This window comes from Acidovorax sp. ACV01 (genome assembly GCF_014851495.1).
In the GTDB taxonomy this organism is placed as follows: domain Bacteria; phylum Pseudomonadota; class Gammaproteobacteria; order Burkholderiales; family Burkholderiaceae_C; genus Acidovorax; species Acidovorax radicis.
Genome location: NZ_JACUZT010000008.1, coordinates 1 through 112,528 on the forward strand (window position 1 = coordinate 1; position 112,528 = coordinate 112,528).

Below are 112,528 nucleotides of genomic sequence, written 5' to 3' on the forward strand. Positions count from 1 at the left end.
CCCTGCAGCAACAAGGCCTCAGCCCCATCACCACCCGAACAACCAGCTCTCTGCATTTCTGCAGAACCGCCTCAGTAGCGAAGCCCTCGACTATAGCACTAGTTTTAGGGGCGGCAAGAAAGATGGGGGGAAATTTTAGGAAGCCTCACTCGCCCCGAACACGGGTCTGCACGTCAGCCCACTACGCGCAGCAAGCTGCGACCACTTGTCGCGCAGCTGCACCGCTATCTATATAGGACAAAAAGTAGCAGAGACTCTCGCCAACAGAGCGCGACCAAAACCAGTCCAACAGAGGCAACGGAGAGCTGCGCAGCCTCTCGCCCCGATAATCCAGCCCTTATGGCACTTATCACCCTACTGGAAGCCCAACTCGCATTTGGGCACGTTGCATTGCTGGACCACGCCGGCTTTTCCTTGGAGACTGCAGAACGCGTTGGACTGATCGGTCGCAACGGCGCAGGCAAATCCTCGCTTCTCAAAATTCTCGGCGGTCTTGCAAAGCCGGACGACGGCTCGCTACAGGTCCAACAAGGCGTGCGAATTGCCTTTGTGGCCCAGGAGCCATCGCTGGACGCTACGGCCACCATCTTCAAATCTGCTTCTGAAGGACTGCAGCGGGTTATCGCAATCCGCGATCAGTATCTGTCGGGCGCGGAAGGGCTTGACCTGGACGCACTGCAATCCGAAATCGAAGCGTACGATGCCTGGAACTGGGAGCAGCGGGTAGAGGAGACCCTGCAGCGGCTGCACCTTGATCCCGACGCTGTCATCGGGACGCTGTCGGGTGGAACCAAGAAACGTGTCGCACTGGCACAGGCGCTGGTGGCTCGCCCAGATGTACTGCTGCTCGACGAACCCACCAACCATCTGGATCTCGATTCAATCGAATGGTTGGAGGACCTTCTGCTCGATTTTCCGGGCAGCGTTGTCACCATCACCCATGATCGATCATTCCTCGATCGCGTCGCCACCCGCATCGTTGAGCTGGACCGGGGTCAATTGCGATCCTACCCCGGTAACTTCGCGCAGTATCAGCTGCAAAAGGAAGACCAGCTAGCGCAGGAGGCCGTCATTTCCGCCAAAGCCGACAAGCTTTTGGCACAGGAAGAAGTCTGGATACGCCGCGGCGTCGAAGCGCGCCGCACTCGCAGCCAGAGCCGCATCAGCCGCCTGGAGCATTTGCGTGCGCGCCGCGAAGCACGCCGCGAAGTGGTCGGCAGCGTTCGCATGGATGTGGCGACCGGTGGCTCCAACGGATACCAGGGAAAGATCGTCGCGGAGCTGACGGGAGTCGGCAAGTCGTTCGGCGACAAGACCATCGTTCGCAATTTCACCGGAACCATCCTGCGCGGGGACAAAGTAGGACTGATTGGCCCCAATGGCGCAGGGAAGACCACGCTGCTCAAAATGATCCTGGGCGAGTTGGCACCTGACGAGGGAACCATCCGCCAAGGGGCTAACCTGCAGGTTGCTTATTTCGATCAGATGCGCCACGCCGTCAATCTGGATGCCACCCTGGAAGACTTCATCAGCCCGGGCAGCGAATGGATCGAGATCGGCAACCAGCGCAAGCACGTCAAAAGCTATCTGAGTGATTTCCTGTTCTCTCCCGCCCGGGCGCATTCCCCGGTCCGCTCCCTATCCGGTGGCGAACGCAATCGTCTGTTGCTGGCACGGCTGTTCGCCCGCCCCGCGAATGTCCTGGTGCTGGACGAACCCACCAACGATCTCGACATCGACACGCTGGATCTCCTGGAAGAGCTACTGGAAAACTACGAAGGTACCGTGTTCCTCGTCAGCCACGACCGGACATTTCTCGACAACGTGGTCACCAGCACGATCGCATTTGAAGGCGACGGCTTGTGGCGCGAGTACGAAGGGGGCGTGCAGGACTGGCTTGTGCAATCCAAGCGCAGCAGGGCCCTCAATGCGTCCGCGCCCACCACCAAGAAAGCTGACAGAGAAAATTTGAATGGAAATACCGCCCAGGGCTTATCCAATAAGCCTGAGCAGCTATCAAAAAAGAAACTCAGTTACAAAGAGCAGCGCGAGCTTGATCAACTTCCCGCGCAAATAGCGGCATTGGAATCAGAACAGCAAGAACTGCAAGCGGCCTTGGCCGATGGAAGGCTGTACAGCACCGATCCTGCAAAGGCCACAGCCATGACCGCACGGGCTGGCGAGATAGAGGAAGCGTTGATGACGTCGCTGGAGCGCTGGACAGCCCTGGCCGCATAAACCAGCCGACACCGGGCAACACCAAGGCTGCGCAATCGCCGGAAGCATCCGGTCTGCGCATGCCAGCTATGCCAGTTACGCCATCAGATTCGATGGTGCAGTCGGTCTGTAGCACCGCGCAGGCGTGCGATCAATGCCGACGCAATTTGCCCCAACGGCAGAACTTCGTCTGCAGCGCCATGGGCAATCGCTTCACGCGGCATACCAAAAACGATGCAGGTCGCTTCATCCTGCACATAGTTGTAGCTGCCAGCGTCCTTCATTTCCCGCATCGCAGCGGCCCCATCGTTTCCCATACCGGTGAGCATGATGCCGAACGCGTTGCGTCCGACTACAGCTGCGGCCGATTTGAACAACACTTCTACCGAGGGCTTGTGGCGGTTCACGGGTGGTCCGTCATCCACCACCGCTACATAATTGGCGCCGCTGCGGGCCACGTGAAACTGAGTACCACCCGGGGCAATATAGGCATGGCCAGGCAAGATGCGCTCGCCATTCACCGCCTCTTTGACCGTGATCTGGCAAAGACCATTCAGCCGAGCCGCGAAGCTGGTGGTAAACCCTGGGGGCATGTGCTGAGTGATGACGATCGCTGGCGAATCCGCAGGCATCTGCACCAACACCTCCTTGATAGCCTCCGTGCCACCCGTGGACGCACCGATGCAGATCAGCTTTTCGGTGGACAAGCGGCCCAGAAGCGCTGACGCGGTGGGCGCTGCTGCCACTCCAGCCGATCCTCCCGCACCGCCGGAAGGCGTGTTTTCACGCGCGGGCGCGCGGCGAACCTGGGCCACCGCAGCCACGCGGATCTTATCCACGATCTGGGCCGCAAGATCATTGAGGCCGCTGGCCAAGCCAACACGGGGCTTGGCTACAAAATCGACGGCACCCAGCTCCAGGGCCTTCATCGTCACCTCAGCGCCCCGCTCCGTCAGCGTGGAAATCATCACCACAGGCATCGGGCGCAAGCGCATCAAACGCCCCAGAAAGTCGATGCCATCCATGCGAGGCATCTCAACATCCAATGTGATGACATCGGGATTGAGCTCGCGGATCATCTCGCGCGCCACCAAGGGATCATTGGCGGTGCCGATGCACTCCATGTCCCGCTGCCGGTTGATGATCTCGGACAGCAGACTGCGGACCAACGCCGAATCGTCCACCACGATCACCCGGATTTTCCTGCTCATTAACTCACGCCTTCCTCAAAACAGATCAACAGAACCGCCCGAGGTAGTCTTTGCCACAGTGGCTGCATTGCCGCGCACTTCCTGGGCCACCAAGGCTTCGGGGTGTGCATGCGCCAATCGCTTGACCATGGCTTTCCCTGTGATAGGGAAAAAAACCACCTTGCGCGGATAAATATCCAGGACATCCTCGGAGACGATGGGAATACGCTCCGTATGCAGGTAGTTCAAAACAAAATTGGTGTTGCGCTCTCCGACATTCATGGTCGTAAAGTTGTGCATCACCTGCGCGCCCCCAAAAATCTTGGCCTGCATGGTTTCGCGACGGGCCCCCAGCTTGAGCATCTCGTTGATCAGCAATTCCATGGCATACGAGCCATAACGCCCTGACGCATCCGCAACATCACCATCGGGCAGCATGAAGTGGTTCATCCCACCCACGTGCGCGCGGCTGTCCCAAAGACAGGCGGCAATACACGACCCCAACACGGTCATGATGATCATGTTCTCGTCGCCGACAAAATACTCACCAGGGAGGACTTTCACAGCGTTGTGCTGGAAATGATGGTCAAGATAGAAAAAAGATGCCTCCCCAGGCTTGCGGCTGCGTGTTTTGAGCTCTTGCAGCGAAGACTCCCGTGCGGGTCCAGTACCTGCGGAATAGATGTCCGCACTCAATGGCGCAATGCGCGGGGCGCGTCGCCGTTCGGACGAGCCTGGAGAGGCTGCGGCCGGAGGAAGAGATGATCCTGATGGAATATTGGTCATGGGGCTAGGTGCGAGGCAACATGGCAGGTCAGCGGCGCTCGTACACGGTTTTGCCACGCAGCGTAAACAGGTCTCTGGACTCGCTAAAGTTTTCGGCATGTCCCACAAACAGCATGCCCCCAGGCTTCAAGACCCGGTGAATCCGCTCCAGCACACGCCTCTGCGTAGGGGCATCAAAGTAGATCATCACGTTGCGGCAAAAAACCACATCAAAGGGTTCTTTGAACGGCCAGTCGTCCCGGATGAGATTCACGCTCATGAAATCAATCGCGCGTCGCAATTCCGGCTTGGCCCGCACCATGCCGAGGTTGCCACCCTTCCCACGCAGGAAGAATTTCTGCAACCGCTCCGGGCTCAAGCCCTTGAGGCTGTCAAGACGGTAGACACCCTGCGCCGCAGTCGCCAAGACACGGGAATCAATATCACTGGCAGTGAGCTTGAACGAAGCGTTGGCCCCCAGCGCCTCGAATGCCGTCATGACAATCGAATAAGGCTCTTCTCCGGTGGACGCCGCGTTGCACCAAACCTTCCAGCCGGCAGACGGCTTGCCCCGCAGGTGTGAAGCAAAAATTTCGAAGTGATGCTGCTCGCGGAAAAATGCCGTGAGGTTGGTAGTGAGCGCATTGATGAACTCCTGCCACTCCGGGCCGTCGTGCGTCTCCAACCATCCCAGATAGTCATGAAAACTGCTGTGCCCCGTATCCCGCAAGCGGCGTGAAAGCCGGCTGTACACCATGGCATGCTTGCCGTCGTGCAAGCTGATCCCCGCCCGCTGATAGATCAGGGCCTGTACCCGCGCAAAATCTGCGTTGGTCCAGACAAATTCACGCCCCTGAGCCAGCGGCCCCGACGGGGCCGCCGCAGCGGCATACGCGGGGTCCACCCTGCCGATAGTGGGCCGGGTTGCAGAAGAGGCACTGGTGGTTGGGGCCATATTGATCGTCCGACGGGAAATCCTGTTCGCTCCTAGAGATCTGCAAGCCACACCCGCAAACTGGCAGGTGACGGTTCCACCACGTTAGCGACGGAGGCGTCCTACTCGTTGGCAGTCACCAGCCCCATGTCTACACCGGACATGAGCTTTTCGATGTCCAGCAGAATCAGCATGCGCTCCCCCACCGATCCAAGTCCGAGAATGCAACTGTTGTCGATGGCGCTTTCAATATCTGGTGCCGAGCGGATACTCTCCGGCGTCAGTTCCATGACGTCGCTGACGGAGTCCACCACGATTCCAACCACCCGGTTACGGAGGTTCAAGATGATGACCACCGTGAAGCTGTTGTAGTCGGCCTGCGCGCAGTTGAACTTGAGGCGCATATCGACAATGGGCACGATGGTCCCACGCAGATTGACGACACCCTTGATGAAATTGGGAGCGTTCGCAATCCGTGTAGGCGGCTCATAGCCACGGATTTCCTGCACTTTCAGGATGTCGATGCCGTACTCTTCCTGGTCGAGGCGGAACGTCAGATATTCACGGGTGCCCGTTGGCACCGCTTCTGCAGTTTTACCCATCACACTCATGGTGCATTCTCCTTTCGTGACAGCGCCATGCCCCTCTCGGACACAGCCGCTTAAATCTAGTGGCGCGCCCGTCGCACCAAGCCACCGGTGTCCAGAATGAGCGCAACCGTGCCGTCGCCCAAGATGGTGGCCCCGGATACGTTGGGGACCTTGCGGTAGTTCGACTCAAGGTTCTTGACGACTACCTGGTGCTGGCCCAGCAACTCATCGACCAACAGCGCCACACGGCTGCCATCCGCCTCCACAACCACCATGATGTTGCTGGATTTGTTTGGATCGAAACGCGGTACCTGGAAAATTTTCTCCAGCGCGATCACAGGCATGTACTCGTCGCGCACTTTCACCAGTTGCGAGCCCTGGGCCACGGTGCTCACATCGTCTGCATTGACCTGGAAAGACTCCACCACCGAAGACAGCGGAAGAATGTAAACCTCATCGCTCACTCCCACGGACATGCCATCCATGATGGCCAGCGTCAGCGGCAAGCGCACAGAGACCTTCATCCCGTAACCTTCAGCGGAATCGATTTCAACCGAGCCGTTGAGCGCAGCAATGTTGCGCTTGACCACATCCATACCCACACCACGCCCCGACACGTCGGTCACCTCATCCGCGGTAGAGAAACCGGGGGCAAAGATCAACTGCCAGACTTCGGCGTCGCTCATTTGCTCGGACACTTCAATGCCACGTTCTTGTGCTTTGCTGAGAATTTTTTCGCGCGAGAGTCCACGGCCATCGTCGCGCACCTCAATCACGATCGAGCCGCCCTGGTGAGAGGCCGATAACGTGATGGTTCCATGCTCGGATTTGCCTTTGGCCAATCGGTCTGCCGGCATCTCGATCCCGTGGTCGCAACTGTTGCGCACCAGGTGGGTCAGCGGGTCCGTGATCTTCTCGACCAAACCTTTGTCCAGTTCGGTGGCTTCGCCCAGCGTCACCAGTTCAACCTTCTTGCCCAGCTTGTTGGCCAAGTCCCGCAGCATGCGGGGGAAACGGCTGAAAACAATCGACATCGGAATCATGCGGATCGACATGACCGACTCCTGAAGATCGCGAGTGTTGCGATCCAGGTCGGCCAGTCCCGCCAGCAGCTGTTGATAAGCACCCGCATCCAACCCACGGCTGTTTTGGGCCAGCATCGCCTGGGTGATCACCAGTTCACCCACCAGATTGATCAGCTGATCGACCTTTTTCACATCGACGCGAATCGTTGTGGACTCCATTTGTGCCTGCATGGCAACCTTAGGCTCACTGGCCTTTGGCGCCACCACCGCCTTGGAGGCTTGCGCGGGGGCATGTGCAGCCGCCTGAGGTGCATCGGCACGTGGCGCACCAGGCGCGTCATTGAAGAATCCGTAGGCTTCACCCCCTGCAGCACCGGCTGCGAGTGCAGCTTCTTCATCCTCATCAGGTGATTGTGCTGGCGCTGCACCCCCAGCATCGCGAATCAGCACTTGCTCCTTGGCCACATGAAAGGCAAACAGGTCGAGAAGGTCGTCATTGGTGGAGGTGGTTTCCACCGCGAAGAGCCGCGTATTTGGCTGTTGACTTTCTATGTCACGAATAGCCCCGAGGCCAGGGATATCCCGGAACAGCTCCTTGATGGCGTCCGCCTGCTCCAATCGGTCCAACGGGCCAATCTGAATCTCCAGCATGCGCGCTTGGCCTGCCACCGCCGGCGCAATCACCTTCGGTGCGGGCGCAGGCGCAGCAACCTGGGGTGCTGGTGAAGGTGCCGCAGGCGACGGCGGTGGAGCCACAGCGGGGGCATCGCCGGGTACCAGCCCCGCAGCAAGCTCACTGATGCGACGGACCAGTGAAGTGGTGGACACAGCATCGCCCTGTCCACCCGCCTGGTGGCGGGCCAACAGGCTGCGGGAAGCATCGGCAGATTCCAGCAGCACGTCCACCATCTGGGGGATGGGCTGCAGTTCATGGCGGCGCAACCGATCCAAAAGAGACTCCATCTGGTGGGTCAGTTCGGCAACATCCGAGAACCCAAAAGTGGCCGAACCACCCTTGATCGAATGGGCACACCGGAAGATGCCATTGAGTTCTTCGTCGTTGGCGCTACTCAAATCCAGGTCCAGAAGCATCTGCTCCATCTGGTCCAGGTTTTCGCCCGCTTCCTCGAAAAAGATCTGATAGAACTGGCTCAGGTCGAAGTCAGCGCCTGCACCCGATCCTTCTTGGTAGGTTTCCGCCATCGTGGGCTCCTGTGTACTTGGTGATCCTGGACAACCGGCTCAGCGGATCACTTTCTGGATAACTTCGATCAGGCGATTAGGATCAAAGGGTTTGACGAGCCAGCCCGTGGCCCCTGCGGTCCGCCCCGCCTGCTTCATCTGATCGCTGGACTCGGTAGTGAGAATCAGAATCGGAATGGTCTTGAATTTTGGGTTTTCACGCAGTTTTCGCGTGAGTCCAATCCCGTCCAGCCGAGGCATGTTCTGGTCTGCCAGCACGAGATCAATGTTGTGGCTCTCGGCCTTTTCCAGGGCATCCTGCCCATCCACTGCCTCCACGACGTGATAGCCGGCACCCGTGAGAGTGAACGACACCATTTTTCGCATGGACGGTGAATCATCTACGGCAAGGATCGATTGCATGTAAGGCTCCAACTGACTTGAATATATAGGTGAACCAGTGATGTGAGGGTCAGAACAGGTCCACAGAACCCGCATCCATCTCGCTCTGCGTGACGGGATTGGGCCGGTCGGGCGCCATCTCCGCAAAGGGGGCGGCTTCTTCACCATCTTCGTTGCCCATGGCCTCGGAGGCAAGGCGGAAAGCGCATCCTTGCAGCACTTTGGTCGTGTGCCAGATCAACTGGGATGCCATGTCCTGAAACTGCAACTCGGTTACAGCACTCCGCAGTGCTGCACGGGCTGCCACCAGCTCAGGGGAATCTGCAACAGCGGCATCCGTTAGCACGGCATTCGCCTCTCCGAAGCGTTCCAGCAGGTTGTCGGTTGCATGGTTAAGCAGTCCTTCCAGGCGATGCAGGTCATGCATAACGACCAGCAACGAATCCTGCAGTTCTGCCGCCACCATGACGGGAACCTGGACAGCAGGTCCTCCAGACGTTGTTAGCGTAGATTGCATCGTTTCTCCATCGCGGCACGCAGCAGCAAAGCACGCAAAAAACACAGGACTACGACACCCGCACAATGGCCCAAAGCCCTTGTGCACCCTCGTGTCAGCACCCATTGGACGCTGACGCGGAAACCATCCCAATCGGACAAACACCCTTGTTTGTTCCAATTTGTATCCTATGATAGCGCTCCTATGGTCACCATAGCACCAGACCAGACCCTCAGCATCCTGCATCTTGAAGATTCACTGGCGGATCATGAGTTGACCGCATTGACCCTGCGACGGTCTGGGCTCCACTGCCACCTCCGTCAGGTGGACTCACTTCCTGATTTCCAGCGACTGACTGACACCCAGCCGTTCGACATCATCTTGGCAGATTACCGGCTGCCCGGCTTCACTGCGCTGGACGCATGGGCGCATGTGGTGCAAAAGCCGCACCACCCACCCTTTGTGCTTCTTTCGGGGGCCATCGGCGAGTCGGCGGCTGTGGACGCGATCCGCCTGGGTATTGCCGACTATCTGCTCAAGGACGACCTTCAACGCCTGCCCCACGTCATCGCACGCGCTCTGGAGGTTCACGAAGCCCGGCAGGCGCGCGAACGGGCTGTTGCGCAACTCGAAGCCTCCGAGCGCAGACTGGCGGATCTGACGGAGCATCTGCAAACATCGATCGAACAGGAGCGCGCGTCCATTGCTCGCGAAATACACGACGACATTGGCGGCGCGTTGACCGCCGTGAGGTTCGATGTGGCGTGGATTGGGCGCCACAGTGCCAACCCTGAGATGCAGGAACACGCGGCGTCTGCGACGGAAATGCTGCAGCACGCCATCGGGGCCAGCCAGCGCATCATGATGAATCTGCGCCCCCCCATTCTTGAACAAGGGCTGGTCGCAGCGGTGCAGTGGCTTGCCGCCGGATTTGAACGCCGCTCCGGAATTCCAGCCCGTGTTGTAAGCAGCAGCGAAACCATCCAGGCAGCCGCAGATATCCAGCTGGTTGCCTATCGCACGGCGCAGGAAGCGTTGACCAACATCGCCAAACACGCGCACCCAAAAACGGTACACATTGATCTCTCCGACAAGGAGGACGTGCTGACGCTGGAAGTGACTGACGACGGCCAGGGCATCGACCCCGTCATGCTCGAAAAACCCAAAGCCTTCGGGCTTAAAGGCCTGCATGAACGCGCCAAGACCGTGGGAGGGTGGCTGGATATCAGCAGCCGTCCCGGTCATGGCACCTCCGTGATCCTGTCCATACCGCTAACATCGCACCCTACACCACCAGCCTCAGGAGATGCGCAGTGATTCATGTGGTCCTGTGCGACGACCATGCCGTCTTGCGGCGGGGAATACGCGACACGCTGGCCGACGCACCCGACATCCAGGTGACGGGCGAGGCTGGAGGATATTCCGAGCTGCGCGAGGTGCTGCGCTCCGCCCCCTGCGATGTACTGCTGCTGGACTTGAACATGCCGGGTCGCAGCGGCTTGGAAGTGCTCACCAGCTTGCGTGAAACCCACTCCACCATCAAGGTGCTGGTGGTCTCCATGTATCCAGAAGACCAGTACGCCCTGCGCTGCCTGAAGGCTGGCGCTCAGGGCTATGCCAACAAGGCCGGAGACCCCGTCGAGTTGATTGCCGCCGTGCGGACCGTCATGCAGGGGCGCAAGTACCTCACGGCAGAAGTTGCGCAGATGCTGGCGGACAGCCTGGCCCAGCCTACGCCGGAAGCGCCGCACACGGCGCTGTCCGAGCGGGAACTGCAGACACTGGTCAAGATAGCATCCGGCCGCAGGCTGTCGGACATCGCAGAGGAATTGATGCTGAGCCCGAAGACGGTGAGCGTGTACCGTTCCCGGGTCCTGGAAAAACTCAAACTTTCCAACAACGCAGAACTCACCGTCTACGCCATCCGGAACCAGCTGGTCTGACTCCGCGCCCAGGCTCTCTAACGCTCTATCTCTGAGCGGCAAACAGATCGACTGCCTGCTGCATGAGTGCCAGTACGGGTTGCTCCAAAAGGGGCAGCGTGGCCACAATGCCCAGCATCCCCACGGTCAGTGTCACGGGGAAACCCACCGCGTAGATATTCATTTGTGGCGCGACACGCGAAATGATGCCGAGCGTCAAATTGACAAAAAGCAGAAGCGCAATCATGGGCAGCGCGATCCACAGCGCGCTGGAAAACAGCGAAGAGCCCAGCTCATAAAGGCGCATTTGCCCCAGCGCCTGCAGAAAGTTGCCATTGACCGGAAAGCGGTCGAAACTTTTCACCACCGCCATCAGAATCAACAGATGGCCGTTGATAACCACAAAAAGCAGCGTCGCCATATGCCCAAAAAAGCGCGCAACGGCGCTGATCTGCGCATTGGAGGACGGGTCAAAGAACGACGCGAAATTCAACCCCATCTGCAAGCCAATGATTTCACCTGCCAGTTCTACAGCGGCAAACACCAGTCGGACTGAAAATCCGATCGCAAGCCCCACAGCCACCTGCTGCGCGACGGCACCAAACGCCTCTCGGCCATTGACACTGATGACCGGTTGATCACCCAGCACGCCCTGCGCGCAAAGGGCCACCAGAAACGCCAGTCCGATCTTGACGCGCATCGGGACTGTTCGCATGGAGAACACCGGCGCGACTGAAAATACGGCCAACACACGCAAAAAGGGCCACAGGATGGGAGACAGCCAAGCCATCAGCTGGGCTTCGGTGAAGGTGATCACGCGATCCTCAGGCGTCAGCCGGAAACGGAGACTGCGAACATCCGGCGGCGGGAAACACGCCCATAGCTCGCCCTTTTCATGGAACTAGCCGATCATCGAAGGAATGGATTCGATGGTCCGCCGGATAAAGTCCACCAGGGTGCTGAGCATCCAAGGACCCGCAATGGCAAAAACGACCATGGCGGCAATCAGCTTGGGCACAAAAGCAAGCGTCGCTTCATGGATCTGGGTAACGGCCTGAAAAATGCTCACGATCAACCCCACCGCCATGACCACCCCGAGCACGGGCATGGAGATCATTAGGAGCAGTGTCAGGGCATCGCGCCCTATGGTCAGCACCATTTGCGAAGTCATTGGCAACTCCTTTAAGGCACAAAGCTGGCAGCCAGCGAACCGATCAGCAAGTTCCAGCCATCCGCCAACACAAACAGCATGAGCTTGAACGGCAGCGCCACCAGCACCGGAGACAACATCATCATGCCCAGAGACATGAGAATGCTCGACACCACCATGTCGATGACCAGAAACGGAATGAAGATCATGAACCCGATCTGAAACGCCGACTTCAGCTCACTGGTGACAAACGCCGGTACCAGCACCCTCAAGGGCGCGGTCTCCGCAGTCACACTGGAATCGAGGCGCGCCAGGCGGGAAAAGAGGGCAAAGTCGGATTGCCGAGTCTGCTTGAGCATGAAGCTGCGCATAGGCGCTTCGGCCTTCTCCAGGGCCTGTTCAAAACTAATGGTGTTGTTGGTGTAAGGGACGTAGGCATCCTGGTACACACGGTCCAGCGTAGGCCCCATCACGAAAAAAGTGAGAAACAGCGACAACCCGATGATGACCTGGTTGGGAGGCGCCGATTGGGTGCCCAGCGCCTGGCGCAGCAGCGACAAGACGATCACGATCCGAGTGAAGCCCGTCATCATGAGCAGCACTGCCGGCAAGAAAGAGAGTGCGGTAAAGAACAGCAGTGTCTGGATGGGCACAGAGTAGCTGTTGCCAGACGGACCGCTACCCACCACCAGCGGCAAGGAGCCAGCGGACGCCTGCGCGAAGGCCGGGGCATGCACCAAGAAACTCACGGCAACCACTGCCCCCAGCAACACCACACTACGGACAGGTGACACGTCAGACATTGGCAGGACTTCCGGGAGTGTTCACTGCGGAAGCTATTTCCAGCGCAAAAGAAGGTTCCGCATTGGAAGCTGAGTTGGGAACAGCAGAAGGGCCGACGGGAAGCACATGCAAGCAGCTCACCTGCTGCGCCGTCACGCCCAGCACCAGCCAGGTCCTCGCATGTTCCGGTCCGACCTCCACCGTGACCACGCGCTGATGGGGTCCGACTGCCACCGCAGACAACACCCGGGACGCAGCACCAACACCCGCACCACTCGCCGCGTGGCGCTGCTGCAGTCGACGGACTAGCCACGGCAACAAGGCCATGGCGCCGACAAAAAGGACAACAACAACCAGCGTCTGCGTCATGCTGCCACTATCCACGACTGACCCGCCGCAAGCGCTCGGAAGGAGTCACCACATCCGTGAGACGGATACCGAACTTGTCGTTCACCACGACGACCTCGCCCTGTGCAATGAGATAGCCATTGACCAGCACGTCCATTGGCTCACCCGCGAGGGCATCGAGTTCCACGACAGAGCCCTGGGCCAGCTGAAGGATGTACTTGATCGGCACCTTGGTCCGTCCCAGCTCCACCGACAACTGGACGGGTATGTCCAGCACCATGTTGATATCGTTGACCGTACCATCGCCGCCGCCTGAAAAAGGACGGACCGGCTCACCGGACAACGGACCACCCTGCTCCACGTCGCCGGGCTTGTCGTCGGTCCGTTTTTGCTCTTCAAGTGCCTCCGCCCAACCCGCAAATGGGTCGTCCGCGCCTGCATCCTTGTTATCTTCTTCAGTTGACATCTTTTTCTCCCAGCCAGCTCATGTCGGCATTGCGCAGGCATTCTTCGATACGAATGGCGTACTTGGAATTGTGCGTTCCGTACTGGCATTCAAAAATGGGAACCCCTCCGATCGACGCACGAATGCGGGGCTCACGGTCCAGCTCGATGAAATCACCAGGTTTCATGGCCAACAACTGCTCCACGGTGGCATCCGCACGGGCCAGTTCTGCCACCAGGGTCACTTCGGCCGCCTGGATTTCACGTGTCAGCACACGGACCCAGCGGCGATCCACCTCAATGGAGTCGCCCTGTGTGGACGAGTACAGCACGTCGCGGATCGGCTCCAGCGTCGCATAGGGCATGCAAATATGAATTGCGCCTGAAAGATCCCCGATTTCCAACTGAAATGCCGTGGACACGACAATCTCGCTGGGGGTGGCAATGTTGGCAAACTGGGGCTGCATCTCAGACCGCTGGTACTCCAGCTCCAGCGGATAGATGCCCTGCCATGCCTTTTTGTATTCGGCGCAAATCACGTCCACCAGACGGTTGATGACCCGTTGCTCTGTGGGTGAAAAATCTCGCCCCTCGATCCGAGTCTGAAACTTGCCCACACCGCCGTACAGCGTGTCGATGATGCCGAACACCAGCGACGGTTCACACACGATCAGTCCGCTGCCGCGCAGCGGACGAATGGCCACAATGTTGAAATTGGTGGGCACCGCCAGCTCGCGCAGAAAAGCGCTGTAACGCTGCACGGACACAGTGCCCACTGAAATTTCAGGGCTGCGGCGGATGAAGTTGAAAAGCCCGATCCGGAAGTTGCGCGCAAACCGTTCATTGACGATTTCCATCGTCGGCATGCGTCCACGGACGATGCGCTCCTGGCTGGAAATGTCGTAATTGCGGACAGAGCCCGCCTCCGCCACTTCCTCGACCGATTTCTGGCTCTCGCCAGTAACCCCTTCGAGAAGGGCATCGACCTCTTCCTGGGAAAGAAATGAATCACTCATGACTGGTCCTCGCCCGGGTCACTGGATGATGAAGCTGGAAAAGAGCACACGGTGCACCGGGTTACGCTCCGTGCGCCGACGCGAAGGCCGCTCCTGCGCGTCGTCCTCCTTGTCGGCCGCCGCAGCCCGTGGGCGCTCTGTCGAAACCGTGTAACCCAGCGGGCGCGAGACTTCCCGCAAGATGTCGGCAGCCAGTTTTTCCTTGCCTTCCCGCTGCAGCAATTCGCTGGAGGTCCGCTGAGAAATCAACATCAGAATGCCACTGCGTATAGAAGGCAGATAGAGCTTTACTTGCTCCGCCGTTTTGGCATCTTCTAGTTCCAGGGTAATGCCGATCTGGGCAAACCGGTCTCCGCCAGGGTCCGCCAGGTTCACCACCATGTTTTCCATGGGCAGAAAAGTGGGGGCCACCTTGGGGGCCTCCTTGCGGGCGGGTGCAGCACCTTCCTCCTCGTCGGCATGAGAACGGCTGGCAATGAACCAGGCCGCCGCGCCACCGCCAATCACCAGCACCGCCACCACAACGCCAATGATGATGATGAGCATCTTCTTGCTTTTGGCCGGGGCCGCTGCGGGAGTTGCGGGAGTATTGGCTGACACAGTGCGGATTCCTTGCTATGGGGACGGGTGGTACCCGCGCAGTCCCTGGGCGGGCAAAACCGGATGGCCCATTATTGGGCGAGGCTGCAACCAATAATAGCCAGAATAAAAGCCCAAAACCATGGCATTCGCTGCGCTAGGCCCTCTGCGCGCAACCGCAGGAACCATTCACGGTCTCGCGGTGGCCGCATGCCCTTCATGGCATCCAGGCAAGGATTTCGTCACAACGCCGCAAGAAGAAATGCCACGTGAGGCACAACACATTGTCAGCACGCGGCCGCCAGCGTAGCGTCCCCATGGCGGGACCTCGCCCAGGAATGCAGCATGGCGACAGACCGACGGCCCCGTTGCCCGCCTGGATTTACACAAAAACATCGACGGCGCGGTCCGCAGCCCCGCCGCGCAGCAACGAGGCTGTGCCCGCGGGCGCGGTGGCGACCACCTGCGCCTGGCGGGCTCCATCACGTTGGCTCTGGCGCTCGGAGCCCCCGGCATCTCCACGCTGTCCTGCCGAGGTGCCGACCGACATACCCGAAAGCACGAGGCCCTCACTGCGCAACAGTTCACTCAGTTGTGCCATGCTGCGGTCCAGCAGTTCACGGGTCTGCGGCTGGTCGCTGCGGAACGTGACATGGGCTTCGTTGCCAGACAACGATACCGAAACTTCCACCGGCTGACCGTCACGGTTGAGCGTGAGCTCTGCATTCTGTGTCTTCTGATTGACCCAATAAGCCACCTGCTCAGTCACCTGCTCTTCAGCGCCCGCCTGTGCGGGATCTGTGAACACGCCGACCCCATCCAGGGAACCAGCCTCCACCGGCCCGGAGCCGCCCCCACTATCGAACCACGCCCCAGCCCCGGAACGCCCTTCGCCAGAGCGCCCTCCCCCGTCTGCACCGCCACCACCCTGTGCAGATGCCACCGGAGACAACAAACCGTCAATGATGGAAGCCGCCACGCCGCCGCCTGCAGGATCCCCCCCACCACTGATACTGCGATCCGCTGCGCCAGCGGCGGGCGCACCCACCACCATCCGCTCGCTGGCGGCCTGCACCGCAGCCAAGGCCGACCCCTGGTGGCCCGGCGACTGCAGCATGGCGCCGCCCACCGGTGAGCGCCCTGTAGACATCTCCAAGGCATCTGCCTTTTGGGACAACGCACTCTGCATGCGAGAAAAAACCCGGCCGTGCGCCGTCCCGCCGGCTTGAGGGAGCCCCTCCTTCAGGTCCACCGAGGTGTCGAGCATGGCCGTTTCCGCCACCATCCCTTGTGGAAGGCCGTCCGTGGCGACCAGGGAACTCGCCATAGAAGTCAAACCACCCTGGACGCCCCCCCCTTGCGCACCCGCCCCCACTGTCGATCCGTTTTGCACTCCGGTACGAAGAATGCCGCCTTCCTGAAACCCCTCAGGCGCGGCAGCATCCACCCGCGCGCTTGCGCCGGGTACCAGCAGACCTTGCCATGCCGCCATGGCCGATACGTCCATCGCGCCCTTCGCAGCGTCGGTAGAGACAACGTCGGAAGGCACCACGGAGGCCGCAAGATCCAGCGGAGCGCCATCCCCTTGGGACACATCGCCCAGCGCAGCCATCAGTGCGAGAAAGCCTCCAGCCCCCGGTGCATTCGCATCCGAGGCCTGGGCAGTGGACCGGGGACGTGCGGCGTGGGCGGGTTGGGTGCCCTGGGAAGAAGAAATTTTTGTGGGTTCCATTGTCAATACTCCCGGCCCGCAGAGCCCTGAATCTCACTGCGGTACTGCAATGCAGCCCGCTCATCGGTTTGTTTCTGATCTCTTCGCATTTCGGCCAACTCCAGGTCATGGCGCCGCTTTTCCACGACCTTGCGCAGGCTTGCCAGCCGCAGCTCTGCCTCCAGCAAGGCGCGCCTGGCTGCCTCCACCCGGTTGGCATGCTCCCCCACCACAGTGCTCTGGACACTCGCAGCATGGCCCAGGCGGTCCATGAATTGGTAGTGGTGGTACATCACCTCGGGCTTCATCGTCGTGTCGGCCTTCATGCCCCAACGCGCCTGCGTCTCACGGGCATAGTCTTCGAGCTGGTCGAGCTGGGCACACGCCGCCTGCTGCGCAGCCAGCATGTCCTGCAGCACTTTGCGCGCGTCGTCCCGCTTGCGGGAAGCCACTTCCACAGCGACGGCGAGGGAGTTGAGGCTGGACATGGCTCGCTACCCACGGCGTTCAATGGTCCAGCACCGCAGCCATGCCCGCCACGCTCTGGTCCATGGAGGCCGCCTCGAACATGTCCTGCTGCAGGAAATTTGCCATCTGCGGCTGCAGGCGAATGGCCTCGTCCAGGGCGGGGTCTGACCCGCTCATGTACGCACCCACCTGCACCAGATCACGGCTTTTCTGGTAACGCGAGTACACGGCCCGAAAGCGTCGCGCCAGATCAAAATGCCCCCGCGACACCACGTTGTGCATCACCCGGGATGCAGACTGCTCGATGTCGATGGCCGGGAAGTGCCCCGTCTCGGCCAGGGCCCGCGACAGCACGATGTGCCCATCCAGAATGGCCCGCGCCGCATCCGCGATAGGGTCCTGCTGGTCATCCCCTTCCGACAACACGGTGTAGAACGCCGTGATCGAACCGACGCCATGCAGCCCGTTGCCACTGCGCTCCACCAGCTGAGGCAGCTTGGCAAAACAGGAGGGCGGATACCCCTTGGTGGCGGGCGGCTCACCGATGGCCAGCGCAATTTCTCGCTGGGCCATCGCATAGCGGGTGAGTGAATCCATGAGCAACAACACGTGCTTGCCCTTGTCCCGAAAATGCTCGGCCACGGCGGTGGCATACGCCGCACCCTGCATGCGCAAAAGGGGCGGGGCATCGGCAGGTGCGGCCACCACCACCGAGCGGGCGCGGCCGTCGTCGCCCAGAATGTCTTCCACAAACTCCTTGACCTCACGCCCCCGCTCGCCAATGAGTCCCACCACAATCACATCCGCCCGCGTGTAGCGGGCCATCATGCCCAGCAAGACGCTCTTGCCCACACCAGATCCCGCGAACAGACCCAGGCGCTGCCCGCGCCCCACGGTGAGCAGGGCATTGATGGCGCGCACGCCCGTGTCCAAAGATTCGCGCACGGGATCGCGGTCCATGGCATTGATCTGGCGCCGTCCCATGGGTTCGGACACCACATCCTGCACAGGCCCACCGTGGTCCAACGGCAAACCCTGCGCATCCACCACCCGGCCCAGCAGGCCTTCACCCATTGGCAAACGCAGCACACCCGCACGCTGGATGGCCCGCGCAGGCTCACCCAGGCGCGGCACGGGAATGTAGGGCGCAGCGGGCACCACGCTGGCACCACTGGAGAGCCCGTGGATATCTCCCGCAGGCATCAAAAATGCGCGGTCGGCAGAAAACCCCACCACTTCTGCCAGCACGGGGGCGTGCCCCGGCATCTGGACCATGCACTGCGAGCCCACCGGCACGCGAATGCCCACGGCTTCCAGCACCAGGCCCGTCAGCCGGGTCAGCGTGCCGCGCGTCTCCAGCGGCGCGCCTTCGGCAACACGCGCACGCGCATCGTCCATGAGGCACGTCCAGGCGGAAGGAGATTCAACGGTCATCGCCGCCCTCCTCTTCCCATGGCGACTGGAGTCCCAGTGCGGCAATGGCACGCTGCCAGCGTTTGTCGAGGCTGCCATCCACCACCGTCCCGGCTGATTCGACCAGACAGCCGCCCGGCGGCACCGCCGCATCGGCCATCCATTGCACACCCGGGGCGTCGATTGCTTCGCGCAGGGGCTGTGCCATGACCTCCATGTCGGCCGGGTGGAGACGAACCATGGCAGGTCGCCCTTCGGTCACGAGCATGCCCACAGCCTCTTTCACCACGGGCTGCAACGCATTGGGATTGACGGACAGTTCCTGGCGCACCACCTGGCGCGCAATGTCACAGGCCAGCTCCAGCAGTTGCTGTGCCATCTGCTGCTGCATGTCAATCAGGCTTGCATCGAGGGTCTGCACCACGCCCTGCAACCGCTGCGCCGTTTCGTGCCCTTGCTGGGCAATGTATTCGTCCATGCGCCGCTGCCATTCCAGCGCCGTCTGGGCTTGCCCCTGGGCAAAGCCCTCGGCATAGGCATCGTCACACGCCTGCTGAATCAGTGCCTGCTGCGCAGCCTCATCAATTTCGACCGGGATCTCCACCACAGGCTCCGGCTCCGCCGGCTCAACCAGGTCAGAGCCATCCACCGCACCAAACTTCCACTGCGTGAAATCGCCCACTTCCTCGCTGGGAATGAAGCGCGAATAAGAGCGCTGGCTAGACGAAGGCATCATCACCGCCAGATCCGATCACGATTTGACCCTCGTCGGACAGGCGACGCACGGTCTTGAGGATTTCCTTTTGCTGGGCCTCGACCTCGGACAGCCGCATCGGGCCACGCGACTCGAGGTCTTCGCGCAATGCCTCGGAGGCACGCGACGACATGTTCGACAGGAACTTCTCGCGCAACTCCGGCACCGCCCCCTTGAGCGCGACGATGAGCGTTTCGGACGCCACTTCCTTGAGCACGGTCTGAATCGCCTTGTCGTCGAGCTTGAGCACGTCTTCGAACACGAACATCTTGTCCATGATCTTCTGGGCCAGATCGGGGTCGTAGCCCCGGATGGACTCCAGCACCACGGCGTCCATGTTGCCGCCCAGCAGGTTGATGATCTCGGCCGCGGCCTTGACGCCGCCCAGCGAGCTCTTGCGGATCTTGTCGCCGCCGGCCAGCACCTTGAACAGCACCTCGTTCAGGTCCTTGAGCGCCGTGGGCTGGATGCCCTCCAGCGTGGCCACGCGCAGCAGGATTTCACTGCGCTGGCGGTCCGTGAGGTGCATGAGGATGCCCGATGCCTGGTCGCTGTCCAGGTGCACCAGGATCGCCGCCACGATCTGCGGATGCTCGTTGCGCAGCAGTTCGGCCACCGACAGCGGGTCCATCCACTTGAGGCTTTCGATGCCCGAGACATCTCCACCCTGCAAGATGCGGTCGATGAGCAGGCCCGCCTTGTCGTCCCCCAGCGCTCGCTTGAGCACCGCGCGGACATAGTTGCCGGTGTCCGACACCAGCAAGCTCTGCGCCGCCGCCGCGTTGGAGAACTTGTTGATGACCTGATCGACCTTGTCGCGCGACACCGAGCGCATGCGGGCAATGGTCTCGCCAAGCTTTTGCACTTCCTTGGGCGAGAAATGCTTGAACACTTCGGCCGCCTCTTCCTCGCCGAGGGACATCAGCATGATGGCGGCGTCGTTGAGTCCTTGGTCGTCCATGGTCGTCGTCCGTGGGTTCGGTGGTCAGACGGGGTCGCCGTTCAGCCAGGTCTTCAGGATGTTGGCCACGGCAACAGGGTTCTCCTTGGCCAGCACCCGCGCATCTTCCAGGCGCAGCTGCTCCGGCGTGGCGGGAAGCACTTCGTTCTTCTTGGCGGGCGCAGGCAGCGCCGGACGCTCGGGCGTTTCGGATTCCACGGCATCCAGCTGGCCACCAGCCACCGGGATGGCGCGGGGTTTGGCGGCGGCGCCACCCTTGAGCGCAGGCCGCACCAGGCCCATCAGCACCAGGGCAGCGAACAGCACCGCACCCACCGGCCAGGCGAAGGTCTTGGCCAGGTCGATCACCTCGGGCTGCTTCCACAGCGGAACATCGGTGGTTGGCGTCACCGCAACCTGGAACGGGGTGTTCATGAGATTGACGGAGTCGCCACGATCCCGGTTGAAGCCAATGGTCTCGCGCACCAGCGCCGTCATCTGTTCCAGTTGCTCCGGCGTGAGCGCCTTCGTCACAGTCTTGCCCTTGTCTTCCGTGGACTGGTAGTTCACCACCACCGCCGCGCTGACCCGTTTGAGCGCCCCGCTGCCGCCGCGTGTCACGCGCACGGTCTTGTCCACCTCGTAATTGGTGATGGACTCGCGCTTGCTGCCCACGGCCTGGGTGCCCTGGGCCTGCTGGCCGGCGGCGGTGGGAGGCGGGTTGGCGCCGTTGATGGGCGCTGTAGAAGGTGCGGGGGGCTGGTTCGTGGTGGCGCCCGGCACCCCCGTGGGCAGCGGATTGCCCTGGGGGCCAGCGCTTTCCACGATCTGCTGGCTGCGGATGGCGCTGGCGTCAGTGGCGAGGTTGGGCCGGTGCTGCTCCGACGTGGATTCGGTCTGGGTGAAATCCACCTCGGCCGTCACCTGCGCCTTGACGTTGTTGCGGCCCACCACGGGCTCCAGAATGTCCAGGATCCGACGGGTGTACTGTTGTTCGATCTGCTGCACATACAGCAGTTGCTGCGCATCCACGCCGTTTCCGGATGCGGTATCGGGCGATTGGGAAAGCAGCTTGCCCGTGTCGTCCAGCACGCTCACGGCAGAAGGAGACAACTCCGGCACGCTGGACGCCACGAGGTGCACGATGCCCGCCAGCTGGGCTCGGTCGAGAATGCGGCCGGGATGCAGGCTCACCAGCACCGAAGCCGACGGCTTTTGCTGCTCCCGGAAGAAGCCATTCTGGTTGGGAAGCGCCAGATGCACGCGCGCGCCCTGCACAGAAGACAGCGCCTGGATGGAGCGGGTGAGTTCGCCTTCCAGGCCACGCTGGAAGTTCAGGCGCTCCTGAAACTGCGTCATCCCGAACTTGCTGGACTCCATCAGTTCGAAGCCCGCCACCGAACCCTTGGGCAGGCCCTGGGTGGCCAGGCGCAGGCGCACGTCGTGCACGCGGTCTGCGGGGATCAGGATGGCGCCACCCCCATCTGCGTGCTTGTAGGGCACGTTCATCTGCGACAACTGGGCGACGATGGCGCCGCCATCCTTGTCATTCAGGTTGGCAAACAGCACCCGGTAGTCAGGCTGACGCCCCAGGACAATGGCCGCAATGGCCACCGCCACCAACAGCGCCGCGCCCACACCCAGCCGCATGCGCTGTGCCCTGTCGAGGGCAGACAGCCGCTGCAGCCAGTTCGGGCTGGCAGGGGGAGTGAGAGGAATTTCAGCAACTGCAGACATCTTGCTTTCCAGTAGGGCGGCCCGGCAAGGACCAAAGCGTGGGGTCGATTATTCGGTCACGCCTCCAAAATGTTCGCTGGATAAGCCGCGCGTTTGGCCATCAATTCAGAGCGATGGATCCCGGCGCGATGGCTAGGATACGCAGCATACCGCCATTCCCACGGATACAGCCATGGACCTTCGCATCTCAAGCTCTACCGCCCCCCTCACGGGCGCTGGCGTGGCGCGCCGTGCTGCAGCGCCGCAAAACGACGCCAACGACGTGGGTTTCTCGGGCGCCCTCAAGGGCGCGCTGCAGTCGGTCAGCGCCGCGCAGAACAAGTCATCCAATCTGCAGACCGAGGTCCAGATGGAAAACCCCTCGGTCAGCCTGGAAGAGACCATGGTGGCGATCCAAAAAGCCCAGATCGGCTTTCAGGCAACGCTACATGTCCGCAACCGGATGGTGCAGGCCTACACCGACATCATGAACATGCAGGTTTAGGAGCAGGGGCGCTCCCCTGAGCGGCTGCGCCGCTTCCCCTCGCTCCGGGGTGATCCTTGCTTGGCATCCCTCGCCTGGGGCGCGCCGGTATCGAGCGGTGGGGGCCTGCATTTACTCCTGATTTCGTAGCTACTCGCGCTCTACAGATAAGCGCTATAGGGCTTTTTTCTCACAAAAAAGGCACTCCACGCTCTTGTCACAGGGGGCTGAACGGCGCATCGCTGGCCGTGGCACCGTTTTGCCAAGCCAGCGAAATGCACTCCCAATTTGATAGCTTATTGCGTTTGATAGACAAGCGGTAGCGCCCCATTTTGCCCATGAAAAAGCCGACCTCGCGGGGTCGGCTTTGTCCTGAGGCTCAGCGCCCGCCTCAGTGCATCATTTGCGGCTGCCCTTCAAACAGGTGTTCGAACTGCGCCAGCCAGGGCTCAGCCAGGCAGCGAATCTGGGCATCGTTGCGCAGGATGCGCTGCATGATCCGGGTCTTCTCACGTTTGTGCTCGGGCAGAAGTTCGTGCTCTTGCGACTTGAAGCGCAGTTGCTCGATCAGTACCGCGCAGGCACCTTCGTAGCGCACAACGCCGTCCCAGTCCTTGAGCTTGGCAGCCTCCAGCATCTTGGCGCTGCTGTCTTCAATCGCCTTGTAGTAGTCAATCAGCATGTGGGACATGGTTCAGGCCTCCACCAGCACGGGCTGGCCAGTGGCGGCAGGCGCATCGGCCGAAGCCGCGGTGCCGGTTTTCTTGATTTCGTTCCAGCCCTGCGCCACGGGCTCGATCAGGCGCATGACCTCGAGCATCATCGCGTCGTCGTTGCGGGCGTTGGCCAGGATCAGGCGGCGCATGCAGTAGTCGTAGAGCGCGCCCAGGTTTTCCGCCAGTTCACCCCCGTCGACCTTGTCGAGCGAAGTGCTCAGGCCTTCCTCCAGAATGCGGATGGCTTTGGAGATGCCATTGACCTTGCCCAGCACGTCTCCGCGTGCCATGGAGCCACGTGCCGTGGCAATGGAATTGAGGACGCCTTCATACAGCAGACTGACCAGCTGGTGCTGGTCCATCGTGTGCATGCTGGTTTCCACATTGATACGCTGGTAAGCGTTGGCTGCACGGGGGCTGTAGGCGCTGAACATGCTGACAATCCTTCCGAGGTATTACTTAAGTTATCGGCGTGCGCCAGAAAAACTGAAGCCCCTGATTAACCAGTCGACTTGTTCCAGGCGGTGACCTGCTGAGAGATGTACGCGTTCAGGCCGTTCAAGCTGCTCAGTTGCGTATCCAGTGCGTTATAGCGCTGCGTGATGCGTTTTTCAAAGGCCTCCACCTTTTCATTCACCCGCGTCTGGTCCTTGCCGTTGCGCTTGAGGCTCATCTGCAAGGTGTCGTCCTTCGATTTGAAGAAGCCGTCATTGGCGAGCAGTGTGGTGGTCAGCGCCTTGAGCTGCACCGCAATACCGTTGGCAGAGCCGCCGCCCGTGTTGCGGAACAGATTTTTGACGTCATCCGGGTTTTCGGAAAGCGCCTTGTTCAGCTTGGTACTGTCCACTGCCAGATCCCCGCCCAGCTGCTGTGTGATGCCCACGTCGGCCAGGCGCTGAAACGCCCCCCCCCCGGTGGTGACCGACTGGATCGCGTTGCGCAGAGAGTTTTGCAGCGCGACCGTCGTGGAGTCGCCTTGCAGCAAGCCGGCCGAATTGGTCTTGGCGTCGTATTTCGTCGCCTCTTGCAGCAACTGGTTGATGGCGTTGTAAGCCTTGACGAACCCATCAATGTTGGACTTGACCGCCGCGTCATCTTTGCCGACCGAGATCTCGATCGGAGCAGTGGTGACCTGCTCTGCCTTGAAGGTCACGCCTGAAATCGTGGATGCAAAGGTGTTGGTACCCGAAGACACCGCAATCCCGTTGACCGTCGCCTTGGCATTGGCTGCCACCTGCGTCACAGTGGTTCCCGCCACCAGGCGAGACAAGCCGGTGGCGTCGGTGTTGCCCGCACTTTGGGGGTCGGTATCTCCATCCTCCATGACGCTGAGGCGAAAACCCGACTCTTCCCCCGTGCTCTTGCTGCGCAGCAGCAAGCGCTCGCCCGAGGCATCCGTCAGCACGGAGGCGGTGACACCTGCATTCGCGCCGTTGATCTTGCTGGCTACGTCCGACAGCTTGTCGCTGGCACTGATGGTGATGTCCACGGGCTGGCCACTCCCTGGCGTGAAGGACGCGGGCGCCACACTCCATTTGCCCAGCTCCAGCCGCAAGGTGCCTGACCCCAGCGCGCCACCCACCGGCAAAAGTGCAGCAGAGGCCGTGGCTTGCGCCTTGGCCAGGCTTTGCACCTCCACACTGAAGGTGGTAGGCAAAGTACCGCCGACCGCAGTGGCCGATACATATTTGGAGTCGGACGAGGTGGTGGTGACACCGTTCCAGCCGGTCACGCTGGTGAGCTTGCTCGCGGCGTCCTGCAAGGTGGACACCAGCGACTTGATCTGCCCAAAGGCAGAAATCTTGGTATTGACCGTGGCCGCCTGCAGCTTGAGCGTGTCCAGGGGCTTTTTTTCCAGCGCGACTAACTGGGAGATGATGCTCTTGACATCAAGTCCGTTCGTGCCGACGCCTGGGGATGAAATGGTGGCCATACAAACCTCCTGAACTGGTCCAACGGAAATTATGGCGCCGAATGGCGATCAAGAACGTCCGTAAACACGCCAGGAAACCCGTCTTATTCCAGCGGTCCTGGCACCCGCCTTCCAGAAAGCCAAAGGGCGGCGACAGAAATCTGCCGCCGCCTGGGGTTCGCAAGGGCGCTGCAACGCCCTGGCTGCCATGCCCGCTGCTTAACGCAGCAGGGCCAACACGCCTTGGGGCAACTGGTTGGCCTGGGCCACCATGGCCGTGCCAGCCTGTTGCAGGATCTGCGAACGCGACAGGTTGGCTGTTTCCGCGGCGAAGTCGGCATCCAGGATGCGGCTGCGCGAAGAAGACAGGTTTTCAGAGGTCACTTGTAGGTTGCTGATCGACGTTTCGAAGCGCGATTGCAGGGCACCGAGCTTGGCACGTTCACCGTTGATGAAGGCCAGGGCTGAGTCCACGGTCTTCAGGGCGTTGGTGGCATTGCTGAACGTAGTCACATCCAGGTTGGCCACCGTTTGCAAGGCCGAGCCACCATTGTCCAACTGATTGCTGGTCGAAGTAATTGCGAAAGACTTTTCCGAGTCCAGCGTGATGTAACCACCGGTGTTCACGTTTTCCACCGTTGCTGCTGCAGAGCTCAGCGTCGTCGTACCGCCGTTGGCTGCACCAGCTGCGTCGTAGCCGGTGACCGTCACGTTGGCCGCATTGGCGTTGGTCGTATCGCCCACCACGATGTTGTTACCGGTGGCGTTGCTCAGGATGATCTGGGTGCCATCCGTGCTCAGCGAAGCATTGATACCGGTCTTGGCAGACTGGTCGTTGATGGCGGACACAGCAGCCGAGAGGCGGTCCGTGCCGGTGGCGGAGGTCAGCGTGAAGGACACGGTACGAGCCGCGCCAACGTTGTCACCTTCCAGCGTCAGCGAGTAGGAGCCAACAGCCGCCATACCACCCAGGCGCACTTCGGTGCGGGCCGTGGCCGTCACGCCGGTATCGGCCTTCAGGGCATTGATCTGGTCGGCCGTAGCCTTCGCGGTAGCGCTGACAGCCACGGTCAACGTCCCCGTACCCAGAGCGCCGCTGATGGCCACGGTACCCGTGGTCACACCGTTGGTGCCTGCGGTGGCTTGGGTGGCCGATGCGCCGATGCCCGAGCCGTTGGAGGCAACGTTCTGGTTGTTACCGTAGACGCTGGTGCGCAGATTGCCCGTGGCAGCCACGATGGTCTGGTTGGCATTGGCACCCACTTGGAACTGCTGCGTGCCGAAGCTGCCGTCCAGCAGCTTGGAACCGTTGAATTCCGTGGTTTGCGAGATACGGTCCAGTTCGGACACCAGCTGGCCCACTTCTTGTTGCAGGGCCTGGCGGTCGCCAGCGCTGTTGGAAGCGTTGGCCGATTGCACAGCCAGTTCACGCACACGTTGCAGGATGTCGCCAGACGCCTTCAAGGCGCCTTCAGCGGTTTGCGCCAGGGAGATGCCGTCATTCGCATTGCGAACAGCCTGGTTCAGGCCACGGATCTGGCTGGTGAAGCGCTCAGAGATGGCCAAGCCAGCGGCGTCGTCCTTGGCGCTGTTGATACGCAAGCCAGACGACAGGCGCTGGATCGACGTATTGAGAGAAGTCTGACTCATGCCCAGGTTGCGTTGGGCGGTGAGCGAGGCGATGTTGGTGTTGATGGTGGAAGCCATTGCAAATCTCCAGAAAAGAACTGACTGAATATGGCGTTACCGCCAGCCGGGGCGCCAGCACCGCGCTGGCCTCCTGGGTTCCCAGCGCTGCAGGCCATCTGGTGAACGGCGGGCCGCTTACGGACCGTTGCAATTGTTTTCGGGTCGCCGCCGGAAAACTTGAGGGGCAAACGCACAAGTTGTACGACTTTTTTGCCGCTTATCTCCTAAACGCCCAAAAGCAGCGTCTCCACAATTCATCCATCGTTCCCCCATTGACAGCCGGACGGGTGCGCTTGAACCGGCAAACAGATCCGTCTTGCGACGTTAAGGAGTTTCGCCATGGCAGCAACCATCAATACCAACATTAGCTCGCTGACCGCCCAGCGCAACCTGGGCACCAGCCAGGCTTCGCTGAACACGGCCATCCAGCGGCTTTCATCCGGCTTGCGCATCAACAGCGCCAAGGACGACGCCGCTGGCTTGGCCATCTCTGAGCGCTTCACCAGCCAGATCCGTGGCCTGAACCAAGCTGTTCGCAATGCGAACGACGGCATTTCGCTGGCACAGGTGGCGGAAGGCGCGATGGGGTCGGCCGGCAACATCCTGCAGCGGGTGCGTGAACTGGCGGTGCAATCGGCCAACGCTTCCAACAGCGCTGGCGACCGCCAGGCCCTGCAACAGGAAGTCGGCCAGTTGGTGGCAGAACTGGACCGCATTTCGCAAACCACCGAATTCAACGGCCAGAAATTGCTGGACGGCACCTTTGGTACGCAGCAGTTCCAGGTGGGCGCCAACGCCAACCAGACCATCGTGGCAGCCACAGCCAACTTGCGCACCAGTGTCTACGGCAACAACCAGAACGTCGCCTCCAACGGCTCGGGCATTGGCGCATCGGCCACGCAGGCCACCACGGGCACCAACGGGGTGACCACGGGCTCTGCCGCCATCAGCGGCTACCTGGGCACGGGCACCCTGACGGTAGCTGTGAGCGCCACGGCCAAGGCCACGGCCGACCAGATCAATGCGCTGCAGTCCACCACCGGTGTGACGGCCTCGGCCCGCACCGAAGTGCGCCTGGGCGGCATGGCCGCTGTCGGCTCCTACTCGCTGACGCTGGAAGGTGACAACGTCGGCGCGTCCCGCACGATCTCCTTCACGCTGACCTCCGCCACCGGCACAGACCGTCTGTCCCCTGCTGTATCGGCCATCAACGAGCAATCGGCCAAGACAGGGATCAACGCCTCGCTCAATTCGGACGGCACCCAGATCATCCTGACCAACGCCACCGGCAACAACATCGTGATCGGCGACACCGTGAACGCCAACGCGGCAGCGGTCACCGTCACCGGCTACGACGCCGCTGGCGCCAGCAACGGCACGGCCCGCACTCTGGCGGCGGATGCCAATGTGGAATTCGTCAACACGGGCGGCTACATCACGCTGGACTCGGAAAAGTCGTTTGCCGTGACCTCGGCCAGCAACCAGTTGGACAACGGCGGCTCGACCCTGCACACGGTGGCCAACCTGGACGTGACCACGTTCACCAATGCCACCGACGCCCTGAAGACCGTGGACTCGGCCCTGGCCTTCATCAGCGGCGAGCGCGCCAAGCTCGGTGCCATGCAGTCCCGCTTTGAGACCAGCATTGCCAGCCTGCAGATCACGTCCGAGAACCTCTCGGCATCACGCTCGCGCATTCAGGACGCAGACTTCGCGGCAGAAACGGCCAACCTGTCGCGCGCCCAGATCCTGCAGCAGGCAGGCACGGCGATGGTGGCCCAGGCCAACCAGATCCCCCAGGGAGTGCTGTCGCTGCTCAAGTAACAGCCAACGCGCCGAAGGAACAACGACAAAGGGGCCCAACGGGCCCCTTTGTACATGGCACACTGCCGCATCCCGCCCATTTGCTCGTAGATCGGTCGCAACGTGCAACCCAAACACCCCGAACAGGACGAGGCCCGCCTCCAAGCCGCGCTCACCGCCGCCGACTGGCCCCTGCTGACCCGCCTGTGCCGCCATGCGCTTCGAAAAAGCGGACGCAGCCTCGCTGCGCACCGCCTACTCGGGTTCTCACTGAACAAACAGCGCGAGTTCGGCGCTGCCCTCAAGGCCTATCAGCAGGCTGTCGTCCTGTGGCCCAACGATGCCGAACTGCTGATCAACTACGCCAACGTACTCATTGAGCAAGCCCGCAATATTGACGCGCTCCCCCTTCTGGAGAAAGTCTGCAAGCTGCGCCCCCGGCAAGCCATTGGCTGGATCAAGCTGGCCGAATGCTGCTACCTCCTGACCCTGCACGACAAGGGTTTTGACGCAAGCCAGACAGCCGCTGCACTGGCCGAAACCTTGCACGACCGCGTCGCTGCGCTCATGCAAAGCGCCATCCACCGGCGCGAGCTGGGCCAGGTGCGCGAGGCGGTCAAGGACTGCGAGACGGCCATCGCCCTGCGCTACAACGACCCTGGCAACTACACCAACAAGCTGTTGTTCATGCTGGCCGATCCCCAGGTGGACGCCGCGCAGCTGTCGGCGGCCGCACGGCAGTACGGCGCTGTGTTCGAGCCGCCGCTGCGCCCAGAGTGGCCCGATTTCCAGGAGCACCGGGGCTCGCCATGGCAACGCCTGAAGATCGGCTTCCTCTCCCCCGACTTCCGTGTGCACTCGGTGATGTACTTTGTGGAGGGTCTGCTGGCGCAACTGGACCGGCGGCAGTTTGAGGTTTTCGCCTTCTATCTGTTTCCACGGGACGATCACGTCACCGAGCGGGTCCAGCGCCACGCCGACCACTTTGTGCCCCTGGCCGGCTTCAGCCCCCAGCAGCAGGCCGAGGCCATTCGCGCCCAGGGCATCGACATCCTGATCGACCTGGCGGGCCACACTGGCAACAACGGGCTGTTGACCCTGGCCCACAAGGCGGCGCCGGTGCAGGTGTCCTGGCTGGGGTTCCCGGCCACCACCGGGCTCACGGCCGTGGACTACAAGTTCACCGACGAGATCACCGACCCGCCCGGCGCCGACGCGCAGTACACCGAGCAGCTCTACCGCCTGCCCACGCTGTTCGCCTGCTACCGCCCCATGAGCCGCAACCCGCTGTGGCGCTACCAGCCGCGCTACCAGGTGCGCCCGGCGCCCGCGCTCGCCAACGGCTTCATCACCTTTGGCTCGTGCAACAACCTGGGCAAGCTCACCGACGAGGTACTGGCACTGTGGGGCCAGGTACTGGCGGCCGTGCCAGGGTCGCGCCTGCTGATCGAAGGCAAGAACCTTGACCGCCCCGATTTTGCGCAGGCCTACCGCGACCGCTGCGAGCGCCTGGGCCTGCCTCCGGCACAAGTAGACCTGGTGGCTCAGCGCACCGACAACCAGTACCTGACCTACCACCGCATCGACATCGCGCTCGACCCCTTCCCGCTGACCGGCGGCACCACAACCTTCGACGTGTTGTGGATGGGCCTGCCCATCGTGTCGATGGTGGGCGAGAGCTTCAAAAGCCGCATGGGAGTGGGCCTGCTGGCCTACCTGGGCCGCACCGAGTGGCTGGCCGAGACGCCCGAAGACTATGTGCGCATCGCCAAAAGCCTGGCCGCAGACGTAGAGGCGCTGAACACACTGCGGCTGGGACTGCGCGGCGAGGTGGAGGCCTCGGCCCTCATGCGCGAGGACATCTTCAACCACCACTTTGCGGAAGGCCTCCGTGTGATGTGGCTACAGTGGCTGGCCAAGGCCGAGCACCCGAACAACGCCGAAGCCCAGGCACAGGCGATACAGGAGTGGCTGCCCCAGCTGCCTGAGGAATGGACCCATGCCCCCGTGCCCGGCGTGGGCTTGAAACCCGGCCAGCGGGTGAGCCTGCACGAGGCCCATCAGCGCCTGCAGGACCTGGTGGAAAAAGCCAAGGCCGCCACGCCTCCCGCGTCGGCGACCACCACCGAGCACCAGATCACCGACCGCCACTGGATCGCCGTGACCGAACTGGCCGAAACCGTGCTCAGCGCCGTGCCCCATGACCCCTTGGCCCTGGCCTGCCTGGCAGAGGTGGAGCATGCCCACGGCCACACCGAATTTGCCGTGACCTACCTGCAACATGCCACGCAGGCGATGGGCATGGGCTCCGCTTCCGCCGCCTGACGCCCGGGGCGCCCGGCAGCAGGGGCTGCCCGCCCCGACGGTTACTATGAATTTAATAGCTACTAGCGCTTACCCATCAAGCGCTGGAGCCTATTTTTATTCAAATTTCCGCCTTTGAGACTACCGATCACTCCTTGCGGCGCAGAAACCCGTGCGGCGCCACCGTGACCTGCAGGCGCTGCTCCATCTCGGCATCCACTTCGAACTCGGCGTGCCCGGCCAGCCACTGGTGCACCGCCGTCTTGGGGTTGTTGCCCACGTCCCAGGGTCGGTCGGCAAAGAACTTGGGCGGCATGTCTTCCACAAAGGTATCGAACACCACACAGTAGCTGCCGGGAGTGACCAGCGGCGCATAGGCATCGAGTTCGCCCAGCACATGGTCGTGCGTGTGCATGGAGTCCAGGCACACCAGCACGCGCTGGTAGCCCTTCGCAAAGTCGCGCACCTGCTGCACCACGCCGGGCGCCACGGCCGAGCCCTGGATCATGGCGATGCGGCTGGCCATGGGGTGGGCTTCGATGGCGGCGCGGTTGTGCGCGCGGATGTCGATGTCCACGCCCAGCACCTTGCGGCGCGAGGCGCGCGGGTCCATCGTGGTGCCCGCCTCGATGGCGTCGCTCATGTCCAGCAGCGCCAGCAGCGAGGCGCTGAGCACCAGTGAGCCACCGTGCGCGATGCCGGTCTCGATGATGAGGTCCGGCCGCACGCGCCACACCAGCTCCTGCATCGCCACCATGTCCTGCGGGTACTGGATGATGGGCCGGCCCATCCAGTCGAAGTTGTAGACGTACTGCCGCTGCATCGAGGCCTGCAGCCAGTCGCGCGACAGGGTCTGGAACGCGGTGTCCTGGGCATAGCCCGCAAGGCGGTCGCGGCGTTCCTGGGCAAATTGGTCAACGGGGTTCATGGCGGGGTTACTCCAACAGGGTCGGTCACAACGGAAGCGTCGTTCAGCAAAAGGTCATCGGCCAGCACGGCGCGGGGTGCCACACCCCATTCACCCTGCAGGCGCTGCACATTGATGGGGGGAAATGCCTGCAGCGGTGCCTGCGCGGCCACCTCCACGGTGCAGCCGGTGCGCGCCTGCAACCAGGCCAGCCACTGGGCGTGCAGGGTCTGTCGGCCGCTGGCCACGTTGTAGGTGGCAGCGCGGCCCGCAAGCGCAATGCGCGGCAGCCAGTCCAGCAGGTCGTCCACATGCACATAGTCCTTGGCGGACTGCGGATCGGAGCGCAGCACGATGCGGCCCGCCCGGGCCTGGCCCACCAGGTCGGCCACCAGGTTGCCGGAGGCCGCGTCCATGCCCGGCCCGACCACGTTGGACAGGCGCGCCACGCGCACCCCGGGGCGCCCGCAGGCATGGCACAGCGATTCGCCGGTGAGCTTGGTGAGGTTGTACAGGTACGAAGGGTCGCCCGGCAGCACGGCCAGGGGCGCATCTTCGTGGGTATCAGCCGCCCCCATGTAGACGCGGGTGGAAGACAGGTACAGCAACGAATCGAACTGCGCGCGCCGCAGCACCTCGGCCAGCAGGCCCACATGGGCGTCCACAGTGTCGAACGGGCGCGTGCGGAAATCGGCGGTGAGCCCCACGCAATAGATCACATGGCCCAGCGGGCGGGTGAACACCTCGGTATCGCCACGCGTTGGCGCCGACACGGTGTGGCCCTGGGCCTGCAGATGCGCCACCAGGCGGCTGCCGATGTAGCCCGTGGCTCCCAGCACGGTAAACGTCGCAAGGGGCAGGCCCGTCACCGGCGCTCCCCCACGGCCGCCAGCGGCTGGCCCGCATACACGGTGTACGCCAGCAGCTCACCGCGCACGATGGAGCCCGCGCCCACCACGCAGCCGCGCCGCAGCACGGCGCCGTCGAGCAGCACGCAGTTGGCGCCGATCCATACGTCGTCCTCGATCACGATGCCGCCCTTGCTGGGCAGAAAACCCTGCTCGCGGATCAAGCGGCTGCGGTCGGCATAGGCATGGTTGACCGGCGCAAAGGTGCAATTGGCGGCAATCGCCACGTAATTGCCGATGTGGATGCCGTTGCCGGTGTAGAGCACGCAGCCCGCGTTGATGACCACATGTTCGCCCACCACCAGGTCGCCACTGCCGCCCGCAGGCTTGACCTTGACGAAGCTGTCGATCACCGAATGCGCGCCCACCACGATGCGCGTGCCGCGCACCGAGTCTTCGATGTCGGCCAGGTGTGAGAGCTTCGCGGTGGGGTGCAGCTCGATCACCTAGAACACCTCCAGGCGCGGCACGGCCACCACCATCTGCGCGCCCCAGCTGCGCGTGTAGTCCAGCTGCTCGGCCACCTCGCTGCGCAGGTTCCAGGGCAGGATCAGGATGCGCTGCGGCTTGCGGGCGCGCAGGTGCGCCTCGCTCACCACCGGGATGTGGCTGCCGGGCAGGTACTGGCCCTGCTTGGCGGGGTTCTTGTCCACGGCATAAGGCAGCAGATCGGGCCGCACCCCCGCAAAGTTGAGCAGGGTGTTGCCCTTGGCGGCCGCGCCGTATGCGCCCACGGTGATGCCGTCGGCCTGGCACTGCAGCAAGAATGTGAGCAGCTCTCGCTTGACCCGTATGGCCTGGGCCTGGAAATCGCTGTAAAAACCGGCACCCAGGATGCCCGCCGCTGCCTCGTTGGCCAGCAGTTGCTGCACGCGGGTGGTGCCTTCAGCCGTTACCTGGGGGTGGCCCACGGTATCGGCGCGGGCGGCAAACACCCGCAGGCTGCCGCCGTGGGTGGGCAGCTCCTGCACATCGATCACCACCAGGCCGTTGGCCGCAAAAATGCGCTGCACCGCCGTGAGCGACAGATAGGAGTAGTGCTCGTGGTACGCCGTGTCGAACTGGCACCCCTGCACCATGCGCAGCAGGTGCGGAAACTCGAAGGTGGCCACGCCATGGGGCTTGAGCAGCCGCGTGAAGCCGCCCACAAAATCGTTGATGTCGGGCACATGGGCCAGCACGTTGTTGGCGGCGATCAGGTCGGCCTGGCGGCCTGCGGCGGCCAGCTCGTCGGCCAGCGCCACGCCAAAGAACCGATCCACCACCGCAATGCCCTTGGCGCGGGCCGCTGCCGCCGTGCTGGCCGTGGGCTCCACGCCGTAGCAAGGAATGCCAGCCGCCTGCACATACTGCAGCAAGTAGCCGTCGTTCGATGCGACCTCGACCACGCGGCTTGCGGCGGTGAGCGCCAGGCGTTCGCGCATTGCCTCCACGTACGCATTGGCGTGGGCCAGCCAGGACGATGAGAACGAGCTGAAGTACGCGTAGTCGTCAGTGAACAGCGCCTCGCGCCCGGCGTGGTCTTCGGTCTGTACCAGCCAGCAGGTCTCGCACACCAACAGGCGCAGGGGGAACCAGGTCTCGGGCGCGCGCAGGGCGGCCGCGCTCAGGTAGGCGTTGGACGGGGGCGCGCTGCCCAGGTCCAGGAACGGCAGTTGCAGCGGGCTGCCGCAGTGTCGGCACTTCACAGGCGCACTCCTTCGAATTCTTCGGTCATCCAGGGCTGGCCTGCGTCACGGGGCGACATTTGCCCCACCGGCAGCGGCCAGGCAATGGCCAGGCGCGGGTCGAGCGGGTGCAGCCCCGCCTCGGCGGCGGGCGCGTAGGCCGCAGAGTGGCAATACAGCAGCTCGGCATGGTCGCTCAGCGCCTGGAAGCCGTGGGCAAAACCGGGCGGGATCAGGAGCGCGTTGCCGTTGTCTGCGGACAAATGCTCGGCATGCCACTGCAAAAAGGTGGGCGAGCCCTGGCGCAGGTCCACGGCCACATCCCAGACCTCACCGCGCAGGCAGCTCACGAGCTTCATCTCGGCGTGTGGCGGCTTTTGGTAGTGCATGCCACGCACGGCGCCTTTGAGCGCCGTGTAGCTCTGGTTGATCTGGGCGATGGGCGCCGTCCAGCCGGCACCGGCCAGCTCCTCGCCGCAGAACATGCGGGAAAAAAAACCGCGTTCGTCCACCAGGGGCTGGCGTTGCACGCGGAACAGCCCCGCCAGAGGCAGCGGCGCCACGGCCAGTCGGCTCATGGGCGCGCCTCCCAGGCGTCGATGTCGGCCAGGCACAGCGCACGGGCATCGGCGCCACCGTGTTGCTGGCGGTACCAGTTCATGGTGCGCGCCACGGCCGTGTTCAGCGCCCAGTGCGGGGCCACGCCAAGCACCTGGCGGGCCTGCGCGGTCTCCAGCGCCAGCCAGCCAGCCTCGTGCGGCCCATCACTCTCTTTTTCATAGCTGGTTGCGCTGGATGGATAAGCGCTAGAGGCCAATTCAATGACATTTTTGACCGTGGCTGCCTCGTGCGGCAGAGGACCAAAGTTGTAGGCACCGGCCAGCGCGGGCGATTCCCACAGGCACTGGGCCAGACGCAGGTAGGCGGCCAGCGGCTCCAGCACATGCTGCCAGGGGCGCGTGGCCTGGGGGCGGCGGATGTGCAAGGTTGCACCCTTTTCCCAGGCGCGCACGGCGTCTGGCAGCAGGCGGTCCTGCGCCCAGTCGCCGCCGCCAATCACGTTGCCCGCTCGCGCGGTGGCCACGGCAATGCCCTGGGCGGCCAGGAAAGAATCGCGGTAGCTGGCGGTGACCAGCTCGGTGGCGGCCTTGCTGGCGCTATAGGGGTCGTGCCCGCCCAGCGGGTCGTCTTCGCGGTAGGGGTACGCCCATTCGCGGTTGCGGTAGACCTTGTCGGTGGTGACCACCACGGCCACGCGCACGCCAGCCAGGCCGCGCAGGGCATCGAGCAGATGTGCCGTGCCCATGACGTTGGTGGAAAAGGTGTCGAGCGGCGCCGCGTAGCCGGGCCGCACCAGCGCCTGCGCGGCCAGGTGCAGCACCACCTCGGGCCGGGCGGCGCGCACACGCATGGCCAGGGCCTGGGGGCTGCGGATGTCGCAAAAATGGCTCTCCATGCCCGGGCCGCCCTGCCCCAGCTGAGCCAGGGTGAACAGGTTGGGGTCTGTGGCAGGGGGCAGCGCCACGCCGGTCACCTGCGCGCCCAGGCGCTGCAGCCACAGGGCCAGCCAGGCACCTTTGAAGCCGGTGTGGCCAGTGAGCAACACGCGCTTGCCGCGCCAGAAGTCGGGATCAGGGCGCATCGTGGTTTACCAGCACTTCCAGGGCGCGCGGCCCGATTGCCACAGGTCTTCGAGAAGGTTCTTCTCGCGCAGCGTGTCCATCGGCTGCCAAAAGCCCGTGTGTTCAAAGGCGCGAAGCTGGCCGCTGGTGGCCAGGCGGGCCATGGGCTCCAGCTCCCAGCTGGTGGCGTCGCCTTCGATGTGGTCGATCACCTCGGGCTGCAGCACAAAAAAGCCGCCGTTGATCCAGCCGCCGTCGCCACGCGGTTTTTCCTCGAACCCGGCCACGGTGTCGCCATCGCGCACCAGGGCGCCATAGCGGCCCGGAGGCTGCACGGCCGTCACCGTGGCCTGGCGGCCATGGGCGCGGTGGAAGGCAAACTGGGCCGTCATGTCGAGGTCGGCAACACCATCGCCATAGGTAAAGCAGAAGGGCTCGCCCGCAGGCAGATATTCCTGCACCCGTCGCAAACGCCCGCCGGTCATGGTGCTTTCGCCGGTGTCCACCAGCGTCACGCGCCAGGGCTCGGCGTGGCGGTGGTGCACTTCCATGCGGTTGTTGGCCATGTCGAAGGTCACGTCCGACATGTGCAGGAAGTAATTGGCGAAATACTCCTTGATCACGTAGCCCCGGTAACCCAGGCAGATGATGAAGTCGTTGACGCCATGGGCAGCGTACATCTTCATGATGTGCCAAAGGATGGGCCGCCCACCGATCTCGATCATGGGCTTGGGACGCAGGTGCGACTCTTCCGAGATGCGGGTTCCCAGCCCCCCCGCGAGCAGTACGGCTTTCATGCCCGCAGCATAGTCCAGCCCCTGCGCCACCAAAAGGCCCTGTCACTGCGGAAATACGGGCCAAATGCAGCGATTGACACTGCGCACAGGTGTGAGCGGGTGCCAAGCAATCCCATAAAGCTACCAAATTTATAGCAACAAGTTATTGACCATCAAGCGCCAGCGGCATTTTTATAGGGAATCCTCTGACACTGGCCATATTCAGCGCCACCATCCCAACCTTTGCGCAAAACGCGGGGGGTTGGCGAGGCCAGGTCACACCGACCCGGCCAAGGAAGGTCGAAGCACGGCCGAAGGAAACGCAGGTGTGGCGATGGCGCCATTTGCCAGAGAAGCCCTGTGTTGATGGCACTCTTGAGCGCATTCCAGGCTCTTCAATCCGATACATTTGCAGTAACCTTCGGTAAGCCGCGTTGCCAGCGGCCCTGCCCGCCCTCCTGTTTTGCCTCGGCTGCCGCCCAACACGTCTAAAGCATGTTCGTCATCATCGGTTACGTTGTCTGCCTAGGCTGCATCTTCGGCGTGTACATCGTGCACGGCGGGAACATCAGCGTGATCCTGAAGGCCCTGCCCTTCGAGATCGTCACCATCCTGGGCGGCGCGCTGGGCGCCTTCGTGGTGAACAACCAACCCAAGGTGATCAAGGCCACCCTGGCCGCCATCCCGATGGCGCTCAAGGGCTCCAAATACACCAAGGCCCGCTACATGGAGCTCATGGCCATGCTCTATGACATCCTGCAAAAGGCCCGCAAGGAAGGGCTGATGGCGATCGAAAAGGATGTGGAAGCGCCCCACGAGTCCGAGATATTCAAGAAATACCCCACCGTGGGCAGCGACCACCATGTGATCGAGTTCACCACCGACTACCTGCGCATGATGGTCTCGGGCAACCTCAACTCCCACGAGATCGAAGCGCTGATGGACAGCGAGATCGACACCCACCACCAGGAGGCCCACGCCCCCGTGGCCGCGCTGGCGCGCCTGGCTGGCGCCCTGCCCGCCTTCGGTATCGTGGCTGCCGTGCTGGGCGTGGTGAACACCATGGGCTCGGTGGGCCAGCCGCCCTCGGTGCTGGGCGGCATGATCGGCTCGGCGCTGGTGGGCACGTTCCTCGGGATTTTGCTGGCCTACGGTGTGGTCGAACCCCTGGGCGGCCTGGTCGAGCAAAAGACCGAGGACGCCGCCAAGGAGCTGCTGTGCATCAAGTCCACCCTGCTGGCCAGCATGCAGGGCTACAACCCCGCCACGGCCATCGAATTTGGCCGCAAGGTGCTTTTCTCCAGCGTCCGCCCCAGCTTCTCCGAGCTGGAGGGGCATGTGAAGGGCAAGAAGTAGCGACGGCAGCGCCGCGAAGTCCACAACGCCATGGCAGAAAAAAAACTCCAGCCCATCATCGTCAAGCGCATCAAGAAGGGCGGCCATGCGGTGCATGGTGGCGCCTGGAAGATTGCGTATGCCGACTTCGTGACGGCGATGATGGCGTTCTTCCTGCTGATGTGGCTGCTGGGCTCCACGGCCAAGGGCGAGCTGCAGGGGATTGCCGCGTATTTTGCGTCGCCGCTCAAGGTGGCGATGACGGGCGGCGATGGCGCGGGCAACAGCTCCAGCGTGATTCCGGGCGGGGGCAACGATCTCTCGAAGGTGCATGGACAAGTGCGGCGTTCCGACGTGGAGGCGGCCAAGCAGCGCCGCATGAGCATCGACGCCGCCAAGGCCGAGCAGGCCAAGCAGGACCTGGACCGCATCAAGGCCCTGGAGGCCAAGATCGACGCACTCATCACCGAAAACCCGCGCCTGAACGAATACAAGTCGCAGATCCGCATCGATATCACGCCCGACGGCCTGCAGATCCAGATCATCGACGACCAGAACCGCCCCATGTTCGACAGTGGCAGCGCGTTGGTGAAACCCTACATGCGCGACATCCTGCGCGAGATCGGCGCTGCCCTCGGCGGGGTGGAAAACCGCATCAGCCTGGCAGGGCATACCGATGCCGTGCCCTACGGCAACAGCGACCGGGGCTACAGCAACTGGGAGCTGTCGGCCGACCGCGCCAATGCCTCGCGCCGCGAGCTTGTCTCGGCCGGCATGCCAGACGCTAAACTGGGACGTGTGGTGGGCCTGGCGGCCAGTGATCTGCTGGAGCCAAAAACCCCACGTGCACCCGCCAACCGGCGCATCACCATCACGGTGCTGACCCGGGAGGCCGAAGAACGACTCATGGGCAAGGGGATTCCTGAAATCACATCGACAGAACTGTTGAATGAAAAGCGGGAAAATCCCCCCCCTGTCAGGTAAAAGTTACGACTTGTCACCAAACCTGCCACCCATGACAATACTTACAGCCATTTCCGACCGAAAGGGTCCCACGTGACCACAGCCCTTCGTTTTTTGATCGTTGACGACTTCTCCACCATGCGGCGCATCGTGCGCAATCTGCTCAAGGAAAGCGGCTTTGCCGATGCCGACGAGGCCGAAGATGGCGTGGCCGCCTTGAACAAGCTGCGCAACAGCAAGTTCGACTTCGTGGTGACCGACATCAACATGCCCAACATGAACGGTTTTCAGTTGCTGGCGGAAATCAAGAAGGACGACAAGCTCAAGCACTTGCCCGTCCTCATGGTCACAGCCGAAGCCCGCAAGGAAGACATCGTGGCGGCCGCCCAGGGCGGTGCCGCGGGCTACATCGTCAAACCCTTCACCAAGGCCACGCTCGAAGAGAAAGTGACCTTGATCCTGAAAAAGATGGGGCTATGACACCATGGACGACACACCGGACAACAGCCAGCCGCCTGCCGATGTACACCACAAAATTGGCCAGCTGACCCGCCAGCTGCACGACTCGCTCAACGAACTGGGCTATGCCGACAAGCTGCGCGGCTCGATGGGCGAGCTGCCCGACGCGCAAAGCCGCCTGTCCTACATCGCCCGCCTGACCGGTGAAGCGGCCGAAAAGGTGCTCAACCGCGTCGAGCAGGCGAAGGCCCAGCACGACTACATCGCGGCGGAAACGCGCCGGGTCGTCAACTCACTGGTGGCCGACCCGGTGGCGGCCGTGGCCAAGGGCGAGATCTTCAACTTCCTCACCGACGTGGAGCGCGTGACCAAGGAAGCCGACACGCACCTCACCGAAATCATGATGGCGCAGGATTTTCACGACCTCACGGGGCAGGTGATCGCCCGCGTGGTGAACCTGGCCGCCACCATCGAAGACCAGCTGGTGCAGTTGCTGATCCAGACCGCCCCCGCCAATGCGCAGGTGGCCGCCGTGGTCGAGCCAGCCCGCACCGCGCACCTGCAGGGGCCCGTGGTGGACCCCGAGCACACCCCCGACGTGGTGACTGACCAGTCCCAGGTGGACGATCTGCTCGCCAGCCTCGGGTTCTGACAGCCCGCCGGGGGCTTCATCCCCGGTTTATTGATCAAAATGATCTCTGGCGCTTACCCATCAAGCGCTAGAAGCTATCAATTTTGACAACTTCCTCCTGCATTGGGCTGTTGCCAGCGAGTGACCGTATGCGCCTGAAGCCGCTTCACGCCGCATCGAAAAGGGGGGGCTGCCACCTCTTTATCGGGCTTTAGATTTCCGGGTCGCTCACGACAATGGCATGACACCAGCCGTCATGCCATCATGGAATCCAGCCAAGAAAAAAGCCTACCCGCGTCAGAGCGCAAGCTGCAGAAGACGCGCGAAGACGGCCAGGGAGCGCGCTCACGCGATCTTTCCCACTTGGCAATCCTCGGTGCCGGGGCAGCCTGCCTTCTCGTGCTTGCCCCCCAGCTGATGGACCATATGCAGCGGGCGATGAGCCAGCAGCTGGCGTTTGATGCAGCCACCGTGATGGCACCGGGCACCATGCTCAAGCGCTTGCAGGACATGATGTTGGTGGGCCTGGTGGCCAGCACGGTGTTTGCCCTTCTCACCAGCGCCGCCGCCCTGATCAGCGCCATTGGCGCGGGCGGCTGGATTCTGAGTCTCAAGCCGATCACCCCCCAATTCAACCGGCTCAACCCGATCTCGGGCGTGGCCAACCTTTTCTCCAAGCAGCAGATGGCCAATGTGGCCAAGATGGTGCTGATGACCGCGATCCTGAGCTATGTGGCCTGGAAGTTCATGGGCAACAGCATCGACACCGTGGCCATGCTGGTGCTGCAACCCTCCCCCATGGCCATCCGCCAGCTGGCGGACTGGCTCACGTCCGGCATGAGCCTGCTGCTGCTGGTGGTGTTTCTGGCGGCGCTGGTGGACGTGCCCCTGCAGGCTTACTTCTTCAAGGCGCGCCTGAAGATGTCGCACGAAGAAATCAAGCAAGAGCACAAGGAATCCGACGGCAACCCGCACACCAAGGGCCGCATCCGCCAAAAGCAGCGCGAGATTGCCGACCGTGCCAGCGTGGGCGCCGTTCCCAAGGCCGACTTCGTGGTCATGAACCCCACCCACTACGCCGTGGCGCTCAAGTACGACGAAAAGACCATGAGCGCCCCACAAGTGATTTCGCGCGGCACCGACCTCATCGCGCTCAAGATCCGCGATGTCGCCAAGGAGCACAACGTGCCCGTGCTGCAGTCGCCCATGCTGGCCCGGGCGCTGTATGCCCATGCCGAGCTCGACCAGGCCATTCCCACCGCGCTCTACACCGCCGTGGCCCAGGTGCTGGCCTATGTCTACCGCTTGAAGGCCGCCCTGCGTGGAGAAGGCCACATGCCTGACGGCCTGGTGGAGCCGTTTGTGCCCCCTGAACTCGATCCGCTGAACCGCACTCCCGTGCAAGGCGCTGCCGTATGAACACCTCCGTAACGTCTCTTCGGCAATGGGCTGGCAGCAATGCGGGCGCCCTGCAGGGCCTGTCGGCGCCGCTGCTGGTGGTCGCCATTCTCGCGCTCATGGTGCTGCCGATCCCGCCGTGGCTGCTCGACGCGTTCTTCACGCTGAACATCGCCGTGGCCCTGATGGTGATGATGGTGGCGGCCTACATGCTGCGCCCCCTGGATTTCGCGGCCTTCCCATCGGTGCTGCTGCTGACCACCCTCATGCGCCTGTCGCTGAACGTGGCCTCTACCCGGGTGGTGCTGCTGGAAGGCCACACGGGCCCGGGCGCCGCCGGTGCGGTGATCGAGGCCTTCGGCCACTTCCTGATCGGTGGCAACTTTGCCGTCGGGCTGATCGTGTTCGCGATCCTGGTGGTGATCAACTTTGTGGTGATCACCAAGGGCGCCGAGCGCATTGCCGAAGTGTCGGCCCGCTTCACGCTGGACGCCATGCCCGGCAAGCAGATGGCGGTGGATGCCGACCTGAACGCCGGGCTGATCGACGAGAAGGAAGCCAAGCGCCGCCGCGCCGAAGTGGCGGAAGAAGCGAACTTCTTCGGGTCCATGGACGGTGCCTCCAAGTTCGTGCGCGGCGATGCGGTCGCCGGCATCCTGATCCTCTTGATCAACATCATCGGTGGCTTTGCCATCGGTGTTTTGCAGCATGACCTCTCGGCCAAGCAGGCGGCCGACAGCTACATCCTGCTGGCCATTGGTGATGCGCTGGTGGCGCAGATCCCCGGCCTGCTGATTTCGGTAGCCGCCGCCATGGTGATCTCGCGCGTGGGCAAGGACCACGACATGGGCCGCCAGATCGTGCAGCAGCTCTTCATGTCACCCCGCGTGCTGGGCGTAACCGCAGGCATCCTGCTGCTGCTGGGCCTGATCCCGGGCATGCCTCACGTGGTGTTTCTGACCATGGGTGGCCTGCTCGCCTATGGCGCCTGGGTGCTGCACGAACGCCAAAAGGTACCGCCCGAAGTCGAGGCCCCGCCCGCCCCCGTCAGCGATGGCGAAGCCACCTGGGACGACCTGCAGCCCGTGGACCTGCTTGGCCTGGAGCTGGGCTATCGCCTGATCAGCCTGGTGGACAAGAGCCGCCAGGGCGACCTGCTCACGCGCATCAAGGGCGTGCGCCGCAAGTTTGCGCAGGAAGTCGGTTTCCTGCCCCCAGCCGTCCACGTGCGCGACAACCTCGAATTGAAGCCCAGCGGCTACCGCATCACGCTGCGTGGCGTGGTGGTGGGCGAAGGCGAAGCCTTCCCCGGCATGTTCCTGGCCATCAACCCGGGCGGCATCACCACGCCGCTGATTGGCACCCCCACCACAGACCCTGCTTTTGGACTCCCAGCACACTGGATCGACGACCGGCAGAAGGAAGCCGCACAAATGGCTGGTTTTACGGTCGTTGATTCCGAAACCGTGATGGCCACCCATTTGTCACACTTGATGCAAGTACAAGCCGCCAAGCTCCTCAGTCGCACGGAAACGCAGCAACTGGTGGAACACGTGGCCAAGCTGGCTCCCAAGCTCATCGAAGAAGTGGTCCCCAAAATGGTCTCCATCGCAACGTTCCAGAAAGTCCTCCAGCTGCTGCTGGAAGAGTCTGTGCACATCCGCGATATCCGCACCATCATCGAAACGCTGGCCGAGCACGCCGGTGGCGTCTCCGATCCCGTCGAGTTGGCCCGCCGCGTGCGCATTGCGCTGTCGCCCGCCATCGTTCAACAGATCTACGGCCCGACCCGCGAACTCAACGTCATCGCCATCGAACCCGGCCTCGAACGCCTGCTGGTACAGGCGCTGGGCAACACGGCCGGCCCCGCCCTGGACCCGGGCGTGGCCGACATCCTCACGCAAAAGGCCGCCGAGGTGGCCCTCAAGCAGGAAGAGATGGGCCTGCCCGCCTGCCTGCTGGTTCCCGACCAAATCCGCAACGCGATCTCCCGCCTGGTGCGCCGCGTGGCCCCCCGGCTGCAGGTGCTTGCGCACAGTGAAATCCCCGAGACCCACACCATCCGCATTGGGCCGATCCTTAGAGGTGCATCAGCATGAACATCAAACGCTTCCACGCTCCCACATCCCGGGAGGCTCTGGCCAAAGCGCGCATGGCCTTTGGCGACGGCACACTGATCCTGTCCAACCGCCCCACGGCCAACGGCGTCGAAGTCGTGGCCACGGCCGAGGACACCCTGTCGGCCCTGGATGGCGGCGGCAGTGCCGGCTCTTCCAGCAACCCGCCCTTGTTGGCCCCCACACCGGCGCGCAGCGCGCCCCAGCGCGCAAGCCAGGCAGCCACGGCCAACACCCTGGGTCGCAACCCGGTGGAGGAAGACACCGAGCAGCTGGCGATGAGCACGCTGTCGTTCCAGGACTACGTGCGTGAGCGCATGCTGCGCCGCCGCCACGAGGCGCTCAACGGCCCCGCCGAACCACAAACCTTGTCGGAGCGCAGCCGCGACCAGGAGCCGGAACGTGAACGCATGCCCGCGCCCGCCGTTGTGCGCCACAACCCGCTGCGCACCATCCCCATGGACATCCCGCCCGAGCCGCCACGCCGCCGGCAGGAAGCCGCCAGCGCCAACCTGATCCAGTCGAACAACCAGCAGAGCGTGATGAACGAACTCCATGCGATGAAGGAGTTGATCGAAGACCGCTTCAACACACTGGCCTGGCTGGGCCAGGCGCGCCAGAACCCGATCCAGTCCAATCTCATGCTCAAGATGATCCGCGCGGGCTATTCACCCTCGCTGGCCCGCGCCGTGCTGGAACGCATGCCCGAAGAGCTGTCGGCGGCAGAGTCGGTGCGCTGGTTGATGGAAGTGCTGGAGCGCAACCTCAAGACCGACCTGGCCGAACCTCCGCTGTACGAGCAAGGCGGCATCTTCGCGATGGTGGGCTCCACCGGTGTGGGCAAGACCACCACCACGGCCAAGCTGGCCGCACTGTGCGCACGCATCCACGGCCCCGGCAGCGTGGGCCTGATCACCCTGGATACCTACCGCGTCGGCGCCCACGAACAGCTGCGCACCTATGGCCGCATGCTGGGCATCGTGGCCCATCTGGCGCACGACCGCGCCGCGCTCCAGGACCTGCTGGGCCTGCTCAGTGGCAAGAAGATGGTGTTGATCGACACCACGGGCGTTGCCCCGCGCGATCCGCGCAAGCGCGACATGCTCGACGTGCTGGACCTGCCCCACGTCAATCGCCTGCTGGTGCTCAATGCGGGCTGCCATGGTGACACGCTCGATGACGTGCTTACTGCCTTCAAGACCGAGGGCTCCCAGCAGGCCATCCTGTCCAAGGTGGACGAAGCCGTGAAGCTCGGCCCCGCCATCGACGCACTGATTCGCCACCAGATGGTGCTGCGCGGCGTGACCAACGGCCAGCGCGTGCCGGAAGACTGGGAGCGCGCCGATGCACACAAGCTCATCAGCACGTCCATGCGCGCGCCCGCCAAATCGGCCTTTGATCCCAAGGCGACCGACCTGAACTTCTTCTTCTCGCATTCGCCTGACACCATGAACGAGCGAGGGCTGGTCGATGCTTGATATCGGCTTTCACCAGGCGGCCGGCCTGCACAGCTTCACCCCGCAGTCAGAGCTGCGGGTGGTGGCGGTCGCCAGCCAGGACAACGCAGGCACCGGGCTGGAGACGCTGTGGCAGATCTGCGCGAGCCTGCAGCGCTTGGGCTACCCGGTGGTGGTGCTTGACGGCACCGCCCAGGAGACGGACGACTGCCCGGGGCTGCTGCACCTGCTGCAACAGGCGCCGTGGAACGAGGGCGTCAGCCTCAACATGGGGGCGATGGCCTCGTCACTGGCGGTGATTCCGGCGGCGAAGGGCCTTTTGCGCATCAGCCGGGAGGCCAGCCGCAATGAAACGGCGCCCCTGCCCGGCCTGCTGCCCTATTTTCGGACGTACGGACTGATCGTGCTGCACGCGCCTGCGGCCACACTCGGGCCGCTGCTGACGCACACGTCCACCATACCGCTGGTGGTGATGGGCGACGGATCGGCCGGCGTGCTGACCAGCTACAAGAGCCTCAAGCAGATCGCCCTGCACACGACCCTGCCCTGCATGGTGGCGGCCTTGCTGCGCGGCGACACCGCCGCCGAACGGCGCAAGACACAGCACGCGCTGCTGACCCTGCAGGACTGCGCGGAGCGCCACCTGGGTGGCCCGGTGCGCACGACCACCATCGCCACGCAGAACCCCCAGGACCTCCAGCGCCTGGCCTTGCAACTACTGGAAAATGCGGGCACTATCAGTGAATCGCTGACGGCCCTACCGCCTTGCAACATGACAGAAATGCCTGCGCATTTCGTCCGGAGCCATTGACCAGCGTACCAGAGCGTGTGATGTACTTGTTTAACCCCATGCCGTTGCTGGCCGCCGCATGCGGCGTTCAGGCCCTGGCACATGCGGGGCCAGGCCAAACCGGCCTGCCCGGCGGCTTTGCAGGCACTTGAAGGTGGATAACACGATGTACACCGCCAAAGGCCAGCTCGATCGTGATGCGCTGATCCGCCAGCACGTCCCGCTGGTGCGAAGGATTGCGCACCACATGATCGCCAAGCTGCCCCCCAATGTGGAGCTGGACGATTTGATCCAGGTCGGCATGATGGGCCTGGCGGATGCCCTGTCGCGCTACGAAGTCGCCCAGGGCGTGCAGTTCGAGACCTTTGCCACCCAGCGCATCCGCGGCGCCATGCTCGACGAGTTGCGCGAGGGGGACTGGATGTCACGCAGCTCTCGCAAGAGCCAGAAAGACATCGAGCACGCAGTGCGCCGGATGGAACAAAAGCTGGGCCGCAGCCCCCTGGAGTCTGAAATCGCCAGTGAGATGGGCATGAGCCTGCCCGACTACCAGAACCTGCTGGGCAAGGTCCGGGGCACACAACTCGTGTATCTGGAAGACATGACCCATGGCAACGAGGACGACGATGGTTTCCTCGACCGCCACGTTGCCGATGGCGATGCCGACCCGATGGAAATGCTGCGCGACCAGCGGCTCAAGATGTCGCTGGTGAATGCCATCAAGACCCTGCCCGAGCGTGAGCAGCACATCATGGGCATGTACTACGAGCACGACATGAATCTCAAGGAGATCGCAGCCGTGCTGGGGGTTACCGAGTCACGGGTGTGCCAGCTGCACAGCCAGTCTATCGCCCGGCTGCGCGCCAAGATGCGCGCGCATTAGCTCCCTCTGAGGCCATGACTCCCCCCAAGTCGCCTGCGGCGCCTTCCCCCTGAGGGGGACGCCACCTCTGGACTGGCGAAGCCAGATCCACGGGGGCACTGGTATTGGGCTGCGACCGTTTCGACGGCCATTGCGCTCGGCCGAACTCCGACGTACTGAATCCGATTTGCTATCGATGGAATAGCTGCTCGCGCTTGACTAGCGTTGGATCAAACCGGTTTGACGATTCAAACGCAGGTAGTTCAATCGCTGGCAGCTATCTTTTTTGGGTTGCGACTCGACTCAGCCCGCCGACTTGTAGATCCGTGCCACACCGGGCTTGCCGGGCTGGGCGCCACGGCCGTCGCCATAGGTGGCGGGGGAGCTGGCCTGGGGCAGCAGGCTGGCAACCTGGCGGTCGGCGTTGGCGGACAGGCGGGCGAGGCCCTCGCGGTGGTTGGCCAGCATGCCGCCGATAGCATCCACCCGCTTTTGCAACTGCACCGGCAAAGGCAGGCCTCTGGCCGCCGTCTGCTCCAGAATGCGCGCGAACTGAGCCGCTGCATCCCGCAGGGCCGTGCTGTTCTTTTCCAGGGATTGGGGATCTGCCGCGAGAAGGGCGGCGGAGACTTTTTCGATCAGCTGTTCAACAGCCGAGAGGGATTCTTCCAGCGACATGGCGCATTGTGCGTTCTATGGCACCCGCCTGCCAAGTGAGTTGACGAATCAGCCGCGGGAGCGGGCCAGGATTTCTTGGGCGTTGGAGAGCATCTTGTCGGCAATGGCCTCGGCATCTACCGAAAATGTGCCTTTTTCGATGGCCGACCGCACAGCCTTGACCTTGCTGGCATCAAAATCACCGGTGGAACGGGTCGTCTGGTCCAGCGCGCGGGCAGCAGTGGAAACCGTGACGGGCACACCGGCGGTTGACACGGCCGCAGCGTCTTTGGCGGCTCCTTCAGCAGCGCTGGCAGGACTTTTGGCTTGCTTGGCAAGCCCCGTCTGCGCCAAGGTGCCCGGGAGTTCCGGTTTTTGACCAATCTTCATCGCTCTCTCCACCACCCCGTTGGATGTGGGGCATCAGTAGCAATGTTTTCGACCCATTTGGCCCGGACTTTAGCCATTTATCGCGGCAGCGTCATCAAAGAGCTACGACCACAGTTCCATTTTCATTGACAGTACCACTAATCATTCGACCATTGTCCATGCGGATGCGAACAATCTGCCCCGCAGCGCCTGCTGACATGGCCTGCCCCGCCGACGTCACTGCATAGCCAGGCCCTTGGGCAACCACCTTGACCTGGGCGCCTGCGCGGAAGAGTTGAGGGGGGCGCACCATGGTCTGGCGCAATGCCTGGCCCGCCACCAGCTGGCGCGCGGCCACCTGTCCCACCCACATTTCCGGGTTGGCCATGACCGCCGCCGACTCTTCAGCCCAATCCACTTCGGCTTCCGTAGCGTCGTTGGCGGTGAGGACGGCCCCCGAGGCCACCGGGGCGGTCAACACCCACGCTGGGCCAAAGGCCTTGACGGTCACAGGAAGGTACACATTCCAAGCGGTCTGGCCCTCTACGCAGCGCAGCCCCAGGCGGGTACGCCCCCACAGGCGGGCGCCCGCTGGCAGGTAAGGCTCGACCCGCGCACAAGGCGCAAGCCGCAAACGGGAGTCGAGTGAGCCAACACTCACTTCCATGCGCAATGGCAACCCGGGAGCCTGATTGCGCGACATCGCGTCATTCAGCCAACGCTGGGTCAAAGGCCCCAGGTCGGTGTTGGGGTCGGCTGCAGCCTGCGCCAACGCGGCCCCACTGCTGCCGGCAACCGTTGCCAGCCCCAGCACCACCGCCAGAGCGTGGCGCACCGCAGCGCGCCCCTGTCCGGCGGCAGCCAGGGCGCCAGAGCGCATCAAACGGGAAATGAAGGGGGAAACGAAGATCGCTGGCATAGGGCCTCCTGGGCATCGCAGGTCTTCCCGCGCTGGCGGCAAAGACTATTTCACGACTGGAACTATAGGCACACGGGCCCTGCGCAAAACCCGAAACTGCGCGCCCATTTCCGCGTTCTTCGCGCTTTAGAAAAAAGCGGCGGCTTTCACAATCGAACCACGCCGGAAACCCCCAACCGGCCCCTATTGCAACCCAGGGTGTGAGGCAACCATGCTTGACAAGATGACCAACCGGCTGGACTTCCACGGCAACGCGCTGCTGCTGCGTGCCGAGCGCCAGCGTGCCATCGCCAGCAACATCGCCAACGCTGACACCCCTGGCTACGTGGCTCGTGATTTCAGCTTTGGCGATGCGATGCGCGAAGCCACAGGCTCTGGATCTGGTGTGACCCGCCTCGCCACAGGGGGCTCCGTGGGCACTGCGGGCAACTTGGGGGCCAAGGGCGCCACAGACCCCCGCCACATTCCTCTGCCCGCCGCCAGCACGGGCACCGGCGCACCCGGTGCGCTGGGCTACTCCGTGCAGGCACAGCCCAGCCTGGACAACAACACGGTGGACCTGGACCGGGAACGCGCCAACTTTGTCGACAACGCCGTGCGCTACGAAGCCACGCTACGTTTCATCAACGGCAACGCCAAAACCATGCTCAGCGCGATCCAGGGCCAATAAGCCACCCGCATTGCAGCGCAGAAAGCGAGTCTCCCCATGTCCATGTTCTCCATCTTCAATGTGTCGGGCAGCGCCGTCAGCGCGCAGTCGCAGCGGCTCAACGTGGTGGCCAGCAACCTGGCCAACGTCGATGCCGTGGCGGGCCCCGATGGCAAGGCTTACAAGGCCCGCCAGGTGGTCTTCCAGACTGCCCCCATGGGCGCAGACAGCTCGGCCGGTGTGCGCGTGAGCTCCATCAGCGAAAGCAACACGCCCGGCCGCCGCGTGCACGACCCCAGCCACCCGTCGGCCGACGAACAGGGCTATGTGACGCACTCCAACGTCAATGCCGTGGAGGAGATGGTCAACATGATCTCCGCCTCCCGCTCGTACCAGAACAACGTCGAGGTCATGAACACGGCCAAGTCGCTGCTCCTCAAGACCCTGCAGATGGGCCAGTAATTTCCGGGAGACCCCACCATGATTCTCAGTGCCACCAACGCCCCCTCCGTGACCGACGCAACCGGCACGAAGGCCAACACCGCCGCTACCGACCCAGCGGCCGCGCAGGACCGCTTCCTGAAACTGCTGGTTGCACAGCTGAACAACCAGGACCCGATGAATCCGCTGGACAACGCCCAGATGACCTCGCAGATTGCGCAGATCAACACGGTGACGGGCATTCAGCAGCTCAACCAGACGATGGAGAGCATGTCGGCGCAGTTCAACTCGCTGCAGGTCATGCAGGGAACGACCCTGATTGGCCGCAACGTGATGACCGAAGGCTCCACGCTGGCCGTGGCCGACAAGGCCGGCAAGGGCGGCTTTGAGCTGGGCTCGGCCGCCACCAAGGTGAAGGTCGAGGTCATGACCGCTGGCGGCCAGGTGATCGAGACCATGGACCTGGGCGCCAAGGCCGCAGGGCGCCACACCTTCGAGTGGGATGCCAGCAAATACACCGGCTCCACCGAGGGACTGCAGTTCCGCGTCAGTGCCGTCAATGGTTCGACCAAGATCGAAAGCACGTCGCTGGCCCTGTCCAAGGTGACGGCCGCAGGTGCCGAGGACGGCCAGCTGGTGCTGACCCTGGCCAACGGCAAAACCATCAACTACAGCCAGATCAAGGCCCTGGTCTAAACCCCGGCCGATTCAGTGACCGCCCCCATCAGGAGAACACCATGAGTTTTCAGCAAGGCCTCTCTGGCTTGAACGCCGCCAGCAAGAACCTCGACGTCATCGGGCACAACATTGCCAACTCCAACACCGTCGGGTTCAAGGCCTCGCGGGCAGAATTCGCCGAAATGGTGGCTTCGGCCATCGGCTCGGCGGGTGGCACCAATGCCGGCATCGGCGTCGAAGTGGGCGCTGTCTCCCAGCAGTTCACCCAGGGAAATCTCACGATCACCGGCAACAGCCTGGATGTCGCCATCAACGGCAACGGCTTCTTCACGCTCACGCTGCCCGATGGCACGCCCGCCTACACCCGCTCCGGCAACTTCAAGCTGGACAAGGAGGGCAACATGATCACCAACGACAACGCGAACGTGATGGGGTACCCCGTGGACCCGGTCACCGGGCTGCGTTCGGGCACGGACCCCATCCCGATGGTGTTCCCCACCTCCGAGCCCATCCCCGCCAAGCAGACCACGACGGTCACTGCCGCCTTCAACCTGCCCGCCACGGCCACCGACGCGGCCGGCGACCCTGCCGCGACACCCCCGATCCCGGCCACGCCACGCGCCACCTATGGCACGTCCATCAACGTGTTCGACAGCCAGGGCGTGGCCAAGCCGGTGAGCCTGTACTTCCAGAAGACCGCCACCGACAACACCTGGGACGTGTACGACGCACTCGACGACCCGACGGCGGTGCCCCCAGTGGTGGCTGCACCCATCGGGCAGATCACGTTTGACAACAATGGCGCCATCACCGGCCCGGTGGCCACGCCACCCGCCACGGGCTTCGCGCTCACGCTGAACGTGAACCCGACCCCGCCCAACCCCAACAACCTGCCCGCCTTTGATGTGGCGGTGAGCCTGGACGATGTTTCCCAGAGCGGCAACAAGTTCTCGGTCTCGAACCTGAGCCAGGACGGCTACACCACGGGCGAGCTCACCGGCATCAACATCGAGAACAACGGGATGATCATGACCCGCTACTCGAACGGCGTGACCCGAGCGGAAGGCCAGCTTGCGCTGTCGAGCTTCCGCAACACGCAGGGCCTGGCAGCGGTGGGCAGCAACAATTGGGTGGCCACCTTTGAATCCGGCCAACCCGTAGCAGGCACGGCTACGGACGGCAACTTTGGATCACTCCGCTCGGGCGCGCTGGAAGACTCCAACGTGGACCTGACCGCCGAGCTGGTGAACATGATGACCGCGCAGCGCGCCTACCAGGCCAACGCCCAGACGATCAAGACGCAAGACCAGGTGATGTCCACCCTGGTGAACTTGAGATGAAACGCCCCCTGAGTCGCTTCGCGCCTTCCCCCTCTCTCTGCGCGCTGCGCGCTCCGGGAGGGGGACGCAGCCAGCGCGGCGGGGCGGCCCTTGCGCGGCTGCCCGCGCCTGGGCCGCGCCGGTTGCACACGCTGCGCAGGGCACGCAGCACTGCAGGGTACTGAAAGGAACATCGCACCATGGACCGCATCATTTACACCGCGATGACGGGCGCCAACGCGGCCGCCCACCGGCAGGCCGTGTTGTCCAACAACCTCGCCAACGCCTCCACCCAGGGGTTTCGCGCGGAGATGTCCACCTTCCGCTCCGTGCCCATCCAGGGCGATGGCTCCAAGACCCGCGTTTTTGCGCTGGAGGCCACCTCGGGCCACGTGAGCACGCCCGGCCCCGTGCAGCGCACCGGCCGCAACCTCGACGCCATGGCCGTGGGCAATGCCTGGTTTGCCGTGCAGGGCCTGGATGGCACCGAGGCCTACACCCGCGCAGGCACCTTCGAAGTGTCGGCCACGGGCCAGCTGCTCACCCCCACCGGGCTGCCGGTGCTGTCCGACGGCGGTGCGCCCATTGATGTTCCCCCGGGCGCCGAGGTCACACTGGGCTCGGACGGCACGGTCACTGCCAAGGCGGCAGGCCAGCCCGCGCAGGCCATTGGCCGCCTCAAGCTGGCCACCCCCACACTGGAAGACCCGCTCAAGCGCGGCGACGACGGGCTGTTTCGCACTGCGTCGGGGGACCCGATCCCGAGCGACGCCAACGCCCGCATGCTGGCCGGGGCGGTGGAAGGCTCGAACGTGAACCCGGTCGAAAGCATGGTCGGGATGATTGCCGCATCGCGCCAGTTCGAGCAGCAGATGCGCCTGCTGCAGTCCGCCGAAACCAACGACAAGACCGCCAGCCAGCTGCTGAGCATGAACGGCTGAGGTCGCGTCCCACGCCGCCACGCCAAAAGGAAGCACCATGATCAACTCCCTCTGGATCGCCAAGACCGGCATGTCTGCCCAGCAGACCCAGCTCGACGTCATCTCGCACAACCTGGCCAACGTCTCCACCACCGGCTACAAGCGCAACAACGCGGTGTTCGAAGACCTGATCTACCAGAACCTGCGCCAGGTGGGCGCCAACACCACCGAGCAGAACCAGCTGCCCACCGGCCTGCACCTGGGCCTGGGCGTGCGCACGGTGGCCACCAGCCGCAACTTCGTGCAGGGCAGCCTGCAGGAGTCCAAGAACAACCTGGACGTGGCCATCAATGGCAACGGCTTTTTTGAAGTGACCATGCCCGACGGCACGCTGGGCTACACGCGGGACGGCTCGTTCCAGGTCGATTCGCAAGGCCGCCTGGTCAACTCCAGTGGCCTGCCCGTGGCTAACGGCATCACGGTGCCCGCCAATGCCACGAGCGTGACCATCAGCGCCGACGGCGTGGTGTCTGCCACTGTGCAGGGCAACACCCAGCCCCAGCCGCTCGGCAACCTGGCGATGTCAGCCTTCATCAACCCGGCCGGCCTCGAGCCCATCGGCCAGAACCTGTTCAAGGAATCTGCCGCCTCGGGCCAGCCCCAGCAGGGCACGCCCGGCACCAACGGGCTGGGCATCCTGAAGCAGGGCTTCCTGGAAGCCTCCAACGTCAACGTGGTGGAAGAGCTGGTCACCATGATCCAGGCCCAGCGCGCCTACGAAATGAATTCCAAGGCCATCCAGACCTCGGACCAGATGCTGGCCAAGCTCAGCCAGCTGTGACAAAGATGACGACAGGAGCTTTCGCCATGCTGCAGTTCACTCGCCTTTTTGCCCTGCCGGCCGCCCTGGGCGCGCTGATGCTCACGGGCTGCGCCACCATGTCACCCCCGCCGCCAGTGGACATCCTGCCCACCACGCCGCCGCCGCTGGCCGCCGCGCCGCGCACCCCACCACCCGTGACGGGCGGGCTGTTCCACAACGCCAGCTACCGCCCCGCCTTCGAAGACCGCCGCGCGCGCATGGTGGGCGACAACGTGACGATCATGATCGTCGAGAACGTGACGGCCAGCCAGAAATCCTCATCCACCGTGGACCGCACCTCGGAGGCCTCAGCCGGCATCACCAACCTGCCTTTCGTGAAGAAGTCGCTGGCCGACCGCACCACGCTGGGCGCCGCGTCGGAAAACACCTTCTCCGGCAAGGGCGGCACCGAAAGCGCCAACACCTTCACCGGTTCGATCACGGCCACCGTGGTGGACGTGCTGCCCAATGGCCACTTGGTCGTGACGGGGGAAAAGCAGATCGGCGTGAACCAGAACGTGGATGTGCTGCGCTTCTCGGGCACCATCGACCCGCGTGCGCTGCAGCCGGGCAGCATCGTGAACTCGACCCAGGTGGCCAACGTGCGCGTCGAATCGCGTGGCCGTGGGGCGCAGAACGAAGCCCAGGCCATGGGGTGGATGAACCGGATCTTCAACACGATCACGCCGTTCTAGATTCCCCCCTGAGTCGCTGCGCGCCTTCCCCCCTGAGGGGGGACGCCACCCCCGGCCCGGCAAAGCCGGATCCGCGGTGGCGCTGGCCTTTGGCCGCGCCAGTTTTTACGGGTGTGGTTTCTGGATGCGCCGGGGGCACAAAGCCTGGGGTTTTGAGGCTTCGGGATGCCTGACCGTTGTGAAAGATCCTCGTCCCAGTTTGCTACATTATTTATAGCCACCAACGCTTATCCATCAAGCGTTAGATGCTGTTTTTATTCATACTTTCTTCTGTAGCGCGGCACCGGCGCCTGCCTGGCTTTACGCACGCCACTGGCCGTTCACCACCTGCCCTGGAACCCACGCAATAGGCCGGTGAACCCGCTTCTTTTTGGGTTTTAGTTCCTGGCGGGGCCGCCCACAATGGATGCCATGAAAGCCTTGTCCCACTCCCTCCTGTCACGCCCCGTGCGCGCGCTGTGGCTGTTGTTGGCCCTTGTGGCCGCTGGTGTGGCGGTGCCCGCACATGCCTTGCGCATCAAGGAAGTGGCGGCGGTGCAAGGGGTGCGCAGCAACCAACTGACGGGCTATGGCCTGGTGGTGGGGCTGGACGGCACGGGCGACCAGACCACGCAGATGCCCTACACCACGCAGGCCATGTCCAACTACCTGCAGCAGATGGGCATCAGCCTGCCACCCAGCGCGGCTGGCCAGCTGCAGCTCAAGAACGTGGCGGCCGTGATCGTCACGGCGCAGCTTCCCGCTTTTGCGCAGCCGGGGCAGACGATCGACATCAACGTCTCCTCCATGGGCAACGCCAAGTCGCTCAAGGGCGGCACGCTGATCGTCACGCCGCTACGCGGCGCCGACGGCGAGATCTATGCGCTGGCCCAGGGCAATGTGGTGGTCGGTGGCGCCGGTGCATCGGCCGGCGGCAGCAAGGTGCAGATCAACCACCTGAGCGCAGGCCGCATTCCGCAGGGCGCGCAGGTCGAGCGCGCCGTGCCCACGCCGCTCAACGAGGGCGACACCATCAACCTCGGGCTCAACGCCTCGGACTTCCAGACTGCGCGCCGCGTGGCGCAGGCCATCAACACCAAGCTGGGCAGTGGCCTGGCCACGGCGCTCGACGGCCGCACGGTGCAGGTGCGCGCGCCGATCGACCCCGGCGCCCGCGTGGGTTTCATCGCCGACCTCGAAGAGCTGGCGCTGGAGTCGTCCACCCCCTCGGCCAAGGTCGTCATCAACGCACGCACTGGCTCGGTGGTGCTCAACCAAGCGGTCACGCTGGGCCCCTGCGCCATTGCGCACGGCAACCTCTCGATCACCATCAGCTCGACGCCCATCATCAGCCAGCCCGCACCGCTCTCGCAAGGGCAGACCGTGGTGGCGCAGCAAAGCGACATCCGCATCAACCAGGAGCCGGGCAACATCATCCAGATGCCGCCCTCGCCCCAGCTGGCGGACGTGGTGAAGGCGCTCAACACACTGGGCGCCACACCCCAAGACCTGCTGGCCATCCTGCAGGCCATCAAGGCCGCTGGCGCGCTCAACGCCGAGCTGGAAGTGATCTAAATGCTCCCCCTGAGTCGCTTCGCGCCTTCCCCCAAAGGGGGACGCACCCGGTGGCCTGGCAAAGCCAATTCCACGGGTGCACAGGCCTGGGCAGCGCCAAATTCACTGTCTGTGGGTAGCCCAGCGCAGGAGGCTTGACCATGGCCCTCACACTCCCTTCGTCCAGCACCACCAGCACGTCCAATGCGCTGGCGGTGGACATCCGCTCGCTCAACACGCTCAAGTACGACGCGGGCACGGCCAACAACGCCCAGACCACCCGCGAGGTGGCCAAGCAGTTCGAGTCGCTGTTCATGCGCGAGCTGATCAAGAGCATGCGCGACGCCACGATGAAATCCGGCCTCATGGAAGGCGAGCAGGCCAACCTGGGGCAGGACATGCTGGACCAGCAGCTGTCTGTCAGCATGTCCGGCCAGCAGGGCGGGCTTTCTGAAGCGATTGCGCGCCAGCTCTCGCGCCAGATGGGCGGTGCCGATGCGAACTTCTCCGTGCCTTCCACGCTGAGCCTGCCGCAGGCACTGCCGCGTGCAGCGGCACCGGCCACCGGCACCCCGGCTGAGGCGACGGCACCCGCACCCAAGGGCCGCGATGGATTTGTGCAGCACCTCTCCGGTACCGCCGAGCGCGTGGCCCAGGAGAGTGGCATTCCGGCGAGCTTCATGCTGGGCCAGGCCGGCCACGAAACCGGCTGGGGCAAGAGCGAGATCAAACACAAGGACGGCTCCAACTCGTTCAACCTGTTCGGCATCAAGGCCGGCAAGGGCTGGACGGGCAAGGTGGCCGAGATCACCACCACCGAATACATCAACGGCAAGGCCCAGAAGGTGACCGCCAAGTTCCGCGCCTACGACTCGTATGAGGACTCGTTCCGCGACTACGCCCGCCTCATCACTGAAAGCCCCCGCTACGAAAAGGCGCAGGCCACCGCCAAGAACGGTTCGGCCGTGGCCTATGCGGCCGAGCTGCAAAAGGCCGGATACGCCACCGACCCCGAGTACGCCCGAAAGCTCAGCGGCGCCATCAACAGCGCTTTGCGCGTACAGCGCGCCCAGGCGTGATGAGAAAGCCGAGGTAAGCCATGAGTCTTCTCAACGTCGGCGCCCGCGCCCTGCTGGCCAACCAGGTGGCCCTGCAGACGGCGGGCCACAACATCGCCAACGTCAATACGCCCGGCTATTCGCGCCAGACCGTGGTGCTGCAGACCGTGCAGGGCCAGTTCACGGGGGGTGGCTATATCGGCCAGGGTGTGGATGTGCAGACCATCCTGCGCAACCAGAGCGAGCTGCTCACGCGCCAGTCGGCCACGGCGGGCTCCGTGCAGTCGTCCGACATCGTGCGGGCCGAGCGCCTGCGCCAGCTGCAGGAGGTCTTCAGCGGCGGCACGGCCGGCCTGGGTGCCGCCATCAACGACATGATGAATGCGTTCTCGGACGTGGTGAGCGCCCCCACCGACATCACCGCACGCACCGTGGTGCTCACGCGCATGGACGAAACCGCGTCGCGCATGCGCTCGGCCGCCGACCGCATCAACGAGATCCAGTACACCGTCACCGAGCAGCTGCAAAGCAGCATCACCGCTGTCAACAGCCTGGCCGGACAGATGGCCAGTGTGAACGAGCAGATCGCGCGTGCCAAGGGCAATGGACAGACCCCGAATGACCTGCTGGACCAGCGCGACCAGATCATCCGCGACATCAACCAGTACGTGCAGACCACACAGATCCCGGCCGACGACGGCACGGTGGGCCTTTTCGTGGCGGGCAGCCAGCCGCTGGTGCTGGGCACCACGGCGACCAGCCTGTCGGTAGACGATGCCACCGCCTTCCCCGGCAGCGGCCAGATCAAGCTGTTCTTCAACCGGCCCGGTGCACCGGCCGTGGAAATGGACGAGAACGTGCTCGGCGGGGGCTCGATGTCGGGCCTCCTGCGCTTCAACAACACCGATCTGGCCGAGGGACGCAACCTGCTGGGCCGCATGGCCATGGCCATCGGCATGACGATGAACGACCAGCACAACCTGGGCCTCACGCTCGACGGTGCGCTGGGCAAGGACCTGTTCGCGTTGCCCGCCAGCATGCCAGGCCACACCAACGGCGCGGGCGTGGGCACGGTGTCCTTCACCGGCCCCACGCAGTTCGCGGCGTCGGACTATGAAATCCGCTTCACCACCGGCACGGCCGGGCAGGTGGTGCGGCTGTCGGACGGCACCTCCACCCCGTTCACCGACGCGGCCAACCTGGCCACGCTGCAGATCGACGGCCTCAACTTCAACCTGACCACGCCCGGCAACCCGGGCGAGCGCATGCTGTTCAAGCCGTTCAGCACGGCGGCGGCCAACATCCAGTCGCTGGTGTATTCACCACGCGATCTGGCAGCGGCCAACCCCATCAATGCGGCCATGGGCACCTCCAACGGCGGCACGATGCAGCTGGCCGGCCTCAAGGCCACCGGCCTGCCCAACCCGCCGGGGCTGGTACTTCCGCCCAATGCCAACCCCGCCGCACTGCCCCCCATCCTGGGCGGCATCCAGCTGCAGTTCACGGCCGGCCCGCCCACCACCTACGATGTGCTGGACCGCGGCACCGCACCGCCCACCACGATTGCCGCCGCACAGCCCTACACGCCCGGTACGCCCATTTCCATCAACGGGTGGGAGATCAAGCTGCAGGGCAGCCCCAACACGGGCGATACCGTGGTCATCGGCAATGCCTCGGACCCGCAGTACGGCGACATCTTCACGCGCAACTCCGGCAACGCCAACGCACTCATGGGCCTGCGGGACGTGAAGATGTTCGACGAATCCACGCTCTCCGACGGCTATGCGGGCGCCATTTCCCAGGTGGGGACCCGCACCCAGAGTGCGCTGTTCGCGGCCGAGCTGTCCACCACCATCGCGTCCAATCTGGAGCGGGATCGCACCGCGATTTCCGGGGTCAATCTGGACGAAGAGGCCGCAAGGCTGATCCAATACCAGCAGGCGTACCAGGCATCGTCCAAAATGATCCAGATCGCGCAAAACATCTTTGACTCGCTGCTGCAAGGCCTCGGCCGCTGACGGCGGGACAAGAGTTAGGAGTTCGACATGAGCAATAGCATCTACCGCCTTGGCACGGCCAACATGTATGACAACGCCCTGCGCAACCTGGGCACGCGCCAGACCAACCTGTCGAACCTGCAGGAGAACCTGACCTCGGGCAAACGCGTGGTGCGGGCCAGCGACGACCCCGTGTCGGCCGCACAGGCAGAACGCGCCATCAACCGGCTGGCGCGCGTCCAGACCGAGCAGCGCGCACTGGAAACCCAGCGCAACGCGATTGCCCAGGCCGAGTCTGCCCTGGGCGATGCGGTGGACCTGGTGCAGAACTTCCGCGAGCTGGTGGTGAACGCCGGCAGTGCGGCCCTGACGCCCAACGACCGCACCACCATCGCCAACCAATTGCAGGGCCTGCGCGAGCAGCTTCTGGAGGTGGCCAACCGCAAGGACACCAACGGCGTTCCGCTGCTCAGCTCACTGGGCAGCGCGCTCGCACCGTTCCTCGGCCCCTTGAGCAGCAGCCCCGACTACACCTTCGAGGGGCTGCCCGGCCAGACAGCCAGCAGTGGCGTATCCATTCCCGGCGCGCTGGACGGCGAAGCCACCTTCATGTTCGATCCGCAGCGCGACGGGGTCTACACCGCAGGCGTCAGCGCCATCCCCTCCAGCCGCTTCCTCAACACCACGGCGGTCACCCCCGTGAACCCCAGCCTGGTGACCGGCGACAACTACACCATCACCTTCAGCGCGGTAGGCCCGGGCGCCACACCGGGCACGACCACCGCCACCTACACGCTCACCAACACTACCACCGGCGCCGTGTCGCCGGCCGTGGTGGTGCCCGACTATCCATCGGACAAGCCGGTGACCATCGCCATCACCAGCATTCCGGGCCTGAGCTTCGACATCAAGGGCAACCCCGCCACCGGGGACGCCATCACCCTGCAGCCCAGCCCGAGCATGTTCAGCACCATGGACAACGCGATCCGCGACATCCGCAATGCCCCCGACAGCAATGCGGCGGCACAGGCGGTGGGGCAGGCCCTGGGCAACATGGACATCGGCCTGGAACGCATGCACAACATGCGCGGCTACGCGGGCGAGCTGCTCAACCGCGCGGACCGCATCACGGGCGACCAGGAAAAGCGGTCCATCCAGCTCGAAGGCGACCGCTCTCGGGCCGAGGATCTCGATATGATCCAGGGAATTTCAGACTTCCAGAACCAGCAGGTCGGCTATGAGGCAGCGCTCAAGTCCTATGCGCAGGTTCAGAAGCTGTCCCTGTTCAATTTCATTAGCTAGGACTTGCTCACGCGGTGATGGGGTGAGCCCCCCACGCCCCGGGAACAGGCCCCCGTCACATTGCCTGAGAGCACATGGTCCAATCTGTCCTTGGCAGCCTGATTCTGGGTTACCGCCCCTTGTGGAACCGCGCCCGCAAACTCGCGGCCATCCAGCTTTATGTGCACAGCGAGGCCTCGGCCCTGGTCGATACCGCCCACCTGCTGCGCACGCTGCAGGAGCTGTGGTCCGCCAGTTCCCCACCGATCCTGCTGTCCCCCCAAAGCCACCAGCTGCTGTCCAACATGCTGGAGCATGCGCCGCGGGGTGCGCCGTGGATCGAGGTACGCGGCGACTGGTTGTCCGACTCGACCATTTACAAACACGTCAAGGCCGCCCACCAGCGGGGCCTGAAGCTCGTGTGGCGCGGCGAGCTGGGCCGGCTGCCCGAGCCCGACATTGCCCAGTGCTTTGACAACAGCCTGCTCACCCTTCGCCCCGAAGACGCCGTGACAGCCCTGAAGGCGGCCCCTGCCACCCGCCCCGGCGGCGCTCCCCCGCAGCCAGTACGCGCCACCAGCCCCGTGCTGGCCGGGCAGATGTACGAAGGCATCGCCAGCCGTGCGCTCATGGAGCATTGCCTGGACCAGCACAACGCACTGGCACTGGCGGGATGGCCGGCGGAAGACGTGCTCTACAGCCTGCGCCACCATCCCCAGCAGCCTTCGCACGCGGTGATCTTCAAGCTCATGAAGGCCATCGACGCAGAGCAGTCGCTGGAAACCTTTGAAGACATCATGGGCCAGGACCCAATCCTTGCTTACCGCTTCATGGTGTACACCAACTCCGCGGCCCTGGGCCTTCGCACAGGCATCGACTCGCTGCGCCGGGGCCTGGTGATGATGGGCTACGGCTCCATCAAGCGCTGGCTGTCCGACCAACTGCCCCATGCCAGCACCGACCCCAACATGCAGCCGGTGCGCGAGGCCATGGTGATGCGTGCCGAGCTCACCGCCCACCTGCTCGATGCGGGCGTCGAGAACGACCTGCGCCGCGAGATCTACCTGTGTGGCCTGGTTTCCCAGCTGGACGACCTGCTGGGCGAGCCGCTGGGCACCAGCCTGCGCCGCCTGCCCCTGTCCGAGCGCATCTACGACGCCACGGTGCTGCGCACCGGCCCCTACACCGGCGGCCTGCAGATGGCCTGCGCGCTGGAGACGGACGACGCCAGCGCCATCCGCCAGCTTTGCGAAACCTACGAGCTGGACCTGGAAGAGGTCAATCGCGCCCTGCTGCGTGTGCTGGCCGATCTGGAAGTAGAGAGAAAGTAATCCCCCTGAGCCGCTTCGCGCCTTCCCCCCAAGGGGGACGACGCAAGCGGCCTGGCAAAGCCAGTTCCGCCGCGTCTGCTGGTTTGCGTTGTGCCAGTTTCACAGGCTGCGCGACAGGCCTCCGTCGGCCCATTCGCAATAGCCCGATAGCCTGGGGTCACCGGCTCTGCTCTGCCCGCACACGCTCGAAAGTCTTCCAGAACTCAGCCTCCTGCGTGGTGGCAAAGTTGATGCGCATGAGGGTGCTGGGTTTGCGCTCTGCATGGAACAGCGCGCCGGGCGCCAGGAGGTAGCCTTCGTCCAGCATGCGCTGCGACAGCGCGTCGGTGTCCACCCCCGTCTCCACCCAGCCAAACAGGCCCACAGGCTCGGCCGCAAAGGTGCATCCGGCCCCCAGCGCCAGCTTCACGCTGCGCGCGCGCGCAGCATCGAGCCGCGTGCGGATGCGCTCGGCGTGGCGGCGCAGTTGGCCCTGTTCGATGCACAGGGCCAGGGCCTTTTCCAGCAGCGCGGGCGTGGTCAGCGTGGCCAGCAGCTTGGTGTCCAGCAATTGCTCCACCAGCGCAGGCGGTGCCGCCATGAAACCGATGCGCCAGTTGGGCGCAAGGATCTTGGCAAAACCACTCACGTAGATGGTGCGCTGCAGGCCATCCAGCGCCGTGAGGCGCGTGGCGTGCTCGGGGGCAATGTGGCTGTAGGTGTCGTCCTCCACCACATGGAAGTTGTACTGGTTGGCCAGCTGCAAGATGCGGTGTGCGCTGCCCGGCGACAGGCAATAACCCGTGGGGTTGTGGAACACGCTCACGCTCACGTAGAGCTTTGGCTGGTGCACCTCGCAGTATTTCGCCATGACCTCCAGGTCGGGCCCGTCGGCGCGGCGCGGGACGGGCAAGATGTGCATGCCCAGGGCCGCCAGCCGCGCAAACTCCACCGCCCAGCCGGGCTCCTCCACCATCACCGGGTCGCCCGGGCGCAGCAGCGTGCGGCTCACGATGTCGAGTGCGTGTGTGGCGCCCACGGTGGTGATGATGTTTTCGGGGGCCGCATGCACGTTCAGCGTGGCCAGCTTCTTGGACAGCACCCGGCGCAGCCCCGTATCGCCCAGTGGCTCGCCGTACTGCAGTGAAAAATCATTCAGCGCGCGCGTGCTGGTCACCTTGCGCACCGCGGCGGGCATGAACGTGGACTCCAGCCAGGCGGGCGGAAACACCCCCATGCCGGGCTGCGGCTTGTCGCTGATCTTGTGGAACATGCCGCGGATCAGCGCTGTGGCATTGACCGGCGGCGCCCCCCGCGCAGCGCCGCGCCCGGCGCCGCGGGCCGCAAACCAGTGCGCGGTGCTCCAGTTGCCCATGGCACGCTCGACCTCCTGGGCTCCCGTCTCGTCATCCTCCGGCACCCGCTCCACCTGTCCTGTGGCCATCTCGCGCACAAAGAAGCCCCGGTTCTTGCGCGCCTCCACCAGGCCCTGCGCCAGCAATTGGTCATACGCCGCCACCACGGTGGAAGGGCTCACGCCATGCTGCTGCGCGCACTGCCGCACCGAAGGCAGGCGCGCACCAGGTGCCAGCAGCCGGTTGCGGATGCGCTCGCCAAAACGCGCCGACAGCTGCTCGGTCAGCGACTGGGTGGTGGTTTTCATCAGCATGGCCGTGTCCTTGTGTACTGTTATCGCAGCCAATACAGATTACGAACTGCGCTGCTTAACTGTATTGGTTGTGTACTGACATCGAAGATTACATTGAAGCCCAGGCGCTGACAAGCCACCCGCCAAAAAGCCCGGAAACACCTGCCCATGACCGCCCCCGAACTGACTGCCCTGCTGCTGTTCTGCACCGCGATGAGTTTTTCGCCGGGGCCCAACACCACCTTGTCCACTGCACTGGCCGCGAACCTGGGTCTCAAGCGCGCGCTGCGCTTTTGCTTCGCGGTGCCCACGGGCTGGACACTGCTCATGCTGGGCAGCGGCCTGGGCCTGGGCGCCCTGATCACCGGCGTGCCCGCGCTGCGCTGGGCCGTGACGCTGCTGGGCGTGGCCTACATGCTCTGGCTGGCCTGGAAGCTCAGCCGCGCAGGCCAGATGACCGAGGTCGACACCTCGCGCCTGAACGTGACCTTCTGGCAAGGCGTGGGCCTGCAGTTCGTGAACATCAAGGCCTGGATGCTGGCGCTCACGCTCAGCGCAGGCTGGGTGGTCAACGCCGCAGGCCTGCCCTCGACCAATCCGGGCGAGCGCCTCGCCATCATCTGTGGGGTGATGATGGTGTTTGCCTTCACCAGCAACTTTGCCTACGCGCTCATCGGCTCGCTGCTGCGCCAGTGGCTGGCGCAGGGCCAGCGCCTGCTCTGGTTCAACCGCGCACTGGCCCTGGTGCTCGTCGCCACCGCCCTCTGGATGCTTTCCCTATGAACAACGCACAAGAACGCGAAGCGCTGATCTGGGGGCTGGTGGGCGTCACCTTGTTTGCGGCCACCCTGCCGATGACCCGCCTTGCCGTGGGGCCCACCGACGCGCCGCAGCTGTCGCCCTGGTTTGTCACGTTCGGCCGCGCTGCCGTGGCAGGGCTGCTGTCCATCGCCTACCTGTGGCTGCAGCATGTGCGCGGGCGCCTCAACCTTCCACGGAAAGCCGAATGGCCGCTGCTGGCCATCACGGCCTTTGGCGTGATCGTGGGGTTTCCGCTGTTTCTGGCCCTGGCGCTGCGCCATGTGCCCAGCACCCATGGGGCCGTGGTCACCGCCTTGCTGCCACTGTCCACCGCTCTGCTGGGCGCATTGTGGTTCCGGCAACGGCCCTCCGCCGGTTTCTGGGCCTGCGCCGTGTTGGGCAGCGGCCTGGTACTGGGGTTCATGGTGTGGCGTGCGGGTGGCGTCTACCTGGGCGCAGCCAACATCTACCTGCTCATTGCCATGACCACGGGCGCGTTCGGCTACATCGGCGGCGCCCGCCTCACGCCGAGGCTGGGGGCCGAGCAGGTCATCTGCTGGGTCCTGGTGTGTTCCCTGCCACTGACCATTCCCATCGCCTGGTGGTTTGCACCCGCCGTGCCCTCGGCCATCGGCGGCATGAGCTGGCTGGGCTTTGTCTATGTGGCGCTGTTCTCGATGTGGATCGGCTTCTTTGCCTGGTACCGGGCGCTGGCACTGGGCGCTGTGCGCGTAAGCCAGATCCAGCTGATCCAGCCCTTCCTGAGCCTGCTTTTCGCCGTGCCGCTGCTCGGAGAGCGCCTGGATACCGTCACGGTGGTGTTTGCACTGGCCGTGATCGCGACCGTATTTGTGGGCAAGAAGATGCCCGTTCACCAAGGAGCCCCCGCATGACCCCCATCGCCCCGGAACAACGCCTGCAGCAACTGGGCCTGGTATTGCCCGCCGTGACCGCACCCCGTGGCAACTTTGACGCCTATGTGCTCGACGGCAACACGCTGTACCTGTCGGGCAAGGGCTCTCCCGCCCGCGAAGACATGGCCAACGTGCCCAAGGTGGGGCGCGAAATCAGCGCCGCGCAAGCCAGGGACCATGCCCGCGAGGTGGGACTGCACCTGATCGCGACGATGAAGGCTGCACTGGGCGACCTGTCGCGCGTGCGCCGCGTCGTGAAGGTCCTGGGCATGGTCAACGCCACCCCCGACTTCATGCAGCACACCGAGGTCATCAACGGCTGCTCCGACCTGCTGGTCGAGGTGTTCGGCGATGCGGGGCGGCATGCGCGCTCGGCCGTGGGCGTGGGCTCGCTGCCGCGCGGCTTCGCGGTGGAGATCGAAGCGGTGGTTTCCTTGAAGGACTGACATTCATGCAAATACACCACATCCCGTTTGCCACCACCGACTGGTCTGGCATTCCGCGCGAAGAAAAAAGCGCAGAGGCCGGCCAGGCCTTCTGGCGCACGCAACAGTTCGGCGACGTGCGCGTGCGCATGGTGGAGTACACACCGGGCTACGTGTCGGACCACTGGTGCGTCAAGGGCCACGTGCTGCTGTGCCTGGGCGGAGAATTGCACACCGAGCTGGCCGACGGCCGTCGGTTCACGCTGACGCCGGGCATGAGCTACCAGGTGGCCGACAATGCAGAACCCCATCGGTCCACATCCCCACAGGGTGCCACCTTGTTCATCGTGGACTGACAGAGCGCCCGGCACGGCCCGCGCATTCCGATTTTTTAGACTTTGCAACAGGGTGGTCATTTGCGAACCGCCCACAGGAGAACGAGAGTGAAACTGAACGACCTCCCACAGACCAGCACCTGGACCCTGGCACGCCGCGCCGAGCGCATGAACCCTTCGGTCATCCGCGAAATCCTGAAGGTCACGGAAAAGCCCGGCATCATCAGCCTGGCGGGTGGCCTGCCCTCACCCAAGACCTTCCCGGTGTCGGCCTTCGCCGAAGCTTCCGCCGCCGTGCTGGCCAATGATGGCCCAGCTGCACTGCAATACGCCGCCAGCGAAGGCTATGCCCCGCTGCGCCAGGCCATCGCCGACTTCCTGCCTTGGAGCGTGGACCCCGAGCAGATTCTCATCACCACCGGCTCGCAGCAAGCCCTGGACCTGATCGCCAAGGTGCTGATCGACACGGACAGCCGCGTGCTGGTGGAAACACCCACCTACCTGGGCGCGCTGCAGGCCTTCACGCCCATGGAGCCTGCCGTGGTGTCCGTGGCCAGCGATGATGAAGGCGTTCTGATTGATGACCTGAAGGCCAAGGTGGGCACGGGTGCCAACAAGGCGCGCTTCCTGTACGTGCTGCCCAACTTCCAGAACCCCACGGGCCGCACCATGAGCGAAGCCCGCCGAGCCGCCCTGGTGCAGGCTGCCGCCGAACTGAACCTGCCGCTGGTAGAGGACAACCCCTACGGCGACCTGTGGTTCGACAACCCACCACCCGCCCCGCTCACCGCCCGCAACCCCGATGGCTGCATCTACATGGGCTCGTTCTCCAAGGTGCTGGCCCCCGGGCTGCGCCTGGGCTTCGTCGTGGCGCCCAAGGCGGTGTACCCCAAGCTGCTGCAGGCCAAGCAGGCGGCCGACCTGCACACCCCCGGCTACAACCAGCGCCTGGTGGCCGAGGTGATGAAGGGCAACTTCCTGGACCGCCATGTGCCCACCATCCGCGCGCTGTACAAGCAGCAGTGCGAGGCCATGCTGGCGGCACTCGACAAGGAAATGCAGGGCCTCTCCGTGCAATGGAACCGCCCCGACGGCGGCATGTTCCTGTGGGTGCGCCTGCCCGAAGGCATGAGTGCCGTCGAACTGCTGCCCAAGGCCGTGGAGCGCAACGTGGCCTTCGTGCCCGGCGCGGCCTTCTATGCCGACAACGCCGACCCGCGCACGCTGCGCCTCTCGTTCGTGACCTCCAGCGTGGAGCAGATCGCGACCGGCATCGCCGCACTGGCCGCTTCGATACGCGATGAGCAGAACAAAGGCTGATCCATGCTGAGGCTCTGGGGGCGCCTGTCGTCCATCAATGTGCGCAAGGTGGTGTGGACAGCGCAGGAGCTGGGCATCACGCTGCAGCGCACCGACGCGGGCGGCCAGTACGGCATCGTGCGCGAGGCACACTACCTCGGCCTCAACCCCAACGGCCTGGTGCCGCTGATTGAGGATGAGGATACGGACACCGTGCTGTGGGAATCCAACCCCATCGTGCGCTACCTGTGTGCCCGGCATTCCATGGGTGCGCTGTACCCCGACGCATTGCGCGAGCGCTTTGTGGCCGAGCAGTGGATGGACTGGCAGCAGACCACCCTGAACCCGGCCGGGCGCGATGCCTTTATCCAGTGGATACGCACGCCCCCAGCCCAGCGCAACGATGCGCTGATTGCCGCGTCGGTGGCCGCCACCGAGCCCCTGCTGGCAATGCTGGACGCCCACCTGGCGCGCCAGCCCTTCATGGCGGGGGAGCAGTTCACCATGGCCGATATTCCCATGGGCTGCGAGATCCACCGCTGGTGGGGCCTGCCACAGGATCGCATCGCACGGCCGCACCTGGAGCGGTGGTACAACGCGGTCAGCACCCGCCCCGGCGCTCGGGGCGTATTGGACCAGCCTCTCTCCTGAACCTCACCATGCACCAGCGCCCCTTCAAGCAGATCGACGTCTTCAGCGACCGCCCCGGCTACGGCAACCCCGTGGCTGTGGTGCTGGATGCCGAGGGTTTGAACGACAGCGACATGCGCCGTTTTGCGGCCTGGACCAACCTGTCGGAAACCACCTTTCTGCTGCCCCCCACCGAGGCAGGGCGCGCTGCGGGCGCCGACTACCGCCTGCGCATCTTCAGCCCCAACGGCGAGCTGCCCTTTGCCGGCCACCCCACGCTGGGCACTTGCCACGCGTGGCTGCAGGCGGGCAACACACCGCGCCAGAGCGGCATGGTGATCCAGGAGTGCGCGCTGGGTTTGGTGCGTATCGCGCAGACCGATGACACGCTGGCCTTTGCCGCCCCGCCCCTCAAGCGCAGCGCGCCCAGCCCCGCCCTGGTGCCGCTGATTGCGAGCGCACTGGGCCTGCGCCCCCAGCAGATCCTGGGTGCGCAACTGCTGGACAACGGCCCCGTGTGGCTGGGCCTGCTGCTCGACAGCGCGGACACCGTGCTCGGCTTGCGCCCGGACCACGCGCGCCTGAAAGACCTGGGCCAGGACGTGGGCGTGATCCATGTCGGCCCCACCGCCAGCGACACCACCCAGCCCGGCGTGGTGGTGCGCGCCTTTGCCGCACCCATGGGCAACCCCGAAGACCCGGTCACCGGCACCCTTAACGCCAGCCTGGCCGAATGGCTGATTGCCGACGGCCTGGCCCCGCACAGCTACCTGGTGGCCCAGGGCGAATGCCTGGGCCGCGCGGGCCGCGTGCACATCCGGCAGGACAACGACCACCAGCTCTGGGTGGGCGGGCGCGCCGTCACCTGCATTGAAGGCTCGGTGCTGCTATGAGCTGGTCCAAAACCCCGCGCCCCAGCGGCTGACCCCCACCCCGGCGGACTCCTTCCTCCCAGGTGCCCACCGAACACAAGCCCAAGAACTCCAGACCCCCGGTCAGCCCCCGGCGTGCCCAGCTCGACCGATCCACCGCCCGTTTCACCGCTTTTTTGCTTCAAGGACCCTGACCACCATGCAACAACGCCCCTTCAAACAAGTCGATGTTTTCACCGCCCAGGCCTACCGGGGCAACCCACTGGCCGTGGTGCTGGACGGCACGGGCCTGTCCACCGAAGCCATGCAGGAGTTCACGAACTGGACCAACCTGTCAGAAGCCACCTTCTTGCTCCCACCCACCTCGCAAGGCCGCGCCGCCGGTGCCGACTACCGCGTGCGTATCTTCTGCCCCGGGCGCGAACTGCCCTTTGCCGGCCACCCCACGCTGGGCAGCTGCCACGCCTGGCTGCAGGCCGGGGGCCAGCCCCAGGTGGCCGGCAAGGTGGTGCAGGAATGCGGCGTGGGCCTGGTCGCGCTGCGCCAGGACGGCGACCGCCTGGCTTTTGCCGCGCCTGCGTTGATCAAAAGTGGCCCGCTGGCGGAAGACGACGTGGCCTTGATTGCCCGGGGTCTGGGGGTGGACCGCAGCGACATCCTGCACCACGCCTGGTGCGACAACGGCCCCAACTGGCGCGGTGTGATGCTGCGCAGCAGCGAACAGGTGCTGGCGCTCAAGCCCGACGCCAGCATCCTGGGCCAGCTGGATGTGGGCGTGGTCGGACCGCGCGGAAAGGTCGGTGTCATCGGCAGCACCGACGCCGAAGGCATCGCCTTTGAAGTGCGCGCCTTTTTCCCCGGCAACAACGGCCTGGCCGAAGACCCCGTCACCGGCAGCCTGAACGCCGCGCTGGCCCAGTGGCTCATCGGCGCGGGCCTGGCCCCCACAAAATACGTGGCCAGCCAGGGCACCTGCCTGGGCCGCGCCGGGCGCGTCTATGTGGAGCAGGACGGCGACACGATCTGGGTGGGCGGCAGTTCGGTCACCTGCGTGTCGGGCGAGGTGCTGCTGTGACAGCGAGCCCCTTGGCCCCGTGCGTAGACCATCTGGTCGTGTTGGCCGCCGACCTGGCCAGCGGCGTAGCCTGGTGCGAACGCACGCTGGGCATCACCCCCACAGCGGGCGGTGAACACCCTCTGATGGGCACGCACAACCGCATCTTCAATGTCTCCGGCCCCACCCACCCGCGCGCCTACCTGGAAATAATTGCTATCAACAAAGGAGCTGCTCCCGCAATACCAGAAAGCGCCAGCCGCTGGTTTGATATGGATGATGCTGCCTTGCGACAACAGGTGGCACAACACGGCCCACAGCTGATCCACTGGGTGGCCAGCGTGCCCGACGTGGCCGAGCGGTGTGCCGCGCTGGTGGCGCGGGACATCGAGCGCGGCGCCATCGTCACCGCCAGCCGCCCTACGCCGAATGGCCTGCTGCAATGGCAGATCACCGTGCGCGACGACGGCCTGCGCCTCATGGACGGCTGCCTGCCCACCCTCATCCAGTGGGGCGACGTGCACCCGTGCAGCAGCCTGCCCGCCAGTGGTGTGCAACTGCAGCAGCTCGCGCTGCAGCATCCGCAGGCCGCCACGCTGCAGGCCGCGTGCGAAGCCGTGGGGGTAGCAAACTCCGTCGCCATCACACCCGGCAACACGCCCCGGCTCACCGCGCAGCTCAGCACGCCACGGGGCCCGGTCACCCTCTCGTCGTTCACCCCCCAGGAGTAACCGCCATGCTTTTCTCTGTACAGGAACTGCTGCTTTTCGCACTCGCCGCCCTCGTGCTGGTGCTCACGCCCGGCCCCAACATGGTGTACTGCGTCTCGCGCAGCCTCACCCAGGGGCCGCGCGCCGGGCTCATCTCGCTGACCGGGGTGGTGCTGGGTTTTGTCGTGCACCTGCTGGCGGCTGCCCTGGGCCTGACGGCGCTGCTGGCCGCCGTGCCCGTGGCCTTCGACGCCATCCGCTACGCCGGTGCCGCGTATCTGCTGTGGATGGCATGGCAGGCCGTCAAACCCGGCGGCAACGCGCCGTTCGAAGCCCGCAACCTGCCGCACGACAGCCCGCGCACACTGTTCCTCATGGGCTTCATGACCAACCTCTTGAACCCCAAGGTGGCCATGTTCTACCTGTCGTTCTTCCCCCAGTTCCTCCACCCCGAGCGCGGCCAGTTGCTGCTGCAGAGCCTGACGCTGGGTGCCGTGCAGATCACCACCAGCGCAGCCGTCAACACGCTGCTCATCCTGTGCGCCGCCCGCGTGGCGCTGTTCCTGAACCGCAACGCCGCATGGATGCGCGCCCAGCGCTATTTCATGGGCACCGTCCTGGGTCTGCTGGCCCTGCGCCTCCTCACCGAAAAGAAAGCCGCCGCATGAACACCCGCCTCGACCCCACCGCACTGCTGCCCACCCTGGCCGACATCGAAGCCGCTGCCGAGGTGGTGTACCGCGACTTCGCCGCCACGCCCCAGTACCGCTGGGGCCTGCTCAGCCAGCGCCTAGGCACCGACTGCTGGCTCAAGCACGAAAACCACACGCCTGTGGGCGCGTTCAAGATCCGGGGCGGCCTGACCTATTTCGACCAGCTCGCGCTGCGTGGAGCCCTGCCCACCGAGGTCATCAGCGCCACGCGCGGCAACCACGGCCAAAGCATGGGCTGGGCGGCACGCAGCCATGGCGTGGCCTGCACCATCGTCGTGCCGCAGGGCAACTCGGTCGAGAAAAACGCCGCCATGCGCGCCCTGGGCGTCAAGCTGATCGAGCACGGCGCGGACTTTCAGGAGGCGCGCGAATTCGCCATGGCCCTGGCCGCCGAGCGCGGCGCACACATGGTGCCCAGCTTCCACCCCGACCTGCTGCGCGGGGTGAGCACCTACTGGTGGGAGTTCCTGCGCGCCGTGCCGCAGATGGACGTGGTGTACGTGCCGATCGGCCAGGGCTCGGGCGCGTGTTCAGCCATCGCGGCCAAGCTGGCGCTGGGCCACAGCGTGCGCATCGTGGGCGTAGTCAGCAGCCATGCCACCACGTATGCGGACTCGCTGGCCGCCGGCCACGTGGTCGAAGCCCCCGTGACCACCCGCCTGGCCGACGGCATGGCCTGCCGCGTGGCCGACGCCGACGCGCTGGCCATCATGGCCCCGCACATCGACCACATCGTGCAGGTCAGCGACGACGAGGTGGCGGCGGCCATGCGCGCCCTGTTCACGGATACGCACAACGTGGCCGAGGGCGCGGGTGCTGCAGCGCTGGCGGCGGCGATGCAGGAGCGCGCGCAGCTGAAAGGCCAGGTCGTGGGCCTGGCGTTGACAGGAGGCAACGTCGACGCACCGATGTTCAGCGACGCGCTGGCGGGCTGAGGCCCTTGCGACCAAAAGGCCATTTGCTATTAATTGAGTAGCATTGGTCGCTTGTGTGACAATCGCCAGGGCATTGTTTTGGCCACAATCCGCCGCATGGGAACCCTCTACCTCGTGCGCCATGGCCAGGCCTCGTTTGGCGCCGACGACTATGACCAGCTGAGCCCGCGCGGCCGCGAGCAGGCGGTGCGGCTGGGCGAATACTGGCGTGCGCGCGGCCTGCGGTTTGACGCGGTCATCACCGGCACATTGCGCCGCCACACGCAGACGCTGCAGGGCATTGCCGAAGGTCTGCAGATTGCGCCCGAGGTGCTGCAACTGCCGGCCCTCAACGAATACGACAGCCACGCGCTGATTGCCGCCATCCACCCCCAACCCCTGGGCCCCGCCGACACGCCCGAGAAGTACCGCCAGCACTTTCGCATCCTGTGCGATGCGCTGGCGCAGTGGATGGCCGGCGTCATCAGCCCGCAGGGCATGCCCAGCTGGAACGAGTTTGCGGCCGGCATCCGCGCCACGCTGGACCATGTGCGCCACCATCACGCGGACCACAACGTGCTGGTGGTGAGCAGCGGCGGCCCCATCTCGGCCGCCGTGGGCGAGGTGCTGGGCACGGCGCCGGAGGTGACGATTGCGCTGAACATGCGCATCCGCAACAGCGCAGTGACGGAGTTCTCTATCGCGCCCAAGCGGCTGATGATGCAGACCTTCAACACGCTGCCGCACCTGAACGAAGGCCCGCACCTGGACTGGATCACGCACGCCTGACCGCGACACGCCCGGGGGACGGTTCCCGCCGGCCTACAGTGCGAGTGCGAGGAACTTCGTGCCCGGCACGGGGTTGAAGCTCACGGGCTCTGCCGGCACAAAGCCCAAGGATTCGTACAGCCTCTGGGCCGCGACGAATTCGGGCAACACGTCCAGGCACATGCGTGCATAGCCGGCCTGCCGCGCCACCTCCAGCATTCGCTGCACCAGTTGCCGCCCGAGGTCCATCCCTCGCGCTGCGGGCCGCACGTACACGCGCTTGAGCTCGCAACTGGGCCCGTCCACACGGCGCAGCGCCGCACACCCCGCCACGCCGCCGTCAACTATTGCCAGAAGGATGCAACCGTCAGGCTCCGCATATTTACCCGGTAGTTGGGCGAACTCCTGCTCATAGTCCTGAAAACCCAGATCGGCCGTCGGGCTGTGAACGTACTCCCGGAAGATGGCGGTGACCGCGGGAAGGTCGGCGGGAAACAGGGCGCGTCGGATCATGGAGCGCATCCTAAGCCGCGCACACCATCATCGAACAAACGCAAGCTTGTGCAGGGCAGTGCCCCTACTTGAACATGTCGGGCGAGAAGCTCTGGCGGAACCATTTCGTCGCATTGACCATCAGCGCGCCAGAGGTCTTCACATCGACCAGGAACTTGTCCACGCGCGCCTTGAGCCGGGGTTCGTTCTTGCGCAGTCCGATGTAGCACGGGCTCTCCTTGAGCACGGCCAGGCGGCGCACCTTGACGCGCACGAAGTTGTCGGTGATCGACTCCACCAGCACATTGCCACCGGCAAAGACGTCGATTTCACGCGCCGTATAGGCCGCAAGGAGCGGGGCGCTGCCCTTGAAAAGCTGCACCTGCGCCTGGGGCAGCAGGGCCTTGGCCAGGGTCTCCTCCAGGCTGCCCTGGGCAACGCCCAAACGAAGGCCGTTTTGCTTGGCCAGTTCTTCCTGGCTCCAGGCCTGCTGGCCAAAAACGCCCAGGTAGGTGGGCGCGTAGGTGGTGGAAAAATCGATGCTCTTTTCGCGCTCGGGTGTCTTGCCCAGGCTGGAGACGATCAGGTCAGCCCGGTCCTCCAACAAGGCAGGAATCCGGTCTGCGCTGGCCACGGGGATCAGCTTGACCACCACACCGAGGTCCGCAGCCAGCATCTTGGCAATCGAGATGTCGAAGCCGAGCAACTCGCCGTGCTGCGTAAAACCAAAGGGCGGGAAGTCCTGCGGCACGGCAACGCGCAGCACGCGCGACGCCTGGATGCGGGCCAACTGGTCCTGCGCCTCGGCGGCGGCAGGTGGCGCGGCGTGAAGCTGCCGGGCAAATGCCAGCGAACTCACCCCGCAGGCCCAAAGGAGCCCGTGTCGGCGCGTGAGTGGTGCGGAGAGAGGCTCAGTCATGGGGACGATGAAGGCGAAGTAAAGGCATGCAATCGTTGTATGCAACTCTTGTGCCCAGCCGTCCACCCCTGCACACCACCCCTGCACACCACCCCTGCACACCACCCCTGCACACCACGCCAGCTTCATCGCGCCAGCTTCATCGCGCCTGCCACGCTTGCGATGCACCAAGCGAGTGCAGATTCCGGTTTTTTCACCAATTGGGAGCATGGCCGCTGTGCCCGCTCTGCAGCCCTTCCAGCCGGTGCCCCGGCGCGCCTTATTCCGTGTGGGCGCGCACCGTATGCAACGGCAGGTCCGCCAGCTCCTGCAGCAGCGCCACCAGTTGCCCTGCCGCAGCATCTACCACCGCCCGCCCCTTGTCCGCCGTGGCTCCTGCCGCATTGCCCACGGCACCCGCCGGGTGATAGTCCTGCATCTGCCAGCCCAGCTTGGCGCTTTTGCCGTTGCCCAGAATGGCGTAGCGCTTCGACCGGTCCTGCGACGTGGAGCGGAAATCCCGCGCATGCTCCATGTGCACCGAGGCGGGCGCGAGGTGCAGCATCATCGACGTCTCGATCTCGCCCGCGTGGATGCCAAAGCGGTGCTCCTCGCCGCTGAACTGGCCGGCTACCGCGTCGGGCAGAGGCAAGCTGAACCAGCTGGCGCTGTAGACGATGAGGTCGCAGCGCGTGCGCAGCTCGCGCGCCACGATGTCCATCACGCTGACCTGGCCGCCGTGGCCGTTGAACAGCAGCAGCTTCTTGACGCCCGCGCGGGCCACACACTCGCCAATCTCCGTCCACAGCGCGATCACGGTGGCGGGCGAGAGCGTGAGCGTGCCCGGAAAGCGGATGTGCTCCGGGCTCAGGCCCACGTTCTGCGGGGGCAAAAAGAGCACGGGCAGGTCGGCGGTCATTTGCGGCAGCGCGGCATCGATCACACCCTGCAGCAAGGTGGCATCCACCGACAGCGGAAGGTGCGGGCCATGCTGTTCGACGGCCGCCACCGGCAACACGGCGACCACCTGATCGGCCTGGCCGCTGTGCTGCAGCGCGGCAAAGTCGCGGGTGGACAGGTCCGCCCAGAAGCGCGAGGGCAAGGTGAGGGGGGAGGGTTGGGGCGCGGCGGCAGCGGTCATGCCGCGATGTTAGGGCCTGTTCAGGGACGCGTCACTTCAGCGCCATCTTGCCCAGCCAGTACAACAGATGCCCCACGCCCATCACCAGCAGCGCTCTGGACGCCAGCCCGCTGGCCCTGCCGCACAGACCACGGCGGCGCTGCCATGCGCGCAGCACCAGCGCCCCCACCCACCCCACGGTGGCCAATACCGCCCACACCATCCAAAGCAGCCCCACGCCCAGGCAGCCAAAGTTCTCACAGTACAGCGTGAAGCTGTAGTACGACAGCGCCACCAGCACCACGCACAGGCCCAGCAGCATCACATCGAGCGTGCGCGACGCCCAGACGGCCACACGCGAGATCGATGCCGGAGAAGGTGACAACGGTGATGAACGCAAAGACGTATTCATAAAAAGCCGGGGGCAGAGTGGTGTGGGATGGAGTGGCAGAAACCCCTGCGGCCCAGCATAGCGCCCGCCCCACCGCCGCGCTCCGCCGCGCATCCCGCTACCATCACCGCATGACCCAAGACCTCTTCCGACAAGACGCCTACCTGCGCGAGTGCGACGCGCACATCACCGCCATCACCGACACCGGCGGCATCGTGCTGGACCGCACGGTGTTCTACCCGCTGGGCGGCGGCCAGGCCGGTGACAGCGGCGTGCTGGTGCTGGCCGATGGCACCGAGATCGCCATCGCCGACACCCGCAAGGGCAAGGACGCCGAAGGCCATGCCACCAGCGACATCGTGCATGTCCCCGCCCCGGGGCAGGAAGACCGCGTGGCCCAGCTCGCTGCGGGCACCACCGTGACCGCCCGCATCGACTGGGAACGCCGCCACCGCATGATGCGCCTGCACACCACCTCCCACCTGCTGTGCCATGTGGTTCCGCAGCTGGTCAATGGCTGCTCCATCACGCCCGACTACGCGCGGCTGGACTTTGCGATGACCGACCCGCTCGACAAGGAAGCCCTCACCGCCGCCATCGCCATCCTGGTGGCCGCCGCGCACCCGCTCACGGTGGCCTCGATCAGCGACGAAGAACTGGACGCCAACCCTGCCCTGGTCAAAAGCATGAGCGTGCAGCCCCCGCGTGGCACCGGACGCATCCGCACCATCCGCATCGGGGGCGACAACGATGCACCGCTGATCGACCTGCAGCCTTGCGGCGGCACGCATGTGGCCAATACGTCGGAGCTCGGCGCCATCGTGGTGACGAAGATTGAAAAGAAAAGCGCCACCACCCGCAGGGTGGTGCTGGGCTTTGCCCAGTGAGCAAAGCGAAGAGCGCTTTTCTTTGGGGTGTACTCATTTGCGTGCAACGCAAGTGAGTGCGCACCAAAAGCCTTGGCACCAACCACCACCCGCAGGGTGGTGCTGGGCTTTGCCCAGTGAGTGCAGTGACGAGCACGCCCCTCAAATGTCAACAATCTTGAGCCGCCGCAGCCCCCGGTTGCAATGGCTTACCCCGCCGGACCCACAACGGGGACAATAGCGGCCCGCGCGCGCGGCTTTTTTTGGACTTCTTGCACCAGGCGTCCTGGGGCTGCGGCGCTCACTTTTGCCTGCTGCCATGCCGATCTCTCTGCGCTCCGTCTCGTTTGCCTCCCTGCGCCAGCACCGCTGGTTCCGCCCCGCCGTCCGCGCGCTGGTAGGTTTGATCGTGTTGTGGCTGGTCACCTGGCTGGCTATCCCGCCCCTGGTCAAGGGGCCGCTGGAGCGCATCGCCTCCGAGCAATTGGGCCGCACAGTCACCGTGGGGGGCATCGACTTCCAGCCCTGGAGCCTGGAATTCGCACTGCGCGACGTGGCCGTGGCGGGCGCCAAAGGTGCGCCCCCGCAGCTGACGATTGGCCGGATCTACGCCGATGGCGAGCTGCAATCGCTGCTGCGCCTGGCGCCCGTGGTGGACGCCTTCACCATCGAAAACCCCGTGCTGCGCCTCACCCACCTGGGTGACGGCCACTACGACGTGGACGACATCATCGCCAAGGTCACGGCGCCCACGGGCGAGCCCGACACCGGCCCCGCGCGCCTGGCGCTGTACAACCTGGCGCTGACAGGCGGCAGCATCGACTTCATCGACCAGGCCGTGGACAAGACCCACCAAGTGCGCGCGCTGGCCTTCACGGTACCCTTCATCAGCACCCTGCCCTCGCAGCGCGAGGTGAAGGTGGAACCCCACCTGGCGTTCACGCTCGATGGCAGCCGGTTCGACTCATCCGCCCAGGGCACCCCGTTTGCGCAGACCGGCAAGGCCGATGCACAGCTGCGCCTGGACGGGCTGAATCTGGCACCGTACCTGGCCTACCTGCCGGCCGACCTGCCCGTCAGGGTGCAGGGCGCCACGCTGGACGCGGATGTGAAGGTGGCCTTCGAACAGCACCCCCGCATGGCCGTGAAGCTGACCGGCACCGTGCAAGCCAGCGGGGTGCGCATGACCGACCGCCAGGGCGCCGACCTGCTGAGCTACGAGCGCCTGAAAATCGACATGGCCGATGTGCGCCCGCTGGACCAGGTAGTGCGCCTGCAGCACATCGAGCTGACGGCGCCCGTGGTGACTGCCACGCGCGATGCGGCCGGGCAGATCAACCTCGCCCAACTGGCTCCGCCCGCACCGCCCCCCTCGCCGGTCAAGGGCAAGACCACCACACCTGCGGCGCCTGCATCTTCTGCTGAACCGGCGTCTTCGCCACAGGCCAGCGCCAGCGCAGCATCGGCCTCTGCCCCCCCCGCTTCCTCGAGCAAAGCCAAGGCCAAGGCCGCCCCCGCCTGGGTGGTGGAAGTCGCCACCGCCGCCGTGCGCGGCGGCACCCTGCGCTGGGCCGACCAGACCACGCGCCCCGCAGCGGCCTTGCAGGCCACCGAGGTCACGCTGGATGCGGCCGACGTCGCCGTGCCCTTTGCCAAAGAGAATGCCAAGCCCTTCACCTTCAAAGGCGGGCTCAACCTGCAGGGCAGCACGCTCAGCTTTACCGGCGAAGCCACCGACCAGAAGGCACAGGTCAACGCGACCCTCAACGCCCTGGCGCTGCAGCTGGCCGCCCCCTATCTGGCCCAGACGCTGGAGCCCGTGGTGACCGGCCAGCTCACCGGCGACGTGGGTGTGGTGTGGCAAGCACCTACGCCACAGGCCGCGCAGGCCGGTGCCACGGGTGTCACGGTCAAGGCAGGCCCCTTGGCGCTGGAGCAGCTGGCCGTCAAGCAGGGCAAGACCACCTTGGCCAGCCTGGGCAAGCTCGACATCGCGGGCGCTGAAGTGTCCCTGGACGCGCGCACCGCCACGCTGGAGCGCCTGGCGCTCAGCCAGCCGCAACTGGCGGTGGAACGGGGCGCGGACGGGCGCTGGATGTTCGAGCGCTGGCTGAAAACGGCACCCGCCATGCAAGGCAGCACACCATCTGCTGCCCCCAACGCCCCAGCGTGGAAGCTGCGCGTGGCCGATTTCTCGCTGCAAGGCGGCACCGTCTCGCTGGCCGACAACGCGCAACAGCGCCCCGTGGCGCTGGAAGTGACCTCCCTGGGCATCACCGCCCGCAACCTGGCCACCGACGGCAGCAAGCCCGAGGCTTTCCAGCTCACGGCCCGCGCAGCCGCGCCGGGCAAGGGCGGTAACAACAAGACAGCACCGGGCAAGCTCGACTACCAGGGCACGCTGGCGCTGCAGCCACTGGCCACCCAGGGCAAGCTCGACGCCACCCGCCTGCCCCTGCACACGCTGGACGGCTACCTGGCCAGCCAGTTCGCGGTGGAGCTGCTGCGCGCCGATGTGGGCTATCGCGGTCAGGTGACCCTGGCGCAAACGGACAAAGGCATCAGCCTGCGCCTGGCGGGCGATGCGGTGGTCGAAGAACTCAAGGCCAACAGCACCGCCGCATCGACCCCCAAGACCGAAGCCCAGGTGGGCGAGGAACTGCTGGCCTGGAAGAGCCTGAACCTGCGGGGCCTCTCCGTGGCCACCGCCCCCGGCAACGCACCGCGCGTGGAGGTCAAGGAGACCAGCCTGGTCGATTTTTTCGCCCGCATCACGATCAACGAAGCGGGCCGCATCAACCTGAGCGACATCGCCAAGACCCCGGCCGAGGCCCAGGCCGCCAATGCAGCCAGCGCCAACGCCCCTACAGCCACCCAGACCGCCGCAGCGCCCGCAGCGTCTGCCCCCGCCGCAGCAGCGTCTACCGCCCCGGCCGCCGTGGCCCAGGCTGACCCGCTGGCCCCTGTGGTGGTGTTTGGCCCGGTGAGTCTGGTCAATGGCAAGGTGCTGTTTTCGGACTTTTTCATCAAGCCCAACTACTCGGCCGACCTCTCCGAGCTGACCGGCAAGCTCAGCGCGTTCTCGTCCGAAGCCCCCGGCGGCGAGCCCCTGCTGGCCGACCTGGAGCTGCGCGGCCGCGCCGAGGGCTCGGCGTCGCTCGAAGTCACCGGCAAGCTCAACCCGCTGGCCAAGCCCCTGGCGCTCGACATCGTGGGCAAGGTGCGCGACCTGGAGCTGCCACCGCTGACGCCGTACGCGGTCAAGTACGCGGGCCATGGCATCGAACGCGGCAAGCTCAGCGTGGACGTGAACTACAAGGTGCTGCCCAATGGCCAGCTCACCGCCAGCAACCGGCTGGTGCTCAACCAGCTGACCTTTGGCGAACCCGTGGAAGGCGCACCCAACAGCCTGCCCGTGAAACTGGCCGTGGCCCTGCTGGCCGACCGCAACGGGGTGATCGACCTGGACCTGCCCATCAGCGGTTCGCTCAACGACCCGCAGTTCCGCGTCGGCCCCGTGATCTTCAAGATCATCGTGAACCTGATCGGCAAGGCGCTGACCTCGCCCTTCAGCCTGCTGGCCAGTGCCTTTGGCGGTGGCGACGAAATGAGCAACGTGCCCTTTGCCCCCGGCAGCGCCACGCTCACACCCGAGGCGCAGCAGAACCTGGGCAAGGTGGTCAAGGCCCTGACCGACCGCCCCACCCTCAAGATCACCGTGACGGGCATGGCCAGCCTCAAGGAGGAACGCGAAGGCCTGCAGCGCGAACGCGTGCAGCAGCTGGTGCTGGCCGAAAAGCGCCGCGCCAACCCGGCGGACACCGCCCCCGTGGCAGCGGCTGAATACCCCGCCCTGCTCAAGGAGGTGTACCGCCGCGCCGACATGCCCAAGCCGCGCAACCTGGTCGGCCTGGCCAAGGAACTCACCGTGCCCGAGATGGAAGCCCTGCTACTGGCCAACCAGCCGGCCACCGAGGCCATGGCGGCTGATCTGGCCACGCAGCGCGGCCAGGCCATCCGTTCGTATCTGGTGTCGCAGAAGCTGCCCGTGGAGCGGCTGTTTGTGGCCGCCCCCAAGGCGGGCAACCCGCCTGAAAAGTGGACGCCGCGTGCGGAATTGACCCTGACTACTCAGTAGCCCCCTGAGCCGCTGCGCGGCTTCCCCCAGGGGGGGACGCACACGATGGACCGGCAAAGCCGGATCCACGGGTGCACTCGCCCAGGGCGCGCCCGTTTCAAAAGGCGAGGGGCTCCAAGCATGGGGCGGCGCGCGATGGCCCTTGGGCCGCTGCGCTGCGTCCCACACGGGTGTCCCGCGTGGGGCGACAGTTTCCGGGGGCGGTGCGTCCCCGCGCACAATGTCGGATTCACTGGAATGGACGGGCGAGCACCGGAACCAACGGCGCTGCGCCCGCTCCCACACTGCAACCATGCCCCACCGCCTGCTCCACCGCCTTGCAGTTACTCTGCTTTTGATAGCTGCCAGCGCTTTATGGACAAGCGCTAGCGCCCAATTTGGCTCCAAATCCGGTGCCCCAGGCACCAGCGTAGTCACCACGCCCTATGTGCGTGCCGAGCTGCTGGCCCATGCGCCCCAGGGCGTGGCGCCCGGCCAACCGCTGTGGCTGGGGCTGCAAATCACCCACCAGCCCGAGTGGCATACCTATTGGAAAAACCCCGGCGACTCCGGCCTGCCCACGGATCTGGCCTGGACGCTGCCCGCGGGCCTGGACGCGGGCGAGATCGCCTGGCCCCTGCCCAGGAAGATCCCCATCGGCACGCTGGCCAACTACGGCTATGAAGGCACGGTGCTGTTGCCCATCCCCGTCACGGTGGCCAGCACCTTCGCGGCGGGCCCGCTGGTGCAGGACGCGACCATCAAGCTGCGCGCCTCGTGGCTGGTGTGCCGCAAGGAGTGCATTCCCGAAGAGGGCGAGTTCACACTGCAGCTGCCCATCCGCAGCACCACCGCGCTGAACGGTGCCGCGTTCGACGCCGCCGCCAAAGCACAGCCCCGGCCGGTGCTGGCGGGCACCACCGGCATCGTGCCGGACAGCCAGGCGCAGATTGCCGATGGCAATACGCTGCAGGTCAGCGTGCACGGCCTGCCCGTGGCGCTGCGGGGCAAGACGCTGGACCTGTTCCCCGAAACCGCTGAGGTCATCGACAACGCCGTCAGTTGGAAGCAGGCCTGGAATGGCAGCGTATGGACGGCGCAGATTCCCCTTTCGGCCCAGCGCAGCGCCAGCCCCAACTTGATGCCCGTTGTGGTGGCCGAGCAGGCAGCGCCAGGCCACGGCGCCGGCCCCGACACCCGCACGGGCTACCGGGCCGAGCTGAAGGTGCTGGGCACCTGGCCTCCCGCAGCCTCGGTGGCCAGCGTATCGCCTGCCTTGGAGGCCGCGCTCAAAGCCAATGCAGCGCAAGCGGGGGGAGCGGCAACATCGGCTGCGGGCTCGGGCGCATCGTCGCTCACGCTGACGGCCGCGTTGCTGGGAGCCTTGCTGGGTGGCCTCATCCTCAACCTCATGCCCTGTGTGTTCCCTGTGCTGGCGATCAAGGTGGTGGGCTTCACCCAGCATGCGCAGGACCGCAGAGCGCACCGGCTGAGTGGCATGGCTTACACCGCTGGCGTGGTGCTGTCGTTCATTGCGCTGGGCGCGCTCATGCTGGGCCTGCGCGCGGCGGGCGAGGCCGTTGGGTGGGGCTTTCAGCTGCAGTCGCCGGCTGTGGTGGCATCACTGGCGGCGCTGTTCACGCTGATCGCGCTCAACCTGGCAGGCGTGTTCGAGTTCGGGCACTTCCTGCCCTCCTCGGTGGCCAGCCTGCAGGCGCGCCACCCGGTGGCAGACAGTTTCCTCACCGGAGTACTGGCTGTTGCCGTGGCATCGCCCTGCACCGCACCGTTCATGGGCGCGTCGCTCGGCCTCACTGCCACGCTGCCCGCGCCACAGGCGCTGGCCGTGTTCGCGGCGCTGGGCCTGGGCCTGGCGCTGCCGTTTCTGGCCGCCAGTTTTATCCCCGCCGTGGCCCGCGCACTGCCGCGCCCCGGCGCGTGGATGGACACCTTCCGCAAGCTCATGGCCTTCCCCATGCTGGCCACCGTGGTCTGGCTGGTGTGGGTGCTGGGCCAGCAAAGCGGCATCGACGGCGCCGGTGCGCTGCTGATCCTGCTGGTGGGCCTGTCGCTGGTGGTGTGGGCGCTGTCGCTGGCGGGCCGCGCCCGGGTGTGGATGGCCACCGTGTCCGTCGCGGCCATGGCCTTGCTGGTCTGGTCCTTTGCGCCGCATATCACCAACGTGCCCACCACATCAACCAGCCCCCAGGCATCCACCAACGGCTGGCAGCCCTGGGCACCGGGCGCGGCCGAGCAGATCGTGGCCACGGGCCGCCCCGTGTTTGTGGACTTCACCGCCGCCTGGTGCGTGACCTGCCAGTACAACAAGAAGACCACGCTGGCCAACACCGACGTGATCGCCGACCTGCAGACCAAAAACGTGGCCCTGCTGCGCGCCGACTGGACGCGCCGCGACCCCGCCATCACGGCCGCGCTGGCGGCGCTGGGCCGCAGCGGCGTGCCCGTGTATGTGTTCTACCGGGCCGGCAAGCCGCCCGTGGTGCTGACCGAGGTGCTCAGCGTGGACGAGGTGCGCGCCACCATTGCCCAGCTATAGGGCAGGAATACTGCAAGCGCACGGCATGCGATGTATTTGAAAACCCCCAGCCATAACGCCGCCCCATGCTGACTTACCCCGCCATCGACCCCGTCGCGCTGCAGCTTGGACCGCTGGCCGTTCACTGGTACGGCCTGACCTACCTCGCAGCCTTCGGGCTGTTCCTGCTGCTGGGCCGTCTGCGCCTGCACCACGCACCGTTCGCCTCCATCAGCGGCCCTGGCGCTTGGTCACGCAAGGATGTGGAGGACATCCTCTTCCTTGGCGTGGTGGGCGTGGTGGTGGGTGGGCGCCTGGGCTACTGCCTGTTCTACAAGCCCGCCTACTACCTGAGCCATCCGCTGGAAATCCTGATGATCTGGACCCCGGGCATGTCGTTCCACGGTGGCCTGCTGGGCGTGGTGGTTGCCATGCTGTGGTTTGCGCATTCGCGCAAGCGCCCTTGGCTGCAGGTGGCCGACTTTGTGGCGCCCTGTGTGCCCACAGGCCTCGCTGCGGGGCGCGTGGGCAACTTCATCAACGGCGAACTGTGGGGCCGTGTTGCAAGCCCGGACCTGCCCTGGGGCATGGTGTTTGCGCACAGCGGCTCGCTGCAGCCACGCCATCCATCGCAGGTCTACCAGTTTCTGATGGAAGGGTTGCTGCTGTTCATCCTGCTGTGGCTGTATGCGCGCAAAGAACGCCGCCCGGGCCAGGTGGCCGCCGCCTTCCTGGTGGGCTACGGTGTGTTCCGCTTCATCGCCGAATATTTCCGAGAACCGGATGCCCACCTGGGCTTGCTGTCGCTGGGCATGAGCATGGGGCAGTGGCTGTGCCTGCCGATGATCGCGGCGGGCGTGGGGCTGTGGGCACACAGCAAGGCCCGCCCAGGAGTCCCCCCTGGCGAGCTTCGACCCCGTCCAAATTGATTGTCTGAGGGGCCACCCGGTCATTGCGCGCCGAGTAGCACCCCTCCACGCTGCCCTGTTGATTGCCAGAACAATTCGCCCCCCGTCAACCGCTAGGAGACCTGCCATGAAGCTGCTTCGCCGTACGTTGATCGCCACCGCCGCCCTGATCGCGCTGGGTGCCCAGGCCGCCGCCACCGTGGGCCAGCCCGCCCCCGACTTCACGCTCAAGGACGCCACCGGCAAGACGGTGCGCCTGTCGGATTTCAAGGGCAAGCACGTGGTGCTGGAATGGACCAACCCCGGCTGCCCCTTTGTGCGCAAGCACTACGACAGCGGCAACATGCCCGCCACACAGAAGGATGCCACTGGCCAGAACGTGGTGTGGCTGGCGGTCAATTCCACCGAGAAGGCCAGCAGCGACTACCTGGAGCCCGCCAAACTCACGGCCTGGCTCACCGAACGCAAGGCCGTGCCCACCGCCGTGCTGATGGACGAGGAAGGCACCGTGGGCAAAAGCTATGGTGCGCGCACCACGCCGCACCTGTACATCGTCAACCCGCAGGGCGTGCTGGTCTATGCGGGCGGCATCGACAGCATCCCCTCGGCCCGGCCGGCCGACATCGAGAAAGCCACCAACTACGTGAAGGTGGGGCTGTCGGAGGCGCTGGCGGGCAAGCCGATCTCGGCGGCGACGACACAGCCTGATGGCTGCAGCATCAAGTACAAGTAGGAAGCCCCCCTGAGGCGCTGCGCGCCTTCCCCCGGCGGGGGACGCCACCTGTGGCCTGGCAGAGCCAGCTCCACGGTGGCACTAGTGTGGGGAGCGCGCCAGTTTTTACGAGTGTGGCGGGCTCGGCTCAGCGCGCCACACAGTTCACGCGCAGCACACGGGGCGCCTGGAAGAACATCGTGTTGCCCTGGCCACGGATGTAAGTGCCACCGTCGCCGTACCCAAAGCCGGTGACCACACGCTCAGGCTGCAGCGGCACGGTGCGGCCGTTCATCTCCAGCAGCGCCGGGCCATCGGGCTGGGCGGGCCAGTGCACCACCAGCATGGGGCCACGGTCACAGGCGTAGGTCGTGACACGCTGGACCTTGGGCACATCGGGGGCGCGCGGCGGTGTGCAGGCGCTCAGGGCAATGGTGGACAGGGCAACGGCGGCCACAAGGCCAGTGGCGCGGCGGGCGCGTGGGGGGTTCTGCACGGGATCTCCTCGGAATCTGGGGCGGGGCCACAGTGTTGATGGCAGTGTTGGTGGACAACGCGGGGCTCTGGCGCCGCAGCAGTTCGCCCCCATACACTGCCATGTATGAAACGCACGCCCGACACCATCAGCACCCTGCGCGATATTCTGACGCACTGCCGCACCCTTGCGGTGGTGGGACTGTCGCCCCAATGGCACAGGCCCAGCTATTTCGCGGCCAAATACATGCAGGCGCACGGCTACCGCATCGTGCCGGTGAATCCGCTCGTCGCACGCGAGGGCGGGCAGATTCTGGGAGAGACGGCCTACGCCAGCGTCGCCGATGCCGCCCAGGCGCTGGCGGCCCGGGGCGAACGGATCGACATGGTGGACTGCTTTCGCAAGAGTGAGGACATTCAGCCGCTGGCCGGGGAGGCGATTGCCATCGGCGCGCGCTGCCTGTGGCTGCAGCTGGGCGTGTTCAATGAGGCCGCCCGCCTGCAGGCGGAGGCCGCCGGGCTCCAGGTGATCGAAAACCGCTGCGTGAAGATCGAACACGCGCGGCTGTTTGGCGGCCTGGGCTGGATGGGCGTGAACACCCGCGTCATCAGCGCCAAACGCCTGCGGCAGCTGCCTTACTAGCAAATTCATAGCTTCCAGCGCTTATCCATCAAGCGCTGGCGGACAATTTCACTCAAAATCATGTCCTCCAACCACCCCTCCGGCGCCGACCGCGACTTCGGTTTTGGCACCCGCGCCATCCACGCCGGCGCCCAGCCCGACCCCGTGACCGGCGCGCGTGCCACGCCCATCCACCAGACGACCAGCTTTGTGTTCGACAACGCCGAGCACGCCAGCAGCCTGTTCAACCTGCAGACCTTTGGCAACGTCTACAGCCGTATCAGCAACCCCACGGTGGCGGTGTTCGAGGAGCGCATTGCAAGCCTCGAAAACGGCCGCGCCGCCCTGGCCTGTGCCAGCGGCATGGCCGCGCAGATGGCGGCGCTGCTGGCCATCCTGAAGACCGGCGACCACATCGTGGCGGCCAGCACGCTCTACGGCGGCACGGTGGGGCAGCTGGGCGTGGGCTTCTCTCGTCTGGGTATTGAGACCACATTCGTGGACCCGGCCGCCCCCGAGAACTTTGCACGCGCCATGCGCCCCAACACCCGCGCCGTGTATGGCGAAACCATCGGCAACCCGCTGGTCAACGTGCTTGACATCGCCGCCGTGGCCGAGGTGGCGCATGCCCACGGCGTGCCACTCATCATCGACAACACGGTGGCCAGCCCCTACCTGTGCAACCCGCTGGCGCTGGGCGCCGACATCGTGGTGCACAGCGCCACCAAGTACATCGGCGGCCACGGCACGACCATGGGCGGCGTGGTGGTGGAGGGTGGCAAGTTCCCGTGGGACAACGGCAAGTTCCCCGAGATGGTGGAGCCCAGCCGCGCCTACCACGGCGTGAAGTTCTACGAGACCTTTGGCGACTTCGGCTACACCATGAAGGCGCGCATGGAGGTCAACCGCACCTTTGGCGGCGTGCTGTCGCCCATGAACGCGTGGCAGCTGCTGCAAGGCGCCGAAACGCTGCACCTGCGCATGCGCGAGCACTGCCGCAATGCGCTGGCCGTGGCGAAGTTTCTGCAAAGCCATCCGCAGGTGGCGTGGGTCAACTACCCCGGTCTGGTGGATTCGCCGTATTTCGATCTGGCGCAAAAGCAGTTCCGTGCCGTGGATGGCACGCCCGGGGCCTCGGGCATCCTGACTTTTGGCGTCAAAGGCGGTGCGTCGGCCGGAGAGAAATTCATCGACGCCTGCGAGTTCCTGAGCCACCTGGCCAACATCGGCGACGCCAAGACGCTGGTGATCCACCCCGCATCAACCACCCACCGCCAGCTGAGCGAAGAAGAGCTGGCCCGCGCAGGCGTGAGCGCGGACATGGTGCGGCTGTCGGTGGGGATTGAGGATCTGGACGATATCCTGTGGGACATCGACCAGGCGCTGGCGCGCTAAGAGCGGCTAACAAAACGCTTCTGGCGTCGTTGCTGTGTCTTGTCGCACTACGCGTACTGCCTGCGACACAGCGCCTAGCCAGAACCGCTCGCTGAGTTTTTAGCCGCTCTCACCCCGTGCAGCGCGCGGCATAGAGCCCGTGAATGCACTCGCCTCGCGCAGCAGCCATTCGGCCATCACCTTCACGTCTTCGTTGCCCCGGCCGCCCTTGGGCAGAACCAGGTGGTAGCCTGCCGCCATCGGCACGTGAAACGGCCAGGCCTCCACCAGCCGGCCTTCCGCCACATCGTGTGCCACCAGCACGTCGTGTCCCATGGCGATCCCCACGCCCGCGACTGCGGCGGTCAACGTGATTTCGGTCCCCTGCAGCTTCATGTGGGTGGGGCTGGAGAGGTGGGTCGCGTTACACGCCGACAGCCACTGCTGCCATTTGCTGCCGCGCAGCGAATCGTGGAGCCAGGGGAAGCGCTGCAGGTCTTCCAGCGCCTGGATCGGCCTCTCGCCCACCAGCCGACCGGAAATCACGGGCACCAGCCTGTCGTGCATCAGCAGCCTGGAACCCGGCAGCGAACCGTCACCATAGTGAATGCCGATGTCGAAACGCTCCTTGCGGAAGTCCGCGTCCCAGATGGACGTCGTCAGCTCGATCTCGGCGCGGATGCCCGCCAGATGCAGTCGGGCCAGCCGGGGTATCAGCCAGCGTGCGGCGAACGAGGGCATTGCCAGGATCTTCACGGTGCGCGAGCGCAGCGTGCCGCGGGCCATGCGCGCCGCACCGCGCTCCAGCTCTTCGAGCGCACGATGCACGGTCTCCAGATAGATCTCGCCCGCAGCCGTGAGCCTCACTTGCCGATGCCCGCGCAGCACCAGGGTCTGCTGGGTGCTGTGCTCGAGCGCAGCGATATGGCGGCTGATGGCGGACTGCGAGCACGCCAGGTCCCGGGCTGCTGCCGTGAAACTCCCGCATCGGGCGACGGCCCTGAATGCCGTCAGGGCCGCAATGGTGATATCGCTCATCGGCTCGCCTTGGTCAACGCTTTCTTCCCACAATGCCGCGCAGGCCCGACCTGCGCTCCAGACCCAGGCCGACTCAACCCACCCGCAGCGGCAGGCTGCGCAGGCGCCGCCCGGTCGCGGCAGCCACCGCGTTGGCCACGGCTGCGATCACGGCCGACGTGCCAGGCTCGCCAATACCACCAGGCGCCTGCGTGCTGGGCAACACATGCACGTCCACGCGGGGGGCTTCGGAGAGCCTCAGCAGCCGGTAGTCGTGGAAATTGCTCTGCTCGACACGCCCACCCTGGATGGTGATCTCGCCCCACAGCGCTGCGGTCACGCCAAACTGGATGCTGCCGTCCACCTGAGCCTGGACTGTATCCGGATTGACGACCATGCCGCAGTCCACCGCACACACCACACGATCCACGCGGATGTCGCCCGAGGGTTGAACGGTGACCTCGGCCACCTGTGCCATGAAGCTCCCGAACGCAGCCAGCACGGCCACGCCGCGTCCCCTGCGCGCACCCGGTTCGCCGGCATCCTTCGCAGGACGCAAGGGTTCGCGCCACTGCGACTTCTGCGCCACAAGCTCCAGCACCGCCCGCACCCGCGATGTGGCAGGCAGCAGGCCCAGGCGGTACGCCACGGGATCGTGGCGTGCCAACACCGCAAGCTCGTCCACGAAGCTCTCGACCACAAAGCAGTTGTGCGTGGGCCCCACGCCGCGCCACCAGCCCGTCGTCAATCCTGCCATGGGCTCCTGGCGCACATAGTCCAGCCTGGCGGCTGGCCATGCATAGGGCCCCAGCCCCGCTTCGACAGCGTCGCCATCCACCCCGTTGCGCAGTGCGGCCGGGGCCACCCGCCCCAGGATCGAGGAACCCACCACCCGGTGCGCAATGCCCAGGGGGCGCCCCTGCGCGTCGATGGCGGCGTGGAACTGGTCCGCATACATGGGCCGCGGGATGTCGTGCTGGATGTCTTCTTCGCGCGACCAGATGAACTGGACCGGTCCCTGGACGTGTTTGGCCAGGGCCACGGACTGCTCGACGTAGTCAGCCTCCAGCCGGCGGCCAAAGCCGCCTCCGATCAGGTGGTTGTGGATGCGGATCTTGTCCGCAGGCAGGCCCGACGCGAGCACAGCCGCATCCCGGGCCCGCACTGGGGCCTGGGTGCCCACCCACACGTCGCAGCCGTCCACCTGCAGATGGACGGTGCAGTTGATCGGCTCCATGGCAGCATGGGCCAGGAAGGGCGAGTGGTAGACCGCCGAGTGCCGGGTGGGGGCCGCCTTCATCACGGCTTCGATGTCACCCTGTGAAAGCGCCACGGCGGCATCCTGGCGTTTCAGGCCTTGTTCCAGCGCCTGGCGAAGCAAGGCCGTGGAAACGCTGGCCCCGGCACCGCTGTCCCACTCGATTTTCAATGCGGCGAGACCCTGGCGGGCGGCCCAGGTGTGGTCCGCCACGACCGCAACGGCCGTGGCAGTGCGGACCACTTGCCGCACTCCCGGCAGCGCCAGCGCGGGTTGTTCGTCCACCGCTTTCAGCGTGCCACCAAACACGGGGCTGGCGGCCACGGCCGCGAAGCGCATGCCGGGCAGGCGCACATCGATGCCGTAGACCGTCGAACCGTTGACCTTTTGCGGCGCTTCCAGGCGTGGCACGGGTTTGCCGATCAGCCGGAATGCATCGGACGGCTTGAGCGCCACCTGCTGCGGCAACGGCAACCGGGCAGCGCTGCGGGTCAAGTGCCCATAGCTGAGCTGCCGTCCGCTGCCGGAATGGTGTACCACGCCGTCGCGCGCCGTGCATTCCGAAACAGCCACGCCCCACTCCTGCGCTGCCGCACTCACCAGCATCGACCTGGCGGCAGCGCCTGCGGTGCGCATGGGCTCCCAGGCGCCCATGATGGAATTGGAGCCGCCCGTGATCTGCCCGCCACCGGCGCGCGGGTTGCCATAGCGGGCCGTGTCTGGCGGGGCATGCTGGAGCGTCACGCGTGCGAGCGGGACCTCCAGCTCCTCGGCAATGAGCATGGAGAGCGCGGTGTAGATCCCCTGGCCCATCTCGACGCGGGCCATGGTGAGGGTGACCGTGCCATCGGTATCAATGCGGATGAAGGCATTGGGCTCGAACGGCGGCGACGGGGGAGCCGCATGCACCGGTGCGGGAAGCCCGCCTTGCAGAGACACGCCAATGGCCAGGGCGCTTCCGGCAACCAGGAACACGCGGCGGGAGACCGCTGGTGTGGCGGCGCTCATGACACGCTCCCGGTGCTGGCGGCGCGGTGTATCGCAATGCGGATGCGGGAGTACGTGCCGCAGCGGCAGATGTTGCCCGACATCGCCGCATCGATCTGCGCATCCGTCGGTTTTGGCACCTGGCTCAGAAGCGCGCACGCCGACATGATCTGGCCCGACTGGCAATAGCCACACTGCACCACGGACTCGGCGATCCAGGCCTTCTGCACGGCCTGGCCCACCGGGGTGGCGCCGATCGCTTCGATGGTGGTGACACGCTTGCCCACGGCGGCGGACACCGGGGTCTGGCAGGCTCGGACGGGGGTGCCATCCAGGTGCACGGTGCAGGCACCGCACAAAGCCAGGCCACAGCCAAACTTGGTTCCCGTCAGGCCCGCCACATCGCGCAGAGCCCAGAGCAGCGGCATGTCCGGTGCCACATCCATGTCCACCGGGCGGCCATTCAATTCAAATTTCGGCATGGCTTACTCCACCGCAATCGCATCGACCTCGATCAACCAGTCCGGGTTGACAAGGCCCGCTTGCACCACCGACATCGCGACCTTGTGGTCACCCAGATAGCGCTGGCGGATCTCTGCGCCCAGGCGCCAGTCGTCACGGTGGGCCAGCCAGATGGTCAGCTTGGCAAGATTGCGGTGATTCATGCCGGCGGCCTTGAGCGTGGCATCGATGTTGGACCACACCCGGTGGGCCTGCGCTTCAAAACCCTGGCTCAGGGCGCCGTCGGGCTCCAGGCCCATGGTTCCGCTGATGAACAACAGGCGGCGGACGGAGGTGGCCTCGATGGCTTGGGCATAGGGCCCGATGGGGGCAAAGATAGTGGTTGGGGTATGCGCTATCAGCATGTTTCCTCTGGGGCTTGAAGATTCATGAGCGATTAGAGGAGACGCCCAGCCCAATGTGGATGCTGATTCCTGATCTCATCCCATCCGTATTTCGCATGGCAGCTGTCCAGCTGTCACTTCGCGGCGGGCCCCAGGCCCGCTGCGACTACACCCAGCGCCGCACATCCCGACAGTACTCCGCATACTGGCTCCCGAAACAGGCCGCCAGCTTGCGCTCCTCCAGCGGGATGTACCAGCACTGCGCGAGCACAAAAATGCAGCACCAGCAACCACGGCGACAAGGCACCCAGCGCCAGCGCCACGCCTGCCAGGGCCAGCAGCATGCCCAGGTACATGGGGTTGCGCGTGTACGCAAACAGGCCCGCCGTGGTGAGCGTGCCCGGCTCGCCAAAGGTGTTGATGTTGGTGCCGATGCGCTTGAACAGGCGGGCATGCCACTGGGCAATGGCCAGGCCCGCCAGCACCAGCACGCCCCCAGCCATCCAGGCCAGCACACAGGCATCGGGGGGCAGCGTGGCCAGGGGCCAGATACGCTGCAGAATCACCATCGCACCCACCGATGCAAACCAGACCACAGGGGGCAGCAGCAAGCGTTGCATTCCGACTTCTCCTTACACAATCAAGACATGGGCCGCAGTCTGCCAATGGCGCGCGGTGCTGGCGATAACCTGGGTTAAGGGAGTCCTGCCTTGCCACACTTTTCTCATTCCACCCGCGAGGTGCTGGAGCAACTGGCACAGGCCCCGCTGCCAGAGTGGGAGGCTCTGGCCAGCGCCACCAAGGTGCGGCAGCTGCAGCCGGGCGAGGTGCTGTTCCACGCGGGCGAGGCGCAGCCCCGGGTGTTTGTGGTGAACCGGGGGCTCATCAAGATGGTGTACGAGACAGCCGGGGGCGACGCCTGGGTCAAGGGGTTTGCGCCCGCCGGCCTGTGTTTTGCCAGTCTCACGGCCCTGCAGCCGGGCGGCGTGACCAGCTATGCCGCCCTGGCCGAGGGCGGACCCTGCACGGTGGAGCAGATCGACCATGCAGCGCTGGAGGCGCTGGCCGCACGCCACAGCCTGTGGCAACGTGCGCTGAGCAATGCCTACCGCCTGTACGGCCAGCGCAAGGAACAGCGCGAGATGGAGTTGCTCACGCTGTCGCCCGAGGAGCGCTACCGGCGTTTCTTGCAGCAGCACCCACAGATCGCCACCCAGGTACGCCAGCGCGACATTGCCAGCTATGTGCGCGTGACACCGGTGGCGCTCAGCCGCATCAAGGCGCGCATGTTGCGCGGCGGCTGACGACAGCGGCTCAGAGGCGGCTGCTCAGGGGTTGCCGCCCTGAGCGGCGCCCAGGCGCTGCGACAGGTTGCGCGCGGTGTCGCGCAGGTGCTGCGCCGCCGGGCTCGCGGGCCCGGTCTGCAGCGTGGCGCTGGGGCCGATCACGGCGATGCACAGCACCAGCTGCCCGAACCCATCGAACACCGGCGTGGCCAGCGCGCTGATGCCGGGCAAAAGCTGATCTGTCACTGCGCTGATCTGATGCTGGCGCACGGCCTCCAGTTCGGCCGCAAATGCGGGCTCATCCAGCGCGCCCGCAAACCCTTCGGCCGCCAGTGCGGCGGCAGCGCGCTCGCGCGGGCCGAAAGCCGCGAACACCTTGCCCGTGGCCGTATGCCGCACCGAGGCCGTGGTGCCGTGGCGCATGGCCACATACACGGCGGTGGGGCCTTCTTCCACACGAATGATGGTGGGGCCACTGTCGCCCCAGACCGAGGCCGACACGGTGTAGCCGATGCGCTGGGCCAGCGCGGGCAGCTCGGCGATCGCCAGGCGCACGGGGTCCACCTGCTGCAGGCTGATGAGGCCCAGCTGCATGGCCAAGGGGCCCAGGCCGTAATGGCCGCTCACGGCGTCCTGCTCGATCAGGCCGAGCTTGCCAAAGCTCACCAGATAGGGGTGGGCCTTGGCGGCCGTCATGTCGGCCGCGCGGGCCAGGTCCTTGAGCGCCATGCGGCGGCCGGTGCGCGCCAGCACCTTCAGCAGTTGCCCGCCCACCTCCACGCTCTGGATGCCGCGCGGGGTGCGGGGCGTGTCTTCGTCGTCGGCATGGGGCAGGTCGAGGGTCGTGGAGGCCATAGGCCCGATTGTCCACGCACCATGGCACCGCCTTGCCCTTCGGGTTTTCACCTAAACAAATGCGTTAGACATAAACAAATTTCTTGCCTAACATCAACACATTCCGTTTAGATAAACGCATTCATCATTAACAAATCACTACCATGAGCACCGTCAAAACCTTTGCCTCCGCCGCTGACCTCGAAGTGAAGAAGGTGAGCTTCGACCAGCTATCCGACCACGCCTACGCCTACACGGCCGAAGGCGACCCCAACACCGGCATCATCATTGGCGACGACGCGGTGATGGTCATCGACACCCAGGCCACGCCCGTGATGGCGCAGGACGTGATCCGCCGCATCCGCGAGGTGACCGACAAGCCCATCAAGTACGTGCTGCTCTCCCACTACCACGCCGTGCGCGTGCTGGGCGCCAGCGCCTACGGGGCCGAGCACATCATCGCCAGCGAAGACACGCGCGACCTCATCGTGGAGCGCGGGCAGTTCGACAAGGACAGCGAGATTGGCCGCTTCCCCCGCCTGTTCCAGAACGTGGAGAGCGTGCCGGACGGCCTGACCTGGCCGACCATGACCTTCAACAAAAAGATGACCCTGTGGCTGGGCAAACTGGAGGTGCAGATCCTGCAACTGGGCCGAGGCCACACCAAGGGCGACACGGTGGCCTGGCTGCCGCAGGAAAAGATCCTCTTCAGCGGCGACCTGGTGGAATTCGACGCCACGCCGTATGCGGGCGATGCGTACTTCCAGGACTGGCCACAGACCCTGGACAACATCGCGGCCCTGAAGCCCGAAAAGCTGGTGCCTGGCCGGGGCGCCGCACTGCAGACGCCCGAGCAGGTGCAGGCGGGCCTGGCCGGTACGCGCGCCTTCATCAGCGACCTGTACGAGAGCGTGAAGGCCAGTGCTGCGCAAGGCGAAGACCTGCGCAAGGTGTACGAGGCCACGTTTGCCAAGCTGCAGCCCAAGTACGGGCACTGGGTGATCTTTAACCACTGCATGCCGTTTGACGTGACCCGCGCCTACGACGAAGCCACGCAGTATCCGGACCCGCGCATCTGGACGGCCGAGCGTGACATTCAGATGTGGAAGTCGCTGGAAGGCTGAGCCACCGAGGTTGGAGGAGAGAAAAAATGAACCCCAGAGACATCCCAGCCGAAGCCTTCCACGCCAGTGGCCCTGAAGTGCAGGCCATCGACTTCGGCTACGTGCACTCGCCCGACCAGGACAGCGCCCAACCCGCACAGCACCCCATCGTGATCATCGGCGCGGGCCCCGTGGGCCTGTCGCTCGCGATTGACCTGGCGCAGCGCGGCCAGCGCGTGGTGGTGCTGGACAACGACCACAAGCTCTCCATCGGCTCACGCGCCATCTGCTTTGCCAAGCGCACGCTCGAAATCTGGGACCGCCTGGGCGTGGGCCAGCGCATGGTGGACAAGGGCGTGTCGTGGAATGTGGGCAAGGTGTTCCTCAAGGGCGAGCAGTTGTACGAGTTCAACCTGCTGCCCGAGCAGGGCCACGAACGTCCGGCCTTCATCAACCTGCAGCAGTACTACGCCGAGGCCTACCTGGTGGAACGCGCACTGCAGCTGCCCGGCATCGACATCCGCTGGCACAACAAGGTGACCACCGTGGCCAGCCGCGAGGACGGCACATTGCTCGGCATCGAGACGCCTGAAGGCAGCTACCAAATAGACGCCCAGTGGCTGGTGGCCTGCGATGGCTCACGCTCCCCCACGCGGCAGATGCTGGGGCTGGAGAGCAAAGGCCGCATCTTCCAGGACCGTTTCCTGATCGCAGACGTGAAGCTGGCGGGCGATGCGGACTTCCCGACCGAGCGCTGGTTCTGGTTCGACCCGCCCTTTCACCCCAACCAGAGCGTGCTGCTGCATCGCCAGCCCGACAACGTGTGGCGCATCGACTTCCAGCTGGGCTGGGACGCCGACCCCGAGGAAGAAAAGAAGCCCGGGAACATCATCCCGCGCGTGCAGGCGCTCCTGGGGCCCGACGCGCAGTTCGAGCTGGACTGGGCGAGCGTCTACACCTTTGCCTGCCTGCGCATGGACCAGTTCGTGCACGGCCGCGTCATCTTTGCGGGCGACAGCGCGCACGGTGTCTCGCCCTTTGGCGCACGCGGCGCCAACAGCGGCGTGCAGGACGCCGAGAACCTGGCCTGGAAGCTCGATTGGGTGCTCAAGGGCCGTGCAGGCACCGCCCTGCTGGCGACGTATGGACCCGAGCGCGAATACGCGGCCGATGAGAACCTGTGCAACTCCACGCGCGCCACGGACTTCATCACGCCCAAGAGCGAGGTGAGTCGCCTGTTCCGCGACGCCGCGCTGCACCTGGCGCGCGACCACGCCTTTGCGCGCCGCATCGTCAACAGCGGGCGCCTGTCGGTGCCGGCCACGCTGCACACATCGCCGCTGAACACGCCGGATACCGATACCTTTGTGGGCACCCAAGTGCCTGGCGCGGTGCTGCTCGATGCGCCTCTGACGAAACAAGGCCAGCCGACTTGGCTGCTGCGCGAGCTAGGGCCGGAGTTCACGCTGCTGGTGTTTGGCCCTGCCCCCACCTGGGCTGGCGCACTGCCCCATGTGCAGGTGCTGCAGGTCGGACTGGACGTGATCGACGCCCAGGCGCTGGCGGCGCAGCGGCTGGACGCGCTGCCAGGCACGGCGTACCTGGTGCGGCCCGATCAGCATGTGTGTGCGCGCTGGCACGCCCCCACCGAAGCGGCCGTGCGCGCCGCCCTGGCCCGTGCCACGGCAACGGCAATGGCCTTGTGAGCGGCCTCGGACAAGGAAACCAACATGCTGAACACCCAACCCCATCTGCAGGCTTGCGACGATTTTTACGAAGCACTGATCGCCGCACACCAAGGCCTGTCGACCCCCGAGAGCCACGCCATGAATGCACGCCTGGTGTTGCTGCTGGCCAACCACATCGGCGACCAGGCCACACTGCTGCAGGCCTTGCAACTGGCACGGGGCAACCCACCCCACGGTGCCCTGCCCGCTGCGGCAGAGCGCAAAGCCATCACGCCCGTGGTGCCCACCCACGCAAACGCCTGAGACGCCCCACCGCCAGGGCTATCCTGCCTTCCTGAATGCACACCCGCCCCCAAGCGCCGCAAAAAGACGGTGCGTGGCCTTTTCTCGCCCATCACACACAACCACCGGAGACACCCCACCATGCTGCGTAAACACTTCTTCGCCACCCTTGCCGGGCTGGCACTGGCAACCGCCCTCCCCCTGGCCCATGCGCAAGGCGCCAAGCCGCTCGAATGGGTGGTGGGCTACGCTGCAGGCGGGGGTTCCGACATCGTGGCACGCACCATCGCCGAGTCGATGTCGGCCACGCTGGGGCGTCCCATCGTCATCAACAACAAGCCCGGCGCAGGCACCAACATTGCCGCCGAGTACAGCGCACGCAACAAGGACTATGGCAACCTGATCTTCTCGGCCGATTTCGCCACGCTGGCGGCCAATCCGTCCCTGTTCAGCAAGCTGAGCTACAACGCCGAGAAGGACTTCCAGCCGGTGGGCCTGCTCGTGCGTTTCCCGATGTTCCTCGTGGTGTCCAACAACGTGCCCGCCAAGAACCTCAAGGAATTCATGGCCTGGGCCAAAGGCCAGGCCGATGGTGTGAACTGGGCGTCGGCCGGGCCGGGCAGCCCGCACCACCTGGTGGGCGAGCTGTTCCGCGAGCAGAGCGGCCTCAAGCTGACGCATGTGCCGTACCGTGGTGCGGCCCCGGCCATTCAGGATGTGATCGGCGGCCAGGTGCCTGCGATGTGGATCGACAGCGCCACCGTGTACCCGTTTCTCAACGGTGGCAAGGTCAAGGCCATCGGTGTGGCCAGCCCACAGCGTGTGGGCACCATGCCCGATGTACCCACCATTTCAGAACAAGGGCTGCAGGGTTTTGAAGGTTTTGCGTGGCAGGGCATCGTGGCCCCGACAGGCACACCTGCCGATGCCGTGGCCACCTTCAGCAATGCCTTGCAGACCGCTTTGGGCGACACGCGCACCAAGGCGCGCCTCCAGGCGTTGGGCGTGGAGCCCATGCCCGGCACCGCCGCGCAAATGGGCAGTTTTGCGCGCACCGAGCGCGAGAAGTGGGGCCGGGTGATTACCAAGGTGGGCGTAAAGCTGGATTGACCCTCTGAGCGGCTGCGCCGCCTCCCCCTGAAGGGGAACTCCACCTCTGGCCTGGCAAAGCCAGTTCCACGGTGGCACTGGTGTGGGCAGCGCCCGTTTTGTGCGTCAAGCGGCTGCTCTGCGGCAGCGTGCCAGTCGGCGCTTGCGCTGCAGTGCGGGGGCCAACCACAGCAACTGCACCGTGGCATAGCCCAGCGCCGCCAGCAACGCACCGAGCGTGGGCAGGCCTACAAGCAGCGGTGTTCCCAGGGCCTGGATCCAGGCAGCCATCGCCTGCACCGAGAAATCGCCACCCGGCGCCACGCTGCTCCAGGCCGGCAGCGTCTGCTCGCCCGGCATCACCAGCGCGCCCAGGTAAAAGGCCAGCGCATACAGCGGCACGGTGGTGAGGGGGTTGGTATAAAACGTAGCCACGCCCCCTGCCACAATGTTGCCGCGCAGCCAGGCGCACACCATCAAGGTGCCCGGTATCTGCAGCGGGCCAGGGATGAGCCCGCAGAACATGCCCGCAGCCACACCGCGCGCCAGGGGTTGGCGTTGGAAGCGGAACAGCTCGCGCCGCTCCAGCCAAGGCCGCAAGCTGGCGAGCCAGCCGCGGTCCAGGTGCACACGGGCCCGGGGTTCCAGGCCACGCAGCCAACGGCGCAGGGTGCACAGCATTTGCATCACCACCCTGATCAGCCCCACGCGAGGGCCGTGGCCGTTCCGGCGCCCCACAGGGCCGTCAGGCCCGCCAGCAGGCGCACATCCCGCCGCTCATTGCCAGCGCGGTGCGCCGTCACCGTGGCCAACGCCAAGCCGCACCACACGCACAACATGATTGCATCGAGGAGTTCCATGGTCTTCTATGCTCCGTTCAGTCCTTGGGCGGCAGTGCCAGAGGTTTGTGGGCGCCCGGGGCCGTGTTGCGCAGCGACAGGAAGATGGAGCCTGCGATCAGGCCGGCCGTCACTAGGAGGGCGTAGCCGATCGGGATCTTGACCAGGTCGATGAGCAGCATCTTGCCACCGATGAAGATCAGCACCAGCGCCAGGCCGTAGGCCAGCAGGTGGAAGCGGTCCGCCAGGTCGGCCAGCAGGAAGTACAGCGCACGCAGGCCCAGGATGGCGAAGATGTTGGCCGTCAGCACGATGAACGGGTCGTTGGTGATCGCGAAGATCGCTGGGATGCTGTCGACCGCGAAGATGATGTCGGTGGTGCCGATGAGCACCAGCACCACGAACAGCGGGGTGTAGTGCTTTACGCCGTTGACCAGCGTGGAGAGCTTCTCGCCGTCGAACTGGTCGGTGATGCGGATGCGCTTTTTCAGGAACTTGAGCACCGGGTTGGTGGCGATGTCGGGCTCCTGGCCTGCAGCGAACCACATCTTGGCACCGGTGATCACGAGGAACGCGCCGAACACGTACAGCAGCCAGTGGAAGGTGGCCAGCAGCCAGGCGCCGGCCAGGATCAGCAGCGTGCGCAACACGATCGCGCCGATGATGCCGATGATGAGCGCGCGCTTCTGGTACTGCGGCGGCACGGCAAAGTAGCTGAACAGCATCAGAAACACGAAGATGTTGTCGATGGACAAACTCTTTTCGACCAGGTAGCCGGTGATGAACTGCATCGACACCGTGTTGGCCACCTCGCGCCCCTGGCTGCTGTCGAGGTACCACCACAGGATGGCGACGAACACGAACGCCAGCGAGAACCACAAGAGGCTCCAGCGCAGCGCTTCCTTCATCGTGACCTTGTGCGCGCCCTGGCGCTCCATCACCAACAGGTCGACGCCGATCGCGACGACCACAAAGACGGCAAAACCCGCCCACATCCACCAGGTTCCTATGGTTTCCATGATTTATAGCTCCGAGGGGAAAAATGTTTCACCGGGCAAGGCCTGCCGATGACTGGACGGACTGTAGGGGCGGAATCGATTCTTAAAAACCTGTCATATCGGTACCATTGGTTCGGTTTTTACGAACCCATGCCACCGCACCGTTGTGCCGATTGCGAGAAATCATGAGCCAGAGCTTCAACTACCGCCATCTTTTTTACTTCTGGGTCGTGGCCAAGGAGGGCGGTATTGCCCGCGCTGCCGAGCGGCTGGACATGGCCGTGCAGACCATCAGCGCCCAGGTGCGCGAGCTGGAAAAGGCCCTGGGCGTGAGCCTGCTGCGCACCGAGGGCCGCAACCTGGTGCTCACCGACGCCGGTGTGGCCGCGTTGCACGAGGCGGACCACATCTTTGCGCTGGGCGAGCTACTGCCCGTGCGCGTGCGCGAGGCCGCCACCGGCCAGACGCTGCGGCTGAACCTGGGCATCTCCGACGGCATCGCCAAGCTGGCCGTGCACCGGCTGCTGACCCCCGTGCTGGACGAGCCCCACCTGCGCCTGCTGTGCCACGAGGGCGAGTTCCAGCCGCTGCTGGGCGAGCTGGCGCTGCACAAGCTCGATGCGGTGCTGGCCGACCGCGCCGCGCCGCCCAACCGCGCGCTGCGCACCACCAGCCAGCTGCTGGGCACGAGCGCCATCGCCTGGTACGCCCCGCCCTTGTGGGCCGATGCGGCCGCCACGGACTTCCCGCACAGCCTGGCCGTGGTGCCCGTGCTGCTGCCCACCGACCACGCCGCCATGCGCGCGCGCATCGACCACTGGCTGGAGCGCGAACGCATCCGCCCGCGCATCGCGGGCGAGTTTGAAGACAGCGCGCTGCTGAGCACCTTTGCCGCCACCGGCATGGGCGTGATGCCCGCGCCGGTGTCGCTGGGCGAGCACCTGGCACAGACCCACGGGCTGGTGCAGGTGGGCACCACGCCGGACGTGCAGGAGCAGTTCCACCTGATCTACAGCGCCCGCAAGGTGATGCACCCGCTGCTCACGCGGCTGCTGGAGGTGGGGAAGAGCGGCATGCTATTAAATTAATAGCTACTAGCGCTTTTCTTTCAAGCGGCGGGGACCAAAAAGACTAAAAACTATTTCCCCTGCGGCAGCGCCAATCGCCCCCTCCACGAAACAGACACGCCCCACGCCAGAGACGCCGAGCAAGGGCCGCCCCGCAGCGATGGCGTCGTCCCCCTCCAGGGGGACGCGGCGCAGCCGCTCAGGGGGTATCCAGCTAATCCCGCCCAGCCCGCTCGATGGTCGCCGCCGCCATCTCCGGGTCCGAAAAGCAGATCTCATGGCTGCCCGCGCATTCCACCAGCCGGAACAGGCCCAGCCGCTCCGACAGGCGCGGGTGCCAAGGCAGGCTGTGGGGCAGCGCCGCATCCTGCTGGGCGTTGAGGTAGCTCTTGCCAATCTCCAGCGCCGCCAGCGGCACGGGCAACTGCGCCGGCTCGGTGAAGGTGCGGTACGGGTGCGGATTCAACTGCGCGTAGCTGCTGCGCGCCAAGGCCTCGTCGGCGTCGTTGATGAAGGCCTCGCGCCAGATGGGGTACGGCAGCATCACGGCATTGCCGCTGGCCGCCGCCACCTGGTCGAACAGCGCGCGGTAGTGCGGCGGCACCAAGTCGTTCAGGCATTCGCCGTGCATCGGCACAAACGCGTTCCAGTACACCAGCCGGCGGATGCGCCCGGGCAGCCGCGCGGGCATGTGGCTGATGACCATGCCGCCATAGCTGTGGCCGACCAGGCGCACATCGGTGAGGCCGTGGCCCTCGATAAAAGCCGCAAGCGAGTCCACCGCATCCGCCAGGCCCGTGGCTGCGCGGTCATCGCCCGGCCGGTTGCCGGCCAGGGTGGGGCAGTGCACGGTGTGGCCGCGTGCGCGCAGGTGGTCGGCCGTGGCCTCCATCTCGGCGCCGGTGTGCCAGGCGCCATGGACCAGAACATAGGTATCCGCCATGTGTGTCTCCTTCGGTTTTGTTGCGTGATGGACAGGGCAATCTGCCCTGCCGCCACCTTACGAAGAGAGCGCTGTCCAAAATGGCCTGCGCGTGCCAGCCCGGTGTGCCGGATGCGCCAAATGGGCCACATCGCGACCAGGCTCAGCCGCCGCGCCGCCATTGCGCGGGGGATGCCCCCATGGCGCGTTGAAACGCGCGCGCGAAGTGCGACGCGTCGGCAAAACCACAGCGCCGCCCAATCTCGGCCACCGCCACATGGGCCAGCTGGGGCCGGCGCAGCAGCTCGCCCGCGCGCACGATGCGCATCTGCCGCAGCGTGCCTGCAAAGGTGTGGCCCTGCGCCGCAAACGCGCGGTGCAGGGTGCGTACCGAGACACCCGACTCCTGTGCAAGAGCCTCGGCGGAAACGCCTGGCTGGTCGATGCGGGCTCGCAGCAGTGCGCACAGGCGGACATGCAGGCTTCGCACGGCGGAGGGAGTGGGCGGCTGGGACGGCTCCAGCGCTGCGCCCAGCAAGGCTCCGAGGTGGTTCGACAGCAGCGCGGGCGACAGGGCCTGCACCGAGGTGGGGTCGCGCGCCAGCTGCACGGCCAGTGCGCCCAGGCTCTGGCCCCAGCCCTGGTCCCGCCAGGCCACGCGGGGCCCGCGCGCCTCGGCCTGGGCCAGCCATTGCCCCACCCAGACGCGCGGCAACTGCAACGAGACACAGTTCACGCCGTCCGGAAAATGCAATTCATACGGCCGGGCTGAATCCACCAGCACCACATCGCCGGGGCGCAGGTGGGCCACTTGGCCGTCTTGCCGCACATGCCAGGCGGACTCTGCCTGGCCGATCAGGTAAAACGGCAGTTGCCGGCTGCGCGCAATGCCGGACGGCGTGCGATACACGTCCTGCGTGGAAGCGCGAACCTGGTTGACCGACAGGGTCTCCACCGGAAGACTGACCAACGCCCCGTCGAACATGGGCGCCTCGCGCGAGCTGCAGTCCATCTCCAGGAACGCCTCGCAGATCGCCCCCACCCAGTAGTCCAGGCGAACTGCTGGCGCGACCACATCGGTCGTCCACTGGCGCAGTGGAGGCGGGGTGGCGGATGCAGGAACTGCGGGCATGGCGCCAATCTAGCGGCAAGCCCTGCCCGCAGGCAACAGGGCAAGCCCACCCTTCCAGCCGAATGCGTGCGGCGGCCCCAAAGAGATCGTCGACGGGTTCTCAGCGCTGCGGCATGTCCTTGACCGAATAGCCCAGGCTCACCGTCGCATCGTCCGGGATCGGGGGCATTGAGGCGTTCCACGCTTCCCACGCCGCGCGCATGGCCTGCAGGCGCTCGGGCTCCAGCGGCGCGCGGTTGGCGCGCTCGCGCTCGTCCTGGGCCAGATTGAACAGGTAGTCGTTGCCATCCACCCGCAGGTACTTCCAGTCGCCCTGGCGCATGGCGCGTTGGCCGCGGTGGTTCATACGCCAGAACAGCGCGGGCTCGTCCAGCACCGACGGGTCACGCAGCAGCGGCATCAGCGAGCAGCCGTCGAGCGGGTAGCCGGCGTGCGGCGTCGCGCCTGCTGCATCGAGCATGGTGGCGGACCAGTCCATGGTCATACAGGTCTGCCGGCTCACGCTGCCCGGCGCGATCACGGCGGGCCAGTGGGCGATCCAGGGCACGCGGATGCCGCCTTCGGTCAGATCCATCTTGCCGCCGACCAGGGGCCAGCTGTCCGAGAAGCGCTCGCCGCCGTTGTCGCTGGTGAAGACGACCAGCGTGTCGCGCTCCAGGCCCTGCGCCTGCAGCAGCGCCAGGATGCGGCCAATGCCCTCGTCCATGTGGTGGATCATGCGGCGGTAGGTGTCGATGTTGCCGCCGTGAAGGTGGAACAGGTTGCCCTTGACCTCCTGCGCCAGCGCCTCGTCGTCACGCGTCTCCCACGGCCAGTGGGGCGCCGTGTAGTGCAGGCTCAGGAAGAACGGCGTGCCGGCCTGCGCGCCGGGCGCCATGCGCGCTACGTAGTCGAGCGCGTGGTCGGTGATGAGGTCGGTGAGGTAGCCATCCTGCTGCTTTTCCTCGTCGCCCAGGTACAGGTCGTGCTGGCCGCCCGAGCTGCAGTGCGTGAAGTAATCCACCCCGCCCGACATGGGGCCGAAGAACTCTTCGTAACCCGAGCGCAGCGGCCCGAACGCGGGCGGGTAGCCCAGGTGCCACTTGCCCATCAGCGCCGTGCGGTAGCCCGATGCGCGCAGCAGCGACGGCAGCGTGGGGTGATCGGGCGGCAGGCCCAGCGTGGTGCTGCCGCGGCTCTTGCTGTTGATGGGCTCCTCGGCCGCGCCGCGCAGGCGGTACTGGTAGCGCGCGGTCATCAGCGCAAAGCGCGTGGGCGAGCAGACGGGCGAGTTGGAGTACCCCTGCGTGAGCTTGAGGCCCTTGGCAGCCAGGCCGTCGAGCACGGGCGAAACCGCGCCAAAGCCCGCGTCGCGCCCGCCGTAGCAGCCGAGGTCTGCATAGCCGAGGTCGTCGGCGACGATGAAGATGATGTTGGGGCGGGGGTTGATGGTCATCTCGAAGTCCAGTTTCTCTAGGCTTGGCCCGCAGTCTTTGCAACAGGCAGGGCCGAAGCGAGGGGCGGCTAGCAAGGGCCGCCCCGCAGCAAGGCCGCCGTCCCCCTTGAGGGGGAAGCGGCAAAGCCGCTCAGGGGGTGCTTCCTATCAAGGCTTGAAGCCCGAGCGTTGGACCACCGGCGCCCACTGCGCGCGGTACGCCTTGAGCATCGCTTCGGTCTGCGCCATGGTCGCCACCACCGGCTCCATCTTGGCCGCCTCGAACTTGCGCTGGGTGTCCGGGTCCTTCATCACCTCCACGATCAAGCCGGCCAGGCGTTCGGCCTGGGCCTTGGGCATGCTCATCGGGGCGAAGAAGGTGTTCCAGCCGGTGGCGGCCAGGTCCATGCCGCTTTCCTTGAAGGTCGGGATCTTGGGGTCGAGCGGGCTGCGCTTGGCGCCCGACACCGCCAGGATGCGGATCTTGCCGGCCTCGTGCTGCGGCAGCAGCGTGTCGAAGGTATCGAATGCCACGGGCACCTGGCCGCCCAGCAGATCGTTGAGCAGCGGTGCCGATCCGCGGTAGCCCACCACCTCGGCGCGCACCTTGGCGGCATCGCCCACCATCAGGCCGAAGAAGTGCGGCAGGCTGCCCGTGGCCGGCACGCCGAAGTTGGCCTTGTCAGGGTTGGCGCGCAGCCAGGCCATCAAATGCGGCAGCTCCTTCACCGGCACGGCGCTGGCCACGGCCACGCCGAACTCGTAGCTGTTGACATGGCTCACGGGGCGGAAGTCGCGCTCGGGGTCGTAGCCTGCGTCGGGGAACACCAGGGGTGCCACCAGCATGACGGCCGGGTTGGCCAGCAGCAGCGTGGGCTGGTTGGCGGGCGCGGCCTTCACGGCCTGGGCCGAGAGGCGGCCGCCGGCGCCGGTCTTGTTCTCCACGATCACGGGCGTGCCGAGCTTGGTGCCCAGCTTGTCGGCCACGATACGGGCCACGCGGTCGGTCGCGCCGCCGGGGGCGTAGCCGACCACGATGCGCAGGGGAGCTTCCTGCGCCTGTGCAAGCGATGCGGACAAGGCCAGCACGGTGGCCAGCAAGGAGGAAAGAGGTTTCCACATGGTCAGGGTCTCCTGGGGCGATGGCAGGGCTCTGCGCGGCTGCGCAGGTTGATGGGCGCACTGTATTGCCCACACAATCAATTGATCTAATCAATTCTTGCCCGGAAATACCCTGATGCCTGCGCCTGCCCCGGCACCCTGCGACCCCGCCGAAATGGGCCACCGACTGACCCACCCCGCGGCCGCCAATGACCTGCTGATGTACCGCCTGAACCGCCTGCTGGCAGTGGCAGGCAGCCTGGTAGTGCGGCTGTGCGAAGGGGGTTATGGCATCACGCGGCGCGAGTGGGGGTTGCTCATGATGCTGGCGCAGCACCCCGGCATGCCCCCGGCCGAGTTGGCGCAGCGCCTGGGACTGGACCGGGCGCGCACGTCACGCGCCATCACGTCACTCTTGGCCAAGAAGCTGCTCACCCGCGATGCGATGCCGGGCGACCGGCGCCAGGCCGTGCTCTCACTCACCCAGGCAGGGCAAGCGCTGCACGATGCCCTGTTCCCACAAGTGAAGGCGCTCAACCAGGATCTGCTGGCGGGGCTGGACGAGGGGGCTGTGCAAGCGCTGGACCACGCACTGGCAGATATGCAAAAGCGGGCGGAAGCGCTGGTAGCCAGCCGCACCGATGTGCCGCGCACCTACCGGTTGCGGGGTGGGCGGCAGCACCCTTGAATGGCCCGGGAGGCGATGGACGCGGAAGGCTGCGGCGGTGACCCATCTTGTTTACCTGGCACCGTACCGTGCAACCGCACACTTTTATTGCTGCGCATTGGAATGAATAACCATGATCTGATTCAAACCAGATCGCGGCATTCCATTCGGGTCAATGGCAGAACCTTTTTGCGCCGAGCTGATTCCGGCATGGCGCAATGCCCGCGCCGGTATCACTGGGCGAGCACCTTGCCAAGATGCTGGAGCTGGTGCAGGTGGGCACCACACCCGACATGCAGGAGCAGTTCCACCTGATCTACAGCGCCCGCAAGCTGATGCCCCCTCTGCTCACGCGGCTGCTGCAGGCGGGAGAAAGCGGGACGCTACTGAATCAGTAGCGCACTGCGCAGATGCAGAAAGTGCCAGCCGCCCAAACGTTCTTGGGCGAGCGCCTGCTTGCCTGCTTACTTGCCAGTGCTGGACTGCTGCTGCAGCATGAACTGGTCGAGCTCGGCCCGCACAGCGCCGGTGGGGTCGAGCAACTCGCCGGTTTGCGCCGACTTGATGCCTGCGGCGGTGATGGCGGCGGTGCGGTCTGTGATGGAGATCTGCACCTGGTACAGATTACCGTCGTTGGTACGCTCGTTGGTGAACACGCACAGGGCCTCGCCCGGGTCGGCAAAATAGATCACACCGGCATCGGTGGTTCGGTTGGGCGTGCGCAGGAATTCGGTGTACAGGATGAGGGGCACGGGGTCCTGCGCCACGCCGTTGACGTACCAGGGTTTTTGCCAATCGTCGTTTTGCAGCACCAGGTCGTATTTGAGCGAGCGGAGTTGGAGGTTGGTGTCGCGACCGTTGCCCACCGACTCAGCGAGTACATACAGAATCTTTCTACCTCGGTAAAACGGGCCGGCCGTCCCAACGACGGTACAGGCCACGCCTTGGAGGTCAGACGCGGAGTGCACGGTACCCGAACTGATGTTTTGCAAGTCCGCATGGGCCAGCCCCGCTGCCAGCAGGATGCCCATCGACATCACGCATTTTTTCATGTCCATTTCCCTCTCCTCTCACCAATAAAGTTGCTATGTGGCCGCCGTGGACAGCAAACATACTGTTACAACGTGTATCCATCGTAACAGTAGGCTGGCACCCGTCTATCCCTCATTTTGGGGATGACAGCCGCCACAGGGAGGCTGTAGAAAAGCCTCCTTTCAGCACAACGCCCCGGGCGCACGCACAATGGTGCGGCGCCAGTGACGGCGACCTGCGCAGTTGGCCGGTCCTTCTCAATCTTCATCCGCTTGCCTACACCCCCCCTACATGTCATCGCCCCCAACATCTTTGTGGAGCCCCTTGCGCCAACCAGCATTCCGGGGCCTGTGGGTCTGCGGTGGCGTGTTCTTCATCGGCAGCGGCATGCAGACCATGGCAGCGGCCTGGCTGATGGTGGAGCTCACGGGCTCGTCGTTCCTGGCGGCGCTGGTGCAGACGGCGGTGTTCATGCCGATGTTCCTGCTGGCACTGCCGGCGGGTGTGCTGGCCGACACGACGGACCGGCGGCGCCTGATCTCGGGGGCGCTGCTGGCGCAGGTGGGGGCCTGCGCACTGTTGACACTGCTGGTCCTGGGGGGCTGGGGTGGCCCGGCATCAGTGCTGTTCCTGGTGTTCATCTGCGGCTGCTGCACGGCGGTGCTCACGCCGGCGTGGAACTCTTCGGTCATCGACCCGGTGCCGCGCGACGAGTGGCCGCAGGCCATCACTGCGGTCAGCATTGCGTACAACGCAGCGCGCGCCATCGGACCTACGCTAGCCGGGCTGGTGTTTGCCCAATTGGGCGCGGGCTGGGTGTTCGCCGTCACGGTAACCACCACCTTGGTGATGTGGGAGTCCATCCGCCGCTGGCCCCCCAAGGCCCACCCGCCGTCCAAGCTGCCCGCCGAGCGCCTGTGGGGCGGCACGTTGAGCGGACTGCGGTTTGCATGGCACTCGCGCATCATCCTGGCGCAACTGGTGCGGGTGATGGCATTCAGCGCCGCGGGCTCGGCCCTGTGGGCCCTGCTCCCCGTCATTGCCCAGCGCCTGGGCACCGGGGCGCCGGGCTTTGGCCTGCTGATGGGGTGCCTCGGCACCGGCGCCGTGGCTGTGGGCTTGGTGCTGGGGCGGCTGCGCGCACGCTTTGGCATGGAAGCCATCGTGGGCGTGGGCGGCGTGGTGTTTGCAGCGGCCATGCTGGTGGCGGCACTGACCAAGATCGCATGGGTGGTCTACATCGGCATGCTGTTTGCGGGCGCGGCCTGGATGTCGGCGATGTCCACCTTCAACACCGCCACGCAAGCCAGCGCACCGCAGTGGGTGCGCTCCCGCGCGGTGGCCATGCACATGGTGGCAGCGTTGGGCGCATTTGCGATGGGATCGGCCTTCTGGGGCGCGGCGTCCGACATCGTGGGCCTGGCACCCACGCTGTATGTGGCCGCTTCGCTCATGGGCGCAGGCTTGCTGCTGGCGCGGCCGATGCCGCTGCGCATGGGGGCTCTGCACGAGGTAACGCAGGCCACGCCCTGGGATGAACTCTTCATCGAGGCCGAGCCCCTGCCCGAGGCCGGGCCCGTGGCCGTGGAGGTGGGCTACCGCATTGCGCCCGGCACCGACACCGAGTTTCTTGACACCATCAGCCGCATGAAGGCCCCGCGCCGGCGCGATGGCGCGACCTTCTGGCGGGTGTACAAGGACCTGGGCGAGCCTTCACGCTATGTGGAGCGCTTCATCGTCGAGTCCTGGGCCGACTATTTGCACCAGCGCGCCCGCGCCACCATGGCCGACCAGGCGCTGGAGACCGAGGTGCGAGCCTTCCTGGCGCCCGGCGAGGTGGTGCGCATGTCGCACTACATCGCAGAGCGGTAGTTCGTTCGTACCCGACCAGCCACCCTGCGGAGCAAGCCCTGCTCAACCTCCGCGCCGAAAGTACCGCGCCGGCGTTTCCCCAAACGCCTGCTTGAACAAGGTGATGAAGCCCGACACATCCAGGTAACCGACTTCGAGCGCCACCTCGGTCACGCTGCGCCCCTGGCTAAGCCATTGCATGCCCTTGAGGAGGCGCAACTGCTGGCGCCACTGGGCAAAGGTCAGCCCCGTCTCCTTGGCAAACAGGCGCGCGGCGGTGCGGGAGGTCATGCCGCAGGCGGCGGCCAGTTCATCGAGCGTGCGGGCATCGGCGGGCTGCGCCTGCAGCGCGGTGGTGAGGCGCAGCAGGCGCGGGTCTGCCGGGGTGGGCAGGTACGACGGCACGGTTTCCAGGTTCGGCAGGCGGTCCAGGATGACGGCGATCAGGCGCTCTTCTCGCCCGCCCAGCGGGTAGTCGGTGCCAAAACTCGCGGCCTCGGCCAGCAGGGCGTCGAGCAACGGATCGACCGTGACGACGCCTGGCTCCGACGGGGTGTCGGCCGCGCCGGGTTTGACGTACAGCGTGCGCAGCCACACCGGGCGATCGGCGGCCACCTTGTGGACCATGCCGGGCGGCAGCCACACCGCGCGGTGGGGCGGCACGATCCAGGTACCGCGCTGCGTGTGGGTGGTCAGCATGCCCTCGCAGGCATAGACAAACTGGGCGCTCTGGTGGGCGTGCCAGTGGCCGTCAAACGGCGGGTAGCGGTCGGACACCACACAGATCCCGCGTTCGGCGGTATCGGCATCGACCGGGTTGTCGAGCACCGGCGGGGCCAGCACCGCAGTGCGCGGCCTGCGGCGGCCCAGCGCAGGCGCCTTGGCGGCGTTCGTTGCGTTTGTCTGTTTGGGCATATTTTTTGTCGTAGTGCGCCGAGACGGCCACGCCTCGCAAATTTACCTTAGAGGCTCATTTCCACTTCACAGAGCCCACACCATGACTGCCCCCTATTCCACCCGTTTTTTCAGCCCCTTCCGCTCCCAGCGCCGCCCTCGCGCTCTGCGCACGCTGGCTGCCATCGCCCTCACATTCGCCAGCATCACGTCCTGGGCGGGCGCCGTGCAAGTGTTCACCTCCGATGCCGCCGGTTTCAACACCCACTCCGTCTGGTACGACGACGGCCAGGAGGTGATGGTGGTCGATGCGCAGTTCACCCCCGCGCATGCAGAGGCGCTGCTCGCATCCATCCGCAGCCAGACGAAATCGCCCGTGACCCGCGTGGTCGTGACGCACCCCAACCCCGACAAATTCAACGGCCTCTCGGTGTTCCACGCACAGGGCATCGAGAGCATTGCCTCCGCCAAGACCGCCGCCGCCGTGCCGGACACGGACGCGTACAAACGCCACTTCTGGGTGAAGATCGCCAAGGCGTTCACGGACGCAACGTACCCGCGCGCGGAGGCCATCAAGACCACGTATTCCGGCCAGCACCGCATCACGCTCAAGTCGGGCGAAACCATCACGCTGTTCGAGCTGCCCCAGCCAGGCATCTCCAGCAACCAGACCGTGGTGCGCTTTGACCAGACCGGCGACCTTGCCGTGGGCGACCTGGTGCACACGCGCACCCACGCCTGGCTCGAAGGCGGCATCGTGAACGGTAAGCCCCTGCCCACACTGGCGGGCTGGAAGGCCGGCCTGGCCGAGCTGCCCCGCCTGGGCACCGGCAAGGTCTACGGCGGGCGGGGCATGTTCGTGCCCGTGGCACAGGCGGTGGCCGAGCAGACGGCCTATCTCGACAAGGCCGACGCGGTGGTGACGGGCTACCTCCAGCGCCTGGGCAGCCGCGCCAGCGAGCTGAGCGATCCCGCGCGCCAGGGCGCGCACCATCAGGCCATCCAGGCGGAAATGGCCAAGGCCTTCCCCGGCCATGCGATGCCCGACCTGGTGGGCTACAGCGTCTACGGGCTGGTGCAGCAGAAACTCGCGCCGTGATGTGATGGCAAGCGCCCTGGGCAAGCCGGGCCTGCGGGGCGCACTGCGCACCCTGCGACAATTCAGGCCATGAGCTTTGCCCCCCTCTCCAACGACACCTTCCTGCGCGCCTGCCGCCGCCAGGCCACCGACTACACGCCCTTGTGGCTGATGCGCCAGGCGGGCCGCTACCTGCCGGAATACAAGGCCACGCGCGCCCAGGCCGGCAGCTTCATGGGCCTGGCCACCAATGTGGACTACGCCACCGAAGTGACCTTGCAGCCGCTGGAGCGTTTCCCGCTCGACGCGGCCATCCTGTTCAGCGACATCCTCACCGTGCCCGACGCCATGGGCCTGGGCCTGACGTTTGCCGAGGGCGAGGGCCCGCGTTTTGCCAAGCAGGTGCGGGACGAAGCCGCGGTTGAACAGCTTGCCGTGCCCGACATGGACAAGCTGCGCTATGTGTTCGACGCCGTCACCAGCATCCGCAAGGCCCTGAATGGCCGGGTGCCGCTGATCGGCTTCTCGGGCAGCCCCTGGACCCTGGCCTGCTACATGGTCGAAGGCAAGGGATCGGACGACTACCGCCTGGTCAAGAGCCTGATGTATGCGCGCCCCGACCTGATGCACCGCATCCTGGCCATCAACGCCGACAGCGTGGCCGCCTACCTCAATGCCCAGATCGACGCGGGCGCCCAGGCCGTGATGATTTTCGACAGCTGGGGCGGCGTGCTGGCCGACGGCGCTTTCCAGGAGTTCAGCCTGGCCTACACCAAGCGGGTGCTCGCGCAATTGAAGCGCACTGGCGTGGACGGCACCGACGTGCCGCGCATCGTCTTCACCAAGGGCGGCGGCATCTGGCTGCCGGACATGAACGGGCTGGACTGCGAAGTGCTGGGCCTGGACTGGACGGCGAACCTGGGCCATGCCCGCGCCATCGTCGGTGGCCAAGTGGGCGGCCCTGGCAAGGCGCTGCAGGGCAACATCGACCCGAACGTGCTGTTCGCTCCGCCCGCGCAGATCGCCACCCAGGTGCGCCACGTGCTGGACAGCTTTGGCCGGCCACATACCGACCGCAGTACCACCGGCCCCACGCACATCTTCAACCTGGGCCACGGCATCAGCCAATTCACTCCGCCCGAGCATGTGGCGGCGCTGGTGGAAGCGGTGCACGGCTACTCGCGCGCGCAGCGCCAGGGTTGAGCGCCCGGCGTTAGCACGGCGTACTTATGCACAAAAATGGAGCGTGCGCGGGGCTGTCGCCCAGCGGCGCCCTGGTTTGTAAAAAAACAATTCCAATCTCATAAGCCATTGATTCATAAGGAATTTAATCCCGTGCTTTTTTGACAGGCAATCCACCGAAAGCACGGTTTTTCAAGGGCTTGCGCTGCAAACCCAAGGGATATCAACAAAGTTATCCACAGAAATTCTGGATTTCTTACAAATTCCCAGTCAAATCAAGCACTTGCAGCCTGTTTCGCACAAAACCCTCAACACGCAGGCAAGCCGCTAGCACAAATTTGGGGCCTCCCACCCCCTTGACGGGCCACCGATGTCCGACTTATGCACACAAAACGTGATGCGGCGCAACATAAAGCCAGACCGGAGCCATAGCACAGAATTTGCAGCAAAATTTCTTCAGATGATTGATTCATAAGGATTTTTTGGGCGTGCCGCATTTCCGGGCAATCTGTTCGCAGCCAGCATTCATGCGGGTTGGCAGGGTGTCCGGGCAGGATGTCAACAAAGTTATCCACAGAAAGTCGGGATTACTCCCCCGATCTTGTCAAATCAAGCACTTAGCCTCCAAACCTCCGCGCGACCTCCACAAGCCGCTGTAACCCGCCCTCCGCCGTGCCCGCCCCCTCCACCATCGTTCAGGTTGCCCTGCACACCCCGTCGCACAGCGGCGTGGGCGACCTGCTGAGCTATGCCAGTGAGCGCCCGCTCGCGCCCGGTACGCTGGTGCGCGTACCTCTGGGCACGCGCGAGGTGCTGGGTGTGGTGTGGGATGCCGA

At 65.1% G+C, this 112,528-nt stretch carries 113 protein-coding genes (1 of these 113 cut by a window edge); 58 read left to right on the forward strand and 55 right to left on the reverse strand.

Annotated features, from left to right (window positions below; translation table 11 throughout):
• Nucleotides 1–339 precede the first annotated feature (339 nt).
• Entirely contained in the window at nt 340–2,238 is a 1,899-nt protein-coding gene (locus IB243_RS20810; RefSeq protein WP_192429114.1) for an ATP-binding cassette domain-containing protein, read from the forward strand.
• Nucleotides 2,239–2,321: 83 nt separating this feature from the next.
• On the opposite strand, the gene IB243_RS20815 is transcribed toward IB243_RS20810, so the two are convergent.
• The 7 genes from IB243_RS20815 to IB243_RS20845 all read right to left on the reverse strand — a co-directional run bounded on the left by IB243_RS20815 (nt 2,322) and on the right by IB243_RS20845 (nt 8,822).
• On the reverse strand, nt 2,322–3,428 hold the full coding sequence (locus tag IB243_RS20815; protein WP_010465997.1) for a chemotaxis response regulator protein-glutamate methylesterase: 1,107 nt from the start codon (nt 3,426–3,428) through the stop codon (nt 2,322–2,324).
• Nucleotides 3,429–3,443: 15 nt separating this feature from the next.
• Complete coding sequence (cheD, locus tag IB243_RS20820) at nt 3,444–4,193, reverse strand: chemoreceptor glutamine deamidase CheD (RefSeq protein WP_029414287.1); 750 nt, start codon at nt 4,191–4,193, stop codon at nt 3,444–3,446.
• A 28-nt stretch (nt 4,194–4,221) separates the two neighbouring features.
• Complete coding sequence (locus IB243_RS20825) at nt 4,222–5,127, reverse strand: CheR family methyltransferase (protein WP_082606997.1); 906 nt, start codon at nt 5,125–5,127, stop codon at nt 4,222–4,224.
• Between the two features lie 101 nt (nt 5,128–5,228).
• On the reverse strand, nt 5,229–5,717 hold the full coding sequence (locus IB243_RS20830; RefSeq protein WP_010466005.1) for a chemotaxis protein CheW: 489 nt from the start codon (nt 5,715–5,717) through the stop codon (nt 5,229–5,231).
• A gap of 56 nt (nt 5,718–5,773) precedes the next feature.
• Complete coding sequence (locus IB243_RS20835; RefSeq protein WP_192429116.1) at nt 5,774–7,924, reverse strand: chemotaxis protein CheW; 2,151 nt, start codon at nt 7,922–7,924, stop codon at nt 5,774–5,776.
• 39 nt (nt 7,925–7,963) lie between these two features.
• The gene (locus IB243_RS20840) at nt 7,964–8,326 is read right to left on the reverse strand and encodes a response regulator (protein ID WP_010466008.1); all 363 of its coding nucleotides are present in this window, start codon (nt 8,324–8,326) and stop codon (nt 7,964–7,966) included.
• A 49-nt stretch (nt 8,327–8,375) separates the two neighbouring features.
• Nucleotides 8,376–8,822, reverse strand: a complete 447-nt coding sequence (locus IB243_RS20845; protein ID WP_010466010.1) for a hypothetical protein — start codon at nt 8,820–8,822, stop codon at nt 8,376–8,378.
• Nucleotides 8,823–9,005: 183 nt separating this feature from the next.
• Here IB243_RS20845 and IB243_RS20850 point away from each other — a divergent pair, with 183 nt between their 5' ends.
• Nucleotides 9,006–10,118, forward strand: a complete 1,113-nt coding sequence (locus IB243_RS20850) for an ATP-binding protein (protein ID WP_192429118.1) — start codon at nt 9,006–9,008, stop codon at nt 10,116–10,118.
• Entirely contained in the window at nt 10,115–10,744 is a 630-nt protein-coding gene (locus IB243_RS20855) for a response regulator transcription factor (RefSeq protein ID WP_010466014.1), read from the forward strand. Before IB243_RS20850 ends, IB243_RS20855 begins: the two co-directional genes overlap by 4 nt.
• Nucleotides 10,745–10,769: 25 nt before the next feature.
• Here the strand turns inward: IB243_RS20855 and fliR are convergent, their stop codons facing one another.
• The 13 genes from fliR to fliF form a co-directional block, all read right to left on the reverse strand.
• The gene (gene fliR, locus IB243_RS20860) at nt 10,770–11,540 is read right to left on the reverse strand and encodes a flagellar biosynthetic protein FliR (RefSeq protein WP_010466016.1); all 771 of its coding nucleotides are present in this window, start codon (nt 11,538–11,540) and stop codon (nt 10,770–10,772) included.
• A gap of 84 nt (nt 11,541–11,624) precedes the next feature.
• Nucleotides 11,625–11,894 (reverse strand): flagellar biosynthesis protein FliQ, encoded by a 270-nt coding sequence (gene fliQ, locus IB243_RS20865; RefSeq protein ID WP_010466018.1) that lies wholly within the window; start codon nt 11,892–11,894, stop codon nt 11,625–11,627.
• An 11-nt stretch (nt 11,895–11,905) separates the two neighbouring features.
• Nucleotides 11,906–12,676 carry a flagellar type III secretion system pore protein FliP gene (fliP, locus tag IB243_RS20870; RefSeq protein ID WP_010466020.1) on the reverse strand — a complete coding sequence of 257 codons (771 nt, stop codon included), beginning with the start codon at nt 12,674–12,676 and terminating at the stop codon, nt 11,906–11,908.
• The gene (locus IB243_RS20875; protein ID WP_192429120.1) at nt 12,669–13,025 is read right to left on the reverse strand and encodes a flagellar biosynthetic protein FliO; all 357 of its coding nucleotides are present in this window, start codon (nt 13,023–13,025) and stop codon (nt 12,669–12,671) included. The genes fliP and IB243_RS20875 overlap by 8 nt, the downstream gene beginning before the upstream one ends.
• A gap of 7 nt (nt 13,026–13,032) precedes the next feature.
• Nucleotides 13,033–13,470, reverse strand: a complete 438-nt coding sequence (fliN, locus tag IB243_RS20880) for a flagellar motor switch protein FliN (protein ID WP_010466023.1) — start codon at nt 13,468–13,470, stop codon at nt 13,033–13,035.
• Nucleotides 13,460–14,464 (reverse strand): flagellar motor switch protein FliM, encoded by a 1,005-nt coding sequence (gene fliM / locus IB243_RS20885; protein WP_010466026.1) that lies wholly within the window; start codon nt 14,462–14,464, stop codon nt 13,460–13,462. Before fliM ends, fliN begins: the two co-directional genes overlap by 11 nt.
• 18 nt (nt 14,465–14,482) lie before the next feature.
• Nucleotides 14,483–15,010 (reverse strand): flagellar basal body-associated protein FliL, encoded by a 528-nt coding sequence (gene fliL / locus IB243_RS20890; protein ID WP_010466028.1) that lies wholly within the window; start codon nt 15,008–15,010, stop codon nt 14,483–14,485.
• A 415-nt stretch (nt 15,011–15,425) separates the two neighbouring features.
• The gene (locus IB243_RS27170) at nt 15,426–16,775 is read right to left on the reverse strand and encodes a flagellar hook-length control protein FliK (RefSeq protein ID WP_225585151.1); all 1,350 of its coding nucleotides are present in this window, start codon (nt 16,773–16,775) and stop codon (nt 15,426–15,428) included.
• A 2-nt stretch (nt 16,776–16,777) separates the two neighbouring features.
• Nucleotides 16,778–17,242 (reverse strand): flagellar export protein FliJ, encoded by a 465-nt coding sequence (gene fliJ / locus IB243_RS20900; protein WP_057229739.1) that lies wholly within the window; start codon nt 17,240–17,242, stop codon nt 16,778–16,780.
• A gap of 19 nt (nt 17,243–17,261) precedes the next feature.
• Nucleotides 17,262–18,656: a flagellar protein export ATPase FliI gene (fliI, locus tag IB243_RS20905; protein WP_057229740.1), complete on the reverse strand. Its 1,395-nt coding sequence runs from the start codon at nt 18,654–18,656 to the stop codon at nt 17,262–17,264.
• A complete protein-coding gene (locus IB243_RS20910) occupies nt 18,646–19,371 on the reverse strand; it encodes a flagellar assembly protein FliH (protein WP_029414290.1) in 726 nt (241 codons plus the stop codon). The genes fliI and IB243_RS20910 overlap by 11 nt, the downstream gene beginning before the upstream one ends.
• Nucleotides 19,355–20,350, reverse strand: a complete 996-nt coding sequence (fliG, locus tag IB243_RS20915; protein ID WP_010466039.1) for a flagellar motor switch protein FliG — start codon at nt 20,348–20,350, stop codon at nt 19,355–19,357. Before fliG ends, IB243_RS20910 begins: the two co-directional genes overlap by 17 nt.
• 24 nt (nt 20,351–20,374) lie before the next feature.
• The gene (fliF, locus tag IB243_RS20920; RefSeq protein WP_057229743.1) at nt 20,375–22,066 is read right to left on the reverse strand and encodes a flagellar basal-body MS-ring/collar protein FliF; all 1,692 of its coding nucleotides are present in this window, start codon (nt 22,064–22,066) and stop codon (nt 20,375–20,377) included.
• A 172-nt stretch (nt 22,067–22,238) separates the two neighbouring features.
• Between fliF and fliE the strand changes: the two genes are divergently transcribed.
• A complete protein-coding gene (fliE, locus tag IB243_RS20925; protein ID WP_010466044.1) occupies nt 22,239–22,550 on the forward strand; it encodes a flagellar hook-basal body complex protein FliE in 312 nt (103 codons plus the stop codon).
• A gap of 370 nt (nt 22,551–22,920) precedes the next feature.
• Here fliE and IB243_RS20930 read toward each other — a convergent pair whose 3' ends face one another.
• The 4 genes from IB243_RS20930 to IB243_RS20945 form a co-directional block, all read right to left on the reverse strand.
• Nucleotides 22,921–23,220 carry a flagellar protein FliT gene (locus IB243_RS20930; protein WP_010466046.1) on the reverse strand — a complete coding sequence of 100 codons (300 nt, stop codon included), beginning with the start codon at nt 23,218–23,220 and terminating at the stop codon, nt 22,921–22,923.
• A gap of 3 nt (nt 23,221–23,223) precedes the next feature.
• On the reverse strand, nt 23,224–23,679 hold the full coding sequence (gene fliS, locus IB243_RS20935; protein WP_192429122.1) for a flagellar export chaperone FliS: 456 nt from the start codon (nt 23,677–23,679) through the stop codon (nt 23,224–23,226).
• A gap of 65 nt (nt 23,680–23,744) precedes the next feature.
• Nucleotides 23,745–25,178 carry a flagellar filament capping protein FliD gene (fliD, locus tag IB243_RS20940; RefSeq protein ID WP_192429124.1) on the reverse strand — a complete coding sequence of 478 codons (1,434 nt, stop codon included), beginning with the start codon at nt 25,176–25,178 and terminating at the stop codon, nt 23,745–23,747.
• 198 nt (nt 25,179–25,376) lie between these two features.
• Nucleotides 25,377–26,864, reverse strand: a complete 1,488-nt coding sequence (locus IB243_RS20945) for a flagellin (protein ID WP_010466051.1) — start codon at nt 26,862–26,864, stop codon at nt 25,377–25,379.
• 321 nt (nt 26,865–27,185) lie between these two features.
• Between IB243_RS20945 and IB243_RS20950 the strand changes: the two genes are divergently transcribed.
• Both IB243_RS20950 and IB243_RS20955 read left to right on the forward strand, forming a co-directional pair.
• Nucleotides 27,186–28,670, forward strand: a complete 1,485-nt coding sequence (locus IB243_RS20950; RefSeq protein ID WP_192429126.1) for a flagellin — start codon at nt 27,186–27,188, stop codon at nt 28,668–28,670.
• Between the two features lie 102 nt (nt 28,671–28,772).
• Nucleotides 28,773–30,974, forward strand: coding sequence for an acetylglucosamine transferase (locus IB243_RS20955; protein ID WP_192429128.1), 2,202 nt, complete (start codon nt 28,773–28,775; stop codon nt 30,972–30,974).
• 127 nt (nt 30,975–31,101) lie between these two features.
• Here the strand turns inward: IB243_RS20955 and IB243_RS20960 are convergent, their stop codons facing one another.
• Genes IB243_RS20960 through rfbF form a run of 7 tightly spaced genes read right to left on the reverse strand, consistent with a single transcriptional unit; the run spans nt 31,102 to nt 36,854 of the window.
• Nucleotides 31,102–31,881: a cephalosporin hydroxylase family protein gene (locus tag IB243_RS20960; protein ID WP_192429130.1), complete on the reverse strand. Its 780-nt coding sequence runs from the start codon at nt 31,879–31,881 to the stop codon at nt 31,102–31,104.
• Nucleotides 31,878–32,729 carry an NAD-dependent epimerase/dehydratase family protein gene (locus tag IB243_RS20965; RefSeq protein WP_192429132.1) on the reverse strand — a complete coding sequence of 284 codons (852 nt, stop codon included), beginning with the start codon at nt 32,727–32,729 and terminating at the stop codon, nt 31,878–31,880. Before IB243_RS20965 ends, IB243_RS20960 begins: the two co-directional genes overlap by 4 nt.
• Nucleotides 32,726–33,214 carry an acyltransferase gene (locus tag IB243_RS20970; protein ID WP_192429134.1) on the reverse strand — a complete coding sequence of 163 codons (489 nt, stop codon included), beginning with the start codon at nt 33,212–33,214 and terminating at the stop codon, nt 32,726–32,728. The genes IB243_RS20965 and IB243_RS20970 overlap by 4 nt, the downstream gene beginning before the upstream one ends.
• The gene (locus tag IB243_RS20975) at nt 33,215–34,456 is read right to left on the reverse strand and encodes a class I SAM-dependent methyltransferase (protein WP_192429136.1); all 1,242 of its coding nucleotides are present in this window, start codon (nt 34,454–34,456) and stop codon (nt 33,215–33,217) included.
• The gene (locus tag IB243_RS20980) at nt 34,453–35,013 is read right to left on the reverse strand and encodes a dTDP-4-dehydrorhamnose 3,5-epimerase family protein (protein ID WP_192429138.1); all 561 of its coding nucleotides are present in this window, start codon (nt 35,011–35,013) and stop codon (nt 34,453–34,455) included. Before IB243_RS20980 ends, IB243_RS20975 begins: the two co-directional genes overlap by 4 nt.
• Complete coding sequence (rfbG, locus tag IB243_RS20985) at nt 35,010–36,077, reverse strand: CDP-glucose 4,6-dehydratase (protein ID WP_192429140.1); 1,068 nt, start codon at nt 36,075–36,077, stop codon at nt 35,010–35,012. The genes IB243_RS20980 and rfbG overlap by 4 nt, the downstream gene beginning before the upstream one ends.
• Nucleotides 36,078–36,083: 6 nt before the next feature.
• A complete protein-coding gene (gene rfbF, locus IB243_RS20990; RefSeq protein ID WP_010466070.1) occupies nt 36,084–36,854 on the reverse strand; it encodes a glucose-1-phosphate cytidylyltransferase in 771 nt (256 codons plus the stop codon).
• Between the two features lie 474 nt (nt 36,855–37,328).
• Here rfbF and motA point away from each other — a divergent pair, with 474 nt between their 5' ends.
• The 9 genes from motA (at nt 37,329) to IB243_RS21035 (ending at nt 46,866) form a co-directional block, all read left to right on the forward strand.
• Entirely contained in the window at nt 37,329–38,189 is an 861-nt protein-coding gene (gene motA, locus IB243_RS20995) for a flagellar motor stator protein MotA (RefSeq protein WP_010466072.1), read from the forward strand.
• Nucleotides 38,190–38,219: 30 nt separating this feature from the next.
• A complete protein-coding gene (gene motB / locus IB243_RS21000) occupies nt 38,220–39,152 on the forward strand; it encodes a flagellar motor protein MotB (protein ID WP_010466074.1) in 933 nt (310 codons plus the stop codon).
• A gap of 72 nt (nt 39,153–39,224) precedes the next feature.
• The gene (gene cheY, locus IB243_RS21005; RefSeq protein WP_010466076.1) at nt 39,225–39,611 is read left to right on the forward strand and encodes a chemotaxis response regulator CheY; all 387 of its coding nucleotides are present in this window, start codon (nt 39,225–39,227) and stop codon (nt 39,609–39,611) included.
• A gap of 4 nt (nt 39,612–39,615) precedes the next feature.
• The gene (locus IB243_RS21010) at nt 39,616–40,242 is read left to right on the forward strand and encodes a protein phosphatase CheZ (RefSeq protein WP_010466078.1); all 627 of its coding nucleotides are present in this window, start codon (nt 39,616–39,618) and stop codon (nt 40,240–40,242) included.
• Between the two features lie 243 nt (nt 40,243–40,485).
• Nucleotides 40,486–41,640 carry a flagellar biosynthesis protein FlhB gene (locus IB243_RS21015; RefSeq protein ID WP_010466080.1) on the forward strand — a complete coding sequence of 385 codons (1,155 nt, stop codon included), beginning with the start codon at nt 40,486–40,488 and terminating at the stop codon, nt 41,638–41,640.
• The gene (flhA, locus tag IB243_RS21020) at nt 41,637–43,718 is read left to right on the forward strand and encodes a flagellar biosynthesis protein FlhA (protein ID WP_192429142.1); all 2,082 of its coding nucleotides are present in this window, start codon (nt 41,637–41,639) and stop codon (nt 43,716–43,718) included. The genes IB243_RS21015 and flhA overlap by 4 nt, the downstream gene beginning before the upstream one ends.
• Entirely contained in the window at nt 43,715–45,214 is a 1,500-nt protein-coding gene (gene flhF, locus IB243_RS21025) for a flagellar biosynthesis protein FlhF (RefSeq protein ID WP_192429144.1), read from the forward strand. The genes flhA and flhF overlap by 4 nt, the downstream gene beginning before the upstream one ends.
• Entirely contained in the window at nt 45,207–46,004 is a 798-nt protein-coding gene (locus tag IB243_RS21030) for a hypothetical protein (RefSeq protein ID WP_192429146.1), read from the forward strand. The genes flhF and IB243_RS21030 overlap by 8 nt, the downstream gene beginning before the upstream one ends.
• 145 nt (nt 46,005–46,149) lie before the next feature.
• Entirely contained in the window at nt 46,150–46,866 is a 717-nt protein-coding gene (locus IB243_RS21035) for an RNA polymerase sigma factor FliA (protein WP_057272661.1), read from the forward strand.
• 282 nt (nt 46,867–47,148) lie between these two features.
• Here the strand turns inward: IB243_RS21035 and IB243_RS21040 are convergent, their stop codons facing one another.
• The 3 genes from IB243_RS21040 to flgA form a co-directional block, all read right to left on the reverse strand.
• Nucleotides 47,149–47,523, reverse strand: a complete 375-nt coding sequence (locus tag IB243_RS21040) for a hypothetical protein (protein ID WP_192429147.1) — start codon at nt 47,521–47,523, stop codon at nt 47,149–47,151.
• A 48-nt stretch (nt 47,524–47,571) separates the two neighbouring features.
• Nucleotides 47,572–47,892, reverse strand: a complete 321-nt coding sequence (gene flgM, locus IB243_RS21045) for a flagellar biosynthesis anti-sigma factor FlgM (RefSeq protein ID WP_192429153.1) — start codon at nt 47,890–47,892, stop codon at nt 47,572–47,574.
• Between the two features lie 94 nt (nt 47,893–47,986).
• On the reverse strand, nt 47,987–48,751 hold the full coding sequence (gene flgA, locus IB243_RS21050) for a flagellar basal body P-ring formation chaperone FlgA (RefSeq protein WP_192429404.1): 765 nt from the start codon (nt 48,749–48,751) through the stop codon (nt 47,987–47,989).
• A gap of 250 nt (nt 48,752–49,001) precedes the next feature.
• On the opposite strand from flgA, the gene flgB reads away from it, so the two are divergent.
• The 12 genes from flgB (at nt 49,002) to IB243_RS21110 (ending at nt 61,554) form a co-directional block, all read left to right on the forward strand.
• A complete protein-coding gene (gene flgB / locus IB243_RS21055) occupies nt 49,002–49,460 on the forward strand; it encodes a flagellar basal body rod protein FlgB (RefSeq protein ID WP_057229766.1) in 459 nt (152 codons plus the stop codon).
• Between the two features lie 36 nt (nt 49,461–49,496).
• A complete protein-coding gene (gene flgC / locus IB243_RS21060) occupies nt 49,497–49,901 on the forward strand; it encodes a flagellar basal body rod protein FlgC (protein WP_010466097.1) in 405 nt (134 codons plus the stop codon).
• 18 nt (nt 49,902–49,919) lie between these two features.
• A complete protein-coding gene (locus IB243_RS21065; RefSeq protein WP_192429155.1) occupies nt 49,920–50,576 on the forward strand; it encodes a flagellar hook assembly protein FlgD in 657 nt (218 codons plus the stop codon).
• A gap of 41 nt (nt 50,577–50,617) precedes the next feature.
• Nucleotides 50,618–51,898 (forward strand): flagellar hook protein FlgE, encoded by a 1,281-nt coding sequence (gene flgE, locus IB243_RS21070; protein ID WP_010466101.1) that lies wholly within the window; start codon nt 50,618–50,620, stop codon nt 51,896–51,898.
• 179 nt (nt 51,899–52,077) lie between these two features.
• A complete protein-coding gene (gene flgF / locus IB243_RS21075) occupies nt 52,078–52,818 on the forward strand; it encodes a flagellar basal-body rod protein FlgF (protein WP_192429157.1) in 741 nt (246 codons plus the stop codon).
• Between the two features lie 37 nt (nt 52,819–52,855).
• Nucleotides 52,856–53,638 (forward strand): flagellar basal-body rod protein FlgG, encoded by a 783-nt coding sequence (gene flgG / locus IB243_RS21080; protein WP_010466105.1) that lies wholly within the window; start codon nt 52,856–52,858, stop codon nt 53,636–53,638.
• A 26-nt stretch (nt 53,639–53,664) separates the two neighbouring features.
• Nucleotides 53,665–54,354 carry a flagellar basal body L-ring protein FlgH gene (locus IB243_RS21085; protein ID WP_192429159.1) on the forward strand — a complete coding sequence of 230 codons (690 nt, stop codon included), beginning with the start codon at nt 53,665–53,667 and terminating at the stop codon, nt 54,352–54,354.
• Nucleotides 54,355–54,765: 411 nt separating this feature from the next.
• On the forward strand, nt 54,766–55,908 hold the full coding sequence (locus tag IB243_RS21090; RefSeq protein ID WP_225585153.1) for a flagellar basal body P-ring protein FlgI: 1,143 nt from the start codon (nt 54,766–54,768) through the stop codon (nt 55,906–55,908).
• Nucleotides 55,909–56,048: 140 nt separating this feature from the next.
• Entirely contained in the window at nt 56,049–56,966 is a 918-nt protein-coding gene (gene flgJ / locus IB243_RS21095) for a flagellar assembly peptidoglycan hydrolase FlgJ (RefSeq protein ID WP_010466112.1), read from the forward strand.
• A 20-nt stretch (nt 56,967–56,986) separates the two neighbouring features.
• Nucleotides 56,987–58,963 carry a flagellar hook-associated protein FlgK gene (gene flgK / locus IB243_RS21100; protein WP_010466114.1) on the forward strand — a complete coding sequence of 659 codons (1,977 nt, stop codon included), beginning with the start codon at nt 56,987–56,989 and terminating at the stop codon, nt 58,961–58,963.
• Nucleotides 58,964–58,990: 27 nt separating this feature from the next.
• Entirely contained in the window at nt 58,991–60,244 is a 1,254-nt protein-coding gene (gene flgL / locus IB243_RS21105; protein ID WP_192429161.1) for a flagellar hook-associated protein FlgL, read from the forward strand.
• Nucleotides 60,245–60,318: 74 nt separating this feature from the next.
• Nucleotides 60,319–61,554: an HDOD domain-containing protein gene (locus tag IB243_RS21110; RefSeq protein ID WP_192429163.1), complete on the forward strand. Its 1,236-nt coding sequence runs from the start codon at nt 60,319–60,321 to the stop codon at nt 61,552–61,554.
• 157 nt (nt 61,555–61,711) lie between these two features.
• On the opposite strand, the gene IB243_RS21115 is transcribed toward IB243_RS21110, so the two are convergent.
• Nucleotides 61,712–63,202: a PLP-dependent aminotransferase family protein gene (locus tag IB243_RS21115; RefSeq protein ID WP_192429165.1), complete on the reverse strand. Its 1,491-nt coding sequence runs from the start codon at nt 63,200–63,202 to the stop codon at nt 61,712–61,714.
• Nucleotides 63,203–63,349: 147 nt separating this feature from the next.
• On the opposite strand from IB243_RS21115, the gene IB243_RS21120 reads away from it, so the two are divergent.
• The 12 genes from IB243_RS21120 (at nt 63,350) to IB243_RS21175 (ending at nt 72,637) form a co-directional block, all read left to right on the forward strand.
• The gene (locus IB243_RS21120) at nt 63,350–63,964 is read left to right on the forward strand and encodes a LysE family translocator (RefSeq protein WP_192429167.1); all 615 of its coding nucleotides are present in this window, start codon (nt 63,350–63,352) and stop codon (nt 63,962–63,964) included.
• Complete coding sequence (locus tag IB243_RS21125) at nt 63,961–64,875, forward strand: DMT family transporter (RefSeq protein ID WP_057229779.1); 915 nt, start codon at nt 63,961–63,963, stop codon at nt 64,873–64,875. Before IB243_RS21120 ends, IB243_RS21125 begins: the two co-directional genes overlap by 4 nt.
• Nucleotides 64,872–65,342 (forward strand): RidA family protein, encoded by a 471-nt coding sequence (locus IB243_RS21130; protein ID WP_192429169.1) that lies wholly within the window; start codon nt 64,872–64,874, stop codon nt 65,340–65,342. The genes IB243_RS21125 and IB243_RS21130 overlap by 4 nt, the downstream gene beginning before the upstream one ends.
• A 5-nt stretch (nt 65,343–65,347) precedes the next feature.
• Complete coding sequence (locus IB243_RS21135; RefSeq protein ID WP_010466128.1) at nt 65,348–65,677, forward strand: DHCW motif cupin fold protein; 330 nt, start codon at nt 65,348–65,350, stop codon at nt 65,675–65,677.
• 87 nt (nt 65,678–65,764) lie between these two features.
• Nucleotides 65,765–66,976 carry a PLP-dependent aminotransferase family protein gene (locus IB243_RS21140; protein WP_010466129.1) on the forward strand — a complete coding sequence of 404 codons (1,212 nt, stop codon included), beginning with the start codon at nt 65,765–65,767 and terminating at the stop codon, nt 66,974–66,976.
• 3 nt (nt 66,977–66,979) lie between these two features.
• Entirely contained in the window at nt 66,980–67,606 is a 627-nt protein-coding gene (locus tag IB243_RS21145; RefSeq protein ID WP_192429171.1) for a glutathione S-transferase, read from the forward strand.
• Nucleotides 67,607–67,614: 8 nt separating this feature from the next.
• Nucleotides 67,615–68,478: a PhzF family phenazine biosynthesis protein gene (locus IB243_RS21150; protein WP_192429173.1), complete on the forward strand. Its 864-nt coding sequence runs from the start codon at nt 67,615–67,617 to the stop codon at nt 68,476–68,478.
• A 178-nt stretch (nt 68,479–68,656) separates the two neighbouring features.
• Nucleotides 68,657–69,532 carry a PhzF family phenazine biosynthesis protein gene (locus IB243_RS21155; protein WP_192429175.1) on the forward strand — a complete coding sequence of 292 codons (876 nt, stop codon included), beginning with the start codon at nt 68,657–68,659 and terminating at the stop codon, nt 69,530–69,532.
• Nucleotides 69,529–70,242: a VOC family protein gene (locus tag IB243_RS21160; protein WP_370540372.1), complete on the forward strand. Its 714-nt coding sequence runs from the start codon at nt 69,529–69,531 to the stop codon at nt 70,240–70,242. Before IB243_RS21155 ends, IB243_RS21160 begins: the two co-directional genes overlap by 4 nt.
• 5 nt (nt 70,243–70,247) lie before the next feature.
• Nucleotides 70,248–70,889, forward strand: coding sequence for a LysE family translocator (locus IB243_RS21165; protein WP_192429177.1), 642 nt, complete (start codon nt 70,248–70,250; stop codon nt 70,887–70,889).
• On the forward strand, nt 70,886–71,869 hold the full coding sequence (locus IB243_RS21170) for a threonine dehydratase (protein ID WP_192429179.1): 984 nt from the start codon (nt 70,886–70,888) through the stop codon (nt 71,867–71,869). Before IB243_RS21165 ends, IB243_RS21170 begins: the two co-directional genes overlap by 4 nt.
• A gap of 96 nt (nt 71,870–71,965) precedes the next feature.
• On the forward strand, nt 71,966–72,637 hold the full coding sequence (locus IB243_RS21175; RefSeq protein WP_192429181.1) for a histidine phosphatase family protein: 672 nt from the start codon (nt 71,966–71,968) through the stop codon (nt 72,635–72,637).
• A 33-nt stretch (nt 72,638–72,670) separates the two neighbouring features.
• Here the strand turns inward: IB243_RS21175 and IB243_RS21180 are convergent, their stop codons facing one another.
• The 4 genes from IB243_RS21180 to IB243_RS21195 form a co-directional block, all read right to left on the reverse strand.
• On the reverse strand, nt 72,671–73,129 hold the full coding sequence (locus tag IB243_RS21180; protein WP_370540373.1) for an N-acetyltransferase family protein: 459 nt from the start codon (nt 73,127–73,129) through the stop codon (nt 72,671–72,673).
• Between the two features lie 64 nt (nt 73,130–73,193).
• Nucleotides 73,194–74,027 carry a transporter substrate-binding domain-containing protein gene (locus IB243_RS21185; RefSeq protein WP_192429184.1) on the reverse strand — a complete coding sequence of 278 codons (834 nt, stop codon included), beginning with the start codon at nt 74,025–74,027 and terminating at the stop codon, nt 73,194–73,196.
• Between the two features lie 259 nt (nt 74,028–74,286).
• The gene (locus tag IB243_RS21190; protein ID WP_192429186.1) at nt 74,287–75,147 is read right to left on the reverse strand and encodes a creatininase family protein; all 861 of its coding nucleotides are present in this window, start codon (nt 75,145–75,147) and stop codon (nt 74,287–74,289) included.
• A gap of 31 nt (nt 75,148–75,178) precedes the next feature.
• Nucleotides 75,179–75,538, reverse strand: a complete 360-nt coding sequence (locus IB243_RS21195) for a hypothetical protein (RefSeq protein ID WP_225585155.1) — start codon at nt 75,536–75,538, stop codon at nt 75,179–75,181.
• 110 nt (nt 75,539–75,648) lie between these two features.
• On the opposite strand from IB243_RS21195, the gene IB243_RS21200 reads away from it, so the two are divergent.
• The 5 genes from IB243_RS21200 to IB243_RS21220 all read left to right on the forward strand — a co-directional run bounded on the left by IB243_RS21200 (nt 75,649) and on the right by IB243_RS21220 (nt 84,677).
• Complete coding sequence (locus IB243_RS21200; protein WP_192429187.1) at nt 75,649–76,404, forward strand: alanyl-tRNA editing protein; 756 nt, start codon at nt 75,649–75,651, stop codon at nt 76,402–76,404.
• 298 nt (nt 76,405–76,702) lie between these two features.
• Nucleotides 76,703–80,521: a DUF748 domain-containing protein gene (locus tag IB243_RS21205; RefSeq protein ID WP_192429190.1), complete on the forward strand. Its 3,819-nt coding sequence runs from the start codon at nt 76,703–76,705 to the stop codon at nt 80,519–80,521.
• A 292-nt stretch (nt 80,522–80,813) separates the two neighbouring features.
• Entirely contained in the window at nt 80,814–83,057 is a 2,244-nt protein-coding gene (locus IB243_RS21210) for a protein-disulfide reductase DsbD (protein ID WP_192429192.1), read from the forward strand.
• A gap of 65 nt (nt 83,058–83,122) precedes the next feature.
• Complete coding sequence (gene lgt / locus IB243_RS21215; RefSeq protein WP_010466160.1) at nt 83,123–83,965, forward strand: prolipoprotein diacylglyceryl transferase; 843 nt, start codon at nt 83,123–83,125, stop codon at nt 83,963–83,965.
• A gap of 106 nt (nt 83,966–84,071) precedes the next feature.
• Nucleotides 84,072–84,677: a thioredoxin family protein gene (locus IB243_RS21220; protein ID WP_192429194.1), complete on the forward strand. Its 606-nt coding sequence runs from the start codon at nt 84,072–84,074 to the stop codon at nt 84,675–84,677.
• 127 nt (nt 84,678–84,804) lie between these two features.
• Here the strand turns inward: IB243_RS21220 and IB243_RS21225 are convergent, their stop codons facing one another.
• Nucleotides 84,805–85,152, reverse strand: a complete 348-nt coding sequence (locus IB243_RS21225; protein ID WP_010466164.1) for a hypothetical protein — start codon at nt 85,150–85,152, stop codon at nt 84,805–84,807.
• Nucleotides 85,153–85,257: 105 nt separating this feature from the next.
• Here IB243_RS21225 and IB243_RS21230 point away from each other — a divergent pair, with 105 nt between their 5' ends.
• Both IB243_RS21230 and IB243_RS21235 read left to right on the forward strand, forming a co-directional pair.
• Nucleotides 85,258–85,773 (forward strand): CoA-binding protein, encoded by a 516-nt coding sequence (locus IB243_RS21230; protein ID WP_192429196.1) that lies wholly within the window; start codon nt 85,258–85,260, stop codon nt 85,771–85,773.
• A gap of 60 nt (nt 85,774–85,833) precedes the next feature.
• Nucleotides 85,834–87,147, forward strand: a complete 1,314-nt coding sequence (locus IB243_RS21235; protein WP_192429198.1) for an O-acetylhomoserine aminocarboxypropyltransferase/cysteine synthase family protein — start codon at nt 85,834–85,836, stop codon at nt 87,145–87,147.
• A 99-nt stretch (nt 87,148–87,246) separates the two neighbouring features.
• On the opposite strand, the gene IB243_RS21240 is transcribed toward IB243_RS21235, so the two are convergent.
• From IB243_RS21240 to IB243_RS21260, 5 genes are all read right to left on the reverse strand, one after another.
• On the reverse strand, nt 87,247–88,164 hold the full coding sequence (locus IB243_RS21240; RefSeq protein WP_192429200.1) for a LysR substrate-binding domain-containing protein: 918 nt from the start codon (nt 88,162–88,164) through the stop codon (nt 87,247–87,249).
• A 73-nt stretch (nt 88,165–88,237) separates the two neighbouring features.
• Nucleotides 88,238–90,409, reverse strand: coding sequence for a molybdopterin cofactor-binding domain-containing protein (locus IB243_RS21245; RefSeq protein ID WP_192429202.1), 2,172 nt, complete (start codon nt 90,407–90,409; stop codon nt 88,238–88,240).
• Nucleotides 90,406–90,870: a (2Fe-2S)-binding protein gene (locus IB243_RS21250; protein ID WP_192429204.1), complete on the reverse strand. Its 465-nt coding sequence runs from the start codon at nt 90,868–90,870 to the stop codon at nt 90,406–90,408. The genes IB243_RS21245 and IB243_RS21250 overlap by 4 nt, the downstream gene beginning before the upstream one ends.
• Nucleotides 90,871–90,873: 3 nt before the next feature.
• Nucleotides 90,874–91,254: a RidA family protein gene (locus tag IB243_RS21255; RefSeq protein ID WP_192429206.1), complete on the reverse strand. Its 381-nt coding sequence runs from the start codon at nt 91,252–91,254 to the stop codon at nt 90,874–90,876.
• 113 nt (nt 91,255–91,367) lie between these two features.
• Complete coding sequence (locus IB243_RS21260) at nt 91,368–91,853, reverse strand: isoprenylcysteine carboxylmethyltransferase family protein (protein WP_192429208.1); 486 nt, start codon at nt 91,851–91,853, stop codon at nt 91,368–91,370.
• 90 nt (nt 91,854–91,943) lie between these two features.
• On the opposite strand from IB243_RS21260, the gene IB243_RS21265 reads away from it, so the two are divergent.
• A complete protein-coding gene (locus IB243_RS21265; protein WP_192429210.1) occupies nt 91,944–92,537 on the forward strand; it encodes a Crp/Fnr family transcriptional regulator in 594 nt (197 codons plus the stop codon).
• 24 nt (nt 92,538–92,561) lie between these two features.
• Here IB243_RS21265 and IB243_RS21270 read toward each other — a convergent pair whose 3' ends face one another.
• Entirely contained in the window at nt 92,562–93,374 is an 813-nt protein-coding gene (locus IB243_RS21270) for an IclR family transcriptional regulator (protein WP_057272646.1), read from the reverse strand.
• Between the two features lie 143 nt (nt 93,375–93,517).
• On the opposite strand from IB243_RS21270, the gene IB243_RS21275 reads away from it, so the two are divergent.
• From IB243_RS21275 to IB243_RS21290, 4 genes are all read left to right on the forward strand, one after another.
• Entirely contained in the window at nt 93,518–94,477 is a 960-nt protein-coding gene (locus IB243_RS21275) for an MBL fold metallo-hydrolase (RefSeq protein ID WP_192429212.1), read from the forward strand.
• Nucleotides 94,478–94,503: 26 nt separating this feature from the next.
• A complete protein-coding gene (locus IB243_RS21280) occupies nt 94,504–96,162 on the forward strand; it encodes an FAD-dependent oxidoreductase (RefSeq protein WP_192429214.1) in 1,659 nt (552 codons plus the stop codon).
• 24 nt (nt 96,163–96,186) lie between these two features.
• Complete coding sequence (locus tag IB243_RS21285; protein ID WP_010466180.1) at nt 96,187–96,447, forward strand: DUF2783 domain-containing protein; 261 nt, start codon at nt 96,187–96,189, stop codon at nt 96,445–96,447.
• A gap of 120 nt (nt 96,448–96,567) precedes the next feature.
• Nucleotides 96,568–97,536: a tripartite tricarboxylate transporter substrate binding protein gene (locus IB243_RS21290; RefSeq protein WP_192429216.1), complete on the forward strand. Its 969-nt coding sequence runs from the start codon at nt 96,568–96,570 to the stop codon at nt 97,534–97,536.
• Between the two features lie 105 nt (nt 97,537–97,641).
• Here IB243_RS21290 and IB243_RS21295 read toward each other — a convergent pair whose 3' ends face one another.
• The 3 genes from IB243_RS21295 to IB243_RS21305 are packed head-to-tail and all read right to left on the reverse strand — an operon-like array spanning nt 97,642 to nt 99,373.
• On the reverse strand, nt 97,642–98,196 hold the full coding sequence (locus IB243_RS21295; RefSeq protein ID WP_050812574.1) for a DUF2062 domain-containing protein: 555 nt from the start codon (nt 98,194–98,196) through the stop codon (nt 97,642–97,644).
• A 17-nt stretch (nt 98,197–98,213) separates the two neighbouring features.
• Entirely contained in the window at nt 98,214–98,375 is a 162-nt protein-coding gene (locus IB243_RS21300) for a hypothetical protein (protein WP_010466186.1), read from the reverse strand.
• Between the two features lie 17 nt (nt 98,376–98,392).
• Nucleotides 98,393–99,373: a TerC family protein gene (locus tag IB243_RS21305; protein WP_192429219.1), complete on the reverse strand. Its 981-nt coding sequence runs from the start codon at nt 99,371–99,373 to the stop codon at nt 98,393–98,395.
• Between the two features lie 164 nt (nt 99,374–99,537).
• On the opposite strand from IB243_RS21305, the gene IB243_RS21310 reads away from it, so the two are divergent.
• Nucleotides 99,538–100,440, forward strand: coding sequence for a LysR family transcriptional regulator (locus tag IB243_RS21310; RefSeq protein ID WP_010466190.1), 903 nt, complete (start codon nt 99,538–99,540; stop codon nt 100,438–100,440).
• Between the two features lie 193 nt (nt 100,441–100,633).
• Here the strand turns inward: IB243_RS21310 and IB243_RS21315 are convergent, their stop codons facing one another.
• From IB243_RS21315 to IB243_RS21330, 4 genes are all read right to left on the reverse strand, one after another.
• A complete protein-coding gene (locus tag IB243_RS21315; RefSeq protein ID WP_192429221.1) occupies nt 100,634–101,362 on the reverse strand; it encodes an alpha/beta fold hydrolase in 729 nt (242 codons plus the stop codon).
• Between the two features lie 142 nt (nt 101,363–101,504).
• Nucleotides 101,505–102,473, reverse strand: coding sequence for a helix-turn-helix domain-containing protein (locus tag IB243_RS21320; protein WP_192429223.1), 969 nt, complete (start codon nt 102,471–102,473; stop codon nt 101,505–101,507).
• A 100-nt stretch (nt 102,474–102,573) separates the two neighbouring features.
• The gene (locus IB243_RS21325; protein WP_192429225.1) at nt 102,574–103,908 is read right to left on the reverse strand and encodes a sulfatase-like hydrolase/transferase; all 1,335 of its coding nucleotides are present in this window, start codon (nt 103,906–103,908) and stop codon (nt 102,574–102,576) included.
• Nucleotides 103,909–104,055: 147 nt separating this feature from the next.
• Nucleotides 104,056–105,009 carry a Bug family tripartite tricarboxylate transporter substrate binding protein gene (locus IB243_RS21330; protein ID WP_192429227.1) on the reverse strand — a complete coding sequence of 318 codons (954 nt, stop codon included), beginning with the start codon at nt 105,007–105,009 and terminating at the stop codon, nt 104,056–104,058.
• A 115-nt stretch (nt 105,010–105,124) separates the two neighbouring features.
• Between IB243_RS21330 and IB243_RS21335 the strand changes: the two genes are divergently transcribed.
• Nucleotides 105,125–105,676, forward strand: coding sequence for a MarR family winged helix-turn-helix transcriptional regulator (locus IB243_RS21335; RefSeq protein ID WP_082615552.1), 552 nt, complete (start codon nt 105,125–105,127; stop codon nt 105,674–105,676).
• 197 nt (nt 105,677–105,873) lie between these two features.
• Nucleotides 105,874–106,053 (forward strand): hypothetical protein, encoded by a 180-nt coding sequence (locus IB243_RS21340; protein ID WP_225585157.1) that lies wholly within the window; start codon nt 105,874–105,876, stop codon nt 106,051–106,053.
• A 66-nt stretch (nt 106,054–106,119) separates the two neighbouring features.
• Here the strand turns inward: IB243_RS21340 and IB243_RS21345 are convergent, their stop codons facing one another.
• Complete coding sequence (locus IB243_RS21345; protein WP_057272642.1) at nt 106,120–106,713, reverse strand: hypothetical protein; 594 nt, start codon at nt 106,711–106,713, stop codon at nt 106,120–106,122.
• A 265-nt stretch (nt 106,714–106,978) separates the two neighbouring features.
• On the opposite strand from IB243_RS21345, the gene IB243_RS21350 reads away from it, so the two are divergent.
• Nucleotides 106,979–108,559: an MFS transporter gene (locus IB243_RS21350; RefSeq protein ID WP_192429229.1), complete on the forward strand. Its 1,581-nt coding sequence runs from the start codon at nt 106,979–106,981 to the stop codon at nt 108,557–108,559.
• 42 nt (nt 108,560–108,601) lie between these two features.
• On the opposite strand, the gene IB243_RS21355 is transcribed toward IB243_RS21350, so the two are convergent.
• The gene (locus IB243_RS21355; RefSeq protein ID WP_192429231.1) at nt 108,602–109,453 is read right to left on the reverse strand and encodes an AraC family transcriptional regulator; all 852 of its coding nucleotides are present in this window, start codon (nt 109,451–109,453) and stop codon (nt 108,602–108,604) included.
• Nucleotides 109,454–109,535: 82 nt separating this feature from the next.
• Here IB243_RS21355 and IB243_RS21360 point away from each other — a divergent pair, with 82 nt between their 5' ends.
• From IB243_RS21360 to priA, 3 genes are all read left to right on the forward strand, one after another.
• Nucleotides 109,536–110,531, forward strand: a complete 996-nt coding sequence (locus IB243_RS21360; RefSeq protein ID WP_192429232.1) for an MBL fold metallo-hydrolase — start codon at nt 109,536–109,538, stop codon at nt 110,529–110,531.
• Between the two features lie 69 nt (nt 110,532–110,600).
• Nucleotides 110,601–111,713: a uroporphyrinogen decarboxylase gene (hemE, locus tag IB243_RS21365; protein ID WP_192429234.1), complete on the forward strand. Its 1,113-nt coding sequence runs from the start codon at nt 110,601–110,603 to the stop codon at nt 111,711–111,713.
• 651 nt (nt 111,714–112,364) lie between these two features.
• On the forward strand, nt 112,365–112,528 hold the 5' portion of the coding sequence (priA, locus tag IB243_RS21370) for a primosomal protein N' (protein ID WP_192429236.1). 1,960 nt of this gene lie beyond the right edge of the window; the window shows 164 of its 2,124 coding nt (coding positions 1–164); it begins with the start codon at nt 112,365–112,367; its stop codon lies off the right edge, out of view.

Coding starts and splice junctions, on each gene's coding strand:
- IB243_RS20810 (WP_192429114.1), top strand. CDS start 340: ATGGCACTTATCACCCTACTGGAAGCCCAACTCGCATTTGGGCACGTT.
- IB243_RS20815 (WP_010465997.1), bottom strand. CDS start 3,428: ATGAGCAGGAAAATCCGGGTGATCGTGGTGGACGATTCGGCGTTGGTC.
- cheD (WP_029414287.1), bottom strand. CDS start 4,193: ATGACCAATATTCCATCAGGATCATCTCTTCCTCCGGCCGCAGCCTCT.
- IB243_RS20825 (WP_082606997.1), bottom strand. CDS start 5,127: ATGGCCCCAACCACCAGTGCCTCTTCTGCAACCCGGCCCACTATCGGC.
- IB243_RS20830 (WP_010466005.1), bottom strand. CDS start 5,717: ATGAGTGTGATGGGTAAAACTGCAGAAGCGGTGCCAACGGGCACCCGT.
- IB243_RS20835 (WP_192429116.1), bottom strand. CDS start 7,924: ATGGCGGAAACCTACCAAGAAGGATCGGGTGCAGGCGCTGACTTCGAC.
- IB243_RS20840 (WP_010466008.1), bottom strand. CDS start 8,326: ATGCAATCGATCCTTGCCGTAGATGATTCACCGTCCATGCGAAAAATG.
- IB243_RS20845 (WP_010466010.1), bottom strand. CDS start 8,822: ATGCAATCTACGCTAACAACGTCTGGAGGACCTGCTGTCCAGGTTCCC.
- IB243_RS20850 (WP_192429118.1), top strand. CDS start 9,006: ATGGTCACCATAGCACCAGACCAGACCCTCAGCATCCTGCATCTTGAA.
- fliQ (WP_010466018.1), bottom strand. CDS start 11,894: ATGACTTCGCAAATGGTGCTGACCATAGGGCGCGATGCCCTGACACTG.
- fliP (WP_010466020.1), bottom strand. CDS start 12,676: ATGTCTGACGTGTCACCTGTCCGTAGTGTGGTGTTGCTGGGGGCAGTG.
- IB243_RS20875 (WP_192429120.1), bottom strand. CDS start 13,025: ATGACGCAGACGCTGGTTGTTGTTGTCCTTTTTGTCGGCGCCATGGCC.
- fliN (WP_010466023.1), bottom strand. CDS start 13,470: ATGTCAACTGAAGAAGATAACAAGGATGCAGGCGCGGACGACCCATTT.
- fliM (WP_010466026.1), bottom strand. CDS start 14,464: ATGAGTGATTCATTTCTTTCCCAGGAAGAGGTCGATGCCCTTCTCGAA.
- fliL (WP_010466028.1), bottom strand. CDS start 15,010: ATGCTCATCATCATCATTGGCGTTGTGGTGGCGGTGCTGGTGATTGGC.
- IB243_RS27170 (WP_225585151.1), bottom strand. CDS start 16,775: ATGGAACCCACAAAAATTTCTTCTTCCCAGGGCACCCAACCCGCCCAC.
- fliJ (WP_057229739.1), bottom strand. CDS start 17,242: ATGTCCAGCCTCAACTCCCTCGCCGTCGCTGTGGAAGTGGCTTCCCGC.
- fliI (WP_057229740.1), bottom strand. CDS start 18,656: ATGACCGTTGAATCTCCTTCCGCCTGGACGTGCCTCATGGACGATGCG.
- IB243_RS20910 (WP_029414290.1), bottom strand. CDS start 19,371: ATGATGCCTTCGTCTAGCCAGCGCTCTTATTCGCGCTTCATTCCCAGC.
- fliG (WP_010466039.1), bottom strand. CDS start 20,350: ATGGACGACCAAGGACTCAACGACGCCGCCATCATGCTGATGTCCCTC.
- fliF (WP_057229743.1), bottom strand. CDS start 22,066: ATGTCTGCAGTTGCTGAAATTCCTCTCACTCCCCCTGCCAGCCCGAAC.
- fliE (WP_010466044.1), top strand. CDS start 22,239: ATGGACCTTCGCATCTCAAGCTCTACCGCCCCCCTCACGGGCGCTGGC.
- IB243_RS20930 (WP_010466046.1), bottom strand. CDS start 23,220: ATGTCCCACATGCTGATTGACTACTACAAGGCGATTGAAGACAGCAGC.
- fliS (WP_192429122.1), bottom strand. CDS start 23,679: ATGTTCAGCGCCTACAGCCCCCGTGCAGCCAACGCTTACCAGCGTATC.
- fliD (WP_192429124.1), bottom strand. CDS start 25,178: ATGGCCACCATTTCATCCCCAGGCGTCGGCACGAACGGACTTGATGTC.
- IB243_RS20945 (WP_010466051.1), bottom strand. CDS start 26,864: ATGGCTTCCACCATCAACACCAACATCGCCTCGCTCACCGCCCAACGC.
- IB243_RS20950 (WP_192429126.1), top strand. CDS start 27,186: ATGGCAGCAACCATCAATACCAACATTAGCTCGCTGACCGCCCAGCGC.
- IB243_RS20960 (WP_192429130.1), bottom strand. CDS start 31,881: ATGAACCCCGTTGACCAATTTGCCCAGGAACGCCGCGACCGCCTTGCG.
- IB243_RS20980 (WP_192429138.1), bottom strand. CDS start 35,013: ATGAGCCGACTGGCCGTGGCGCCGCTGCCTCTGGCGGGGCTGTTCCGC.
- rfbG (WP_192429140.1), bottom strand. CDS start 36,077: ATGCGCCCTGATCCCGACTTCTGGCGCGGCAAGCGCGTGTTGCTCACT.
- rfbF (WP_010466070.1), bottom strand. CDS start 36,854: ATGAAAGCCGTACTGCTCGCGGGGGGGCTGGGAACCCGCATCTCGGAA.
- motA (WP_010466072.1), top strand. CDS start 37,329: ATGTTCGTCATCATCGGTTACGTTGTCTGCCTAGGCTGCATCTTCGGC.
- motB (WP_010466074.1), top strand. CDS start 38,220: ATGGCAGAAAAAAAACTCCAGCCCATCATCGTCAAGCGCATCAAGAAG.
- IB243_RS21010 (WP_010466078.1), top strand. CDS start 39,616: ATGGACGACACACCGGACAACAGCCAGCCGCCTGCCGATGTACACCAC.
- IB243_RS21015 (WP_010466080.1), top strand. CDS start 40,486: ATGGAATCCAGCCAAGAAAAAAGCCTACCCGCGTCAGAGCGCAAGCTG.
- flhA (WP_192429142.1), top strand. CDS start 41,637: ATGAACACCTCCGTAACGTCTCTTCGGCAATGGGCTGGCAGCAATGCG.
- flhF (WP_192429144.1), top strand. CDS start 43,715: ATGAACATCAAACGCTTCCACGCTCCCACATCCCGGGAGGCTCTGGCC.
- IB243_RS21030 (WP_192429146.1), top strand. CDS start 45,207: ATGCTTGATATCGGCTTTCACCAGGCGGCCGGCCTGCACAGCTTCACC.
- IB243_RS21035 (WP_057272661.1), top strand. CDS start 46,150: ATGTACACCGCCAAAGGCCAGCTCGATCGTGATGCGCTGATCCGCCAG.
- IB243_RS21040 (WP_192429147.1), bottom strand. CDS start 47,523: ATGTCGCTGGAAGAATCCCTCTCGGCTGTTGAACAGCTGATCGAAAAA.
- flgM (WP_192429153.1), bottom strand. CDS start 47,892: ATGAAGATTGGTCAAAAACCGGAACTCCCGGGCACCTTGGCGCAGACG.
- flgA (WP_192429404.1), bottom strand. CDS start 48,751: ATGCGCTCTGGCGCCCTGGCTGCCGCCGGACAGGGGCGCGCTGCGGTG.
- flgB (WP_057229766.1), top strand. CDS start 49,002: ATGCTTGACAAGATGACCAACCGGCTGGACTTCCACGGCAACGCGCTG.
- flgC (WP_010466097.1), top strand. CDS start 49,497: ATGTCCATGTTCTCCATCTTCAATGTGTCGGGCAGCGCCGTCAGCGCG.
- IB243_RS21065 (WP_192429155.1), top strand. CDS start 49,920: ATGATTCTCAGTGCCACCAACGCCCCCTCCGTGACCGACGCAACCGGC.
- flgE (WP_010466101.1), top strand. CDS start 50,618: ATGAGTTTTCAGCAAGGCCTCTCTGGCTTGAACGCCGCCAGCAAGAAC.
- flgF (WP_192429157.1), top strand. CDS start 52,078: ATGGACCGCATCATTTACACCGCGATGACGGGCGCCAACGCGGCCGCC.
- flgG (WP_010466105.1), top strand. CDS start 52,856: ATGATCAACTCCCTCTGGATCGCCAAGACCGGCATGTCTGCCCAGCAG.
- IB243_RS21085 (WP_192429159.1), top strand. CDS start 53,665: ATGCTGCAGTTCACTCGCCTTTTTGCCCTGCCGGCCGCCCTGGGCGCG.
- IB243_RS21090 (WP_225585153.1), top strand. CDS start 54,766: ATGAAAGCCTTGTCCCACTCCCTCCTGTCACGCCCCGTGCGCGCGCTG.
- flgJ (WP_010466112.1), top strand. CDS start 56,049: ATGGCCCTCACACTCCCTTCGTCCAGCACCACCAGCACGTCCAATGCG.
- flgK (WP_010466114.1), top strand. CDS start 56,987: ATGAGTCTTCTCAACGTCGGCGCCCGCGCCCTGCTGGCCAACCAGGTG.
- flgL (WP_192429161.1), top strand. CDS start 58,991: ATGAGCAATAGCATCTACCGCCTTGGCACGGCCAACATGTATGACAAC.
- IB243_RS21110 (WP_192429163.1), top strand. CDS start 60,319: ATGGTCCAATCTGTCCTTGGCAGCCTGATTCTGGGTTACCGCCCCTTG.
- IB243_RS21115 (WP_192429165.1), bottom strand. CDS start 63,202: ATGCTGATGAAAACCACCACCCAGTCGCTGACCGAGCAGCTGTCGGCG.
- IB243_RS21120 (WP_192429167.1), top strand. CDS start 63,350: ATGACCGCCCCCGAACTGACTGCCCTGCTGCTGTTCTGCACCGCGATG.
- IB243_RS21125 (WP_057229779.1), top strand. CDS start 63,961: ATGAACAACGCACAAGAACGCGAAGCGCTGATCTGGGGGCTGGTGGGC.
- IB243_RS21130 (WP_192429169.1), top strand. CDS start 64,872: ATGACCCCCATCGCCCCGGAACAACGCCTGCAGCAACTGGGCCTGGTA.
- IB243_RS21135 (WP_010466128.1), top strand. CDS start 65,348: ATGCAAATACACCACATCCCGTTTGCCACCACCGACTGGTCTGGCATT.
- IB243_RS21145 (WP_192429171.1), top strand. CDS start 66,980: ATGCTGAGGCTCTGGGGGCGCCTGTCGTCCATCAATGTGCGCAAGGTG.
- IB243_RS21150 (WP_192429173.1), top strand. CDS start 67,615: ATGCACCAGCGCCCCTTCAAGCAGATCGACGTCTTCAGCGACCGCCCC.
- IB243_RS21155 (WP_192429175.1), top strand. CDS start 68,657: ATGCAACAACGCCCCTTCAAACAAGTCGATGTTTTCACCGCCCAGGCC.
- IB243_RS21165 (WP_192429177.1), top strand. CDS start 70,248: ATGCTTTTCTCTGTACAGGAACTGCTGCTTTTCGCACTCGCCGCCCTC.
- IB243_RS21170 (WP_192429179.1), top strand. CDS start 70,886: ATGAACACCCGCCTCGACCCCACCGCACTGCTGCCCACCCTGGCCGAC.
- IB243_RS21175 (WP_192429181.1), top strand. CDS start 71,966: ATGGGAACCCTCTACCTCGTGCGCCATGGCCAGGCCTCGTTTGGCGCC.
- IB243_RS21180 (WP_370540373.1), bottom strand. CDS start 73,129: ATGATCCGACGCGCCCTGTTTCCCGCCGACCTTCCCGCGGTCACCGCC.
- IB243_RS21185 (WP_192429184.1), bottom strand. CDS start 74,027: ATGACTGAGCCTCTCTCCGCACCACTCACGCGCCGACACGGGCTCCTT.
- IB243_RS21190 (WP_192429186.1), bottom strand. CDS start 75,147: ATGACCGCTGCCGCCGCGCCCCAACCCTCCCCCCTCACCTTGCCCTCG.
- IB243_RS21195 (WP_225585155.1), bottom strand. CDS start 75,538: ATGAATACGTCTTTGCGTTCATCACCGTTGTCACCTTCTCCGGCATCG.
- IB243_RS21200 (WP_192429187.1), top strand. CDS start 75,649: ATGACCCAAGACCTCTTCCGACAAGACGCCTACCTGCGCGAGTGCGAC.
- IB243_RS21205 (WP_192429190.1), top strand. CDS start 76,703: ATGCCGATCTCTCTGCGCTCCGTCTCGTTTGCCTCCCTGCGCCAGCAC.
- IB243_RS21210 (WP_192429192.1), top strand. CDS start 80,814: ATGCCCCACCGCCTGCTCCACCGCCTTGCAGTTACTCTGCTTTTGATA.
- lgt (WP_010466160.1), top strand. CDS start 83,123: ATGCTGACTTACCCCGCCATCGACCCCGTCGCGCTGCAGCTTGGACCG.
- IB243_RS21220 (WP_192429194.1), top strand. CDS start 84,072: ATGAAGCTGCTTCGCCGTACGTTGATCGCCACCGCCGCCCTGATCGCG.
- IB243_RS21230 (WP_192429196.1), top strand. CDS start 85,258: ATGAAACGCACGCCCGACACCATCAGCACCCTGCGCGATATTCTGACG.
- IB243_RS21235 (WP_192429198.1), top strand. CDS start 85,834: ATGTCCTCCAACCACCCCTCCGGCGCCGACCGCGACTTCGGTTTTGGC.
- IB243_RS21240 (WP_192429200.1), bottom strand. CDS start 88,164: ATGAGCGATATCACCATTGCGGCCCTGACGGCATTCAGGGCCGTCGCC.
- IB243_RS21245 (WP_192429202.1), bottom strand. CDS start 90,409: ATGAGCGCCGCCACACCAGCGGTCTCCCGCCGCGTGTTCCTGGTTGCC.
- IB243_RS21250 (WP_192429204.1), bottom strand. CDS start 90,870: ATGCCGAAATTTGAATTGAATGGCCGCCCGGTGGACATGGATGTGGCA.
- IB243_RS21255 (WP_192429206.1), bottom strand. CDS start 91,254: ATGCTGATAGCGCATACCCCAACCACTATCTTTGCCCCCATCGGGCCC.
- IB243_RS21260 (WP_192429208.1), bottom strand. CDS start 91,853: ATGCAACGCTTGCTGCTGCCCCCTGTGGTCTGGTTTGCATCGGTGGGT.
- IB243_RS21270 (WP_057272646.1), bottom strand. CDS start 93,374: ATGGCCTCCACGACCCTCGACCTGCCCCATGCCGACGACGAAGACACG.
- IB243_RS21275 (WP_192429212.1), top strand. CDS start 93,518: ATGAGCACCGTCAAAACCTTTGCCTCCGCCGCTGACCTCGAAGTGAAG.
- IB243_RS21280 (WP_192429214.1), top strand. CDS start 94,504: ATGAACCCCAGAGACATCCCAGCCGAAGCCTTCCACGCCAGTGGCCCT.
- IB243_RS21285 (WP_010466180.1), top strand. CDS start 96,187: ATGCTGAACACCCAACCCCATCTGCAGGCTTGCGACGATTTTTACGAA.
- IB243_RS21290 (WP_192429216.1), top strand. CDS start 96,568: ATGCTGCGTAAACACTTCTTCGCCACCCTTGCCGGGCTGGCACTGGCA.
- IB243_RS21295 (WP_050812574.1), bottom strand. CDS start 98,196: ATGCTGTGCACCCTGCGCCGTTGGCTGCGTGGCCTGGAACCCCGGGCC.
- IB243_RS21300 (WP_010466186.1), bottom strand. CDS start 98,375: ATGGAACTCCTCGATGCAATCATGTTGTGCGTGTGGTGCGGCTTGGCG.
- IB243_RS21305 (WP_192429219.1), bottom strand. CDS start 99,373: ATGGAAACCATAGGAACCTGGTGGATGTGGGCGGGTTTTGCCGTCTTT.
- IB243_RS21310 (WP_010466190.1), top strand. CDS start 99,538: ATGAGCCAGAGCTTCAACTACCGCCATCTTTTTTACTTCTGGGTCGTG.
- IB243_RS21315 (WP_192429221.1), bottom strand. CDS start 101,362: ATGGCGGATACCTATGTTCTGGTCCATGGCGCCTGGCACACCGGCGCC.
- IB243_RS21320 (WP_192429223.1), bottom strand. CDS start 102,473: ATGCCCGCAGTTCCTGCATCCGCCACCCCGCCTCCACTGCGCCAGTGG.
- IB243_RS21325 (WP_192429225.1), bottom strand. CDS start 103,908: ATGACCATCAACCCCCGCCCCAACATCATCTTCATCGTCGCCGACGAC.
- IB243_RS21330 (WP_192429227.1), bottom strand. CDS start 105,009: ATGTGGAAACCTCTTTCCTCCTTGCTGGCCACCGTGCTGGCCTTGTCC.
- IB243_RS21335 (WP_082615552.1), top strand. CDS start 105,125: ATGCCTGCGCCTGCCCCGGCACCCTGCGACCCCGCCGAAATGGGCCAC.
- IB243_RS21340 (WP_225585157.1), top strand. CDS start 105,874: ATGCCCGCGCCGGTATCACTGGGCGAGCACCTTGCCAAGATGCTGGAG.
- IB243_RS21345 (WP_057272642.1), bottom strand. CDS start 106,713: ATGGACATGAAAAAATGCGTGATGTCGATGGGCATCCTGCTGGCAGCG.
- IB243_RS21350 (WP_192429229.1), top strand. CDS start 106,979: ATGTCATCGCCCCCAACATCTTTGTGGAGCCCCTTGCGCCAACCAGCA.
- IB243_RS21355 (WP_192429231.1), bottom strand. CDS start 109,453: ATGCCCAAACAGACAAACGCAACGAACGCCGCCAAGGCGCCTGCGCTG.
- IB243_RS21360 (WP_192429232.1), top strand. CDS start 109,536: ATGACTGCCCCCTATTCCACCCGTTTTTTCAGCCCCTTCCGCTCCCAG.
- hemE (WP_192429234.1), top strand. CDS start 110,601: ATGAGCTTTGCCCCCCTCTCCAACGACACCTTCCTGCGCGCCTGCCGC.